Raw genomic sequence first — 115,343 nt, 5'->3', positions numbered from 1 at the left:
ACTGGACCATCGGCCACGTACACGCAGGCGCCTTGGGCTGGGTGGCGATGATCTCCATCGGCGCGCTGTACCACATGATCCCGAAAGTCTTCGGACGCGAGCAGATGCACAGCATCGGCCTGATCAACGCGCACTTCTGGCTCGCCACCATCGGCACCGTTCTGTACATCGCCTCGATGTGGGTCAACGGCATCGCCCAGGGCCTGATGTGGCGTGCGGTGAACGAGGACGGCACGCTGACCTACTCCTTCGTCGAAACCCTGGTGGCCAGCCACCCAGGCTTCGTCGTGCGGCTGGTGGGTGGCGCGATCTTCCTCAGCGGCATGTTCCTGATGGCCTACAACACCTGGCGCACCGTGCGGGCCTCGCAGCCTGCCGAAGTCGCCGCTGCCGCGCAGATGGCCTGAGGAGTCCGCCATGAAACACGAAACTATCGAGAAAAACGTCGGCCTGTTGCTGCTGCTGATGATCCTGGCCGTGAGCATCGGCGGCCTGACCCAGATCGTCCCGCTGTTCTTTCAGGACGTGACCAACAAACCGGTGGAAGGTATGAAGCCCTACACCGCGTTGCAACTGGAAGGTCGCGATATCTATATCCGCGAAGGCTGTGTCGGCTGTCACTCGCAGATGATCCGTCCGTTCCGTGCCGAGACCGAACGCTACGGGCACTACTCGGTGGCTGGCGAAAGCGTGTGGGATCACCCGTTCCTGTGGGGCTCGAAACGCACCGGGCCGGACTTGGCCCGTGTCGGTGCGCGCTACTCGGATGACTGGCACCGCGCGCACTTGTACAACCCGCGCAACGTCGTACCGGAGTCGAAGATGCCGGCGTACCCGTGGCTGGTGGCCAACCCGGTCGACAGCAGTCATACCGAAACCAAGATCAAGGCCATGCGTACCCTGGGCGTGCCGTACACCGACGAAGACATCACCGGCGCCGTCGCTTCACTCAAGGGCAAGAGCGAAATGGATGCGTTGGTCGCCTACCTGCAAGTGCTCGGCACTGCCATCAAGAGCAAGAGGTGAGCCATGCCCCTGTCTTTTATAGAGATCGAATTGAGCACTGGAATGATCCGCGGCCTCGGCACCGTCGTGGTGTTCGTGGCCTTCGTCGGCCTGACACTGTGGGTATTCAACGGCAAGCGCGGCCCGGAATTCGCCGAAGCGCGCCTGCTGCCGTTCGCCGACGAGCCACAACCCGACATCACTGACGAATCAGCAACAAGGAGTACCCGGCCATGACCACCTTCTGGAGTACGTGGATCTGCGTACTGACCATCGGCAGCCTGATCGGCCTGACCTGGTTGCTGCTCAGCACCCGCAAGGGCGAAACCAAGGGCAGTGTCGACCAGACCATGGGCCACAGCTTCGACGGTATTGAGGAGTACGACAATCCGTTGCCGCAATGGTGGTTCATGCTGTTCGTTGGCACCTTGGTGTTTGCCGTCGGCTATCTGATCCTCTATCCGGGCCTGGGCAACTGGAAAGGCATCCTCCCCGGCTACGAAAACGGCTGGACCGGGGTGCACGAATGGGAAAAGGAAATGGCCAAGGCTGACACGAAGTTCGGGCCGATCTTCGCCAAATTCGCGGCAATGCCGGTGGAAGAGGTGGCCAAGGACCCGCAGGCTCTGAAAATGGGCGGCCGCCTGTTTGCCTCAAACTGCTCGGTGTGCCACGGCTCGGACGCCAAGGGTGCATTCGGCTTCCCCAACCTGACCGACAGCGACTGGCGCTGGGGCGGCAACCCGGAAACCATCAAGGCCACCGTCATGGGCGGCCGGATGGCGATGATGCCGGCCTGGGGTGAAGTCCTGGGGGAGGACGGTGTGAAAAACGTCGCTGCGTATGTGCGCCATGGCCTGGCCAAGCTGCCATTGCCTACCGACAGCAAAGCCGACCTGCAAGCCGGACAGCAAGCCTTCAGCACCACCTGCGTCGCCTGTCACGGAGCCAATGGCCAGGGCACTGAAGCCATGGGCGCACCGAACCTGACGCACCCGGCCGGCTTCATTTACGGTACAAGCCTGACGCAGCTTGAACAGACGATTCGGCATGGTCGCCAAGGCCATATGCCGGCGCAGAACGAACTGCTCGGCAACGATAAGGTGCAGTTGCTGGCTGCGTATGTGTACAGCCTGTCCCACGGTTTGAATACCGAGCGCCTGCAGGCTGAAGACAACCGCAAATAAATTCCGACCGCTCTGCTGCCGCATTCTCCCGGATGCGGCAGTTCCCTGCCCCTTTGCGACCCATTGTCGCACCCTCGCACAGACTTTCTTTCGGAACCCCGGATTCGAGTCTAAGCTTCCCCCGATGCGGACTGGCCGGTGCCGGTTCCAGGTCGACCCTGAACGATGTGTTCGACGAATCTGCCCGATGACAGGCCGCAAAGGCTGGTAGATACCGGCTGTCGCGCCAGTTGCCTTCGGTCAGCCAAACGTTGCGTTTGAACACACCGCGTTACATCCGACCTGACCCCCTCGCCTGATCAGTCCGCCGGGACGTTTTGCCCACGGGCAATTTTGTCCCTACGCGGCGCATGGAAAGGCCGCAGAATCAGCTTTTGAAAGCATTGACCCAGGTCATGGCGCGTTGCAATGACCCCCTGCTTTCTCCATACTTGCGGCCGATTTTTAATCCTAATAAAACACCCAAACCGTGGAACCTTAGAATGAGCACAGCAATCAGTCCGACTGCTTATAACTATAAGGTAGTCCGCCAGTTCGCCATCATGACGGTGGTCTGGGGGATCCTTGGCATGGGGCTTGGTGTCTTCATCGCCTCGCAACTGGTCTGGCCGGAGTTGAACTTCGGTCTGGCATGGACGAGCTTTGGACGCCTGCGCCCGTTGCACACCAACCTGGTGATTTTCGCCTTCGGTGGATGTGCACTGTTTGCCACTTCTTATTACGTCGTGCAGCGAACCTGCCAAACGCGACTGATTTCCGACAGCCTCGCCGCCTTCACCTTCTGGGGATGGCAAGCGGTGATCGTCGGCGCGATCATTACCTTGCCGATGGGTTTCACCACCACCAAGGAATACGCGGAACTGGAATGGCCCCTGGCTATTCTGCTGGCCATTGTCTGGGTCACCTACGGTCTGGTGTTCTTCGGCACCATCGTCAAGCGCAAGACCAAGCACATCTATGTGGGTAACTGGTTCTACGGCGCGTTCATCGTCGTGACCGCGATGCTGCACATCGTCAACCACATGTCGCTGCCGGTCAGCCTGTTCAAGTCCTACTCGGCCTACTCGGGTGCGACGGACGCGATGATCCAGTGGTGGTACGGCCACAACGCCGTGGGCTTCTTCCTGACCACCGGCTTCCTGGGCATGATGTACTACTTCGTGCCGAAACAGGCCGAACGTCCGATCTACTCCTATCGCCTGTCGATCGTGCACTTCTGGGCGCTGATCACCCTGTACATCTGGGCCGGTCCGCACCACCTGCACTACACCGCGCTGCCGGACTGGGCTCAGTCCCTGGGCATGGCAATGTCGATCATCCTGCTGGCGCCAAGCTGGGGCGGCATGATCAACGGCATGATGACCCTGTCGGGCGCCTGGCATAAGCTGCGCACCGACCCGATCCTGCGCTTCCTGGTCGTCTCCCTGGCGTTCTACGGCATGTCGACCTTCGAAGGCCCGATGATGGCCATCAAGACCGTCAACTCCCTGTCGCACTACACCGACTGGACCATCGGCCACGTACACGCCGGCGCTCTGGGCTGGGTTGCGATGATCTCGATCGGCGCCATCTACCACATGATCCCGAAACTGTTCGGTCGTGCGCAGATGCACAGCACCGGCCTGATCAACACCCACTTCTGGCTCGCGACCATCGGTACCGTGCTCTACATCGCTTCGATGTGGGTCAACGGCATCACCCAGGGCCTGATGTGGCGTGCAATCAACGATGACGGCACCCTCACCTACTCGTTCGTCGAAGCGCTGCAAGCCAGTCACCCGGGCTTCATCGTCCGTGCCCTGGGCGGTGCGTTCTTCGCCACCGGCATGTTGTTCATGGCCTACAACGTATTCCGTACCGTACGCGCCTCGAACCCGGCTGAAGCCAAAGCCGCCGAACAGATTGCCGTAGTTGGAGCTCACTGATGAAGCATGAAGCAGTCGAGAAGAATATTGGCCTGCTGGCCTTCTTCATGGTCATCGCCGTCAGCATCGGCGGCCTGACCCAGATCGTTCCGCTGTTTTTCCAGGATGTCACCAACAAGCCGGTCGAGGGCATGAAGCCCCGCACCGCCCTTGAACTGGAAGGCCGGGACGTTTATATCGCCAACGGTTGTGTCGGCTGCCACTCGCAGATGATCCGCCCGTTCCGTGCTGAAACCGAACGCTATGGCCACTACTCGGTCGCCGGTGAAAGCGTCTGGGACCACCCGTTCCTGTGGGGTTCCAAGCGTACCGGTCCGGACCTGGCCCGCGTCGGCGGTCGTTACTCCGATGACTGGCAGCGTGCGCATTTGTACAACCCGCGCAACGTGGTGCCTGAGTCGAAAATGCCAGCCTACCCGTTCCTCGTGGAAAACAAGCTCGACGGCAAAGACACCGCCAAGAAAATGGAAGTCTTGCGCACGCTCGGCGTCCCTTACACCGACGAAGACATCGCCGGTGCCAAGGATGCTGTGAAGGGCAAAACCGAAATGGACGCGCTGGTGGCCTATCTGCAAGGCCTGGGCACCATCATCAAAAGCAAACGGTGATCTAAATGGATATCGGGATGATTCGTGGCCTGGGCACCGTCGTTGTGATGGTGGCCTTCATCGGTCTGGCGCTGTGGGTATTCAGCCCCAAGCGCAAGTCTGAGTTTGAAGACGCGACCTTGCTGCCTTTTGCGGATGATCCCGAAGCCATCAAGCACGTCGAGCAAGCTTCTAGGAGTAACAAAGAATGACTACATTCTGGAGTCTGTACGTCACAGTCCTCAGTCTCGGTACGATCTTTTCCCTGACCTGGCTGTTGCTGTCGACCCGCAAGGGCCAGCGCAGCGAGCAGACAGACGAGACCGTCGGGCACTCCTTCGATGGCATCGAGGAGTACGACAACCCGCTGCCGAAATGGTGGTTCATGCTGTTCGTGGGCACCATCATCTTCGCACTGGGTTACCTGGTGCTGTATCCGGGCCTGGGTAACTGGAAAGGCCTGCTGCCGGGTTATGGCTACCTCGACAACGAGAAGCAGACCCCGTTCGCCAACGGCCAGACCGGCTGGACCGGCGTTCACGAGTGGGAAAAGGAAATGGCCAGGTCGGACGCCAAGTTCGGTCCGATCTTCGCCAAGTTCGCGGCCATGCCAATCGAAGAAGTGGCCAAGGACCCGCAAGCCCTGAAGATGGGCGGCCGCCTGTTCGCCTCCAACTGCTCGGTTTGTCACGGTTCCGACGCCAAGGGCGCCTACGGCTTCCCTAACCTGACCGACGCCGACTGGCGCTGGGGCGGCGACGCGCAAGCCATCAAGACCACCATCATGGGCGGCCGTCACGCGGTGATGCCTGCGTGGGCTGAAGTGATCGGCGAGCAAGGCGTGGCCGACGTGGCCGCGTTTATCCTGACCAACCTCGATGGCCGCAAGCTGCCGGAAGGCGCCAAGGCCGACCCGGCTGCCGGACAGAAACTGTTCGCCACCAACTGCGTGGCGTGCCACGGTCCGGAAGGCAAGGGTACGCCAGCGATGGGCGCACCTGACCTGACTCACCCGGCAGCGTTCATCTACGGCTCGAGCTTCGCTCAACTGCAGCAGACCATCCGTTACGGCCGTCAGGGCCAGATGCCTGCACAAGAGGCAATGCAGGGTAACGACAAGGTTCACCTGCTGGCCGCTTACGTCTACAGCCTGTCTCACGGTGAGAAGGCAGCGGACGCCGAGTAAGGCAAACGCTTGAAGCAACAAAAAACGGCCCCGCCAATGTGAATTGGCGGGGCCGTTTTCATTTCAAGTCTACGCACGCTTATTTGCGCATAGTTCCATGGACTTGCTGGCGAGTCATCCGGGTTATTATTTTTCACGCACTCTTCGATCAACCAATGTAAAACGGCTTCGCCATTTTTAGTTGGCAAAACCGTTTTAGACGCTCATGAACACACTTCGCATTCATGCGTATTGGTTGTAATCAAGGAAGGTTACCGCCACCCAGACTGTCCAGACCACCAGTCCCTTTCTTGTTGCCTGAAGAGCGATTTTCCTGAACTTTTTTCGCCGTCGGCGCCACCATATCCACAGTCGTGGCTGGTGCCGGAATCGTGCAGTCTGTACCAGGCTCATGAGCTTCGACAGTGACTGGTCCAACAGACTGAGTTGCCCAGGTGCAATCTTTATCATTAATAGACATTTTTACTTATCCTTAAGTAGATTTTTAAATATACGACACGCAATACCACAATCAAATCTTATTGCTGCCGCAGTGACAACTTATTAAAACAAGAACCAAACATCCATCGACCAACAATCACAAAGTATGACCAAAGTTAAAAACATATTCTTTATACAGCAGACTTTTGATATCTCTTTCCACCCAGGCACCCGTCGACGCTCGACGGAGAAAAAAGATAAATCGTCTATAGTCAATTGACCTGCATCATGTTTTGTTACATCTGCTACACCATTCATGATTTTTCCCCAACGCGACAAAAGGTCGCACCCGCAGGCTAGAGCGACAGGCGTATCATTGCGCCACTGCAACACCCCTTTTTGACCGCGGTCGGCACGTACTGACCGAGGCATTTTTCCACTGCCGTGGGATGCAATGATGAGCAACCAGATTCCGGTACACGACGTCACTCCACCCACCAAGAACGCGAACAACAGCGTCGACCTCTACGCCTCCAGGGAAAAAATCTACACCCGCGCCTTCACCGGCCTGTTTCGCAACCTGCGGATGACCGGCGGAGCCCTGTTGTTCCTGCTGTATTTCGGCACGGTGTGGCTGGACTGGGGCGGTCATCAGGCCGTGTGGTGGAACCTGCCGGAGCGCAAGTTCTTCATTTTCGGCGCCACCTTCTGGCCTCAGGATTTCATTCTGCTGTCCGGCATGTTGATCATCGCCGCCTTCGGCTTGTTCTTCATCACCGTGTACGCCGGACGGGTCTGGTGCGGCTATACCTGCCCGCAAAGTGTCTGGACCTGGATTTTCATGTGGTGCGAAAAAGTCACCGAAGGTGACCGCAACCAACGCATCAAGCTCGACAAGGCGCCAATGAGCGCCAACAAGTTCGTGCGCAAGTTCAGCAAACACAGCCTGTGGCTGTTGATCGGCTTCGTTACCGGCATGACCTTCGTCGGCTACTTCTCGCCGATCCGCGAGCTGGTATTCGAATTTTTCACCGGCCAGGCGGATGGCTGGTCGTACTTCTGGGTCGGTTTCTTCACCCTCGCCACTTACGGCAACGCCGGCTGGTTGCGCGAACAGGTGTGCATCTACATGTGCCCGTACGCACGCTTCCAGAGCGTGATGTTCGACAAGGACACCCTGATCGTTTCCTACGATCCGCGCCGTGGCGAAGGCCGTGGACCGCGTAAAAAAGGTATCGACTACAAGGCCCAGGGCCTGGGCGACTGCATCGACTGCACCATGTGCGTCCAGGTCTGCCCGACGGGCATCGACATTCGCGACGGCCTGCAAATCGAATGCATCGGTTGCGCCGCCTGCATCGATGCCTGCGACGCCATCATGGACAAGATGGACTACCCGCGCGGACTGATCAGCTACACCACCGAGCACAACCTGTCCGGACAGAAAACCCATAAACTGCGCCCGCGCCTGATTGGCTATGCCATTGTGCTGCTGGCGATGATCAGCCTGCTGGTGACGGCATTCTTCATGCGTGCGCTGGTGGGTTTCGATGTCAGCAAGGACCGCGTGCTGTACCGCGAGAACGCCGAAGGCCGGATCGAAAACGTCTACAGCCTGAAAATCATGAACAAGGACCAGCGCGACCATACCTACCTGCTCGAAGCATCCGGCCTGCCGGATCTCAAATTGCAGGGTCGACGCGAGATCAAGGTCGCGGCCGGCGAGATCGTCAGCCAGCCTGCCGAGCTGTCCGTTGCACCGGAAAAACTGCCGTCGAGCACCAACGAGGTGAAATTCATCCTCAAGGACGCCGATGACGACAGCGTCCACATTGAAGCCAAGAGCCGGTTCATCGGCCCACAGAATCGTTGAGAGAACTGAACATGCCCGCAGCAAATGCCGCAAGCCCCTGGTACAAGCACCTCTGGCCGTGGATCATCATCGGGATCCTGGCCTGCTCGGTGGCCCTGACCTTGTCCATGGTGACCATCGCGGTGAACAACCCGGACAACCTGGTCAACGACAACTACTACGAGGCCGGCAAAGGCATCAACCGCTCCCTCGACCGTGAGCTGCTGGCCCAGACCCTGAAAATGCGCGCCAGCGTTCATCTCGACGGCATGACTGGCGAGGTTGACCTGCGCCTGAGCGGCGACAGCCAGCCCAAGACCCTGGAGCTGAACCTGATCTCGCCGACCCAGCCGGAAAAGGATCGCAAGATCACCCTGACCCGCAGCGAAACCGAACAGGGCCGCTACATCGGCCAATTGAGTGACAAGATCGAAGGCCGGCGTTTTGTCGAGTTGCTTGGCACTCAGGACGAGCACATCTGGCGCATGTTCGAAGAGGAACCGGTCAGCCATGACAAGGATCTGCTGCTGGGTGACGAACCGCTGCAAGGTGCTGAAGACCTGAAAAAGTAAAGCCGCGCTTCGCGCATCGCGAGCAAGCTCGCTCCCACAGTTGATCCCTGTGGGAGCGAGCTTGCTCGCGATGAGGCCCTATCCGACGATAGAGATTCAGCAGTACTAGTGAATACTCCATGACCACCACCCCACTCCCCTGCTACCACTGCGCCCTGCCCGTCCCGGCCGGCAGCCGCTTCACCGCTGCGGTCCTGGGGCAAACCCGCGAATTCTGCTGCCCAGGTTGCCAGGCCGTGGCCGAGGCCATTGTCGCCGGTGGCCTGGAAAGCTATTACCAGCACCGCAGCGAAGCCTCGGCCAACCCTGAAGCGCTGCCGGTGCAACTGGTGGATGAACTGGCGCTGTACGACCGCGCCGATGTGCAGCAGCCCTTTGTCCGCCACGATGGCGAACTGGCCGAAACCACGCTGCTGATGGAAGGCATCAGCTGCGCGGCCTGCGGCTGGCTGATCGAAAAACACCTGCGCACCTTGCCGGCCGTAGCCGAAGCGCGCCTGAACCTGTCCAACCATCGCCTGCACGTACGCTGGGCCGATGGGCAGTTGCCGCTGAGCCAGGTCCTCAGCGAACTGCGTCACATCGGGTACGCCGCACACCCGTATCAGGCCGACCGGGCCAGCGAACAACTGGCCAGCGAAAACCGCCTGGCCCTGCGCCAGCTCGGCGTGGCCGGTCTGCTGTGGTTCCAGGCGATGATGGCAACCATGGCCACCTGGCCTGAATTCAACATCGACCTCAGCCCCGAACTGCACACCATACTGCGCTGGGTCGCGCTGTTCCTCACCACCCCGATTGTGTTCTACAGCTGCGCGCCGTTCTTCAAAGGCGCCATGCGCGATCTGCGCACCCACCACCTGACCATGGACGTTTCGGTGTCGCTGGCCATCGGCAGCGCCTACATCGCCGGGATCTGGACGTCCATCACCGGGGTCGGCGAACTGTATTTCGATGCCGTCGGCATGTTTGCCCTGTTCCTGCTGGCCGGGCGTTATCTGGAACGCCGCGCCCGCGAGCGCACCGCCGCCGCCACCGCGCAGCTTGTGAATCTATTGCCTGCCTCGTGCCTGCGATTGACAGCCGACGGCCAGAGCGAACGCATTCTGCTCAGTGAACTGCGTGTCGGCGATCAGGTGCTGGTTCATCCGGGCGCCATTCTCCCGGCTGACGGCAAGATCCTCGACGGCCAGTCGAGTGTCGACGAGTCGCTGCTGACCGGCGAATACCTGCCGCAACCACGCACCCTCGGCGACGCGGTCACCGCCGGCACAATGAACGTCGAAGGCGCACTGACCGTCGAGGTCCAGGCCCTGGGCCAGGACACTCGCCTCTCGGCCATCGTTCGCCTGCTCGATCGCGCCCAGGCCGAAAAACCGCGCCTGGCGGAAATCGCCGACCGCGCCGCGCAATGGTTCCTGCTGTTGTCGCTGATCGCTGCCGCCGCGATTGGCCTGTTGTGGTGGCAGCTGGATGCCTCGCGAGCCTTCTGGATCGTGCTGGCGATGCTGGTGGCGACCTGCCCGTGCGCCTTGTCGCTGGCGACGCCGACCGCCCTCACCGCCGCCACCGGCACACTGCACAAACTCGGTCTGTTGCTGACCCGCGGCCATGTGCTGGAAGGCCTGAACCAGATCGACACGGTGATTTTCGACAAGACCGGCACCCTCACCGAAGGACGCCTGGCGCTGCGCTCGATCCACCCCCTCGGCGCGCTCGACAGCGATCAATGCCTGAGCCTCGCTGCCGCCCTGGAAAACCGCTCCGAACATCCGATCGCCCGCGCTTTCGGTCGTGCGCCGACGGCTGCCGAAGAAGTCCACAGCACACCGGGCCTTGGCCTGGAGGGGCTGGTTGATGGGCGGCGTCTGCGTATCGGCCAACCGGGTTTTGTCTGCGAACTCAGCGGCGCCATGGTGCCATCGATGCCGGAAGAGCCCGGCCAATGGCTGCTACTGGGCGACAGCGAGGGGCCGCTGGCCTGGCTCGTCCTCGATGATCGCTTGCGTACCGATGCGCCCGCGCTGCTCGCCGCGTGCAAGGCCCGTGGCTGGCGCACACTGCTGCTGTCCGGCGACAGCTCGCCGATGGTCGCCAGCGTGGCCGCGGAACTGGGTATCGATGAAGCCCGCGGCGGCTTGCGTCCGGACGATAAACTGCAGGTCCTGCAACAACTGCACAAGGAAGGTCGCAAGGTGTTGATGCTCGGTGACGGGGTCAATGACGTGCCGGTGCTGGCGGCTGCGGATATCAGCGTCGCCATGGGCTCGGCCACCGACCTGGCGAAAACCAGTGCCGACGCCGTGCTGCTGTCCAACCGCCTCGACGCGCTGGTGCAAGCCTTCAGCCTGGCGCGGCGCACCCGTCGGGTCATTATCGAGAACCTTCTGTGGGCCGGGTTGTACAATGGCCTCATGTTGCCCTTCGCCGCCCTCGGCTGGATCACTCCGGTATGGGCGGCGGTGGGCATGTCGATCAGTTCGTTGACCGTGGTGTTGAACGCGCTGCGCCTGACTCGCATGCCGAGCGCGCCCGCCCCCGGCACCACGCCAGAAACCCGCCCGCTGCCGGCCTGAGCCGCGCGGGCATGGAGTCCAGATGCCAGCTCTTTACGTGATGATTCCCGCTGCGCTGCTGATCGTGGCCATCGCCGTCTATATCTTCTTCTGGGCGGTGGACAGCGGTCAGTACGACGACCTTGACGGCCCGGCCCACAGCATCCTGTTCGACGACCAGGACCCGAACCACACCGCCGCCGTCGACGAGGCCAGCGGCCAACCGGCCAAAACGGACGACAAGGCCCCGCCCCATGCTTGAATTGACGCCACTGCTGGTGTCTGCGGTGATCCTCGGCTTGCTCGGCGGCGGCCATTGCCTGGGCATGTGCGGCGGCTTGATGGGCGCGCTGACCCTGGCGATTCCCAAGGAGCAACGCAGCCGCCGCTTTCGTCTGCTGCTGGCCTATAACCTGGGCCGGATTCTGAGCTATGCCTGTGCCGGACTGCTGATCGGCCTGGCCGGATGGGCCGTGGCCAGCAGCCCGGCGGCGATGTTCCTGCGCATCCTCGCCGGCTTGCTGCTGATTGCCATGGGCCTGTACCTGGCCGGCTGGTGGAGCGGCCTGACCCGTATCGAAAGCCTCGGTCGAGGCCTGTGGCGGCACATCCAGCCAGTCGCCAACCGGTTACTGCCGGTGTCGAACGTTCCGCGTGCGCTGCTGTTGGGCGCGCTCTGGGGCTGGCTGCCGTGCGGCCTGGTCTACAGCACCTTGTTATGGTCGGCCAGCCAGGGCAACGCGCTGGACAGTGCGTTGTTGATGCTCGCGTTCGGGCTCGGCACCTGGCCGGTGCTGCTGGCGACAGGCCTTGCCGCCGAGCGCATCACCGCACTGTTGCGCAAGCGCAGCGTGCGGATGGCGGGCGGGATGCTGGTGATGTTGTTTGGCATCTGGACCTTGCCGGGGCCGCATCAGCATTGGTTGATGGGGCATTAAAACGGCGGCGCGCCCATCGCGAGCAAGCTCGCTCCCACAGGTTTTGTGTACACAGCGACTCCCCCTGTGGGAGCGAGCTTGCTCGCGATGAGGCCCTCACAAACGACAAAGATTCTGACCTTGATGCAAATCAAGATGCCCCACCCCGCCCTTGCATAAAGTGGCTGACACTGCCAGCCTATCCGGGGGAATGCCCGCATGATGCTCGACGCCATTCGTTGGGACACCGATCTGATCCGCCGTTATGACCTGGCGGGACCACGCTACACCTCGTACCCGACCGCCGTGCAATTCAACAGCCAGGTCGGCACCTTCGACCTGTTTCATGCCCTGCGCGACAGCCGCAAGGCCCAACGCCCGTTGTCGCTGTACGTGCACGTGCCGTTCTGCGCGAACATTTGCTATTACTGCGCCTGCAACAAGGTCATCACCAAGGATCGCGGGCGGGCGCAGCCGTACTTGCAGCGCCTGGAACAGGAAATCCAGTTGATCGCCTGCCACCTCGACCCTACGCAGAAAGTCGAGCAACTGCACTTCGGTGGCGGCACGCCGACCTTTCTCAGTCACGACGAACTGCGCCAGTTGATGGCGCATTTGCGCAAACACTTCAATTTGCTGGACGACGACTCCGGCGACTACGGCATCGAGATCGACCCGCGCGAGGCCGACTGGTCGACCATGGGCCTGCTGCGGGAACTGGGTTTCAATCGGGTCAGCATCGGCCTGCAAGACCTCGACCCGGCCGTGCAACGTGCAGTCAATCGCCTGCAAAGCCTCGAAGAAACCCGCGCGGTAATCGATGCTGCCCGTACCTTGCAGTTTCGCTCGATCAACATCGACCTGATCTACGGCCTGCCGAGACAGACACCGGAGAATTTCGCCCGCACCGTGGAAGAGGTCATCCGCCTGCAACCGGACAGATTATCGGTGTTCAACTACGCCCACCTGCCGGAACGCTTCATGCCCCAGCGGCGCATCAACAGCGATGAACTGCCGACACCGGCGCAGAAACTGGAAATGCTGCAGCGCACCATCGAGCAACTGATCAGCGCCGGCTACCGCTACATCGGCATGGACCACTTCGCCCTGCCCGACGATGAGCTGGCGATTGCCCAGGAAGAATCGACCCTGCAACGCAATTTCCAGGGCTACACCACCCACGGTCATTGCGATCTGATCGGCCTCGGCGTGTCGGCGATCAGCCAGATCGGCGACCTGTACTGCCAGAACAGCAGCGACCTGAACCAGTACCAGAACGCGCTCGCATCCATGCAACTGGCCACCAGCCGCGGCCTGCTGTGCAATGCCGATGACCGGCTGCGGCGTGCGGTCATCCAGCAATTGATCTGCAATTTCAGTCTCGAATACGCTGACATCGAGCAGGCCTTCAACATCGATTTTCAAGGCTATTTCGGCGATCTCTGGCCCCAGTTGCAATACATGGCCAAAGACGGGCTGATCGAACTCGATCGCGACAGGATCACCATCCTGCCCGCCGGGCGACTGTTGGTGCGCTCGGTGTGTATGGTGTTCGACGCGTACCTGGAACAACACAGTCGCCAGCGATTTTCACGGGTAATCTAATTCTGCAAGCTAGCGCCCCAGACTGGCCTCGATATCCTATGGTGAGTTACCCTTACGTCTTATGTGTGAATTCCCACAAGGATTGAAGAAATGTCCGAGCCAGTAAAACTGCGCGCTCATAATCAAGCCCATTGCAAGGATTGCAGCCTGGCCCCTCTTTGCCTACCACTTTCGCTGAATCTGGAAGACATGGATGCGCTGGACGAAATCGTCAAACGTGGCCGGCCGCTGAAAAAAGGCGAATTTCTGTTCCGTCAGGGCGATACCTTCGATTCTGTCTACGCGGTCCGTTCTGGCGCCCTCAAGACCTTCAGCCTGAGCGACACCGGTGAAGAACAGCTCACCGGCTTCCACCTGCCCAGCGAACTGGTCGGTCTGTCGGGCATGGACACGGAAAAGCACCCTGTGTCGGCACAAGCCCTGGAAACCACCTCGGTGTGTGAAATTCCTTTCGAACGTCTCGACGAACTGGCCCTGCAATTGCCGCAGTTGCGCCGTCAGCTGATGCGGGTGATGAGTCGCGAAATCCGTGACGACCAGCAGATGATGCTGCTGTTGTCGAAAAAGACCGCCGACGAACGCATCGCCACCTTCCTGGTCAACCTTTCGGCACGTTTCCGCGCCCGGGGTTTTTCCGCCAATCAGTTCCGCCTGAGCATGTCGCGTAACGAAATCGGCAACTACCTGGGCCTGGCGGTGGAAACCGTGTCCCGCGTCTTTACCCGCTTCCAGCAAAACGAGCTGATTGCGGCAGAAGGCAAGGAAATCCGGATTATCGACCCGATCCAGCTGTGCGCCCTGGCCGGTGGCTCACTGGAAGGCTGAAACAAAACGTTGCGGCTGAGCGAAACGGTTCAGCCGCCGTTATACTGCGTCGTTTGCAGCCCTGCCAGGACACCACGACGATGGTCTTCGACTCCTTCGACATCAAATCCCTCATCCGCCCTGTCATCGACTTCCCGAAACCGGGCGTGATCTTTCGCGACATCACCCCGCTGTTCCAGTCGCCCACGGCCCTGCGCCTGGTGATGGACAGCTTCGCCCACCGTTATGTCGAGGCTGACTTCACCCACATCGGCGCGATGGACGCCCGTGGCTTCCTGATCGGTTCGGTACTGGCCTATCAGTTGAACAAGCCGCTGGTGCTGTTCCGCAAGCAAGGCAAGCTGCCAGCCGACGTGCTGGCCGAGGGCTATGCGACCGAATACGGCGAAGCCTTCCTGGAAGTGCACGCCGACAGCCTGTGCGAGGGGGATTCGGTGGTGATGTTCGATGACCTGATCGCCACCGGCGGCACCCTGATTGCCGCCGCCAACCTGATCCGCCGCATGGGCGCCCGGGTGCATGAAGCGGCGGCGATCATCGATCTGCCGGAACTGGGTGGCTCGCAGCGTCTGGAAGACATGGGCATTCCTACGTTCTGCCTGACGCAGTTTGCGTTGAGCGACAAGTAAGCGGCGCCGGTCAGACCGCCATCGCGAGCAAGCTCGCTCCCACATTCGACCGCGTTCTGTCAGAAAGAATGCAATCCACTGTGGGAGCGAGCTTGCTCGCGATGGCGTCAGCGGCAACACCACTAAATTCAAGATCGGTTCAAAGCCCCATCTGCTTGCTGATGATCTCGTTCATCACTTCCCGCGTCCCGCCGCCAATCGACAGGATGCGGTTATCGCGGTACAGCCGCTCCACCAGGCTCTCGCGCATGTAACCCAGCCCACCGAGTATCTGCACCGCATCGTTCACGATCCGGTCCGCAGTATCCGTCGCAAAATTCTTGGCCATGGAAATCTCCTTGATCACACTCTGCCCCGCCGCCATTTTCGCGGCCTGGCGGTATGTGAACTCCCGGGACACCTCCAGCGCGGTCGCCATCTCGGCGAGGCGATGCTTGATCACCTGAAACTTGCCGATCGGTTTGCCAAAGGCTTCGCGCTCGAGCGCCCATTTCAGGCTCTCTTCCAGCGCCAGCTGTGCGGTCATGTTGGCCATCAATGCCAGGGCCAGGCGTTCGCTCTGGAAGTTGCCCATGATGCAGGCAAAGCCCATGTTCTCGACGCCGATCAGGTTTCCTGCGGGCACTGGGCAATCATCGAAGAACAGTTCAGCGGTGTCTGACGCCCACCAGCCCATTTTCTTCAGCTGCCGTCCTACGGTGAAACCCGGTGTACCCTTCTCGATCAGTAGCAGGCTGATGCCACCGAAACCCGGTTCGCCCGTTCGCACTGCGACGGTATAGAAATCCGCGCGCACGCCGCTGGTGATAAAGGTCTTGCTGCCACTGACCCGGTAAAAGTCACCGTCGCGCACGGCACGGGTTTGCAGGTTGGCGACGTCGGAGCCACCGCCAGGCTCGGTGATGGCCAGGGCGCTGATCTTCTCTCCTGACAGCACCTGGGGCAGCACTCGATCCCGCACTTCGGGTCGGGCCCACTTGAGGATGGGCGGCAAGCCGATATCCAGCGACCCCAGGCCGGCAACCAACCCGCCTGAGCCGCAGCGCATCAACTCTTCACTGGCGGCAACCTTTGCGAACAGATCCCCTTCGTGGCTGCCTCCGTAGGCCTCCGGGTACCCGATGCCGAGAATCCCCGCCGCGCCGGCCTTGAGGTAGAGCTCGCGAGGAAAGCTTTCGGCTTCTTCCCACTGCGAGATGTCGGGAAGAATCTCGCGCTCGACGAAACGTCTGACGCTGTCGCGGACCAATTGGTGGCTGGGGTCGAAGTATTCCTGAAAGGCAGACATCGGCGAGCTCCACTGAAGGGGTCAGTGAAGTTAACCGAGCGCTTGCTTGGTTTTCAACAGGATTGTGTCATTCAGACGGACCGCATCGCGAGCAAGCTCGCTCCCACAGGGGTTCTGCGGTGCACACAAAACCAATGTGGGAGCGAGCTTGCTCCGGGCGGCGATCCGACGATGGCGTCAGCATGGACGCCACATGAACTCAGAGCGAAATCGGCTTACGCCCGGCAAACGAATGCGCCAGCGTCCCGCCATCCACCAGCTCCAGCTCGCCACCCAGCGGTACGCCATGGGCGATGCGCGAGGCGATCAGGCCTTTGCTGCTGAGCAATTGGGCGATGTAGTGCGCCGTGGCTTCACCTTCCACGGTCGGGTTGGTGGCCAGGATGACTTCGGTGAAGGTGCCGGCCTCTTCGATCCGTGCCATCAACTGCGGAATGCCGATGGCTTCCGGCCCCAAGCCGTCGAGCGGCGACAGATGGCCCTTGAGCACGAAATAGCGCCCGCGAAAACCGGTCTGCTCCACCGCATAGACGTCCATCGGCCCTTCCACCACGCAGAGCAAGGTGTCGTCGCGACGGGTATCGGCGCATTGCGGGCACAGATCATCTTCCGTCAGCGTACGGCACAAGCGGCAGTGACCGACCCCTTCCATGGCCTGGCTCAGGGCCAGCGCCAGGCGCGAGCCGCCGCTGCGGTCACGCTCGAGCAACTGCAACGCCATGCGCTGGGCGGTTTTCTGACCCACGCCTGGCAGAATTCGCAGGGCGTCGATCAGTTGGCGAATCAAAGGGCTGAAGCTCATGGTGGAAAAGTCCGACAAAACAACGAGACGCGGTTTATACCCGCGCCTCGGTTGAGCGTCAAATTGCAGCGTGAATTACTCAGTCCCGGGAAACCCGAACCACCAATTTACCGAAGTTGCGCCCTTCCAGCAGGCCGATGAACGCATCAGGCGCCTGTTCCAGGCCATCGACCACGTCTTCGCGGAACTTCACCTTGCCATCGCGTACCCAGGGCGCCATGGCACTGAGGAATTCCGGCTGGCGATCACCATAGTCATCGAACACGATGAAGCCCTGGATGCGCACCCGCTTGGTCAACAGGGTGCGCTGCAACAGTGGCAGGCGATCCGGGCCGCTCGGCGCCTCATGGGCGTTATAGGACGCGATCAAGCCACACAGCGGAATCCGTGCCTTGGGATTGAGCAATGGCACCACGGCGTCGAATACCTTGCCGCCGACGTTTTCATAATAGATGTCGATGCCCTTGGGACAGGCTTGCGCCAGTTCGTCGGCAAAGTCCGGGCTCTTGTGGTCGATGCAGGCGTCGAAGCCCAACTCGTCGACCACATAACGGCACTTTTCCGCACCGCCTGCCACACCGACCACGCGCAACCCCTTGATCTTTGCCACCTGGCCGACCACCGAGCCCACCGCCCCGGACGCCGCTGCGACCACCAGGGTTTCGCCGGCTTTCGGCTGGCCGATGTCCATCAGGCCCATGTACGCGGTCATGCCGGGCATACCCAGCACCCCGAGGGCCATGGAAGGGCTTGGCAGCGCGGGAATCGGAATGATGCTGCGACCGTCATTGATGCTGTGGCTTTGCCAACCGGTGGCACCGACCACCAGGTCACCTTCCTGAAACTTCGGATTCAGCGAACGCTCGACCCGGCTGACAGCGCCCCCGGTCATGACTTCGCCGATTTCCACCGGTGCGGCGTAGGACGGTGCGTCACTCATGCGCCCGCGCATGTAGGGATCCAGCGACAGGAAAACGGTCTTGAGCAGCACCTGACCGTCGGCCAGGTCCGGCAGCGCCACCCGCTCCATACGGAAGTTTTCCGGCGTTGGCGCGCCCACCGGGCGAGAAGCCAGGACAATGCGTTGATTGAGGGTCATGGGGTCGGACATGGCAGCGTCTCCTGTGATCGATGAGGTTCAGTGATGTAGGGAGCAGACCTTTGTGGCGGTATGGTGTTCGATGTTTATTCAGCAAGACCGAGGCGACTTCATCGCGGGCAAGTCGGATCGCCGCACCGCCGCTCCCACATTTGGAATGCAATCCCCTGTGGGAGCGAGCTTGCTCGCGATGACGGCATTCCAGACACTACATCTCCAATGCCGAAAACAAAAATGCCAGGCGCTATGCCTGGCATTTTTGTAACTCATCTGCCGCCTGAAGGCGAATCAGAATGGCAGTTTCATGCCCGGCGGCAGTTGCATGCCGGCAGTCATGCTGCCCATTTTGTCCTGGCTGTTGGCTTCGATCTTGCGCACGGCATCGTTGACCGCGGATGCGATGACCGCTTCCAGCATTTCCTTGTCGTCTTCGCTCATGCCTTCGACCAGGCTTGGGTCGATGGTCACGCTCTTGACGTCATGACGACCGGTCATCACCACGGTGACCATATCGCCACCGGCCTTACCGGTGACTTCGGCGTTGGCCAGTTCTTCCTGCATCTTGGCCATTTTTTCCTGCATCTGCTGCGCCTGCTTCATCAGGCCGGCCATGCCACCTTTCATCATGGTAATCACCTCAAAAGTACTTGGATTAAAACAGCGCCCGGCCCATGCGGCCAGGTGCCTTCAGTTATTAGCCCTGAGTGATCAGGGCGTCGACAGGTTCAATAGTATCGTTACGGACCACCGCACCGAACTGCTGCATCATTTGCTGGATGAACGGATCACCGTGGATCGATTCCTCCGCCTCGCGCTGACGGTTGGCGCGGCGGCGCGAAGCCGCTTGTGCCGGGGTTTCCTGCTCGGGCTTGATCAGCTCGATGCTCAGGGTCAGCGTGCGCTGGTGATACTGGTTCAGCGCATCGTTGAGGCGCCGCTGTTGAGTGGCGTTGAACAAGGCACTGTGGGCCGGGTCCAGGTGCATCAGCCAATTGTCGCCATCGACCGCGATCAGCGTGCAGTTGGCGGCGATACTGCCGGTCATACCGGAGATCGGCAATTTCGGGAACAGCTCCAGCCATTGCAGGGCCAGACCAGTGGCCGGCATCGCCGCGGGCTCAGGCTCGGGCTCCGGAGCCGGGTCGGCGGCATGCTCGCTGGCCAGTTCGTCGAGGTAACTGTAGGCCGAATCCATGTCCGGCTCGATGTAATCCTCGTCCAGCGGCGGCTCGTCATCCAGGTCCATGCCCGGCGTCGCAGCATCGACGTCGGCCACCGAAGGTTCCGGGATCGGCGCGGCGGCCCACTCCGGGGCGTCCGGCACCACGCTGTCCGGCGTCGGCAACGGCATTGGCGGTAATTCGGGTTGTTCGCTGGCGGTTTCCAGCACCGGCTCTGCCGCCGGTTGCTGGACGGGCGCTGGCTCGACCGGGTCATTCCACGGCAGGTCGACAACCTCTTCGACCACGACCGCTTCAACCACAGGCACAGGCGCAGGTTCTGGCACAACGACCGGCGCAACCGGTTCCGGTGCAGGCGCTGGAGCTGCCACTGGCGCAGCCGCTATCGGTGCAACGGCCGCCGCGACTACCGGCGCGGCAGCCACTGAGTTTGCGGAATCAACTGTGGCCTGGCTGATCCCCACTGGCTTTAGCGGTTGCCTCGGGGCATCCGCGGTGTCTGCGGGCCGGAACGCCAGCATCCGCAGCAACACCATTTCAAAACCGCCCCGGGGATCCGGCGCCAGCGGCAAGTCGCGGCGGCCGATCAGGCCCATCTGGTAGTAGAACTGCACGTCTTCGGCCGGCAACGCCTGGGCCAGTGCCAGCACGCGATCACGGTCGCCGTGACCGTTATCGACACCTTCCGGCAAAGCCTGGGCGATGGCAACGCGGTGCAGCACATTGAGAATTTCCGAAAGCACGCCGTTCCAGTCCGGGCCTTGTTCGGCCAGGTGGCGGACGGCTTCGAGCAACGCCTTGGCATCGCCTTCGATCAGGGCATGCAGGACGTCGTAGACCTGCCCGTGATCGAGGGTCCCGAGCATCGCCCGCACGTCGGCGGCCATGACCTTGCCTTCACCGAAGGCAATCGCCTGGTCGGTCAGGCTCATGGCATCACGCATCGACCCGTCGGCGGCACGGCCCAGCAGCCACAGCGCATCGTCTTCGAACGGCACGTTCTCGACACCCAGTACGTGGGTCAGGTGCTCGACAACGCGTTCCGGCGTCATGTTCTTCAGGGAGAACTGCAGGCACCGCGACAGAATCGTTGCAGGAAGTTTCTGCGGGTCAGTGGTCGCCAGGATGAACTTGACGTACGGTGGCGGCTCTTCAAGGGTTTTGAGCAGTGCGTTGAAGGAATGGCTGGAGAGCATGTGCACTTCGTCGATCAGGTAGACCTTGAAGCGCCCGCGGCTCGGGGCGTACTGCACGTTGTCGAGCAATTCGCGGGTATCTTCGACCTTGGTGCGGCTCGCGGCGTCGATCTCGATCAGGTCGACAAAGCGGCCTTCGTCGATTTCACGACACACCGAGCATTCGCCACAGGGGGTCGAAGTGATACCTGTCTCGCAGTTAAGGCATTTGGCAATGATCCGCGCGATGGTGGTCTTGCCGACCCCACGGGTACCGGTAAAGAGGTAGGCGTGGTGCAGCCGCTGGCTGTCCAAGGCATTGATCAGAGCCTTGAGCACATGGGTCTGGCCGACCATTTCGCGGAACGAGCGCGGACGCCATTTACGTGCAAGAACCTGATAACTCATCGAAAACCGTCGCAGCGAAGGAAGCAGAAGCGGCTAATGCTAGCGGAGCAAGGGACAAATTGCATCCGGTGCGCTCGTGTATTGTGGCTAAGCTGCACATCGGGGGCTTTTAACGGAGTGTTTATGCGGCTGGCCTTGGGGGCATTGCTGTTGATCAGCCTGGACGGCGTGGCTGCGCAAGCACCGCTGCGCTTCGTGATATCCGACAGCTGGACCATGCCCATGGTGCAGCTTGAACGGGGCAAACCGACCCAGGGCATCCTGCATGACGTGATGCTCAGCCTCGCGACCCAGGTCGGCGTGCCGGCCGAATTCCATGTATTGCCCCGCGGGCGGGTGGAAAACGCCATGGCGCAAGGCGAGGTCGATGTCCGCTGTTATGCCGCGCAATCGTGGCTGCCCGATCAGCCTGACGATTATCTCTGGAGTATCCCGCTCTTCATTCAACCTGACTTGTTGATCACCCGGCATGCGCCGCCCGGCGCAGTCAACCCCGCCGACTTGCCGGAACAGCCCATTGGCACCGTGCTCGGTTACAGCTACCCGACCCTGCAGCCGCTGTTCGACACCGGCCAACTGCAGCGCGACGACGCACGCAATCAGGAACAAGTGCTGGAAAAGCTCCTGGCCGGCCGCAATCGCTATGCCGTCAGCAATCAATGGAGCCTGGACTGGTTCAATCACCGCCTGCTGCCGGAGCAGCAACTGCAAGGCGTGGCAGTGCTGCAGGAAAACCAAATCGGTTGCTACGTTCGCAACGACCCGAAGATCCCGGTGCAGAGCATCCTGCGCACCTTGGCGCGAATGAAGATGTCCGGGGAGATCGATGAGGTTGTTCGGCTGTATATCGGTGGCGAGCCTGCGGCTGTGGATAAACCGCAAACGGCAAAAAACCGCCCTGGACAAGATCCTGGCAGCTAGCGAAAGTCTGATTTCAGAAAGGTAACGCGAGAGAACACTCGCGTGGCGTTAAGGTGGTAACCCTACCAGCCACACCCCGGCACACAATGTCACCGCTGCGGCTGCTCCCTTCCAGGCCTGACCGGGTTCACGGCTGATCGTTGCGGGGGGACCGATAGGGTCACCATAACGACGCTCACCTGTCGGCGAGCCGCGCCATTGTACCTATCTGAGGCGAAGTTACAACCGTTGGTTTCGGATTAAAAACATGAGGGGCTTCAAGCACTTGCTATTGCGCCTCAAGCACCTCGTCCGCCCTGCCGCCCTCCTGCTGAATCACCAGATGAATAAAGTGCAGCTTGGCAATGACGGATGGCGGCAGGACGAACGGATAGAAATCCGGCTGCCCCATGCTACGTGACAATTCGTTGAGCATGCCCGCCAGTTCGATCCAGGCATTGACGAACGACAGGAACGCCGCGCCGCCGGGATGTTGCGGATCGTAAAGGGTTTGAGGTGGAAACGGCTGATAGTCGAAGTCCATTTCCCGGGCACTCATGCCAAACCCCAGCGCAGTGTCTACCGCATCCATCATGTGCAGGTAATGCGCCCACGTTTCCGCCCAGTCTTCCCACGGATGCATGGTCGCATAGGCGCTAACGTAGTGCTGCTGCCAGTCGAGCGGTGCGCCCTGCTGATAATGCCGCTCGAGGGCTTCGGCATAGCTGGCGCGCTCATCGCCGAACAATTCGCGAAAAGGCTCAAGCCACTGGCCATTGGCGATCAATCGATCCCAGTAGTAGTGCCCGACTTCGTGACGAAAATGCCCGAGCAGCGTGCGATAGGGTTCGTGCATTTGCACTCGCACCTGCTCGCGGTGCGCATCGTCGGCTTCCTTGATATCGAGGGTGACCAGGCCATTGGCGTGCCCGGTAGTGGGCGGTTTGCCTTCGAGGTCCACGCCGATGAAATCGAAGGCAAGGCCCGTGTCTTCATCGACGGTTTTGGGAATCACCTGTAACCCCAGGCTGAGCAGTTGCGCCACCAGACGCCGCTTGGCGGTTTCCACCTTGCGCCAGCGCTCGTGGTTGTCGGCTATCGATAGGTCAGGAATGGTGCGATTGAGGCTGCAGGCAATGCACAAGACGTCACGGTCATTGGCAGGCAGCAACCAATTACAGGCCGCCGGGGAGTCGAGATTGGCGCAGCGTCGAAACAGGCCCGCCCCGGGATCGGCATCCAGCCGCCAGGTGCCTGCCTGCACACCCGGTTGCAGCGCAGACAAGCGACTCTGCTCCGGCTGATAACCCAACGCCGCTGAACAGGCCAGGCACTGGCTGTTGCGAAAGAACAGCGACTGCCCGCAACGACAGGACCAGACCTTGCTGTTGCGCGAGCTTTCGCCCATGAACGGCGCGGCGATGCGCGAGCTGAGTTGCTCGAAGAAAGGGTACATGGCGATCTCTCCCTGGGGCTTGCCAAGACTAGATCATTTCCAAGAAATGATTGCTCCCATGGTGCGAATGGAATGCTTGCACCTGATAGCAAGTCGAGCGCAACACCTGTGGGAGCGAGCTTGCTCGCGATGGCGGCAGATCAGCCAATATTAATGTCGGCAGTAACGCCCTCATCGCGAGCAAGCTCGCTCCCACATTTAAATCGCGCCTTTAATCGGTCTTGCCATACTCGCGCAACGTTTTGATAAGTGCCTCTTCATCCAGCACTTTCAAGCCCAGCTCATTGGCCTTGGTCAACTTCGAACCGGCACCCGGCCCAGCCACCACGCAATGGGTCTTGGCCGACACCGAGCCGGCGACCTTGGCGCCGAGGCTTTCGAGTTTGTCCTTGGCGATATCACGGCTCATCAGCTCCAGCGAGCCGGTCAGCACCCAGGTCTGCCCGGCCAGCGGCAAGCCTTCGACGACCTTCTTCTCGCTCTGCCAGTGCATGCCGAAATCGGCCAGTTGCGCCTCAGCAGTGATGGAACGCTGGCGATTTTCTTCGTCCGCAAAAAACTCGCGCACCGCATTGGCCTGCTTCTCCGGCAGCGCCTGGCGCATATCGAGCCAGTCAGCATCGATCACTGCCTGCAGCGAGCCGAATTTGTCCGCCAGTTTCTGCGCCCCACCCGGCCCCACCGAAGGGATGTGCAATTTGTCGAGGAAACCGCCCAAGGTAGTACTGGCCGCAAACTCGGCACCAAGCTCGCCCTGGTCCTGAATCTGCATGCCATGCCTCAGCAAATCGGCGATCACCTGCTGGTTATGCTCATCCTCGAAGAAGCTGTGGATCTCGTGCGCGACTTCCAGGCCAACATCCGGCAAGTACGTCAGCACCTGCGGCAAGGCCTGTTGCACCCGCTCCAGCGAACCCAGGGAGCGGGCCAGGACCTTGGCTGTCTCCTCGCCAACATCAGGAATCCCCAGGGCGTAGATGAACCGCGCCAGCCCCGGCTTCTTGCTGTCTTCGATGGCGCCGAGCAGGTTCTTGCTCGACAGCTCGGCAAAGCCTTCCAGATCGACGATCTGCTCGAACGTCAGGGCGTACAGATCCGCAGGCGAGCTCACCAGGCCTTCGTCGACCAGTTGCTCGACACTCTTCTCACCCAGGCCTTCGATGTCCATGGCGCGACGGGACACGAAGTGAATGATTGCCTGCTTGAGTTGCGCGCCACAGGCCAGCCGGCCGACGCAGCGATACACCGCGCCTTCGCTGACCGTTTCGCGACCCTTGCTGCGCTTGATCAGTTGAGTGCGCTCGACATGGGAACCGCACACCGGACATTGCTCGGGAATCTGTACTGGCCGGGCGTTTTCCGGACGACGCTCCATGACCACTTGCACCACTTGCGGAATCACGTCACCGGCACGGCGGATGATCACCGTGTCGCCGATCATCAGGCCCAGGCGCGCGACTTCGTCCATGTTGTGCAAGGTGGCGTTGGCCACCGTGACGCCCGCGACCTTGACCGGTTTCAGACGCGCCACCGGCGTCACCGCCCCGGTGCGGCCGACCTGGAATTCCACATCGAGCAGCTCGGTGAGTTCTTCCATCGCCGGGAATTTGTGGGCGATGGCCCAACGTGGCTCACGAGCACGAAAACCCAGTTCGCGCTGGGAGGCAATGCTGTTGACCTTGAACACCACGCCGTCGATTTCATACGGCAGCGCGCTGCGACGCTCACCGATGTCGCGGTAGTAATCCAGGCACTCGGCGATGCCGTGCGCCAGTTTCAACTCATGACTGATCGGCATGCCCCAGGCCTGGAGTTGCTGCAAATTGCCGATGTGCGTATCGGCGATGTCCGCCGACACCTGGCCGATGCCGTAGCAGCAGAACTCCAGCGGGCGATTGGCGGTGATCTTCGAGTCCAGCTGGCGCAAACTGCCCGCCGCCGCGTTGCGCGGGTTGGCGAAGGTCTTGCCGCCGACTTCCAGTTGCGTGGCGTTGAGCCGCTCGAAACCGGCCTTGGACATGAACACTTCGCCGCGCACCTCCAAGGTCGCCGGCCAGCCGGTGCCGTGCAGCTTGAGCGGAATGTTGCGTACGGTGCGCACGTTGACGCTGATGTCTTCGCCGGTGGTGCCATCGCCGCGGGTCGCGCCGCGCACCAGCACGCCATCCTGATACAGCAGGCTGACGGCCAGGCCATCAAGCTTGGGCTCACAGCTATATTCAACGGTTGCGCCGCCACCGAACAGGTCGCCCGCCGGCAGGTCCAGGCCTTCGGTCACCCGGCGGTCGAACTCACGCATGTCGGTTTCTTCGAAGGCGTTGCCCAGACTGAGCATCGGCACTTCGTGACGCACCTGGGTAAACGCCGACAGCGCCGCGCTGCCCACTCGCTGGGTTGGCGAGTCGCTGGTGATCAGTTCGGGATTGGCCGCTTCCAGGGCCTTGAGCTCGCTGAACAAGCGGTCGTATTCGGCGTCCGGAATGCTCGGTTCGTCGAGCACGTGGTAACGATAGTTGTGCTGATCCAGCTCAGCGCGCAGCTCTAAAATACGGTTCTTGGCGGCGGTCATGGGTGTTCTCTCATAAAGCAAAAGAGCAGCCGAGGCTGCTCAATCTGTTTTGCCGATCATCCCGCGCACCGCGCGGGAATAACCATTTCAATCAACGTTTCTGGGTCAGGGCGCGGCGTTCGAACTCGACAATGCGCTGACGGTAGTGCTCGATCGTCTGGGCGGTCAGCACGCTGCGCTGGTCGTCCTTGAGCTCACCGTTGAGCTCCTGGGACAGTTTACGCGCCGCTGCCACCATCACGTCGAAGGCTTGCTTCGGATGGCGAGGACCTGGCAGACCCAGGAAGAAACTCACCGCCGGAGTGCTGAAGTGGTCGATGTCGTCCAGGTCGAATACGCCAGGCTTGACGGCGTTGGCCATGGAGAACAGCACTTCACCGTTGCCGGCCATGCTTTCGTGGCGATGGAAAATATCCATCTCGCCGAAACGCAAACCGCTCTCCAGAATGTTCTGCAACAGCGCCGGGCCCTTGAAGCCGGCAGCGTCGCGGCAGATCACGCTGATCACCAGCACTTCTTCAGCTTGCGGCTGATCCTTGTCGTTGACCGCTGGCGCGGACTTGGTGTCGTCCGGGAAATCGTCGTCGCGGCTGCTGAAGCTCGGGCCGCCGTCCAGATCCAGGCTGAGGTTCATGTCGCCCTGGGAAGGCTCGCTATGGCCACGCTTGCCGCGCTTGGAACCCGACTCGCGAGGCTCCCGGGCCGGCATGCTCACCGATGGCAGATCCTGCTCGTCCAGTTGCGGCTCTTTATGTGCGTCCAGCACGCGCGGCGGGCCCAGCAGCTCGGCGCTGCTGTCCTCGTCCGGCAGGTTGGACAGACTTCGATCAAGACGGAACTTCAGTTTTCCCTTGCCGCCGCGCATACGGCGCCAGCCATCGAAAAGAATACCGGCAATGACAATAATGCCGATGACGATCAGCCACTCGCGCAGACCGATTTCCATGTAATCCCGTGCCTCTATAAAAAATGCTGAAAAATAAGGGGTTTACAACCTGCAAACCGCTTTAAAACGTGGCGCCAACTCTATGTTCTGACAGGCGTTTTGCCCACGTATACGAAAAATTGACATTAAACTAGCACGACCAAAGGCAACTTTACACCGTCTACCACGTTGGCTAGCGCGAATATGTCGATTGGCCAGCAAGTCGAAGCCAGGAAAAGAGTCCTACAAACCGCAAACACTCTTCCTACAACCACGACTCAGGCATCCACCATCGCCATCGCCTCCTCGACATCCACCGCCACCAGACGTGAACAACCGGGTTCGTGCATCGTCACACCCATCAGTTGTTCGGCCATTTCCATGGCGATCTTGTTGTGGGTGATATAGATGAACTGCACTGTCTGTGACATCTCTTTTACCAATCGCGCGTAGCGTCCAACGTTAGCGTCATCCAGTGGCGCGTCAACCTCATCGAGCATGCAGAACGGCGCCGGGTTCAACTTGAAGATCGCAAAAACCAGAGCCAATGCGGTCAGGGCCTTTTCGCCGCCGGAGAGCAAATGGATGGTGCTGTTCTTCTTTCCTGGCGGCTGCGCCATGATTGTTACCCCTGTATCGAGTAGATCTTCGCCCGTCAGTTCCAAATACGCGCGGCCTCCACCGAAAACTTTTGGGAAAAGCGCCTGTAAACCGCCATTGATCTGATCAAAGGTATCCTTGAAACGGTTGCGGGTTTCCTTGTCGATCTTGCGAATCACGTTCTCAAGGGTTTCAAGGGCTTCCACCAGATCGTCGTTCTGCGCATCCAGATAACGCTTACGCTCCGATTGTTGCTGGTACTCATCGATGGCCGCCAGGTTGATCGCGCCCAGACGCTGGATCCTGGCGGCGATGCGCTCGAGCTCTTCCTCGGCTTCCTTCTCGCTGGCCTCGGCAGTCAGTGTCGCGAGTACGCCGTGGAGATCGTAGCCGTCTTCCAGCAATTGGTCCTGCAAAGTCTTGCGGCGTACGGTCAGGGCTTGCCATTCCATGCGCTGGGTTTCGAGCTGGCTGCGAATCAACTGGGATTGCTGTTCGGCCTGGCTGCGGCGCTTCTCGGCGTCGCGCAGTTCGCGGTCGGCATCTTCGAGGGCGATCTGCGCGGTCTTGAGTTCTTCGTCGACGGTCATGCGCTTGTCGAGCAACTCCTCGAGTTTCAGGCGCAGCTCTTCCAGTGGCGCTTCGCCCTCCTCCAGATTGAGGCTCAGTTGCTCGCGTTTTTCAGTCAGGCGCTCGGACTGCATCTCCAGCCGCTCCAGCGCCTGGCGCGTCGAATCATGCTGCGCCTTGAGCGAGCCCAGACGCACCGCCAGCTGATGGGCGTGATCCTTGTGCTGCCGCGCTTCCTGACGCACCCGGTCCAGACGCTCACGCAGGCTGTCGCGCTGGGCCAGCAGCAACTCACGCTGCTCGGTGTCCTGCGCCATGCTGTCGAGGGCTTCCTGCAATTGCAGGCGCGCTTCGCCGATGTTTTCGTGTTCCAGCGCTCGCTGCTCATCGAGTTCGATGAGCTCTTCGTCGAGGCGGGTACGGCGCAGGGTCAATTGTTCGGCCTTGGCCTTGCCGGCAGACAATTGAGCCTTCAACTCACCTTGCTGACGTGCTTCGTCCTGCAGCAAACGGCGCAGATGTTCGCGCCCGTTCTCCTGCTGACGCTGCTGTGCCCTGAGATTCTGCAGTCGGGTTTCCAGGGTTTCGACAGCGGCTTCGCGCTCTTCGCGCTCCAGGCCCAGTTGCTGGATTTCCTGACCCCGGGCGAGCACGCCGCTTTCCGCTTCACTGGCCCGACGCACCCGCAGAAAATGCCGACCGACCCAGTAACCGTCGCGGCTGATCAGGCTCTGCCCGGCAGCCAATTGACTGCGCAAGGCCAAGGCCTGTTCGAGGCTGTCCACCGGCTTGACCTGCCCCAGCCATGGCGACAGATCGAGCTGCGCCTCGACCTTGTCCAGCAGGCTGCCCGGCACCCGTACGCCATCGCTGGACGGGCTGAGCAAGCGCAAGTCGCCCTGGGCAAACCCGGACAGATCGAAATCGTTGAAATCGTCCACCAGCACCGCTTGCAGGTCGGCACCCAGCACGGTTTCCACCGCCAGTTCCCAACCGGCCTCAACCTTCAGGCCTTCGGCCAGGCGCGGGCGATTCGCAAGATTCTGTTCGCGCAGCCATTCGGCGGTACCGGTGCCCGGGTCGAGCGCGGCTTGCTGCAAAGCTTCGAGTGAAGCCAGTCGACCGTTGAGGCGCTGCAAATCGCCTTGCGCCTGCTGCTGCGCGGTCAGCGCTTGCTGCAGTTCCTGACGCAACTGCTCAAGCTTTTCGACCTGGGCTTCTTCGCTGGTCTGCAAATCCTCGAGCGTCGCTTCGGATTCGGCGAGCTGCTCGCTGAGCGCCATGATCGCCGCGTCTTCCGGGTCCGCCGAGAGCAAGGCGCGTTCTTCGCCAAGACGCTTCTGGCGATCGGCCAGGCGCTCCAGGCTGGTTTCCAGTTGCTGGATCCGCGATTGCTGCACTTCGGCCTGACGGCGCGGCTCGGCGGCGGTGAGGTTGAACGTATCCCACTGCTCTTGCCAGCCGTGCATGGTGGTTTCGGATTCTTCCAGCGCGGCAGCGGCCTCTTCGGCGGCGGCGCTGGTGACTTCCTGCTCCGGGGTGAGCATGTCCAGCTCTTCGCCGAGGGTCAGCAGCAGCGTGCGGTCGTGGCCCAGGTGCGATTCGGTTTCCAGGCGTGCGCGCTCGGCCTCTTTCAGGTCATCCTGCAACTGGCGCAAACGCTGCTGACCGTGCTGGATGCTCTGCTCGACCCGGGCAATGTCGCCGCCGACCGAGTAGAAGCGCCCCTGCACCAGGTTGAAGCGCTCCGACAGGTCGTGGTGCCCGTCACGCAGGCGCTCGATGCTTGCGTCGGCATTGCGCTGTTCGGCCACCAAGGCTTCGAAAGAAACTTCCTGGTTGCCGATGATCGCTTCACGCTGGCCGACCTGATCGTTCAGCGCCTGCCAGCGCAGGGCCGACAGCTGGGCCTTGAGCTGACGCTCCTCGCCCTTGAATTCCTGATACTTCTTGGCGGCCTCGGCCTGGCGGTGCAAGCGTTCGAGCTGACGCTCAAGCTCTTCGCGCAGGTCGGTCAGGCGCTCAAGGTTCTCGTGGGTGCGGCGGATGCGGTTTTCCGTCTCGCGCCGGCGCTCCTTGTACTTGGAGATACCCGCGGCTTCTTCGATGAAGTTGCGCAGGTCTTCGGGCTTGGACTCGATCAGCTTGGAGATCATCCCCTGCTCGATGATCGAATAGCTGCGCGGGCCAAGGCCGGTGCCGAGGAAGATGTCGGTGATGTCGCGGCGCCGGCATTTGGTGCCGTTGAGGTAATAGGTAGTCTGGCTGTCGCGGGTCACTTTGCGGCGAATGGAGATTTCCGCATAAGCGGCGTACTCCCCGAGCAAGGTGCCGTCGGAGTTGTCGAACACCAGTTCGATGCTCGCCTGGCTCACCGGCTTGCGGCTGGTGGAGCCGTTGAAGATGACGTCGGTCATCGATTCGCCGCGCAGGTTCTTCGCCGAACTCTCGCCCATCACCCAGCGCACGGCGTCGATGATGTTCGATTTGCCGCAGCCATTGGGCCCGACCACCGCCGCCATGTTACTGGGGAAGTTCACCGTGGTCGGGTCGACGAAGGATTTGAACCCCGCCAGCTTGATGCACTTGAGCCGCACCCTCAGGCGTCCGTCAGGGCAGAGATCACCAGATCGCAACTGCGCTGGGCGTAAGCCGTCAGCACTTCGCGAATCTGCACAAAGTCACGGGCCAGCACCGCAGCGAGCAAGCGTTCGAACAGCTCGAGGAATTCGCTCATCGACGCTTTGCGCTGCTCCAGCGCGAGAAAATAGGCACGGCTCATGGCCGGCTGCAGATTCTCGACTGTCTCCTGCAAGTACGGGTTGTTGGCGAACGGGTACGCCGCGCGCATTACGCTGAAGCTGTCGTCGACGAAAGTGCGGATGTCCTGACGCTCGTAGCTGGCAGTCAGGCGTTGCTGGATCTGCACGAACGGCGCCATGTCGGCCTGGGTTTTCCAGCCGCTGGCCACGGAGTTACCGAGCAGGATATAGAGTTCGCTCATCAGCGTGCACAGGCTCTGCACCTTGTGCGGCGTGAGCTCGGTGACGTGGGCGCCCCGTCGCGGCAGGATCGCGATCAGGTGCCGACGCTCGAGGATCAGCAAGGCCTCGCGGACCGAACCACGGCTGACGTTGAGGGCCAGCGTGACCTTCTGTTCCTGGATGCGCTCTCCGGGCTTCATTTCGCCGCGAATGATGCGTTCGGCGAGGTGGTGAGCGATTTGCTCGGCGAGGCTGTCCGGCGCCTTGAACGTCATGGTTGTCCTTCAAACTCTTTGATCTGTACAAGCGGCGCAGTGTAGCGCAATTGCTGCGTCAGGGCGGAGTGCCCGCCCGGAGGTTTTTGGCACGATTCAAGCAAATTCAAGCAAAAAGGCAGGCTATCGAACCAGCGACAATAATTAAGGAACAGGTGGTTAATCGACAAATTGTAATTTCCTGACCTTTAAGTCAGAAAATCATTGACCGAAAAGTCAGACCTGCTAAATTCAGTTCCTATCGGTTAACAACAATAATGAGTCTGCGAGGCCTTCCGTGATCCAGTTTTTACTAAACCAGGAACTCCGTAGCGAGCACGCCCTGGACCCGAACCTGACCGTGCTCAATTATCTGCGCGACCATGTGGGCAAACCCGGCACCAAAGAAGGCTGCGCCAGCGGTGACTGCGGCGCCTGCACCGTGGTGGTCGGCGAATTGCAGACCGATGATGACGGCCGCGAACACATTCGCTATCGCAGCCTCAACTCGTGCCTGACCTTCGTGTCGTCCCTGCACGGCAAGCAACTGATCAGCGTCGAAGACCTCAAGCACAAAGGTGAACTGCACAGCGTGCAGAAAGCCATGGTCGAGTGCCACGGCTCGCAATGCGGCTTCTGTACCCCCGGCTTTGTGATGTCGCTGTTTGCCCTGCAAAAGAACAGCGATGCACCGGATCACGCCAAGGCCCACGAAGCACTGGCCGGCAACCTCTGCCGCTGCACCGGCTACCGGCCGATCCTGGAAGCCGCCGAGCAGTCCTGCTGCGCCAAGCAGCCAGACCAGTTCGATGCCCGCGAGGCCGACACCATCGCACGCCTGAAAGCCATTGCCCCGACCGATATCGGCGAACTCAACAGCGGCGACAAGCGCTGCCTCGTGCCGCTGACCGTGGCCGACCTGGCCGACCTCTACGACGCTTATCCACAGGCCCGCCTGCTGGCCGGCGGTACTGACCTGGCGCTGGAAGTCACGCAGTTCCACCGCACCCTGCCGGTGATGATCTACGTCGGCAACGTCGCCGAGATGAAGCGCATCGACCGCTTTGACGATCGCCTGGAAATCGGCGCCGCCACGTCCCTGTCCGATTGCTACGAGGCCTTGAACGCCGAGTACCCGGACTTCGGTGAATTGCTGCACCGCTTCGCGTCCTTGCAGATCCGCAACCAGGGCACCCTGGGCGGCAACATCGGCAACGCCTCGCCGATTGGTGACTCGCCGCCCCTGCTGATCGCCCTCGGCGCGCAAATCGTGCTGTGCAAAGGCGAAACCCGCCGTACCCTGGCGCTGGAAGATTACTTCATCGATTACCGTGTCACGGCGCGCCAGGAAAGCGAGTTCATCGAGAAGATCATCGTGCCCCGCGCCAGCGTCGAAAAACTGTTCCGCGCCTACAAGGTTTCCAAGCGCCTGGACGATGACATCTCGGCAGTCTGCGCCGCCTTCAACATTCGCCTGGAAAACGGCGTCGTCGCTGAAGCCCGCGTCGCCTTCGGCGGCATGGCCGCCATCCCGAAACGCGCCGCAGCCTGCGAAGCCGCATTGCTCGGTTCGCCATTCAACAACGCCACTGTCGAACGCGCCTGCGCTGCCCTGGCCGAAGACTTCACGCCGCTCTCGGACTTCCGCGCCAGCAAGGAATATCGCCTGCTCAGCGCACAGAACCTGCTGCGCAAATACTTCATCGAACTGCAAACACCGCACATCGAGACTCGGGTGACCGCTTATGTCTAATCATCACGCCGTAGAGAAGACCCAAGCCGAATTGGCTGAACTGTTCGCCAAGGACCTGACCACCGGTGTCGGCCGCAGCGTCAAGCACGACAGCGCCGCCAAGCATGTGGCCGGTGAAGCGCAATACATCGACGACCGCCTGGAGTTTCCAAACCAGTTGCACGTTTATGCGCGCATGTCGGACCGTGCCCACGCCCGGATCATCAGCATCGACACTTCGCCCTGCTACGCCTTTGAAGGCGTGCGCATCGCCATCACCCACGAGGACGTGCCAGGCCTGAAGGACATCGGTCCGCTGCTGCCGGGCGATCCGCTGCTGGCGATCGATACCGTGCAATTCGTCGGTCAACCGGTGATCGCCGTGGCGGCGAAAGACCTGGAAACCGCGCGCAAGGCGGCGATGGCCGCAATCATCGAATACGAAGACCTGGAGCCTGTGCTGGACGTGGTCGAAGCCCTGCGCAAGCGCCATTTCGTACTCGACAGCCACACCCACAAACGCGGCGATTCGGCCACGGCGCTGGCCACTGCCGAACATCGCATCCAGGGCACGCTGCACATTGGCGGCCAGGAACACTTCTACCTGGAAACCCAGATCTCTTCGGTGATGCCGACCGAAGACGGCGGCATGATCGTCTACTGCTCCACGCAGAACCCCACCGAAGTGCAGAAGCTGGTGGCAGAAGTGCTGGACGTGTCGATGAACAAGATCGTCGTCGACATGCGCCGCATGGGCGGTGGTTTCGGCGGCAAGGAAACCCAGGCGGCCAGCCCTGCGTGCCTGTGCGCGGTGATCGCGCACCTCACCGGCCAGCCGACCAAGATGCGTCTGCCACGGGTCGAAGACATGCTGATGACCGGCAAGCGTCACCCGTTCTATGTCGAGTACGACGTGGGCTTCGACAGCACCGGGCGCCTGCACGGCATCAACCTGGAACTGGCCGGCAACTGCGGTTGCTCCCCTGACCTGTCGGCGTCGATCGTCGACCGCGCGATGTTCCACTCGGACAACTCGTACTACCTGGGCGATGCGACCATCAACGGTCACCGCTGCAAGACCAACACCGCCTCGAACACCGCTTACCGTGGCTTCGGTGGCCCGCAAGGCATGGTCGCCATCGAAGAAGTGATGGACGCCATCGCCCGTCATCTGGCCCTCGACCCGCTGGCGGTGCGCAAGGCCAACTACTACGGCAAGACCGAGCGCAACGTCACCCACTACTACCAGACCGTCGAGCACAACATGCTCGAAGAGATGACCGCCGAACTGGAAGAAAGCAGCCAATACGCCGAGCGCCGCGAAGCGATCCGTCGCTACAACGCCAACAGCCCGATCCTGAAAAAGGGCCTGGCGCTGACCCCGGTGAAATTCGGTATTTCCTTCACCGCCAGCTTCCTCAACCAGGCCGGTGCCCTGGTGCACGTCTACACCGACGGCAGCATCCACCTGAACCACGGTGGCACCGAGATGGGCCAGGGCCTGAACACCAAGGTCGCGCAAGTCGTGGCCGAAGTGTTCCAGGTGGAAATGGACCGCGTGCAGATCACCGCGACCAACACCGACAAAGTACCGAACACCTCGCCGACCGCCGCGTCCAGTGGCGCCGACCTGAACGGCAAGGCCGCGCAGAACGCCGCCGAAACCATCAAGCAACGCCTGGTGGAATTCGCGGCTCGCCAGTACAAGGTCAGCGAAGAGGACGTGGAATTCCACAACGGCCACGTGCGGGTTCGCGATCACATCCTGACCTTCGAAGCGCTGATCCAGCAGGCGTATTTCGCCCAGGTGTCGCTGTCGAGCACCGGCTTCTACAAGACCCCGAAAATCTACTACGACCGCAGCCAGGCTCGCGGCCGTCCGTTCTACTACTTCGCCTTTGGCGCAGCGTGCTGCGAAGTGCTGGTCGACACCCTGACCGGCGAATACAAGATGCTGCGCACCGACATCCTCCACGACGTCGGCGCCTCGCTGAACCCGGCCATCGACATCGGTCAGGTCGAGGGCGGTTTCATCCAGGGCATGGGCTGGCTGACCATGGAAGAGCTGGTGTGGAACAACAAGGGCAAGCTGATGACCAACGGCCCGGCCAGCTACAAGATCCCGGCCGTAGCGGACATGCCGCTGGACCTGCGGGTGAAGCTGGTGGAAAACCGCAAGAACCCCGAAGACACGGTGTTCCATTCCAAGGCCGTGGGCGAGCCGCCGTTCATGCTCGGCATCGCCTCGTGGTGTGCGATCAAGGACGCCGTGGCGAGCCTGGGCGATTACCGGCATCAACCGAAAATCGACGCCCCGGCGACGCCGGAGCGAGTGTTGTGGGGCTGTGAGCAGATGCGCCAGTTGAAGGCGGCGAAGGCTGTCGAGGCTGAGACCGAGTTGGCTTCGCTCTAGGACCGAGGTGCGGCTATCGCGAGCAAGCTCGCTCCCACAGGGTTATGTGCTGACTGATGGACCTGTACAAATCCAATGTGGGAGCGAGCTTGCTCGCGATGGCGGACTAACAGACACACAGATGTCGAGGTGAACATGTACAACTGGATCGACGCCCTCGCCGACCTGCAAAACCAGGGTGAGCCCTGCGTGCTGGTTACCATCATCGAAGAGCTCGGCTCGACGCCGCGCAATGCTGGCTCGAAGATGGTCATCAGCGCGAACCAGAGCTTCGACACCATCGGTGGCGGGCACCTGGAATACAAGGCCATGAAGATCGCTCGCGAGATGCTCGCCAGCGGCAAGCAGGACACCCATCTGGAGCGCTTCAGCCTAGGCGCCAGCCTCGGCCAGTGCTGCGGTGGCGCGACCGTTTTGCTGTTCGAACCGATGGGCCAGGTTCAAGCGCAGATCGCCGTGTTCGGTGCCGGCCACGTCGGCCGCGCCCTGGTGCCACTGCTGGCCAGCCTGCCCTGCCGGGTGCGCTGGATCGATTCGCGGGAAGATGAATTCCCCGAGCAGATCCCCCATGGCGTGCGCAAGATCGTCAGCGAAGAACCGGTGGATGAAATCGATGATCTGCCGGCCGGCAGCTACTACATCGTGATGACCCACAACCATCAACTCGACCTCGAACTGACCGCTGCGATCCTCAAGCGCAACGACTTCGCCTACTTCGGCCTGATCGGTTCGAAGACCAAACGGGTGAAGTTCGAACATCGCCTGCGCGACCGCGGTTTCGACAACAGCGTCGTGCAACGCATGCGCTGCCCGATGGGCATCGGCGAAGTCAAAGGCAAGCTGCCTGTGGAAATCGCCATCTCCATCGCCGGCGAAATCATCGCCACCTATAACGCGAACTTCGGCCAGCAAACCTCCAGCGCCGGATCGATTGCCAAACTGCTGCCTGCCTCACGCCGCAGCCAAGCCTCCAACTGAGAATTCTCATGCCTCTGACTCGCAAAGCCTACCGCGCCGCCATCCTGCACAGCATCGCCGACCCAGCCGTCGTTGGCATCGAAGCCTCCTACGAGTATTTCGAAGACGGCTTGCTGGTTGTGGATAACGGCCAGATCAGCGCCCTCGGTCACGCCAGCGAACTGCTGCCGACCCTGGCGGCGGACGTCGAAATCACCCACTACCAGGATGCACTGATCACCCCCGGCTTCATCGACACCCACATCCACCTGCCGCAAACCGGCATGGTCGGCGCCTATGGCGAGCAACTGCTGGACTGGCTCAACACCTACACCTTCCCGTGCGAAAGCCAGTTCGCCGACAAGGCCCACGCCGACCAGGTCGCGGACATTTTCATCAAGGAACTGCTGCGCAACGGCACCACCACTGCGCTGGTATTCGGCAGCGTGCACCCGCAATCGGTGAACTCGTTCTTCGAAGCGGCCGAGCAGCTCGACCTGCGGATGATCGCCGGCAAGGTGATGATGGACCGCAACGCCCCGGACTACCTGACCGACACCGCCGAATCCAGCTACGTCGAAAGCAAGGCGCTGATCGAGCGCTGGCACGGCAAGGGTCGCCTGCACTACGCGGTCACCCCACGCTTCGCACCGACCAGCACCCCGGAACAACTGACCCTGGCCGGTCAGCTGCTGACCGAGTACCCGGATCTGTACATGCAGACCCACATCAGCGAAAACCTCAAGGAAATCGAGTGGGTCAAAGAGCTTTTCCCGGAGCGCAAGGGCTACCTGGACGTCTACGATCACTACCAGTTGCTCGGCGAGCGCTCAGTGTTCGCCCACGGTGTGCACCTGTGCGATGACGAGTGCGCGCGACTGGCAGAAACAGGTTCGGCCATCTCGTTCTGCCCGACCTCGAACTTCTTCCTCGGCAGCGGCCTGTTCAACCTGCCGATGGCCGAGAAGCACAAGCTCAATGTCGGCATCGGCACCGATGTGGGTGGCGGCACCAGTTTCTCGCTGCTGCAAACCCTCAACGAAGCCTACAAGGTCATGCAACTGCAAGGTGCACGCCTGAGCCCGTTCAAGTCGCTGTACCTGGCCACCCTCGGCGGCGCCCGCGCATTGCGCCTGGAAGACAAGATCGGCAACCTGCAACCGGGCACCGACGCCGACTTCCTGGTGCTGGACTACAACGCCACGCCGCTGCTGAGCTATCGCCTGAAGCAGGCCAATAACATCGCCGAGACATTGTTTGTGTTGATGACCCTGGGGGATGACCGGACGGTGCAGCAGACCTATGCGGCGGGGAATTTGGTGCATCAGCGGTAAATTTCTCCGGACATAAAAAATCCCCCGTGATCATCAGATTCCGGGGGATTTTTTTGACCCTCTGTAGGAGCGAGCCTGCTCGCGATGAACCCGAGGGCGACACGGGGTGTCAGGCTTCCCGCGTAATCGTTAACGACCATCGCGAGCAGGCTCGCTCCTACAGGGGGCGGTGTCAGATTTTCGCGGGCGAACGCCCAGGCTTCTTGGTCTGCAGCAAATGCGAGAACACCGCATGCAGATCATCCGACGCACTTTCCTCGTCGAGGTTGAGTTTGCTGTCGATGTGATCCATGTGATGCATCATCAGGTTCACCGCCAGTTCAGCGTCGCGCTTTTCGATGGCGTCGATCAACTGGGTGTGCTCGTCGTAGGAGCAATGGGAACGGTTGCCGCTTTCGTACTGGGCGATGATCAGCGACGTCTGGGACACCAGGCTGCGCTGGAAGCTGATCAACGGGGCGTTTTTCGCCGCTTCGGCCAGTTTCAGGTGAAACTCGCCCGACAGACGGATACCGGCACCGCGATCACCGCGCGAGAAGCTGTCGCGTTCATCGTTGACCATCTGGCGCAACTCGGCAATCTGCTCGGCGGTAGCGTGCTGAACCGCCAATTCGGTGATCGCACGCTCGACCAGACGGCGGGCCATGAACACCTGACGGGCTTCTTCGACGCTCGGGCTGGCGACCACGGCGCCGCGATTCGGACGCAGCAGCACCACGCCTTCATGGGCCAGGCGCGACAAGGCGCGGCGAATGATGGTGCGGCTGACCCCGAAAATTTCCCCCAGCGCTTCTTCGCTCAACTTGGTGCCGGGCGCCAGACGCTGCTCGAGGATGGCCTCGAAGATATGCGCGTAGACAATATCGTCCTGGGTACCGCTGCGGCCGGCTTTGCCTGCTCGCGGTTGTTTCTTTAGGGGTTGCAACTGTTCGTTCATGGGCACTCGAGTCGGAAGAACTGCGGCGAATTGACCGTGACTGTAATACGGCACAGTGGGTCGCTGGCAAGTATCGCGTAAAAAACACTGCGATTGTACACAATGGAGGGTGGCAACACGACTGTACGGCTGAATGTTGCCTCGGCTGTATTGCAACGTCTGGTTACTTTTGAGTTTAGGCTTGTTCACAGAATCCGCCCTTGTAACGCGATCCCTGTGGGAGCGAGCTTGCTCGCGATGGCGGCGTCACATTCAGCACTTCTGTTGGCTGATCCACCGTTATCGCGAGCAAGCTCGCTCCCACAGAGTTCGTGTTGCAGCGGACATCTTCATCTGTAAAAGGAACACCGCCGTCATGAACGACGCCACCCACACGCAAATCCGCCCGTTGGCCGACACCTCGCCCTCGGCCATCGTCGCCGGCTTCATCGCCATGATGACCGGCTACACCAGCTCCCTGGTGCTGATGTTCCAGGCCGGGCAAGCGGCGGGCCTGAGCAGCGGGCAGATTTCTTCGTGGATCTGGGCGATTTCCATCGGCATGGCGGTGTGCTCCATCGGCCTGTCCTTGCGTTATCGCACGCCGATCACCATTGCCTGGTCGACCCCGGGCGCAGCGCTGCTGATCACCAGCCTGGGCGGCGTGAGCTACGGCGAAGCCATTGGTGCCTATATTACCTGCGCGGTGCTGGTGACGATTTGCGGGCTGACCGGCAGCTTCGAACGACTGGTGAAAAAGATTCCGGCATCCCTGGCCGCCGCCCTGCTGGCGGGGATCCTGTTCAAGATCGGTAGCGAGATTTTCGTCGCAGCGCAACACCGCACTGCCCTGGTACTGGGGATGTTCGTCACTTATCTGGTGGTCAAGCGCCTGTCGCCGCGCTATGCGGTGTTGGCGGCATTGCTGATCGGCACGGCATTGTCAGGCTTCATGGGGTTACTGGACTTCAGCGGCTTCCACCTGGAAGTGGCCACGCCGGTCTGGACCACACCGCATTTCTCCCTGGCCGCGACCATCAGCATCGGCATCCCGCTGTTTGTCGTCGCCATGACCTCACAAAACATGCCCGGCATCGCCGTATTGCGCGCTGATGGTTACACGGTACCTGCCTCGCCGCTGATCACCACCACCGGCATCGCCAGTTTACTGTTGGCACCGTTCGGTTCCCACGGGATCAACCTGGCGGCGATCAGCGCAGCAATCTGCACCGGGCCCCACGCCCATGAGGATCGCAACAAGCGCTACACCGCGGCAGTCTGGTGCGGGATTTTCTACGGGATTGCCGGCGTGTTCGGCGCGACGCTCGCGGCATTGTTTGCCGCGCTGCCCAAGGAACTGGTGCTGTCGATTGCGGCGCTGGCACTGTTCGGCTCGATCATCAATGGCTTGAGCATCGCCATGAGCGAAGTGAAGGAACGTGAAGCGGCGCTGATCACCTTCATGGTCACGGCATCGGGGCTGACGCTGTTTTCCATCGGTTCGGCGTTCTGGGGGATTGTCGCGGGGGTGGTGACACTGCTGATTCTGAACTGGAGGAGCGAACCTGCTCGCGATGGTCGTCAACGATAACGCTGGAAACCTGAGACCCTGCGGCGCTCTCAGGTTCATCGCGAGCAAGCTCGCTCCTACAAAAAAAGCATAAAAAAACGGCGACCCTTGGGTCGCCGTTTTTTCTGGAACATCAAGCTACCGGATTGATCGGCTTTTCCGGGTACCAGACGTCCAGCAGCGGGCTGACTTCAACGCTGGTCAGCTCGGTGCGGCCTTTGAGCCAGGCTTCAACGGCAGCGCGCTGTTCAGCGCTGACCGAGCCACGCTTCTGCAGGCAAACCAGACCGTAGTCGTCGCCGCCAACATAACCCAGACCGTTGGCTTCCATGGCTTCTTTGAGGAACGCGTCGAGGAAAGCATCAATGGCTTCATCAGCCAAATCTTCTTTGAAATCCAGGTTCAGTTCGAAACCCAGCTCTTGAAATTCATCGACGCACAGTTTTTTGCGCAGACGCTGGGAACGGTTAGTCGCCATTGGAACAATCCTCTTAAGTAATAACGGGCGGCACTTTAGCAGTTTAAGCCGCCGATTGCCTGACTCTCTGGGCCACCACGCCTACCGTCGGTAAAAAAATAGCCGATCAGGATGCTCGCGCACGGCACAAGCCGTGACACCTTGGGGCATAATGCCGACACTTTCATGACCATTGAGGGAATTTATCTCCATGCCCTCTTTATATTTCCCCCTCGGCTGTAGGGTTTTATTTCAGATGATCAAATCTTTGCGTCCTTTGCTGTTGGCCGGTTTTCTTCTCCCCCTGGCCCTCCACGTTTCCGCCGCTCCAATCAATACCGCGTTGTCGCCCAACGTTGAAAAAGCCCTGAAAGCCAGCAAGCTGCAGGACAACGCCCTGTCGCTGGTGATGATCCCCCTCACCGGCCCCGGCACCCCGACGGTGTTCAACGCCGACGTGTCGGTCAACCCGGCATCGACCATGAAACTGGTCACTACCTACGCGGCGCTGGAAATGCTCGGCCCGAACCACCAGTGGAAAACCGAGTTCTACACCGACGGCACCCTCAGTGGCGGCATTCTCAACGGCAACCTCTACCTCAAGGGTGGCGGCGATCCGAAGCTGAACATGGAAAAACTCTGGCTGCTGATGCGCGACCTGCGCGCCAACGGCGTGACCCAGGTCACCGGCGATCTGGTGCTGGATAAAACCTTCTTCGTGCAACCGCAACTGCCGGAGTTCAATGACGACGGCAACGACGATAACAAGCCGTTCCTGGTCAAGCCCGACTCGCTGCTGGTCAACCTCAAGGCGCTGCGCTTCGTCGCGCGCAATGACTCGGGCAAGGTGCTGGTCTCGGTGGAGCCGCCGATTGCGAGCATCCGCATCGACAACCAGGTCAAGGCCCTCAACTCCAAGCAATGCACCGGTGGCGTGCGCTACAACCCGGTGGCTCAGGCCGACGGCAGCGTGACCGTGACGGTCGGCGGCCAACTGGGTGAAGGCTGCAGCTCACAGACTTACCTGTCGCTGCTCGACCACGCGACCTACACCGCCGGCGCCGTCCGCGCGATCTGGAAGGAGCTGGGTGGCAGCATTCAGGGCAGGGATGTGCTGGCGCCAACACCGAAAGACGCCAAGGTCCTGGCCCGGGCGTTCTCGCCGGACCTGGCGGAAATCATCCGCGACATCAACAAGTACAGCAACAACACCATGGCCCAGCAGTTGTTCCTGAGCCTGGGCCAACGCTTCCGCACCGATGCCGATGGTGACGACGCCAAGGCTGCCCAGCGTGTCGTGCGCCAGTGGCTGGCGAAAAAGGGCATCACCGCGCCGCACCTGGTGATGGAGAACGGCTCCGGCCTGTCCCGTGCCGAGCGTGTCAGCGCCCGAGAAATGGCCTCGATGCTGGAAGCTGCCTGGCACAGTCCGTATTCCGCCGAATACATCAGTTCGATGCCGATCGCCGGCACCGACGGCACCATGCGCAAACGCCTGAAGACCACTGCGATGCGCGGTGAAGCCCACGTCAAGACCGGCACCCTGAACACCGTGCGGGCGATCGCCGGTTTCAGTCGCGACGTCAACGGCAACACCTGGGCGGTGGTGGCAATCCTCAACGACAAGGCCCCTTTCGGCGCCTCGTCGGTGCTCGATCAGGTGCTGCTGGATCTGTACCGCCAACCGAAAACGCCGCAAACGGCGTCGGTGTTGTAACCGAATCTGGAAAGCTCCAGAGATCTACTGTGGGAGCGAGCTTGCTCGCGATGGCGGCATGACAGTCAGCATCAATGTTGAATGTAAAACCGCTATCGCGAGCAAGCTCGCTCCCACAGGGTCTGCGTACAACCCGGGTTAACTCATCTCCCCCTCTACCCGATCCCTTCCTGCCTGCTTCGCCGCGTAAACCCCGGAATCCGCGCGCAACAGCAAAGCATCGGCGCCCTCCCCGACCCGCCAACTGGCAATCCCGAAACTGGCAGTGACCGTACCGACACCTTCAATGGGTGAACTGCGCAGGCCTTGCCACAATTGCTGGGCCAACATATAGGCCTGTTCGCCGCTGATATCCGGGCACAGCACCATGAACTCCTCACCGCCCAAGCGGCAGAACACATCGGTGCGACGCAGCCGGTGGCCGATCCGTTGGCACACAGCCTGCAACACCCGATCACCGATGGCATGACCATGCAGGTCATTGATGCGCTTGAAATGGTCGATATCGAGCATGATCACCGACAGATCCCCACCGCCACGCTCCACCCGGGCCATTTCGATGGTCAAGCGCTCCTGGAAATAACGCCGGTTGTGGATACCGGTCAGGGAATCGGTGACCGACAACGCGCGCAACTCTTCTTCCACCCGCTTCCTATCGGAAATGTCCGAGATGTAGCCGTGCCACAGCACACCGCCACCGGGCAGTTCCTCTGGCGTGGCCTCGCCACGCACCCAACGCAGACCCCGTTGCGGCAATTGCACGCGGTATTCCTCGCGCCAGGGGCTGAGGGTGTCGGCCGAGGCGCGGATCGAGGCACGGACACGGGTGCTGTCCTGGGGGTGAATCCGGGTGAAGATCGCTTCGGCATTGAGCAGCAGCACGTCAGGTTCCAGCTCGTAGATCTCGCGAATGCCGTCGCTGGCGTAGATCACGCTGAAACGCCCGTCGAACTCCATCTTGAACTGGTAGATGCCACCGGGCACGTGGGCGCTGAGTTTCTTCAACAACAGATCCCGCGCCGCGAGCGCCTCATGGACACGCTTGCGTTCGGTGATGTCGATGCACACCGCCAGGTGCCCGACCCACAGGCCTTGCTCGTCGAGCACTGGCGTGGCGAGCATGTTGACTATCAAATGGCTGCCATCGCCACGTACCAGCGTCCACTCCCGCGCCTCGTGGCTGCCCTGCGCGTCGCCTTCGACCAGCATCGCCTGGCAGGTCGGCACCGGTTTACCATAGCGTGCGCTCAACTCTGCCGAGCGAGCGACCAGCTCCCGGGGCAGGTGCAGGCTCTCCAGGGTCATATGCCCCACCACCTCGGCACTGGTATAGCCAAGCATCTGCTCAGCACCGGCGTTGAAGGTGCTGATGACACCGCGCAGGTCGGTGGCGATGATCGCGACCTGGGTGGCGGCATTCAGCACACCACGCAACTGACCATGGGTGCCGCGCAGCTCCTGCTCTCGATCCCGTAGCTCCCGGGTGCGTTGCTCGACCATTTTCAACGCCCGCTGCCGCTGGCTGACCAACACGTACAGCAAGGCACTGAGCATCACGCTGAGCATTCCACCCAACACCACCACACTGGTCACGGAGGAATGATTGGCCTTCACGAACGCATCGCTGGGCTGGATATCGACTTGATAGTCATGGTCGGCCATGCGCAACAGGCGCGTGGCCGACAGCTCGCTGATGGCCGGCGGGTTGGGTGACTCGAACAGCACCTCGTGCTGGTCATCGATCGACAAATCGAGGATGCGCACCGAGAGATAGTCATGGCTGGCGTCCGGCAGTCCGTCCGCCAACAACTGGCGCATGCTGATCACGGCCATGACATAACCGTAGGGCTTCGTGGATTTGCGGTCCTGACTGCTGCGCTGCATGAGCGGCGCGACCAGCAGCACGCCGCGGGCATAAGCCGGTTCGATACTCACCAGATGCATCGGTTGTGATACCGCCATACCGCCACGCTGATCGGCCCGAGCGAGCGTGGCACGCCGCAGCGGCTGAGCCAGCAAGTCGTAACCGAAAGGAGCGCCGAGTTTGCTTTGCGTCTGGCTGTACAGCACCGCCACGTACTCATCTCGCTCGCTGGCCAGTTGCAATTGGCCGTCGGCGTTGAGCTCCCTCAGGGTGAAGTTGTTCAAGCCCTCGTCTCGCACCCGACGCTCGAACGCCGCCCGCTCGTCACGAGTGACCCGCTGGGCATAGGAATACGCTTGGGTTCGCAGCAGCAAAGGTTGGGTGTAGCCGTCGAATTCCGCTCGGGACACCGAATCGGAATTGGCGAAAAACCGGCGCAGGCCGTCGAGGCGCTGCTCCTGATCTTCGAAACGCTCTTCGATACGGCTGTAACGTTCACTGGCCAGCAGTTGGAAACGTTGCCGCAATTGATGGTGAAACAGATTCAGCGTCGACCACGCCAGCAACCCGGTGAGCACCCCGCCAACCAGCAATACCAGCAGCGCGACCAACCAGGCCGAGGCATCTTCGCTGATTATTCCCAGGATCCTGGGGCGCACGGCGTGCAACGACATAAAACGCAAACTCAAAACGCCAGGTGCGGAGAAGCCCTTTGGCCATGAACTGAGTTATAGCTATTAGCCACTAATTTGACCAGCCCTGAAACCCTGTAGGAGCAGCCGGTCGACGCTCGATTGCTCGCGATGGTCGATAACGATAACGCGTGCTTTCTGAATACACGCGGCGCTTTCGGGTTCATCGCGAGCAGGCTCGCTCCTACAGTGAATCAGCACAGCTATCAACGAGCCGTGATTTTCCAGGCGCGATGGATCTTGGCGTTGCGGGCAAAATCCGGGTCGATGGTCTGGGCGGTGATCTCCTCGACTGCATAACGCTCGCCGAGGTTGGCTTCCAGTTCAAACTTGCGGAAGTTGTTGGAGAAGTACAACACGCCGCCGGGCGCCAGTCGCGCCATGGCCAGGTCGATCAGTTGCACCTGGTCGCGTTGCACGTCGAAGACACCTTCCATGCGCTTGGAGTTGGAGAACGTCGGCGGGTCGATGAAGATCATGTCGTACTCGTCACGACTGGCTTCGAGCCACGCCATCACATCACCCTGCTCCAGACGGTTCTTGTCGGAGAAACCGTTCAACGACAGGTTGCGACGCGCCCAGTCCAGATAGGTTTTCGACAGGTCGACACTGGTGGTGCTGCGCGCGCCGCCCTTGGCCGCATGCACACTGGCCGTCGCGGTGTAGCAGAACAGATTGAGGAAGCGCTTGCCGGCCGCCTCTTTCTGGATACGCATGCGCATCGGCCGGTGGTCGAGGAACAGACCGGTGTCGAGGTAGTCGGTGAGGTTCACCAGCAGCTTCACGCCACCCTCATTGACCTCGACGAACTTGCCCTGTGCCGCCTGGCGCTCGTACTGCTTGGTGCCGCTCTGGCGCTCGCGGCGCTTGACCACCACACGGCTCTTGTCGATGTTCAACGCCTGCGGGATGGCTGCCAGGGCATCGAACATGCGGGCCGAAGCCTTTTCCGGATCGATTGATTTCGGCGCGACGTACTCCTGGACATGCACCCAATCGTGATACAGGTCGATGGCCATGGAGTATTCCGGCATGTCGGCATCGTACACGCGGTAGCAGTCGATGCCTTCACGCTTGACCCACTTGCCCAGGGCCTTGAGGTTCTTTTGCAGGCGGTTGGCGAACATCTGCCCGCCTTCGCTCAGGCGCGGCTGCTCGACCACTGGAGCCGGTGCCGGCGCCGGTTTGATCGGGTTGCCGTTTTTGTTGAACTTGCGTTCCTGCGGTTCGTTCGGCGCCTGATCGTAGGCGGCTTGCTCGCGCTCGACCTGGCGCTGCTCCGGAGTACGACGCTCGCCGGTGACGAATTGATCCGGCAACACCTTGATCAGCAACAGCTTGCACGGCAAGGCGCCGTTCCAGAACGAATACTGCTTGTGGCTGCGGATACCCATGCGCTTGCCCAGGTCCGGGGCGCCGGTGAACACCGCGGCTTCCCAGTTGAGGCAAGCCTGACGCAGGCGTTCGCCAAGGTTCTGGTAAAGGTAGAGCAGGCTCGCCTCGTCGCCCAGACGCTCGCCGTATGGTGGGTTGCAGATCACCAGGCCTTTCTGGTTCTGGTCCGGACGCGGCTCGAAGGTCGCGACTTCACCCTGGTAGATCTTGATCCACTCACTGAGGCCGGCACGTTCGACGTTGTTGCGACCCGGTTGAATCAGGCGCGGGTCGGCTTCGTAACCGCGAATCCACAGCGGCGGCTTGGCCAGGCCGGCCGCGGCGCGTTCGGTGGCTTCTTCGTGGAGTTTTTTCCACAGCGCCGGTACGTGACCGAGCCAGGCGGTGAAGCCCCACTGCTCGCGACGCAGGTTCGGCGCCATGTCGGCAGCGATCATGGCGGCTTCCACCAGGAACGTGCCGACACCGCACATCGGGTCGGCCAGAGCGCCGCCTTCGGCCGCGATACGGGGCCAGCCGGAACGGATCAGGATGGCGGCCGCGAGGTTTTCCTTGAGCGGCGCCGCACCTTGCTGCAAGCGATAGCCGCGCTGGTGCAGGCTGTGACCGGACAGGTCAAGAGACAGAATGGCTTCGCCACGATCCAGGCGCAGGTGAATGCGCAGGTCCGGGTTGAGCTTGTCGATGGACGGACGGTCACCTTGCGGGGTGCGCAGTTTGTCGACGATGGCGTCCTTGACCTTCAGCGCGCCGAAGTGGGTGTTGTCGATACCTGAGCCATGGCCGCTGAATTCGACGGCCAGGGTGCCGTCATTGAGCATGTGGTCTTGCCACTCGATGTCCAGCACGCCGTGGTACAGGTCTTCGGCGTCCTTCATTTGGAAACGCTTGAGCACCAGCAGCACGCGGTTGGCCAGGCGCGACCACAGGCACAGGCGATAAGCGGTTTCCATTGTGGCCATGCCGCGTACGGCAGAGGTGTGCTCCCGCGCTTCCTCAAGGCCAAGCCCGACGGCTTCCTCGATGAGCAGGCCTTCAAGGCCTTTTGGGCAAGTGAGGAAGAGTTCGAAACGATCGGACATGGGAATTCCAGAACCTTTAGCTAAGTGACCGGGCAACGCATTGCCGGTCCGGTTTTCAATCAGGCACTTTTCTCGAAGAGCGCCCGCGTGGCACGAAGGTGTGCCGTTCCACCCCTGCTGCTCGGGTTAAATGAGCTTAGATGCAAGGACAGATAAAAAAGTTGATGCAACAAAATGTCATAAGTCGACCCTTCGTCGAATAGTGCTTCCCGGCAACGGGAGCCATTCTCACTAAAGGATTAAGCCCATCATCCAGCGCAGAGCCGATCATACCGGGGTTTGGCCAATAAATACGCTACAAACGCTCTGTTACTTATGGCGTTAGCACATGAACGGTTACGTCCTTATGACAAAACGATCATTCCCTCGATGTGACGCATTGGTTAGAACTCAATACAGGTTGGCGCCGCAATGACGCCAACACCTTGGCTCGTCACGCCGGCAACGAGCCCCCAACGGCAGAGTTTTTCTGCCAGACCTCAATAGAGGTCGACGCGATAAATACAGTCAACAAGTGAGGGCAACACCCTATGAGAAGACTTAAGCGTGATCCGTTGGAAAGAGCATTTTTGCGCGGATATCAATATGGCGTTGGTGGTAAATCCCGTGAGCTTTGCCCATTTACTCTACCGTCGGTACGTCAAGCCTGGATTAACGGCTGGCGAGAAGGACGCGGCGACAACTGGGACGGTATGACCGGCACTGCGGGAATCCACAGACTCAACGAACTTCACGCCGTCGGCTAATTACAGGGCAGAACACTCCGACACGACAATCTGATTTGTACTGAATTAACCATGCACGTCCCATCCGGACGGCGGGCTCCGGCCCAGGGGCTCCTTTAAAGGGGCCCTTTTTTATGCCTGCTTCACATTCAGCGACGATACCCTTGTGGCGAGGGGGCTTGCCCCCGTTGGGTCGCGAAGCGGCCCCGAAACCAATCGACTCGGTGACACAGGTAAAACACAGTGGCCGGAATTGCGGCTGCTTCGCAGCCGAACGGGGGCAAGCCCCCTCGCCACAAAAGCCCCAACAGTCTTCAGCGTAGTGCTGCGATTGCGTCTACCGACTCACGAATCAGCGCCGGGCCTTTGTAGATGAAGCCCGAGTAGATCTGCACCAGGCTCGCGCCCGCGGTGATTTTCTCCGCTGCGTGCTTGCCTTCGGTAATACCGCCGGCAGCGATGATCGGCAGCCGACCACCCAGCTCCGATGCCAGCACTTTCACGGTGTGGGTGCTCTTGTCGCGAACCGGCGCGCCGGACAGACCACCGGCTTCTTCGCCGTGCTCCATGCCTTCGACGCCTATACGGCTCAGGGTGGTGTTAGTCGCAATGACCGCATCCATCCCGGTTTCGATCAGCGCTTGCGCAACTTGTGCGGTTTCTTCGTCGCTCATGTCCGGCGCGATCTTGATCGCCAGCGGTACATGTTTGCCATGACGCAAGGCCAGTTCCGCGCGGCGCTCGGCCAGATCGGCCAGCAACTGCTTGAGCGAGTCACCGAATTGCAGGCTGCGCAGGCCCGGCGTGTTCGGCGAGCTGACGTTGACCGTCACATAGCTGGCGTGGGCGTAGACCTTGTCCAGGCAGATCAGGTAGTCGTCCACGGCACGCTCGACCGGCGTATCGAAGTTCTTGCCGATGTTGATGCCCAGCACGCCCTTGTATTTGGCCGCCGCCACGCGGGCCAGCAGGTGATCGACGCCGAGGTTGTTGAACCCCATGCGATTGATGATCGCCTCGGCTTCCGGCAGACGGAACAGGCGCGGCTTCGGGTTGCCCGGCTGCGGACGCGGCGTGATGGTGCCGATTTCGACAAAACCGAAACCCAGTTGGGCGAAACCATCGATGGCCGCGCCGTTCTTGTCCAGGCCGGCGGCCAGCCCCACCGGATTCGGGAAGTCCAGGCCCATGACATTCACCGGCGTCTTCGCCGGGGCCTTGCACAGCAAGCCGTTGAGCCCAAGACGCCCGCCCGCGCCGATCAGGTCCAGGGACAGATCGTGGGAGGTTTCCGGGGAGAGTTTGAACAACAGCTGACGGGCCAGGGTGTACATGGGCGGATTTGACTCGATTGGCGGCGAATTGAGGCGGCGATTATAGCCGGGCAACGGGGTGGCAAGCGAGGCGCGTGATCAAATCAACGGATAATGGCATATGCCTTGCACCACTCTGGGCACCAGCACCCATGCCAACGACCGAATGTGTGCAAAGACAATGGCGTCGTCCCCGACCTGCTCATGCAAGAACTCGGGACGACGTTTTTTTTGCAAGGTGAACACGCGATGAACGAACCATCAGCCGGCCCTCTGGCCTGGGTCAATGGCAGCGATGCCCCGGAAAAAACCGAAATCAATCTCGGCTTCATGGCTCTGAGCGACTGCGCCTCGGTGGTTGTCGCCGCCACCCAGGGCTTCGCCCAACCCCATGGCTTGACCCTGAACCTCAAGCGTCAGTCGTCCTGGGCCAACCTGCGGGACAAACTGGTCAGCGGCGAACTCGATGCCGCCCACAGCCTCTACGGTCTGGTTTACGCCGTTCACCTGGGCATCGGTGGCGTGGCCGCGACCGACATGGCCGTGCTGATGGGCCTGAATCAGAACGGCCAGAGCATCAACCTGTCCCGTGGTTTGCAAGCGCTTGGAGTGACCAGTCCTGAAGCACTGGAACGGCACGTGCACCAAACTCGCTCAAAATTCACCTTCGCCCAAACGTTTCCAACCGGCACCCACGCCATGTGGTTGTATTACTGGCTCGCCAGCCAGGGCATTCACCCGCTCCTGGATGTCGACAGCGTGGTGGTGCCGCCGCCGCAAATGGTCGCGCACCTGCGGGCCGGGCGTATCGACGGGCTCTGCGTCGGCGAACCCTGGTCCGCCAGCGCCGTGCAACAGGACCTCGGCTTCACCTTGGCCACGACCCAGACCATCTGGCCCGATCATCCGGAAAAGGTCCTGGGCTGCACCCGCGCCTTCGTCGAGCAATACCCCAACACTGCCCGCGCGTTGGTGATGGCGATTCTGGAGGCCAGTCGCTTCATTGAAGAAAGCAGCGAAAATCGTCGCAGCACCGCGCAATTGCTCAGTGCAGCGCAATACCTCGATGCGCCGCTGGAGTGCATAGAGCCGCGCCTGCTGGGCGACTATGTCGATGGTCTGGGCAATCGCTGGCAAGACCCACACGCCCTGCGCTTCCACGGTGAAGGCGAGGTCAATCTGCCGTACCTGTCCGATGGCATGTGGTTCATGACCCAGTTCCGTCGCTGGGGTTTGTTGCGCGACGACCCGGATTACCTCGCCGTGGCCCGTCAAGTCCAGCAACTAGACTTGTATCGTGAAGCGGCCAGCGCTGTAGGGGTCGCGGCACTGGGCAAGAAGATGCGCAGCAGTCAGTTGATCGACGGCAAGACCTGGGACGGTTCGGACCCGGCCGGTTATGCCCGCAGTTTCAAACTGCACGCCATGAGCGACAGCTCGCACCGATCCGCCAGCCGCTGACAGGAGACCATGAACATGCTGCGTATCCTGCTGATCAACGACACCGCTAAAAAAGTCGGGCGCCTGAAGGCCGCCCTGATCGAGGCCGGATTCGAAGTGATCGATGAATCCGGCCTGACCATCGACCTGCCCGAACGCGTCGAAACGGTGCGTCCGGATGTGATTCTGATCGATACCGAGTCACCGGGCCGCGATGTCATGGAACAAGTGGTGCTGGTGACTCGCGACCAGCCACGACCGATTGTGATGTTCACGGACGAACACGACCCCGATGTGATGCGACAGGCGATCAAGTCCGGTGTCAGCGCCTACATCGTCGAAGGCATTCACGCACAACGCCTGCAGCCGATTCTCGATGTGGCCATGGCACGTTTCGAAAGCGATCAGGCCTTGCGTGCCCAACTGCATGCCCGCGACCAGCAATTGGCCGAGCGCAAGCGCATTGAACTGGCCAAGGGACTGCTGATGAAAATGAAGGACTGCAACGAGGAAGAGGCCTACACACTGATGCGCCGCCAGGCGATGAGCCGCCAGCAGAAGCTGATTCAAGTGGCGGAGCAGATTATTGCCATGAGCGAGTTGCTCGGCTGAAGTTCCGTGGCGAATGTTCTATCGCCTTCGCGAGCAAGCCCGCTCCCACAAGGGCGCTACGCCGAACACGAATCACCTGTGGGAGCGGGCTTGCTCGCGAATGGCTGCAACCCGGTTTCGGTTGTTGGCACAGATCTCGCTAAGTAATCAACACAGGTAACCAACGGCGGTTGCCCCACCTACGACAAAGACGTCGCTCACCTCATTTGCCCTTGGCGGATCGGGTAGCGGCGTTTTTTCGTTTTGGCCCCACAGCACGGGGCCGGTGGTGCGGCCGTATCGGCGCCCCACCTGCAAGCTCATGACTCCTTTCGAGACTCTTCACAGCTGAGGTGCGCAATGAATTCAAGCTTCTGGAAATCCGGCCATACACCCACATTGTTCGCAGCCTTCCTCTATTTCGACCTGAGCTTCATGGTCTGGTACCTGCTCGGTCCTTTGGCGGTACAGATCGCCGCCGACCTGCACCTGACGACGCAGCAACGGGGGCTGGTGGTCGCCACGCCGATTCTGGCCGGGGCGGTGTTGCGCTTCGTGATGGGGATGCTGGCTGATCGCCTGTCGCCCAAAACCGCCGGCCTGATCGGTCAGGTCATCGTGATCTGCGCGCTGTTCGGCGCCTGGAAACTCGGAATCCACAGCTACGAGCAGGCGTTGCTGCTGGGCCTGTTCCTCGGCATGGCCGGCGCTTCGTTCGCCGTCGCCTTGCCCCTGGCCTCGCAGTGGTATCCGCCGCAGCATCAAGGCAAGGCCATGGGCATCGCCGGCGCGGGGAACTCGGGCACGGTGCTCGCCGCATTGATCGCCCCGGTGCTGGCGGCGGCGGTTGGCTGGAGCAACGTGTTCGGTTTCGCCCTGATTCCGCTGATTCTGACCCTGATCGTCTTCGCCTGGCTGGCCCGCAATGCCCCCGAGCGGCCAAAAGCCAAATCCATGGCCGACTACTTCAAGGCCTTGGGCGATCGTGACAGCTGGTGGTTCATGTTTTTCTACAGCGTGACATTCGGCGGCTTCATCGGTCTGGCCAGTGCCCTGCCCGGTTATTTCAACGACCAGTACGGCTTGAGCCCGGTGACTGCCGGCTACTACACCGCTGCCTGCGTGTTCGGCGGCAGCCTGATGCGCCCCTTGGGTGGCGCGCTGGCTGACCGGTTCGGCGGCATTCGGACTCTGCTGGCTATGTACACCGTCGCGGCGATCTGCATTGCCGTGGTCGGCTTCAATCTGCCGAGTTCCTACGCCGCACTGGCACTTTTCGTCTGCACCATGCTCGGTCTGGGCGCAGGCAATGGCGCGGTATTCCAATTGGTGCCCCAGCGTTTTCGCCGGGAAATCGGCGTGATGACCGGCCTGATCGGCATGGCCGGCGGTATCGGTGGCTTTGCCCTCGCGGCCGGCATGGGCGCGATCAAGCAAAGCACCGGCAGCTATCAACTGGCACTGTGGTTGTTCGCCAGCCTCGGCGTTCTGGCCTGGTTCGGTCTGCACGGCGTAAAACGTCGCTGGAGAACCACCTGGGGTTCGGCCGCCGTGACGGCAGCGCGAGTCTGACGCCCCGATGAGCCTGCAACTGAGTTTCGCCGAAGCCAGCGCCATCGGTCCTCGCGAGGAAAACCAGGATGCCCTGCGCCTGGTCACGCCGGCTCCGGCGCTGGCCGCGAGCAAGGGTTACCTGTTCGCGATTGCCGACGGAGTCAGCCAATGCGTCGATGGCGGTCTGGCTGCCCGTTCGACGCTGCAGGCCCTGGCGCTGGATTACTACGCCACGCCGGAAACCTGGAGCGTCGCACAGGCACTCGATCGTCTGCTGCTGGCGCAGAACCGCTGGTTGCAGGCCAATGGCGGCGGACAACCGCTGCTGACCACCCTCAGTGCGCTGGTCCTGCGCGGCCGGCGTTTTACCCTGGCTCATGTCGGCGATTGTCGGGTGTATCGCTGGCACGCCGACCAATTGCAGCGAATCAGCGAGGATCACGTCTGGGACCAGCCGGGCATGCAGCATGTGCTGAAACGGGCGCTGGGGCTCGATCAACACCTGGTGCTGGATTTTCTCGACGGTGAGTTGCGCCCCGATGAGAGCTTCGTCCTGCTCAGCGACGGCGTCTGGGCCGTCCTGGGCGATACCGCCATTGCCGCGATCCTGCGCGATCAACCGGACTTGCACAGCGCTGCGAACACCCTGGTCAATGCTGCGCACCTGGCGGGCAGCCAGGACAACGCCAGCGCCATGCTGGTGCGGGTCGATGCCCTCGGTGAAGCGAGCATTGGCGATGCGTTGATGCACTTACAGCAATGGCCACTGCCGCCTGCCCTGAAACCGGGTCAGGCGTTCGAGGGCTGGCAGGTCGAGGGGATCGTCGCACAGAGCCAGCAATCGCTGCTTTATCGCGTTCGCGACAGCCAGCAACAACCCTGGCTGTTGAAAACCCTGCCCGGTCGCCTGCACGACGATCACCAGGCCGGGCAAGCGTTACTGTCGGAAGAATGGTTCCTCAAACGCGTGGCCGGTCGACATTTTCCTGAAGTCCACTCCGCCAGTCAGCGTCAGCATTTGTACTACGTGATGCGTGAATATTCGGGCGCTACCCTGGCCCAACGACATGAGCAAGGCGGACCGTTGCCGCTGCCCCAGTGGCAAGACATCGCCGAACGCTTGCTGCGAGCGGTCGGCCTGTTGCATCGACGGCAGATCCTGCATCGCGATATCAAACCGGAAAACCTGCTGCTGGGGGACGATGGTGAGTTGCGCCTGCTGGATTTCGGCCTCGCCTACTGCCCCGGGCTTTCGCAGGATCTGCCTTGGGCGCTGCCGGGTACACCCAGTTACATCGCGCCCGAAGCCTTTCGCGGCGAAGTACCGACGCCACAGCAGGACTTGTACGCCGTCGGAGTAACCCTGTATTTCCTGCTCACCGGGCATTACCCCTATGGCGAAATCGAAGCCTTCCAGCGCCCGAGGTTTGGCCTCCCGGTCAACGCCAGCCGCTACCGGCCCGACCTGCCGGACTGGATCGCCCATAGCCTGGAGCGCGCCGTGGCGGCGGCCCCCGACCAGCGTTTCGAAACAGCGGAAGAATGGCTGTTGCTGATCGAACAGGGCGAGCGCCACAGCTTGAGCGTGCGCCCCCGGCCCTTGCTGGAGCGCGAACCGCTGAAAGTCTGGCGAACATTGGCGCTGATATCGTTGCTGCTCAATCTGGTGCTGCTGATGGTTGCGCTCCATTAGCGGGCAAAGCGCCTTGAATCGGTGCACTCCCTCACGGTTCTGCCCTTGTGAACGGGGAAAATGCCAACAAACACGGGATTTGAGCGACTTGGCATAACCACTGCATTACCTCTTTCAACAGACATACAGCGCAGGCTTCAACGACGAAGGTTGCACTTCCCGAGAGAACGGGACCAGGACAAAGGCGTCCTCGCTAGGCAACTAGCGGGACGCCTTTTTTTGTTTGCGCAAAATTTGTCGAGCATGGCCTGCCCCTGATGAGGCAGGCCCGAGCTCCCCGGAGAACCTGATGAAAAAACTAAAACTGGTGATGATCGGTAACGGCATGGCCGGGGTCCGGACCCTGGAAGAGCTGCTCAAACTGAGCACGGAGCTGTACGACATCACGGTCTTCGGTGCCGAACCGCACACCAACTACAACCGCATCCTGCTGTCGCCGGTGCTGGCGGGCGAACAGACCTTCGAAGAAATCGTGCTCAACGACCTGGACTGGTACCTGGAAAACAACATCAAGCTGCTGCTCAACCGTAAGGTGGTGGAGATCGACCGGGTCAAGCGCCGGGTCATCGCCGAAGACGGCAGCGAAGCCGAATACGATCGCCTGCTGATCGCCACCGGCTCGACGCCTTTCATCCTGCCCATTCCCGGCAATACCCTTGACGGCGTGATCGGCTACCGCGACATCGCCGACACCCAGGCCATGATCGACACTGCGAAAACCCACCGGCACGCCGTGGTGATCGGCGGCGGCCTGCTCGGCCTGGAGGCCGCCAACGGCCTGATGCTGCGGGGCATGCACGTCACCGTGGTGCATATCGGCGAGTGGTTGCTGGAGCGGCAACTGGACAAGACCAGCGGCCAGTTGCTGCAAACCGCGCTGGAATCTCGCGGCCTGCACTTTCGCCTGTGCGAGCAGACCCAGGCCTTGCACGACGCTGGCAACGGCCGGGTCGGTTCGGTGCAATTCAAGAACGGCGACATCATTCCCGCTGACCTGGTAGTGATGGCCGCCGGCATTCGCCCCAATACCGAATTGGCGGAGAAATCCGGCATTCCGTGCAGCCGCGGGATTCTGGTCAACGACACAATGCAAACCTACGACCCACGGATCTATGCCATCGGCGAGTGTGCCAGCCACCGCGGTATCGCCTATGGTTTGGTGGCGCCGCTGTTCGAACAGGCCAAAGTCTGCGCCAACCACCTGGCCCAACTGGGTTTTGCCACCTACAAGGGTTCGGTGACCTCGACCAAATTGAAGGTTACCGGTATCGACCTGTTTTCCGCCGGCGACTTCATGGGCGGTGAAGGCACCGAGACCATTACCCTCTCGGACCCGATTGGCGGCGTCTACAAGAAACTGGTGATCAAGGATGACGTGCTGGTCGGCGCCTGCCTGTACGGCGATACGGCAGATGGTGGCTGGTATTTCCGGCAGATCCGTGAAAACCATGCCATCAGTGAGATCCGCGATCACTTGATGTTCGGTGAAAATGCACTGGGCGACGTAGGACATCAGGGCCAGGACAAAGCCATGAGCATGGCCGACAACGCCGAAGTCTGCGGCTGCAACGGCGTGTGCAAGGGCACCATCGTCAAGGCCATTCAGGAACACGGGCTGTTCAGTGTCGACGACGTCAAGAAACACACCAAGGCTGCCAGCTCCTGCGGTTCCTGCGCCGGCCTCGTCGAACAGATCCTGATCAACACCGTGGGCGGCGCCGCCGACGTCAAGCCGAAAAGCGAAAAGGCCATCTGCGGCTGCAGCGATCTCAACCACGGGCAAATCCGCCAGGCCATCCGCGAGCAGCACCTGCTGACCATCGCCGACACCATGAGCTACCTGAACTGGCGCACACCCAACGGCTGCGCCACCTGCCGCCCGGCGCTCAACTACTACCTGATCTCCACCTGGCCAGGAGAAGCCAAGGATGATCCGCAATCGCGCCTGATCAATGAACGCGCCCACGCCAATATTCAGAAAGACGGCACCTACTCTGTAGTCCCGCGGATGTGGGGCGGTGTGACCAATCCTTCAGAGCTGCGGCGCATCGCCGACGTCGCCGACAAGTACAACGTGCCGATGGTCAAGGTCACCGGTGGCCAGCGCATCGACTTGCTGGGTATTCGCAAGCAAGACCTGCCGGGGGTGTGGAAAGACCTGGACATGCCGTCCGGCCACGCCTATGGCAAATCCATCCGCACAGTGAAAACCTGCGTCGGCAGCGAGTTCTGCCGCTTTGGCACCCAGAATTCAACACAGCTGGGCATTGAACTGGAACATGACCTGTTCAACATGTGGTCGCCGCACAAGGTGAAACTGGCTGTCTCCGGTTGCCCACGCAACTGCTCGGAAGCCGGTATCAAGGATGTGGGAATTATCGGTGTGGACTCCGGCTGGGAGATGTACATCGGCGGCAACGGCGGGATCAAGACCGAAGTCGCGGAATTCTTCGTCAAACTGAAAACCGCCGAAGAAGTGCGCGAATACAACGGTGCATTCCTGCAGCTCTATCGCGAAGAAGCCTTCTACCTCGAGCGCACCGTGCACTACCTGCAACGGGTCGGCATGGAACACATCAAGAAAGCCGTGCTGGAAGATCCGGAGCGGCGCAAGGCGCTCAACGATCGCCTGCAATTCTCCCTGTCGTTCGAACAGGACCCGTGGAAGGAACGCCTGGAACAGCCCCAGCTGAAAAAAGAATTCGACGTCATCCCCGTGAAAAACCTGGAGGTGCTGGCATGAACTGGCTGGATATCTGTGCACTGGAAGAGATCAATGCCCTGGGCTCGCGGATCATCGCCGGGCCAAAGGGAGACATCGCGATTTTCCGTACCAGCGACGACGAAGTGTTCGCCCTCGACGACCGCTGCCCGCACAAGGGCGGCCCGTTGTCCCAAGGTCTGGTCTACGGCAAGCGTGTGGCCTGCCCGCTGCACAACTGGCAAATCGACCTGGAAAGCGGCGAAGCCCTGGCCCCGGACATCGGCTGTGCCCATCACCATCTCGCCCGGGTGGAAAATGGCCGGGTGATGCTGGCCCTGCGGGATGCAGGCTGATGGACCGCCAGATCACTGCGTCCACCTGCTGTTACTGCGGGGTCGGCTGCGGGGTGCTGATCGAGCACGACGGCGAGCACATCCTCGGCGTCAGCGGCGACCCGGCGCACCCGGCCAATTTCGGCAAACTGTGCAGCAAGGGTTCGACCCTGCACCTGACCGGCGACTTGACGGCGCGGGCGTTGTACCCCGAACTGCGCCTCGGTAAAAGCCTGGCCCGCCACCGCACCGATTGGGATACCGCCCTCGATCACGCCACCAGCGTGTTTGCCGCGACCATTGCCGAACATGGCCCGGACAGCGTGGCGTTCTACATTTCCGGGCAACTGTTGACCGAGGACTACTACGCCTTCAACAAGCTGGCGCGTGCCCTGGTAGGCACCAACAACATCGACAGCAATTCGCGCCTGTGCATGTCCTCGGCGGTGGTCGGCTACAAGCGCAGCCTGGGTGCCGACGCCCCGCCCTGCAGCTACGAAGACCTGGAGCTGAGCGATTGCGTGATGATCGTCGGCAGCAACATGGCCTACGCCCACCCGGTGCTGTTTCGCCGGCTGGAAGCAGCCAAATCCCGCCGGCCGCAGATGAAGGTCATCGTCATTGACCCACGTCGCACAGATACCTGCGATCTGGCTGACCTGCACCTGGCGATCTTGCCGGGCACCGATGTCGCCTTGTTCCATGGGATTTTGCATCTGCTGCTGTGGGAAGACTGGATAGATCGTGACTTCATCAGGGACCACACCGAAGGCCTAGCCGAGCTGAAAAACCTGGTGCGTGACTACACGCCGCAAATGGTTTCGCAGCTCTGCGGTATCAGCCTCGGGCAATTGCAGCAATGTGCCGAGTGGATCGGCACATCACCGAGCTTTCTGTCGCTGTGGTGCATGGGGCTTAACCAGTCCACCGCCGGCAGCGCGAAAAACAGTGCATTGATCAATCTGCACCTGGCCACCGGGCAGATCGGTCGTCCCGGCGCCGGACCTTTCTCCCTCACCGGTCAGCCAAATGCCATGGGTGGACGGGAAACCGGCAGTTTGTCCAACTTGCTGCCCGGTCACCGTGACGCCGCCAATGCACAACACCGTGCGCAAGTGGCGTCCTACTGGGGCGTCGAGCAACTGCCGGAAAGCCCCGGGCTCACTGCGATCGAATTGTTCGAGCAAGTGCGCAACGGCAAGATCAAGGCGTTGTGGATCGCCTGCACCAACCCCGCGCAATCCATGCCGGACCAGACGGCCGTGCGCGCAGCTCTGCAAGCCTGCCCGTTCGTGGTGTTGCAGGAAGCCTTCAGCACCACTGAAACCGCGAAGTTCGCCGACCTTCTGTTGCCCGCCGCCAGTTGGGGGGAAAAGGAAGGTTGCGTGACCAACTCCGAGCGGCGCATTTCCCACGTACGCCAGGCAATCGTCGCACCGGGTGAGGCGCGGCCGGACTGGGCAATCACCATAGATTTCGCACAACGCCTGGAAAAACACCTGCGTCCCGGCCAAACCAGCCTGTTTGAATTTGATAATCCCGCTCAGGTCTTTGACGAATACAAACAACTGACTCAAGGTCGCGACCTGGATCTGTCCGGTATCAGCCATGCACTGATCGATCGTCTCGGCCCGCAGCAGTGGCCCTTCCCTGCGGGTGCCGTTGAAGGCACGGCCCGGCTGTACGTCGACGGGGTATTTGCCACTGCCAATGGGCGCGCACAGTTCGTGGCCGATCCATACCGTGCCGCCAAAGAGCAACGCGATGCACGCTTCCCGCTGACCCTGATCACCGGCCGTCTGCGCGATCAATGGCACGGCATGAGCCGCACCGGCACCGCTGCGCAGCTGTTTGGCCATGTCAGCGAAGCGGAGTTGAGCCTGCACCCGGACGAACTGCGCCGCCATCGCCTGCAGCCGGGGGATCTGGTCAGCCTGAAAAGCAGGCGCGGCGCAATCGTCGTCGCGGTTGCCAGCGATGACAGCGTGCGCCCGGGCCAGGCCTTTTTACCGATGCACTGGGGCGACCGTTTTCTCAAGGGCGGGGTGAACAGTCTCACTCTGCCCGCATTCGATCCTTTGTCGAAACAGCCCGAACTTAAACACAGCGGCGTTCGCCTGGATCCGGTGGATTTGCCCTGGAAACTATTCGCACTGATCGAGGGCGATGTTCAACGGCATTTTGAAACGCTACGACCGCTCTGTGAGGCGTTTTCCTACGTCAGTCTCAGTCTGGTTGGCCGTGAGCGCCCTGCCCTGCTTGTACGGGCTGCCAATACTTCAGCACCTTCGGCAGAGTTGCTAAGCGAAATCGATAAAAACCTGGCGCTCGATGACGGCCCGGTACTGGCTTACGACGACCCTCGACGGGCCATAGGCAAGCGCGTGCGGATCGAAAATGGCCGGATCACTGCCATTCGACTGGCCGGTGAAACCCTTGCCCAGCACTGGTTGCAGGGGCTGTGGCTCGAAGGTCGCGCGGACCAGCAACTGCGGCGCTGGCTGCTTGCGCCGCTGAGCGCACCACCGGGCAATCTCGACACGCCCTTCAACTCGAACAAGATCCTGTGCAATTGCAAGAACGTCGGCCAGAACGCGATCTGCGCCGGCATCAGCCGTGGCCTGGACTTGCAGGGGCTCAAGCAAGAACTGGGTTGCGGCACGCAATGCGGGTCCTGCGTTCCGGAAATCAAACGCCTGCTGGCTGCTACGGCGCAGCCAGCCACCGTCTTCTCGTGAGGAAAACACTATGAGTGCAAAAGTCTGGCTGGTAGGTGCGGGCCCGGGTGATCCGGAGTTGCTCACGTTGAAGGCGGTACGTGCCTTGCGCGAGGCAGATGTGGTGCTGATCGATGACCTGGTCAATGTCGCGGTACTCGAGCATTGCCCTGGGGCGCGGATCATTCCGGTGGGCAAGCGTGGCGGCTGCCGCTCTACCCCGCAAGCGTTCATCCATCGCCTGATGCTTCGTTATGCCCGGCAGGGTAAATGCGTAGCGCGGCTCAAGGGCGGCGATCCATGCATTTTCGGTCGCGGTGGTGAAGAGGCGCAGTGGCTGCGTGAGCGTGGGGTCGAAGCCGAGTTGGTCAACGGCATCACTGCCGGACTGGCGGGGGCAACGCAATGCGATATTCCGCTGACTTTGCGCGGTGTAGCCCGTGGTGTCACGCTGGTCACCGCACACACCCAGGACGACAGCCAATTGAACTGGCAGGCACTGGCCCAAGGCGGAACGACGTTGGTGATTTACATGGGAGTGGCCAAGCTCGGTGAAATCCGTGAGCAGCTATTGGCCGGCGGCATGGCAACGGATACGCCCGTGGCCATGATTGAAAATGCCTCCTTGCCCCATCAACGGGAATGTCGGAGCACTCTCACAAACATGGATGAAGCGGCCTACAGATTCCAGCTGAAAAGCCCTGCCATACTGGTGATCGGTGCAGTGGCAGCCTGTGCAACTCAATCGCTGTGGGAGCGTGAATTGCCTGTGATGGCGGCAGATCAGTCAGCGTAGTTTCAGCTGTTCCACTAAATTGCAGACAAAGAAAAGCCCGGCCTGAGCCGGGCTTTTCAGAGCTGCGAGCTAATTACTTAGCTTGAGCTTCAACCTGCGCTTCTACGCGACGGTTAACTGCACGACCAGCGTCAGTTTTGTTGTCAGCAACTGGGCGGGATTCGCCGTAGCCAACAGACTGAACGCGGGACGATTCAACACCGTACTGGTTGGTCAGAACTTGTTTAACGGCGTTTGCACGACGCTCGGACAGTTTCTGGTTGTAAGCGTCAGGACCGACGGAGTCAGTGTGACCTTCAACAGTAGTGCTGGTGGATGGGTACTGCTTCATGAAGTCAGCCAGGTTCTTGATGTCGCCGTAGCTGTTTGGCTTGACTACCGACTTGTCGAAGTCGAACTTCACGTCCAGCTCAACACGAACAACTTCAGCAACTGCCGGGCAGCCGTCAGCGTCAACAGTTACGTTGGCTGGGGTGTCTGGGCACTTGTCAACGTTGTCGCAAACGCCATCGTTGTCGCTGTCAGAGCAAACTTCCGGAGCTGGAACTGGAGCAGCAGCTGGCTTGCTGCCGCCACCGAAGTTCACACCGATACCGACGCTAGGAGCCCACTCGGTGTTGCCCTGGTCGATGTTGTACTGAGCTTCAACGCCAGCACGGGCGTAGAAGTTGTCGGTGAAGTACAGCTTGGCACCGCCGCCAACGTTGGCGAAGGTGGAACGGTTACGACCGTTCGAGCCGTTCTGGTCGATGCTCTGGTCGGAGAAACCGCCCGAGACGTAAGGACGCAGCATGTCGCCTGGGTTGTTGAAGTGGTACAGAGCGTCCAGAGCGGTGTTCGCGCCCTTAACGTTCTTGCCATCGTTTGCACGGGCATTGTGCACTTCGTCGTAGGCCAGACGCAGTTCAACGTCGTCTGTCAGGAAGTAACCGATAGAACCACCCGGCAGGATGCCGTCGTTCTTGAAGTTACGGTCGCTATCGAAATATTGCTTCTTTGCGTAGCCTTCGATTTCAACTGCGCCTTGGCCCTGTGCCAGAGCGCCGATGGAAGTGGCGGCAATAAGAGAACCAATGGCCAAGCCCAAGGTGTTTTTCAGTTTCATCCGTTAAATCCCCATCTGGTGATTGTGAAGCAGTCCCGCAAACCGGGGGACAACTCGGCGGCAAGTCTAACAGAACTTGCCTACACGTAAGAGATATTTGCGCTGAACTAAGTTTCAGCAATGCCTGCAAATTTCTCACGCAATTTATCTAGAGCGCGTTTGTACCGCATTTTTGTTGCGCTCAAACCCATATGCATGATGTCTGCGATTTCCTGAAACTCCAGCTCTGCGACAAATCGTAGCACCAGAATTTCACGATCAATCGGGTTCACATACACCAACCAGCGATCAAGTCCGCCTTTTTCCTCAGGTTTCGGCGTCTTTTCTTCAGACGCTTCCTCGAGGGGGTCAAGACTCAATGCGTCCATCAAGCGACGCTTTCGCCGTTCCTTCCGATACTGTGTGATGCACTCGTTGTACGTGATGCTATATAGCCATGTCTTGAACTTCGATTTACCTTCGAAGTTCTTCAGGCCATACAACACCTTCAACATGACCTCCTGACAGACATCGTCTGCGTCGCGATCGTTCCCTAGATATCGTGCGCACACGTTAAATAATGTTCGCTGGTAACGCCGCATCAGTTCTTCATAGGCGCGTGTTACGTGAAACAGCTCGGTATGCGAGCGCGCGACCAACTCCTCATCAGAGAGCTCGCGGGGGTCGTAGCGCATGGATAACGATTGGGCTTTATTCAAAACAAGTCGGGCCGACAGTCAGGTCAATGTCCGCCGCAGCCAGCGTGAGCAGGCATTTTGCGGCGGCATACATTAGCAGGGTTTGCCGGGTTAGCGGCTACTCACATGCTGCTCAAGGAGGATCCGATTGGAAAGAGAGACTAGCTCACCCTCATCGGTCAGCAATGTGGTTTTAACCGTGCCGATCTCTTCGATCTGGCCTTCGACCTCGCCAACACGCACTTGTTGCCCAACCTGGTACAGCTCACGCACGTAGATTCCCGCAAGAATCTGGCCGGCAATTTCCCGGCTTCCCAACCCCATGGCCAGCGCTACTGCCAGACCAACGGTTATCAACACGATCACGATCACATGGTTCAGCAGGTCGGTCTTGACCTCCAACTGGCTGATCGCAACCGAAATACTGATGATGATCACCAAGCCCTGGGCAATCCGTCCAAGCCCTGAAGCATAGTCCAGCCCCACGCCTTCTGCCGCTCCGCGCACCAGCCCGTTGGCCAGTTGCGCCAGCAAGACACCGACCAGCAACACCAGCGCCGCGCCGAACACCTTCGGCAAATACAACGCAAGCATGTCCAGCGTAGCTGAAACTCGCTCAAGGCCAAGGGATTCTGCGGCAGAAACCAGAAAAATCAGCAGAACGAACCAATAGACGATTTTGCCGATCAGCGTCGAAATAGGAACTTGCAACCCTGCACGAGACAGCAATTTGGTCAGGCCGGTGCCACCCATCAAGCGATCAAGGCCCAGTTTGGCGAGCAACTTCGAGAGCAAGGTGTCCAGCAGTTTGGCCACGACAAAACCCAACAGCAGCACAACCAGTGCGCCGAACAGGTTCGGAATGAAGTTCGCAACCTTGGTCCACAACGCAGTCATTGCAGTGACGAGGCTCTGAGTCCAGAGATCAAGTTCCATATTCAATCAGCCTTATCAGCAGTGCGAGCAGTAGGTTTACGAAGACGGGATACCGGCGCGACATGGGCCGATCCGTTATTCAGGGCGATCATCAGTGCGGGCAACCAGCGCCCCAGCAGGCTGAACAGATCACCGGCGCCGACCTGGCGGTTGGCGGTTTTCAGCACACGCCCCAGGCACGCATCGTCGTCCCGGGTGGACGGTGAGGCGTTGAGCATGTCGCGTAAAGACTGTTCAAACGGATCGTGCATACGCACCTCTCGTGATGTCTGTGGGAGACGCGGTCAGTTTTGGTCGGGTCACATGGTTTCCCTCAGACCCAGCGTAAACGTCGGAACAACCACCACTGCCCCAGCGCCACCGAGACCATCATCAGGCAAGCGATCAGAAAGCCGTAAGGGCTGGCAGAGAATGGAATTCCACCGACGTTGATCCCCAAAAGCCCGGCCAGAAAACTCATCGGCAAAAAGATCCCGGTGATGATCCCGAAGCGATACATCGTGCGGTTCATGCGCACGCTCAAGCGACGGTCTTCAGCCTCCAGGACCAGCCCCACCCGCTCCCGGGTCAATTCCAGCTCTTCGAGGTAGCGGGTCAGGCTGTTGTTCAATTCGTTCCAGTAATCACCGTCATCCTCGACGAACCAGGGCAACTTGATTCGCGTCAACTGCCCGAAAATGTCCCGCTGCGGAGCCAGAAAGCGCTTCAACGCAGCCGCCCGGCGACGAATCTGCAAAACCGCCCCGTGCTCAGGAGTATACCGTTCGTCGGTATCCAGCTTTTCTTCTTCCTCATCGACCACTTCCGAGAGACAGCTGACCAGATCCTGCACCTTGTTGGTGAGGTACTGCGCCATGCAAAGGATGAGTTCGGAGGCAGTTTTCGGCCCCTTGCCCTCGGACAGTTGCACCAGCAACTCGTCAGTGGCACGCAAAGGACGCAAACGCAGGGAAATGACACGCTGGGCAGAGCCGAAAATCCGCACCGACACCATGTCTTCCGGTTCGGCGCCAGGGTTCAGATTGACCCCGCGCAAAAATAGCAGCAGTTCGCTGTCCGAAAGCTGCAAAAGTCGCGGACGGGTGTTTTCTTCAAGTAACAGGTCACAGCTGAATTCGCTCAGACCGCTGGATTTGCGCAACCAGGTCCGGGTTTGCGGATGACTGCGATCCCAGTGCAGCCACAGGCTTTCATGGGCCTGCAGTTGCAAGTCATCGAGTTCAGTCCGGGCAATCGAACGCGCACCGCCTTTACCGTCCAGCACCAGGGCATGCACCAGCCCCCATTGCGCGTTTTCTTCCTCGAACATCCGCACTCCTTTGGTCAACCGGCGCTTTATTCAGGCATTTTCAGCGGGCTGGGCGAGATGATCACGCCGTTGTTGTCCGCATAAATGTATTCGCCTGGACGGAACGTCACGCCGGCAAACGTCACCACAACGTTGAGATCGCCGAGCCCGCGCCTGTCGGATTTCCTCGGGTGGCTGGCGAGGGCCTGAACGCCCAGATCGGTCTGCGCGATGATATCGACGTCGCGGATGCAACCGTAGATCACCAGCCCTTCCCAACCGTTTTTCGCGGCTTTCTCGGCCAGCATGTCACCGAGCAACGCATGTCGCAGGGAACCGCCACCGTCTACCACCAGCACTTTGCCATTCCCCTTGAGCTCGACCTGCTCCTTGACCCGCGAGTTGTCTTCAAAGCATTTGATGGTCACGATTTCGCCGCCGAAGGAATCACGGCCGCCGAAATTGCTGAACATCGGTTCCAGCACCTGCACCAGCTCCGGATAGGCGTCGCACAGGTCAGGCGTGATGTAATGGTTCATCGAGAAACTCCTGTAAGAGGAAGACAATCGAGGATGTCGTAAAGTGACCAGAACAGCTCAATGCGTCATATCTTAGCCGCAAGCCGACCGGAGCGAAATGCCCTTGTCAGAGCGTCAGGCTCAGATCGCCGCGACCAAATCCTGTTGCGCTCCCGGCAAAGGTGTCTGTTGATCGGCCAACCAGCGCGTCACCAAAGGCCAGACTTCAGCCTGGGCTGCCTTGCTGACGAGCATTTCCACGTGACCGAAATTGTCGCCGAAGCCCTGCTCGCGCCCCAGGTTGATGAATTGCTTGTGCTCGGAACCGAACTGCTCGAACAGCTTGCGACACGCCCACGCAGGATCCTGATGATCACCCGCAGCGCTCACGGCAAGCACCGGCAACTTGACCTCGGCCAAACCCGCCCACCAGTTTTTATCGGCATCGCCAAAGCGCCCGAACAGACCGTACCAGCGCATGCCTTCCAGGGCCAGGCCGATGGGCTCGTCCTCCGGACCACGCTTGAGCCTTGAGCCGGACAACTGGGCAAAACGCTTGAGAATGAAGCGACCGCTCCACTCTACCGGCGGAATCTTCAATGGCCAGTAGGTGCGACTGACTTGTGTACCGAAAAACGCCGCCGAGGCCACGACCGGCTCACCGATGTACTCGCCACCCAGCGCTGCGGCCAGTGTAATACCGCCCAGTGAGTGACCGATCCAGTGTGGCACCTGCCCGCTCTGTTCGCGCACGAACGCACCAATGGCCGGCAGGTCATAGCGTGCGTAGTCGGCAACACGGTTCTTGCGGTAGTCGTGGTTACGCTGGGACAGGCCGTGACCGCGCATTTCCGGAATCCAGACATCGAACCCCAGACGGGCCAGGTAAGCGCCCAACCCCAGGCCTTTGGGAGAAAACCAGAACCGGCGATTGGAAAAGCTGCCGTGCAGCAGGATCACCGGCACGCCACGGGAGGACGACTCATCGGCCATGCCAAGGCGTGTCACAGCCAATTCGACGGTGAAGTCGGGACTGTTACCGGGTTTCAAACGATACACATCTTCGCTCAGATCACCGCGCCGTTCGGCACTGATCAGGGCGACAGGAAATAGGTTGCTGCTGCTTTGCATAATCTCTTGCACAAAAAAGGGCGGCATCCAGATGGAGCCCGCCCTGCTTGAATCTCATAAAGACCGCTCCCTGCAGGAGCGAGCTTGCTCGCGATGGACGTCAACGATAACGCGTTCATCCTGGATAAACGCGGTGTCCTGAGGTTTTTCGCGAGCAAGCTCGCTCCTACAGAGAGGGCGGCCCGTTTACACCGGATCAGGCCGAAGCTTGACCTTCCGCCAGGAAGAACCAGGTTTCCAGTACGGAGTCAGGGTTCAACGAAACGCTTTCAATGCCCTGCTCCATCAGCCACTTGGCCAGGTCCGGGTGGTCCGAAGGACCCTGACCGCAGATACCGATGTATTTGCCGGCCTTGTTGCACGCGGCAATCGCATTGGCCAGCAGCTTCTTGACCGCCGGATTACGCTCATCGAACAGGTGGGCGATGATGCCGGAGTCACGGTCCAGGCCCAGGGTCAGCTGGGTCAGGTCGTTGGAGCCGATGGAGAAACCGTCGAAGAACTCGAGGAACTCTTCAGCCAGGATGGCGTTGGACGGCAGTTCGCACATCATGATCACGCGCAGGCCGTTCTGGCCACGAGCCAGACCATTTTCCGCCAGCAGATCCACCACCTGGCTCGCTTCGCCCAGGGTACGGACGAACGGCACCATGATTTCGACGTTGGTCAGGCCCATCTCGTTGCGCACGCGCTTGAGGGCGCGGCATTCGAGCTCGAAGCAGTCGCGGAACGATTCGCTGATGTAACGCGAGGCACCGCGGAAGCCCAACATCGGGTTCTCTTCTTCCGGCTCGTACAGCTTGCCGCCGATCAGGTTGGCGTATTCGTTGGACTTGAAGTCCGACAGACGCACGATGACCTTTTTCGGCCAGAACGCAGCCGCCAGGGTGCTGATGCCTTCAACCAGTTTCTCGACGTAGAAGCCGACCGGATCGTTGTAACCGGCGATGCGCTTGTCGACGCTGTCCTTGATTTCCTGCGGCAGGCCGTCGTAGTTCAACAGCGCTTTCGGGTGCACGCCGATCATGCGGTTGATGATGAACTCCAGGCGGGCCAGGCCCACACCGGCGTTCGGCAGCTGCGCGAAGTCGAAGGCGCGGTCCGGGTTACCGACGTTCATCATGATCTTGAACGGCAGCTCAGGCATGGCGTCCACGGAGTTCTTCTTGATGTCGAAGCCCAGTTCGCCTTCGAAGATGAAGCCGGTGTCGCCTTCAGCGCAGGAAACGGTCACGCCCTGGCCATCTTTCAACAGCTGGGTGGCGTTGCCGCAACCTACTACCGCTGGAATACCCAGCTCACGGGCGATGATCGCCGCGTGGCAAGTACGGCCGCCACGGTTGGTGACGATCGCGCTCGCGCGCTTCATGACCGGTTCCCAGTCCGGGTCGGTCATGTCGGAAACCAGTACGTCGCCTGGCTGGACCTTGTCCATCTCGGACACGTCCTTGATGATGCGGACCTTGCCGGCGCCGATGCGCTGGCCAATGGCACGGCCTTCCACCAGCACGGTGCCGGTTTCTTTCAACAGGTAACGTTCCATGACGTTGGCCTGGGTGCGGCTCTTCACGGTTTCCGGACGGGCCTGCACGATGTACAGCTTGCCGTCGTCACCGTCCTTGGCCCACTCGATGTCCATCGGGCACTGGTAGTGCTTCTCGATGATCATCGCCTGCTTGGCCAGTTCGCTGACTTCGGCGTCGGTCAGGCAGAAACGTGCGCGCTCAGCCTTGTCCACGTCGACGGTCTTGACCGAACGACCGGCCTTGGCCTCGTCGCCGTAGATCATCTTGATGGCTTTGCTGCCCAGGTTGCGGCGCAGGATCGCCGGGCGACCCGCGGCCAGCGTGCCTTTGTGAACGTAGAACTCATCCGGGTTCACCGCGCCTTGTACGACGGTTTCACCCAGGCCGTAGGCGCCGGTGATGAACACCACGTCACGGAAGCCCGACTCGGTATCGAGGGTGAACATCACGCCGGCGGTGCCGGTTTCGGAACGGACCATGCGCTGCACGCCAGCAGACAGGGCAACCAGCTTGTGGTCGAAGCCCTGGTGCACGCGATAGGAAATGGCACGGTCGTTGAACAGCGAGGCGAACACCTCTTTGGCGGCGCGAATGACGTTTTCGACACCACGGATGTTCAGGAAGGTTTCCTGCTGACCGGCAAAGGATGCGTCGGGCAAGTCTTCGGCGGTGGCGGAAGAACGCACGGCCACGGCCATGTCAGGGTTGCCGGCGGACAGCGTGGCGAACGCGGTACGAATTTCGGCATTCAGTTTTTCAGGGAACTCGGCTTCCATGATCCATTGGCGGATCTGGGCACCGGTCTTGGCCAGCGCATTCACGTCATCGACGTCCAGGGCATCGAGCGCATCGTGAATCTGCTGATTCAGGCCGCTCAGTTCCAGGAAATCACGATAAGCCTGAGCGGTCGTGGCGAAGCCGCCGGGCACCGATACACCGGCACCTGCAAGGTTGCTGATCATCTCGCCCAGGGATGCGTTCTTGCCCCCCACATGCTCAACATCGTGTTTGCCGAGCTTATCGAGGGAAACTACGTACTCTACCAAGGTGATCTCTCCACTAACTGTGTTGGAAAAGCTCAGAAACCGGCTGCTTAAGTGAGCATTTGCCGGTTATATGGCCTGGACCTGGAAAATAAGTGAGAATGCGGGCCAATGGCGGCCGGCAAATCGCGCCTATCATATCCAAGATTCGTCACTAGCTTAAGGCCCAAGGTGCAAATGAAACGATCTGCTTTCTTTATCTCCGATGGTACCGGCATTACCGCCGAAACCCTGGGTCAAAGCCTTCTGGCGCAGTTCGAAAACATTACCTTCAGCAAAGTCACGCGGCCGTACATCGACAACGTGGACAAAGCGCGGGCCATGGTACAACAAATCAACAAAGCCGCCGAAACCGACGGCTTCCGTCCGATTATCTTCGACACCATCGTCAATCAGGACATTCGTGAGATTCTCGCAACCTCGAATGGTTTCATGATCGACATTTTCTCGACGTTCCTGGCACCGCTTGAACAGGAACTGACCGAGCATTCTTCCTATACCGTGGGCAAGTCCCACTCCATCGGCGCCAACACCAACTACATGGAGCGTATCGAGGCCGTTAACTTCGCCCTCGACAACGACGACGGCGCCCGCACGCACTATTACGACAAGGCCGACCTGATACTAGTGGGCGTGTCGCGATGTGGTAAGACGCCGACGTGCCTGTACATGGCGATGCAGTTCGGTATCCGCGCAGCCAACTACCCGCTGACCGAAGACGACATGGAGCGCCTGCAACTGCCGTCCGCCCTGCGCGCCCACCAGCACAAGCTGTTCGGCCTGACCATCGACCCGGACCGCCTTACCGCGATCCGTAACGAGCGCAAGCCCAACAGCCGCTATTCGAGCTACGCCCAGTGCGAGTTCGAAGTTCGCGAGGTGGAAAACCTGTTCCGCCGCGAGAACATTCCGAACATCAACTCCACGCACTTTTCCGTAGAAGAAATCTCCGCGAAGATTCTCGTGGAGAAAGGTGTGGAGCGGCGGTTCAAGTAGTTCTTTTTTGCCTGTTCGGCCCTCATCGCGAGCAAGCTCGCTCCCACAGTTGATTTGTGTTCACCGCAGATCTCCTGTGGGAGCGAGCTTGCTCGCGATGAACGATAACTCGGTCTCCTAGATTACAAACAAATCAACAAACCGGTTTACCGGTGTCGCCTCAAGTTTCTGCCGATCCTTGCACAACGCAAAAATCTCCTCGCTACGCTGCCCGGTGAATCGTGTCAGCAAGTTCGCCCTGAACTTGTCCTCCAGCAACGGAATGCCTTCGACCCGACGCCGACGATGCCCAATCGGGTATTCCACCACGACGTTTTCAGTACTCGACCCGTCCTTGAAAAACACCTGCACAGCGTTGGCAATGGAGCGCTTGTCGGACTCCAGATACTCACGGGTGAATCGCGGCTCCTCAACTATCACCATCTTGTCGCGCAACACATCGATGATCGGATGCGCCTTGTGGAAATCATCTTCGTAATACTCGGCAACCAGATTGCCAAAGGCCAGCGGCACGGCAGTCATGTACTGGATGCAGTGATCGCGATCAGCGGCATTGGCCAGCGGGCCGACCTTGGAAATGATGCGAATCGCCGACTCGTGAGTGGTGATGACGATCCGGTCGATTTCGTGCAGACGATTGCGCACTTGCGGATGCAGGGTTACCGCCGCCTCACAGGCCGTTTGCGCATGGAACTCGGCCGGAAAACTGATCTTGAACAACACGTTTTCCATCACATAACTGCCGTACGGTCGCGAGAAACTGAACGCACGCTTGTCTTCAGGCTTGAGCGCCAGATCGTTATTGGTGTGGCTGAACAATACGTCGTAAAACCCCCACTGCCTGGCACTCAATACACCGGGAATACCCATTTCGCCGCGCATCGCCATGTCCGCCAAACGCACGCCACGACTGGACGCATCCCCCGCCGCCCAGGATTTACGCGAACCGGCATTCGGCGCATGCCGGTATGTGCGCAGGGCCTGACCGTCCGCAAAGGCATGGGACAACGCCGACAACAACTGCTCGCGATTGGCACCCATCAGCTTGGCGGTGACTGCGGTCGAGGCCACTTTCACCAGAATGACGTGGTCGAGGCCGACACGGTTGAACGAGTTTTCCAGGGCAATCACGCCTTGAATCTCATGGGCCATGATCATCGCTTCAAGCACTGTACGCACGGTCAGCGGTGCCACACCATTAGCCAGGTGCTTTTGTGATAAATGGTCGGCTACCGCGAGAATACCGCCGAGGTTGTCCGACGGATGCCCCCACTCCGCCGCGAGCCAGGTGTCGTTGTAGTCGAGCCAGCGCACGATGCAGCCGATGTCCCACGCCGCCTTCACAGGATCGAGCCGGTAACTGGTCCCCGGCACCCGGGCGCCGAACGGCACGACAGTGCCTTCTACCACTGGCCCCAAATGCTTGGTGCACTCGGGAAAACGCAGGGCCAGCAGGCCGCAACCCAAGGTATCGATCAGACAGTTGCGCGCAGTATCCAGCGCCTCTTTTGACTCGATCTTGTAGTTGAGGACGTAATCGGCAATGTCCTGCAGGACCTTGTCGTAGTCGGGGCGGTTGTTCAGGTCGACGTTGGCACTCATGTTCGATTCACTCTGCGGTGTTCGTTGATGGGACCTCGGTTCAGGGCAATCTCAGTCAATGACAAATTCTTATGATTGAAATGCAGGCCACTGTGGGAGCGAGCTTGCTCGCGATGGCGGTGCATCAGCCAGCACACGTATTGAATGTGTTGGCCCCATCGCGAGCAAGCTCGCTCCCACAGGTGTTTGGATGATCTTAGAAAGAATCACCCGGCACACGGACAAACCCTTCCATCAACACCCGTGCACTGCGGCTCATGATCGCTTTGTTCACGGTCCACTCGCCATTGACCTGGCTGGCCTCGGCGCCGACGCGCAAGGTACCGGACGGGTGGCCGAAGCGCACCGCGTTGCGTTCGATACCGCCTGCCGCGAGGTTAACCAGCGTACCGGTGATCGCTGCCGCCGTGCCGATTGCCACCGCAGCAGTACCCATCATCGCGTGGTGCAATTTGCCCATGGACAGTGCACGCACCAGCAGGTCGACATCACCCGCCGCAATGGCTTTGCCACTGGACGATACGTAATCCGCCGGTTTGGCGACGAAGGCCACCTTCGGCGTGTGCTGCCGCTTGGCCGCTTCGTCGACGTTCGAGATCAGGCCCATGCGCAATGCGCCGTAAGCGCGGATGGCTTCGAACATCAGCAAGGCTTTCGGGTCGCCGTTGATCGCGCCCTGCAACTCGGTGCCCTTGTAGCCGATGTCTTCGGCATTGACGAAAATCGTCGGGATACCAGCGTTGATCATCGTGGCCTTGAAGGTGCCGACGCCGGGCACTTCCAGGTCGTCCACCAGGTTGCCGGTAGGGAACATCGAACCGCCGCCACCCTCCTCGTCCGCCGCCGGATCGAGGAACTCGATCTGCACTTCGGCCGCCGGGAAGGTCACGCCGTCGAGTTCGAAATCGCCGGTTTCCTGTACTTCACCATTGGTGATCGGCACGTGGGCGATGATGGTCTTGCCAATGTTGGCCTGCCACACGCGAACCACCGCCACGCCGTTGTGCGGGATGCGGCTGGCGTCCACCAGGCCATTGCTGACGGCGAACGAACCGACCGCCGCCGACAGGTTGCCGCAGTTGCCGCTCCAATCCACGAAGGGCTTGTCGATGGACACCTGACCGAACAGGTAATCGACATCGTGATCGGCCTTGATGCTTTTCGACAGGATCACGGTTTTGCTGGTGCTGGAAGTCGCGCCACCCATGCCGTCGATTTGTTTGTCGTACGGGTCGGGGCTGCCGATCACCCGCAGCAGCAAAGCGTCGCGGGCCTGACCCGGGACCTGTGCCGCTTCAGGCAAATCCTTCAGGCTGAAAAACACGCCTTTGCTGGTGCCGCCGCGCATGTATGTCGCTGGAATTTTGATCTGCGGTGCATGAGCCATGGTGCTCGTTACTCCTAATCTGAAAACAGACACGGGACTTAAAGTCCCGTGTCTGCAAAGCGTGTGTTAAACAGCAACCGCCGATTCTTCGAGGAAGTCCTGGGCGAAGCGTTGCAGCACGCCACCGGCTTCGTAGATCGACACTTCTTCAGCAGTGTCGAGGCGGCAGGTCACCGGCACATCGACGCGCTCGCCATTCTTGCGATGGATCACCAGGGTCAGCTCGGCACGCGGGGTGCGGTCGCCAATCACGTCGTAGGTTTCGCTGCCGTCGATGGCCAGGGTGTGGCGGTTGGTGCCCGGCTTGAATTCCAGCGGCAACACGCCCATGCCCACCAGGTTGGTGCGGTGAATGCGCTCGAAACCTTCGGCGGCAATCGCTTCCACACCCGCCAGGCGCACGCCCTTGGCCGCCCAGTCGCGGGACGAACCCTGACCGTAGTCGGCACCTGCGATGATGATCAGCGGCTGCTTGCGATCCATGTAGGTCTCGATGGCTTCCCACATGCGCATCACTTTGCCTTCCGGCTCGACGCGGGCCAGCGAACCCTGCTTGACCTTGCCGTTTTCCAGAACCATTTCGTTGAACAGTTTCGGGTTGGCGAAGGTCGCGCGCTGCGCGGTCAGGTGGTCACCACGGTGAGTCGCGTAGGAGTTGAAGTCCTCTTCCGGCAGGCCCATTTTCGCCAGGTATTCGCCCGCGGCGCTGTCGAGCATGATGGCGTTGGACGGCGACAGGTGATCGGTGGTGATGTTGTCCGGCAGCACCGCCAGCGGGCGCATGCCCTTGAGCGGACGGGCGCCGGCCAGTGCGCCTTCCCAGTACGGCGGACGGCGGATGTAGGTGCTCATCTCGCGCCACTCGTACAGCGGCGCGACTTTGGGACCTGTGTCTTCGTGGATCGCGAACATCGGGATGTAGACCTGACGGAACTGCTCAGGCTTGACCGAGGCTTTCACCACGGCGTCGATTTCTTCGTCGCTCGGCCAGATGTCCTTCAGGCGGATTTCCTTGCCGTCGACAACGCCCAGCACATCTTTTTCGATGTCGAAACGGATGGTACCGGCGATGGCGTAAGCAACGACCAATGGCGGCGACGCGAGGAACGCCTGCTTGGCGTACGGGTGAATCCGGCCGTCGAAGTTACGGTTACCGGACAACACAGCAGTGGCGTACAGGTCACGGTCGATGATCTCTTGCTGGATCACCGGGTCCAGTGCGCCGGACATGCCGTTGCAGGTGGTGCAGGCGAAGGCCACGACGCCGAAACCGAGCTGTTCCAGCTCATCGGTCAAACCGGCTTCATCGAGGTACAGCGCCACGGTTTTGGAGCCCGGTGCCAGGGACGACTTGACCCACGGCTTGCGGGTCAGGCCGAGCTTGTTGGCGTTGCGCGCCAGCAGGCCGGCGGCGATCACGTTGCGCGGGTTGCTGGTGTTGGTGCAGCTGGTGATGGCGGCGATGATCACCGCGCCGTCCGGCATTTGCCCCGGCACATCGTCCCACTGACCGGAGATGCCTTTGGCGGCCAGATCCGAAACCGCCACACGGGCGTGCGGGTTGCTCGGGCCAGCCATGTTGCGCACTACCGAGGACAGGTCGAACGTCAGGCCGCGCTCGTACTGCGCGCCTTTGAGGCTGTCAGCCCACAGGCCGACCTGCTTGGCGTAGTTCTCGACCAACTGCACCTGCTCGTCTTCACGTCCGGTGAGCTTGAGGTAGTCGATAGTCTGCTGATCGATGTAGAACATCGCCGCGGTGGCGCCGTATTCCGGGGCCATGTTAGAGATGGTCGCGCGGTCGCCGAGGGTCAGCGCCGCAGCACCTTCACCGAAGAACTCCAGCCACGCGCCAACCACTTTTTGTTTGCGCAGGAACTCGGTCAGCGCCAGCACCATGTCGGTGGCGGTGATGCCCGGCTGCAGCTTGCCGGTCAGCTCGACGCCGACGCTTTCCGGCAGACGCATCCACGATGCGCGGCCGAGCATTACGCTTTCGGCTTCCAGACCACCGACACCGATGGCGATCACGCCCAACGCATCGACGTGCGGGGTGTGGCTGTCGGTGCCGACGCAGGTATCAGGGAAGGCCACGCCGTCACGCACCTGGATCACCGGAGACATTTTCTCCAGGTTGATCTGGTGCATGATGCCGTTGCCCGGCGGGATCACGTCGACGTTCTTGAACGCCTTCTTGGTCCAGTTGATGAAGTGGAAACGGTCTTCGTTGCGACGGTCTTCGATGGCGCGGTTCTTCTCGAACGCTTCCGGATCGAAGCCACCGCGCTCGACGGCCAGGGAGTGGTCGACGATCAGTTGGGTCGGCACCACCGGGTTGACTTGCGCCGGATCACCGCCCTGCAGGGCGATGGCGTCACGCAGGCCGGCGAGGTCAACCAGCGCGGTCTGGCCGAGAATGTCGTGGCACACCACGCGGGCCGGGAACCACGGGAAGTCGAGGTCGCGCTTGCGCTCGATGAATTGCTTCAGGGATTCGGTGAGCGTGGCCGGGTCGCAGCGACGCACAAGGTTTTCCGCCAGTACACGGGAGGTGTACGGCAGGGTGTCGTAGGCGCCAGGCTGGATCGCCTCGACCGCTGCGCGGACATCGAAGTAATCCAGGTGGCTGCCGGGCAGCGGTTTACGGAATTGTGTGTTCATCGTCAGGACTCGGTCACGGTAGTTACAAAAGGTGGGGCCTGGCACCAGACTTGAAGTGAACACAATCCACTGTGGGAGCGAGCTTGCTCGCGATGGCGTGTCAGTCGACACCAATGTGAATGACACTCCATCGCGAGCAAGCTCGCTCCTACAGGGATCTGCGTTGCATTCAGATCCCGGTGCCGGCCACCACCATTCAGCGTTGTTCGATTGGTACGAACTTGCGCTGCTCAACGCCGGTGTATTCGGCGCTTGGACGGATGATGCGGTTGTTGGCACGTTGTTCGTACACGTGGGCGGCCCAGCCGGTCAGGCGCGAGCAGACGAAGATCGGTGTGAACAACTTGGTCGGGATGCCCATGAAGTGGTACGCCGAGGCATGGTAGAAGTCGGCGTTCGGGAACAGTTTCTTCTGCTCCCACATGGTCTTGTCGATGGCTTCGGATACCGGGAACAACACCTTGTCACCCACTTCGTCAGCAAGCTTTTTCGACCAGCCCTTGATCACCTCGTTACGCGGATCGTTGTCCTTATAGATCGCGTGGCCGAAGCCCATGATCTTGTCCTTGCGCTCGAGCATGCCGAGGGTGCCCTTGATCGCGTCTTCCGGCGACGAGAAACGCTCGATCATTTCCATCGCCGCTTCGTTGGCGCCGCCGTGCAGCGGACCGCGCAGCGAGCCGATGGCCGCGGTGATGCACGAATACAGGTCGGACAGGGTCGAGGCGCAAACACGTGCGGTGAAGGTCGACGCGTTGAACTCGTGCTCCGCGTAGAGGATCAGCGAAACGTTCATCACCTTGACGTGCAACTCGCTCGGCTTCTTGCCGTGCAGCAGGTGCAGGAAGTGGCCGCCGATGGACTGCTCGTCACTCACGCAATCGATGCGCTTGCCTTCGTGGCTGAAGCGATACCAGTAGGTCATGATCGCCGGGAACGCGGCCAGCAGGCGGTCGGTCTTGTCGTGTTGCTCGGAGAAGTTGTTCTCCGGCTCCAGGTTGCCCAGGAACGAGCAGCCAGTGCGCATCACGTCCATCGGGTGGGCGTCGGCGGGGATGCGTTCCAGCACTTCTTTGAGCGCTTGCGGCAGGTCGCGCAGCTTGCTCAGTTTGGCAACGTAGGCTGCCAGTTGCGCCTTGCTCGGCAGTTCGCCGTACAGCAGCAGGTAGGCAACTTCTTCGAACTGTGCGTCAGCCGCCAGTTCACGTACGTCATAACCACGATAGGTCAGACCGGCACCCGACTGGCCCACGGTGGACAGTGCGGTTTGCCCGGCTACCTGGCCACGGAGCCCGGCGCCACTGAGTACTTTTGCTTCGGCCATTGCTGTCTCCAATTCTTGAATTTTTTAGGGAAACCAATCTTTCATCTGTAGGAGCGAGCTTGCTCGCGATGGACGCCGATGATGACGCGGGAAAACTGATACCCCGCGGTGTATGGCCCACCATCGCGAGCCAGCTCGCTCCTACAGGTACACGGTGTTCATCATTTTTTCGCGGCGAACAACGCATCGAGCTTCTGCTCGAAGGTGTGGTAGTCGATGCGATCGTAAAGTTCCATGCGAGTCTGCATGGTGTCGATGACGTTCTGTTGCGTGCCATCGCGACGGATCGCGGTGTAGACGTTTTCTGCAGCCTTGTTCATGGCACGGAACGCCGACAGCGGGTACAGCACCAGCGATACATCGGCAGCGGCCAGTTGTTCGGTGGTGTACAGCGGCGTCGCGCCGAACTCGGTGATGTTGGCCAGGATCGGCGCTTTCACGCGATTGGCGAACAGCTTGTACATTTCCAGTTCAGTGATGGCTTCCGGGAACACCATGTCAGCGCCGGCCTCGATGCACGCGGCGGCGCGATCCAGGGCAGACTCCAGACCTTCCACCGCCAGGGCGTCGGTACGGGCCATGATCACGAAGCTGTCATCGGTACGGGCATCGACGGCCGCTTTGATGCGGTCGACCATTTCCTGCTGGGTCACGATTTCCTTGTTAGGACGGTGACCGCAGCGCTTGGCGCCGACCTGGTCTTCGATGTGAATCGCCGCCGCGCCGAACTTGATCATCGACTTCACGGTACGGGCGACGTTGAACGCCGAGGAACCGAAACCGGTGTCCACATCCACCAGCAGCGGCAGGTCGCAAACATCGGTGATGCGGCGCACGTCGGTCAGCACGTCATCCAGGCCGGTGATGCCCAGGTCCGGCACGCCGAGGGAGCCGGCAGCCACCCCGCCACCCGACAGGTAGATCGCCTTGAAACCGGCGCGCTTGGCCAGCAGCGCATGGTTGGCGTTGATCGCGCCGACCACTTGCAATGGATGCTCGCTGGCGACCGCATCGCGGAAACGCTGGCCTGGAGTGCTCTTGTTCAAACTCATGACTCACCTCGTTTGGCTGTCGGGTTAGCGCCGTCCTGGTAATGACGGGCGATGTTGCGTTTGGAGGCGCCGATGTGACGGCGCATCAACAACTCGGCCAGTTCACCGTCACGGTCGGCGATGGCATCGAGAATTCGGTGGTGCTCGGCGAACGCCTGGTGCGGGCGATTGGGCGTGGTGGAAAACTGGATGCGGTACATGCGCACCAGTTGATACAGCTCGCCGCAGAGCATTTGGGTCAGCGTACGGTTGCCGCTGCCCTGAATGATTCGGTAGTGGAAGTCGAAATCGCCTTCCTGCTGGTAGTAGCCTCTCCCGGCCTGAAACGCCTCATCGCGTTCGTGGGTTTCCAGGACCCGACGCAGCTCGTCGATTTCTTCGAGGCTCATGCGCTCGGCGGCCAGGCGACAGGCCATGCCTTCCAGGGATTCGCGGATTTCGTATAGCTCAATCAGTTCGGCGTGATTGAGCGACACCACCCGTGCGCCGACATGCGGCACGCGAACCAGCAGGCGCTGGCCTTCCAGACGGTGGATGGCCTCGCGCAACGGGCCACGGCTGATGCCGTAGGTGCGCGCCAGTTCCGGTTCGGAGATTTTGCTGCCCGGCGCGATATCGCCTTTGACGATAGCCGCCTGAATGCGTCGGAAGACGTTCTCGGAAAGCGTCTCCGTATCGTCTTGCGTAGAAACCGGGGGATCGAGTTGATCCAGCATATTGTCGACACCTTGTAAGCCAGTGCCGCAAAAACTAGCGAATACTGGCGACGCAGTCAAAGTATAAATCGATATTGTCGACAATCTTCTGATAACCGGTTGCACCATTACGAAGCAACCGGTCTATTTATAGCCACCGGCCAGCGCTGGCGCCATCAAACCACCGTGCTAGAATGCCGCCCGCATTTGTTTGTCACATCTGCACTGCCTGTCATAAAAACCTGACAGGCATACGAGGGAGCTTGCGCAGCGATGCCAGGGCCTTGAATCAAGTCGGACCGCTGCGCATCAGGATTTATGAGACTCAAGCCCTTCCCCACCGTCCTTTTTTTCCTTTGCCTGCCCGGCTTCGCAATGGCCGGGGAAAAGACCGTGTATGGCCTTAACGAGTACGCATCGCTCAATGGCATCGATCTGGAAGTGGCGGCCAAACTCGATACCGGGGCGAAAACCGCATCCCTGAGTGCACGGGATATCAAACGATTCAAACGCAACGGCGAGTCTTGGGTGCGCTTTTACCTGGCCATCGACGCCGCCCATTCGCACCCGATCGAACGCCCGCTGGCCCGTGTCAGCAAGATCAAGCGCCGGGCCGGCGACTACGATCCGGAGGAAGGCAAGAAGTACACCGCCCGCCCGGTGATCGAACTGGACATCTGCATGGGCTCGGCCCTGCGCAGCATCGAAGTGAACCTGACCGACCGCAGCGCTTTCCAATACCCGCTACTGATTGGCTCCGAAGCCCTCAAACGTTTCGATGCTCTGGTTGACCCCAGCCTTAAATATGCTGCCGGCAAACCTGCCTGCACCACCGACGCTCATACCGCCGAGTAATTCAAATGCGCTCTCTTACCCTTCACCTGAAACTGCTGATCGCCATCCTGGTGGTGCTGGGCATTTCAGTTACGGCCTATCAGATCTTCGTGCTGGGCATCCCGGTGACCGAAGACGCCACCGACGACCTGTGGAACATCGACGCCAAGGTCGAGTTCGTCGCCAGTGCCAAGGATCCGGTCAAGATCCAGATGTTCGTGCCTCCGCTGAGCCGCGACTTCGTGAGCCTCAACGAGAGCTTCATCTCCAACAACTACGGCGTGGCCGTGAACCGGGTCGACGGCAACCGCAAGGTCACCTGGTCGGCACGCCGGGCCAAAGGCAATCAGACGCTGTATTACCGCCTGGTGCTGACCAAGCGTTATTCCGGTGAGAAAGCCAAGATCAAAGGCCCGACCTTTCGCGACAGCATGACCATCGAAGGCCCGGAAAAAATCGCCGCCGAAGCCCTGCTCGCACCGATTCGCCAACACTCGGCCGATGTCGAAACTTTCGTCGGCGAAGCCATCAAGCGGGTCAACAACCTCAACGACGACAACGTGAAACTGCTGCTGGCCGGTGATCCATCCGCGGCGCACAAGGCGAAAATCGTCGAGCTGCTGCTGTCCATCGCCCATGTGCCGATCGAGAAGGTCCACACCATCCGCCTGGTGGCCGACCAGCCGCAAATGCCGGAACTGTGGCTGCGCAGCTTCAATGGCACCGACTGGCTGTACTTCAACCCGGAAACCGGTGAACAGGGCCTGCCGACCGACCGCCTGCTGTGGTGGACCGGCGACGAAAACCTGATCACCGTCGATGGTGGCAAGAAAGCCAACGTGACCTTCAGCCTGAACAACAGCGAAATGAACGCCATTCGTCTGGCCAAGCTGACCGACGAAAACACCGACGCCAATTTCCTCGAGTACTCGCTGTACGGCCTGCCGCTGCAAACCCAGCAGACCTTCATGATCATGGTGATGATCCCGATCGGCGTGCTGGTGATCCTGGTCCTGCGCAACCTGATCGGCATCCAGACCCTGGGCACCTTCACCCCGGTGCTGATCGCCCTGGCCTTCCGCGAAACCCAGCTCGGCTTCGGTATCGTGCTGTTTACCATCATCACGGCGCTGGGCTTGTCGCTGCGCTCCTATCTCGAACACCTGAAACTGCAAATGCTGCCGCGGCTGTCGGTGGTGCTGACGTTCGTGGTGGTGCTGATTGCGGCCATCAGCCTGCTCAGCCATAAACTCGGCCTGGAACGCGGTTTGTCGGTGGCGCTGTTCCCGATGGTGATCCTGACCATGACCATCGAACGCCTGTCGATCACCTGGGAAGAGCGCGGCGGTGGCCATGCCATGAAAGTGGCCGTCGGCACGCTGTTCGCCGCGTCCCTGGCGCACCTGATCATGAGCGTGCCGGAACTGGTGTACTTCGTGTTCACTTTCCCGGCGATCCTGCTGATTCTGGTGGGCTTCATGCTGGCCATGGGTCGTTATCGCGGTTACCGCCTGACCGAACTGGTGCGCTTCAAGGCCTTCCTGAAAAAGGCTGACGCCTGATGTTCGGCCTCTGGAAGACCTGGAAGGCCCTGGAAGCCCGGGGCATCATGGGGATCAATCGGCGCAACGCAGACTACGTGCTCAAATACAACAAGCGCAGCCTGTACCCGATCGTCGATGACAAGATCATCACCAAGGAACGCGCCATCGCCGCCGGCATCCATGTGCCCGAACTGTATGGCGTGATCTCCACCGAGAAGGAAATCGACAATCTCGAAGAGATCATCGGCGCACGCAATGACTTCGTGATCAAACCGGCCCAGGGCGCTGGCGGAGATGGCATCCTGGTCATCGCCGACCGCTTTGAAGGACGTTATCGCACGGTGTCCGGCCGGATCATCAGCCATGAAGAAATCGAACACCAGGTTTCCAGCATCCTGACCGGCCTGTACTCCCTGGGCGGTCACCGCGACCGGGCGCTGATCGAATACCGCGTGATTCCGGATCAGATCTTCAAGAGCATCAGTTACGAAGGCGTGCCGGACATTCGCATCATTGTTTTGATGGGCTACCCGGTGATGGCCATGTTGCGCCTGCCGACGCGCCAGTCCAACGGCAAGGCCAACCTGCACCAGGGCGCCATCGGCGTCGGTGTGGACCTGGCCACCGGCCTGACCCTGCGCGGCACCTGGCTGAACAACATCATCAACAAACACCCGGACACCACCAACGCAGTGGATGGCGTGCAACTGCCCTACTGGGACGGCTTCATGAAACTCGCCGCTGGTTGCTATGAGTTGTGCGGCCTGGGCTACATCGGTGTCGACATGGTCCTGGACCAGGAAAAAGGCCCGCTGATTCTGGAGCTCAACGCCCGGCCGGGGCTGAATATCCAGATTGCCAATGACTGCGGCCTGACGTTGCGCACTCATGCGGTCGAGGCGCGGCTGGAAGACCTGAAGGCGCGTGGCGTGAGTGAATCGGTCGAAGAGCGCGTGGCGTTCGTGCAGGAGATGTTTGGGCATATTCCTGCGGTCGAGGGCTGAGGCCCATCGATTGTAGGAGCGAGCTTGCTCGCGATGAACCTGAAAACACTGTGGGGGGGGCAGGCATACAGCGTTATCGTTGACGACCATCGCGAGCGAGCTCGCTCCTACAGCAATCAATCCCCTCTAGGAGCAATTCTCCGAGGGGACTACAATCGCCACCCCGCCTCGATGGCTGACTTCCCCCGCCCATGTTGACCTGTTCCGTACACCCGCTGCCCTATCGCGCCAACCCCGCCGAATATTTCGCGGCGATTCGCCATGCGCCCGGTGCCGTCCTGCTCGACAGTGGCCGCCCCAGCGCCGACCGCGGTCGCTATGACCTGCTCAGCGCCTGGCCACTGGAACAACTGACGGTGTCGCCCGACGAAAGTGGCGATGCTTTCCTGCAACGCCTGCGCGACAACCTGACAGGCCTGGGCGAAGCCATTCTGCCGGAAGATTATGAGTTGCCGTTTGCCGGTGGGTTGATCGGTTACCTGAGTTACGACTTCGGCCGACATCTGGAGCGCCTGCCGAGCCAGGCCAGTGATGACCTGCATCTGCCTGATGCGCGCTTCGGCTTGTACGGCTGGGCCTTGATCAGCGATCACCTTTCGCAGACCAGTCAATTGGTGTTCCACCCGACCCTGCCCGACAGCGAGCGTCAGCGCCTGATCGAACTGTTCAGCCAGCCTGAGCCGCAAGCGAGCGCGCCCTTCAAGCTGCTCACCCCGATGACTGCCGACTTGAGCGCCGATGAGTATCAACAGGCCATCGAGCGCATCCAGCAGTACATTCAGGCCGGCGACTGCTATCAGGTCAATTTCGCCCAACGGTTTCGCGCACCCTGCCTGGGTGATCCGTGGGCCGCTTACTGTGCGCTACGCGCTGCTTGCCCGACGCCTTTTTCCGGTTTCCAGAACTTGCCTGATGGCGATGCCGTACTCAGCCTGTCGCCGGAACGCTTCGTCAAAGTCAGCCAGGGTCATGTGGAAACCCGCCCGATCAAGGGCACTCGCCCCCGGGGCCTGACGCCCGAGCAGGACGCCGCGAACGCCGCCGAATTGCTGGCCAGCCCCAAGGACCGCGCGGAAAACCTGATGATTGTCGACCTGCTGCGCAATGACCTCGGTCGCACCTGCCGCACAGGCTCGGTACGGGTGCCGGAATTGTTCAGCCTGGAAAGCTATCCGAACGTGCACCACCTGGTGAGCAGCGTCACCGGTGAACTGGCGGATGAGCGCGATGCCCTGGACCTGATCGCCGGCAGCTTCCCCGGCGGCTCGATTACCGGCGCGCCAAAGATTCGTGCCATGCAGATCATCGACGAACTGGAGCCGACCCGGCGCGGCCTGTATTGCGGTTCGTTGCTGTACCTGGACGTACGCGGCGAAATGGACAGCTCCATCGCCATCCGTAGTTTGCTGGTCAAGGACGGGCAGGTGTGTTGCTGGGGCGGTGGCGGGATTGTCGCGGACTCGCAGTGGCAGGCTGAGTATCAGGAGTCGATTACCAAGGTGAAGGTACTGCTCGATACGCTGCAGAACCTGTAGGAGCGAGCCTGCTCGCGATGGAGCAACGGACGACGCGGGCTGCCTGGTGCCCCGCGTTATCGTTGACGACCATCGCGAGCAGGCTCGCTCCTACATACAGGGAATGTGATTACAAGCTCAGGGTCCGGTTTGATGCCTTGATGAACTCCTGCTTCAACGCTTCAAACGTGTGCACCGCCGGGAACTGCGGGAACTGCGCAATCACGTTATCCGGCGCATGGAACAGAATCCCGGCATCGGCCTCGCCCAGCATCGTGGTGTCGTTGTAGGAATCCCCCGCCGCGATCACCCGGTAGTAGAGGCTCTTGAAGGCCAGGACCGACTGACGCTTGGGATCTTTCTGACGCAGTTGATAGTCAGTGACTCGCCCAGTGTCGTCAGTAATCAGGCGATGGCAGAGCAAGGTCGGGAAGCCCAGCTGACGCATCAGCGGCTGGGAGAACTCATAGAAGGTGTCCGACAGGATCACCACCTGGAAGCGCTCGCGCAGCCAGTCGACGAACTCGATGGCGCCATCAAGCGGCTTGAGCGTGGCGATCACTTCCTGAATGTCGGAGAGCTTCAGGCCGTGCTCGTCGAGAATTCGCAGGCGCTGCTTCATCAGCACGTCGTAGTCGGGAATGTCCCGGGTAGTGGCCCTGAGGGATTCGATCCCGGTTTTTTCGGCGAAGGCGATCCAGATTTCCGGAACCAGCACACCTTCAAGATCCAGACAGGCAATTTCCACAAGACACTCCCATTTGTATTGATTATTGAGTCGAGCGAGCAAAAAGACTGCCGAACTCTAGCGACTCGGGCCTGCCTGCGCAACGCAGAGGATGCCCCGGCCCGTGCAGCTTTTTGTTACCATCGACCCCATATAGAGCGCCCAGCGCCACCGACCTGTAGGAAGCCGCCCTGATGAGCCCAACGTTCGACGTCGTGGAACTCGCCACGACCTATGCCAACAAATCCGCCCAGGACATTCTGAAACTCGCGTTTGCCGAGTTCGGCGATGACCTGTGGATATCTTTCAGCGGCGCCGAAGACGTGGTGCTGGTGGACATGGCCTGGAAGCTGAACAAGAACGTCAAAGTGTTCAGCCTCGACACCGGTCGCTTGCACCCCGAGACCTACCGCTTCATCGATCAGGTGCGCGAGCACTACAAGATCGACATCGAACTGGTGTCGCCGGACTACACGAAACTTGAGCCGTTCGTGAAGGAAAAAGGCCTGTTCAGCTTCTACAAGGACGGCCATGGCGAATGCTGCGGCATCCGCAAGATCGAACCGCTGCGCCGCAAGCTGTCAGGCGTGACGGCCTGGGCGACCGGCCAGCGTCGGGACCAGAGCCCCGGCACCCGCAGTGCCGTCGCGGTGATGGAAATCGACACCGCGTTCTCCACCCCGGAACGCACCCTGTACAAGTTCAACCCGCTGGCGCAAATGACCAGCGAAGAAATCTGGGGCTACATCCGCATGCTGGAGTTGCCGTACAACAGCCTGCACGAACGCGGTTTCATCAGCATCGGCTGCGAACCCTGCACCCGCCCGGTATTGCCGAACCAGCATGAGCGTGAAGGCCGTTGGTGGTGGGAAGAAGCGACGCAGAAGGAATGCGGGCTGCATGCGGGGAATATCATCAGCAAGTCGAAAGCGTAAATGCCCCTGTAGGAGCGAGCTTGCTCGCGATAAACCCAAGAGCGCCATGGGGTGTCAGGAATACAGCGTTTTCATTGACGACCATCGCGAGCAAGCTCGCTCCCACAAAAATGTGTACACATAAATGTCACCATCGGTGCCATTTATGTGTGCACTTTTCGTTTCTGCGCCCCCAAAAGTTACATTCCCCCGCCTGACGTACACCGCCATGTCCTCCTGAATCCCCTTCGTAAAATAAATACCTGTTCAATCGGTCAATTTTAATTGCCTATTTTTCAGTAAGTTGGCGAACCGACATAACAAAACGAAATGAATAGCGCGTTTCATAGATCTCCCGACTGGCATGGATCTGGCTTAAGTGCATACATGTTTTGTATACAATCAATTCAAAACATACACACACTTTAGATCCGCAAGCCTGAAGCGCCCTATCCCGTACAGGCTGCAGATGCCCCGTAACCAATGATATTCGCCATCCGCGACGAAGATTTGTCGAGCCAACGCTCATGCACAGTCATCGCGAGGTCGAGCATCAGGAGCCTGCCGGAATGCGTACTAGTCTCTCCAATAACAACATCGCGCTGGATCTACCCTCCTCCCATTCCATCCACACCGTCGACAATCAGACGCATCACGCTCCCGTGGTGCTCAGCCCCCGATTGCACAACAAGGACCTGGCACCGACCAAGTCCGAAGGTCGGCGCTGGGGCCGCTACAGCATCTTTGCCCTGTGGACCAACGACGTGCACAACATTGCCAACTACTCGTTTGCCATAGGCCTGTACGCCTTGGGTCTGGGTGGCTGGCAGATTCTCCTGTCCCTGGGGATCGGCGCCGCGCTGGTTTACTTCTTCATGAACCTGTCTGGCTACATGGGCCAGAAAACCGGGGTGCCGTTTCCGGTCATCAGCCGGATCAGTTTCGGCATTCACGGTGCGCAGATTCCTGCATTGATCCGCGCCGTTATCGCCATCGCCTGGTTCGGTATCCAGACGTATCTTGCGTCCGTGGTCTTTCGCGTGCTGTTAACGGCGGTCCATCCCGGGTTCGCCGACTACGACCACGACTCGATCCTCGGCCTGTCGACCCTGGGCTGGGTGTGTTTCGTTGCGATCTGGTTCGTGCAACTGGCGATCCTGGCCTATGGCATGGAGATGGTGCGGCGCTATGAGGCATTTGCCGGCCCGGTGATTCTGCTGACCGTCGCCGCCCTTGCCGTGTGGATGTACACCCAGGCCGATGCGACCATCGCCTGGTCTATCCGTGAGCCGCTGACTGGCGGTGAGATGTGGCGCAACATCTTTGCCGGTGGCGCACTGTGGCTGGCGATCTACGGCACCTTGATCCTCAACTTCTGCGACTTTGCCCGTTCTTCGCCGTGCCGCAAAACCATCAAGGTCGGAAATTTCTGGGGCTTGCCAGTGAATATCCTGGTGTTCGCCGGCATTACCGTCCTGCTGTGCGGCGCGCAATTTCAGATCAATGGCCGGATCATCGAAAGCCCGACCGAAATCATCGCCTCGATCCCCAACACCTTCTTCCTGGTGCTCGGCTGCCTGGCGTTCCTGATCGTCACCGTGGCGGTGAACATCATGGCCAACTTCGTCGCCCCGGCGTTCGTACTCAGCAACCTGGCGCCCAAGTACCTGACCTTCCGCCGCGCCGGGCTGATCAGCGCGACCATCGCCGTGCTGATCCTGCCGTGGAACCTCTACAACAGCCCGCTGGTGATCGTGTATTTCCTGTCCGGCCTCGGTGCCCTGCTCGGCCCGTTGTACGGGGTGATCATGGTCGACTACTGGCTGGTACGCAAAGGCCGGATCAACGTGCCGCAGTTGTACAGCGAAGACCCTGACGGCGCGTATTACTACAGCCGCGGTGTCAATTTGCGCGCGGTGGCGGCGTTCATTCCTGCAGCGTTGATCGCCATCGTCCTGGCATTGGTACCGGGCTTCCACAGCGTATCGCCATTCTCCTGGCTGATTGGTGCCGGTATCGCCGGGATGCTCTACCTGATCATCGCCAAGCGCCAACCGCATTACGTCGATGTTAGCGGCGAAGCCATCGCGGTCGACAACGTCAGCCACTGATCCTGTCGCGGCCCGGCGTTGTCGGGCCGCAGAACCAACTGCAATAAGGACTCCCCATGCGCATTCTCGTGGTCAACGTCAACACCACCGAATCCATCACCCAGGCCATCGCCCGTTCGGCGCAGGCCGTCGCGTCACCCGGCACGGAAATCGTCGGCCTCACCCCGCACTTCGGTGCCGACTCCATCGAAGGCAATTTCGAGAGTTACCTGGCGGCCATCGCGGTCATGGACCGGGTGATGTCCTACGACCAGCCCTTCGATGCGGTGATCCAGGCCGGTTATGGCGAACACGGCCGTGAAGGCTTGCAGGAACTGCTCAATGTGCCGGTGGTGGACATCACCGACGCCGCCGCCAGCACGGCGATGTTCCTCGGTCACGCCTATTCCGTGGTCACCACCCTCGACCGCACCGTGCCGCTGATTGAGGATCGCCTCAAGCTCTCCGGCCTCTGGGACCGTTGCGCCTCGGTACGGGCCAGTGGTTTGGCAGTACTGGAACTGGAGCACGAACCGCAGCGCGCACTGGAGGCCATCGTCCATCAGGCCGAACTGGCGGTGACCCAGGACAAGGCCGAAGTGATTTGCCTGGGCTGCGGCGGCATGGCCGGGCTGGACGAGCAGATTCGCCGACGTACCGGGGTACCGGTGGTGGATGGGGTGACGGCGGCGGTGACCATTGCCGAATCATTGGTGCGACTGGGGCTGTCGACATCGAAGGTGCGGACTTATGCGACACCACGGCCGAAAAACATCATTGGTTGGCCGGGGCGGTTTGCCCGGTAGACCGCGGTGCCCCAATCGCGAGCAAGCTCGCTCCCACAGGTTTTGCATTGCACCTCAGTAATGTATTCGACGCAAAACCCGTGGGAGCGTGGCTTGCCCGCGATGACAACACCTCGGTCTTAAGCCAGGCTCAAACCGCACTGAACCTCTGCCCCAACCCCCGCTCGGCAAACTGCTCAATGACGAATTCGACAAACGCCCGGGTCTTGCCCGGCAGCAGTTTGTGTTCGGCGTAATAGATGGAGGTATAGCCGTCATCGATGTACCAGTCCGGCAACACCCGCTGCAGCCTGCCCGACTCCAGATAGCCCGCGGCAAACGGCATGCTCACCAGCGCAATGCCCAGACCCTGCGCGGCCGTGGCGCAGGCGGCCTCGGAATCGCTCATGGTCATCCGCGCCTTGAGCGTCAACGGGCTGTGTTGCTGATTGCGATGGGTCAACTGCCAAGAGCGTACCCGACCGGTCTGCGGTGAGCGGATCAGAATCCCGTCATGGTGCTTGAGGTCATCCGGCTCGCTGATCGCTGCATGTGTCTCCAGGTAGTCCTTCGTAGCCACCAACACCCGATGCGCCGGACTCAGCCGGCGTGCCACCACGCCCTGGGGCAATTCGAAGCCGCCGCCGATGGCCGCGTCGAAACCCTGCCCGATCAGATCGACCTGGCGGTTGTCGAAGTGCCAGTCCGGGTTGATCGCCGGGAATCGCCGCAGAAACTCGCCGAGCATCGGCACAATGTACAGGCAGCCAAATACTGTCCCCATGCTGACTTTCAAGGTGCCCGCCGGCTGCCCTCCGGCGCTGGCGAGATTGGCCACGGCATTCTGGATCGTGTGCAGGCTGCCGCTGACTTCGCCGAGAAACAACTGACCGGCTTCCGTCAGGGTCAGGCTGCGAGTGCTGCGCTGGAACAATCTGACACCCAGGCGCGCCTCGAGCTTGGCAACGCTCTTGCCCACCGCCGCCGGTGTCAGGCTCAAGCGCCGCGCCGCCTCAGCAAAGCTGCCGACCTCGGCACTGCGCACAAAGCATTCGATACTGCTGAAGGTTTCCATAAGCGCCACTATAAACTTTTGGTTTACACAGACTATCGTAACTATGGTCTACACAGCACGTAATCCTGAATCGATACTAGCCTCCATCAACCGGGACATCTCGCCTCGGGACTTGGAGATCGATATGACTACTCAGAACCTCAGCGGCAAAGTGGCCTTGATTCAAGGTGGTTCCCGCGGCATCGGCGCAGCCATCGTCAAGCGCCTGGCCGCTGAAGGCGCCACCGTTGCCTTCACCTACGTCAGCTCCACGGCCAAAGCCGAAGAACTGCAAGACAGCATCATCGCCAAGGGCGGCAAGGCCCTGGCCATCAAGGCCGACAGCGCCGACGCCGACGCCATCCGCGGCGCCGTGTCCGCCACGGTAGAAGCCTTCGGTCGCCTGGATATCCTGGTCAACAATGCTGGGGTACTGGCGGTCGCACCGCTGGCCGAGTTCAAACTCGAAGACTTCGACCAGACCCTGGCCATCAACGTGCGCAGCGTGTTCATCGCCACCCAGGCCGCAGCCAGACACATGACCGAAGGCGGTCGCATCATCAATATCGGCAGCACCAACGCAGACCGCATGCCCTTCGCCGGTGGTGGCCCGTACGCCATGAGCAAGTCGGCGCTGGTCGGCCTGACCAAAGGCCTGGCCCGTGATCTCGGCCCGCAAGGCATCACCATCAATAACGTGCAACCGGGCCCTGTCGACACCGACATGAATCCGGCCGAGGGTGACTTTGCGGAAAGCCTGATCCCGTTGATGGCCGTGGGCCGTTACGGCAAGGCCGAAGAGATCGCCAGCTTCGTCGCCTACCTTGTCAGCCCTGAAGCGGGCTATATCACGGGGGCCAGCCTGACCATCGACGGTGGTTTCGGCGCCTGATGCGTTAAACGCAAACCCTATGTGGGAGCGGGCTTGCTCGCGAAAGCGGTGAATCAGACGACATCAATGTTGCCTGGTACACCGCCTTCGCGAGCAAGCCCGCTCCCACATTTGCCAGAGTCGACCCGTCTTTTTAGCTAGGCCCACTCAAGCGCCGGCAAACCAAAAGCACTCGGCACAAACGCCTTCAGCGTACGAAGAATGCCATCGGCGTGTGCGTACCTGGCATCTGCCATTGCCGCATCCGGAATCGCAATTGCCGTCATCCCTGCCGCTTTCGCCGCAGTGACGCCGAAGGGCGAATCCTCGAACACCAGGCAGTCTTGCGGTGCAACACCCAGGCGCCGCGCCGCCGTCAGGAAAATATCCGGTGCTGGTTTGGCCGCGCCCACCTCGGCGTCATCGGCGGTGACGATAAAGTCGAACAAGGCGAACCAGTCGCGGTGCAAGGTGGTTTTCTGGCCGAACGACTGGCTCGAAGAACTGGTGCCTACGGCAATGGGAATATTGTTGGCCTTCAGATGCCGTACCAGTTCCTGTGCTCCGGGCATTGCCTGCGCTGTAGGAAAACGCTCGCGCATCAGCGGCTCGCGGATCACCAGAAACTCTTGTGCCGTAATCGGCAAGTCCAGCGCTTCAACCACATAGCGCGCCAGATCGCCCGCGCCCCGGCCAATGATGTTCTGTTTGATGCTCCAGTCGAACGTCCGGCCGTAACGCGCGGCAATGATGGAGGTGACTTCCGTGTAGATGCCTTCCGTGTCCAGCAACAAGCCGTCCATATCGAAAATCACGGCCTTGATCGGGCCGAATGCTTTCAGTGGTGCATTCATCGCATCTGATCCGTTTTCTAAGGTATCCCGGGCAGCTCAGGTACGGCCGATGCCCCATGGATTAAAGGATTCAGCAGCATAGCGAGCGCCGCCGGTCTAGAGCAATGATGAAATCCCGATCGGCGCCGAATGACCCTCCGCGATTTAGCGAATCGCCCTACAGCAAGCGCCACCCTTTCCCGACTTCTTTCCTCGCCGATCCCCCGCAGAGTTTCGCGCTCCACATTCCGCCAAGCGAAAGACAGCAGATGTTCGATCCCCAAGAGGTATTGGCATGCCCCGCCAGCGGTCCCCTGATACTTTGCCCCGACAGGCATGAACGCCACGAGGACGTCTCCAGACAGGCGAAAAACCCCAATGGTGTCAGTATCGACACCGCCGAGCGAACCGCCACCCACAACGGCCCGGTGTCGATGGTTACCGGTGAAGAACTGCTGACCCTGACCGATGGCACCCTCGACGGAATCCTGCCTTTCGACTTCACCCGCCTCTATCGCACCAGTGCCGTCGAAATCGACAGCGGCCTCGGTTTTGGCTGGAGCCATTCGCTGTCCCAGCACCTGGAACTCCACGGCGAGCGGGTGCTGTGGATCGACCCCGAAAACCGCCGCACGCCCTTTCCACGGCCGACGGCGGTGCGCCCGGTGATCCACAACAGCCTGTCGCGGGCGGCGATTTACCTCGGCGAAGAGCCGGACGAACTGATCCTCGCCCTGGCCGGCCACCGCGCGCGGTTCTACCACTTTCATGACGGCCGGCTCAGCACGATCAGCGATGCCTACGGCAATCGCCTGACGGTGCAGCGGGACCGCTGTGACCGGATCCAACGCCTGGACAACGGCGCCGACCGCGCCTTATTGCTGCGTTACGACGTCAAGCACCTGGTGGCCGTCGACTATCAGGTGTTTCAGCGCGGCGACTGCGAGGCAAACACCTGGCGCACCGAACAGACACTGGTCAGCTACCGCTACGACGCCCGCCGGCGCTTGATCGAGGCAACCAACGCCGCAGGTGAAAGCGAGCGCTATGACTACGACGAGCAGCACGTGATCCTGCAACGGCAACTGGCCGGCGGCGCGAGTTTCTTCTGGGCGTGGGAACGCTCTGGCAAGGCAGCCCGCTGCATCCATCATTGGGCCTCGTTTTCGCAAATGGAGGCACGTTACGCCTGGGACGATAAAGGCTGTGTGACAGTGAACAACGCCGACGGTAGCGAAGAGGTTTACGTTCATGACAACCGCGCACGCCTGGTACGCCAGGTCGGGCCCGACGGCGGTGAGTTGCACAAGGCCTACGACGATCAGGGTCGCCTGATCGCCGAGCAGGACGCCCTCTGCGCCGTCACCGAATACCATTATGACGAAGCCGGCCGGTTGATCGCGCGGCGTGCGCCCGATGAGGCGCCCATGACCTGCAACTATCGGCACGGTTTCCTGCGCACCCTCACCCGTGGTCAGGTGACCTGGACCTGTCAGCGCAATGCCCAGGGCGACATCACTGCTGTTTCCGATCCCGACGGGCAGATCACCCGCTATTTCTACGACCCCAAGGGGCGCTTGCTGACAATCCGATTCCCCGATCAGAGCGGTCACCGGTTTGTCTGGAACGCCTTGGGGCAACTGTTGGAGGAGACCTTGCCGGACGGTGCCCAGCGCGCTTTTTCCTACGATGTGCTGGGCCGGCGGATTACCCGGCAGGACGAACACGGTGCCGTCACCGGCTATGAGTGGGACGCCGTGGGTCGACTGACCAGGATCACGCTGCCCACCGGTGCCTGCCGTGCCTATCGCTACAACGCCTACGGCCAGGTCACCGCCGAAACCGACGAACTGGGACGGGTAACCCGTTACGAATACGCCGACGACCTGCACTTGGTCAGCCGTCGGATCAACCCCGACGGCAGCACGCTGAAGTACGGCTACGATCATGCGCAACTGTTGCTCACCGAGATCGAAAACGAGGTCGGCGACACCTATCGGCTGGACTACACGCCTGGCGGATTGATCCGACAGGAAACCGGCTTTGATGGCCGTCGTACCACCTATGCGTATGACGGTAATGGTCAGTTGCTGAAAAAAACCGAGTTCGGCGACGACGGTTCGCAACTCGTCACACAATACCAACGCGACAGCGCCGGGCGCTTATTGCTCAAGACCCTGCCCGATGGGATCAAGGTCGAGTACCACTACGACAACTCAGGGCGACTGGTCCGCGTCGATGACGCTCAGGGCCATCCGCTGGCGTTCGAATACGACCGCCAGGGCCGGCTGATCACCGAACATCAGGGCTGGGGCACCCTGCGTTACGGCTACGATGCCTGCGGTCGGCTCAAGCGGCTGCGCCTACCGGACGACAGTGTCCTTGTCTACCACCATGCCAAGGGGGGCGCCCTCACTGCCATCGATCTCAATGGCACGCGCCTGACCTGCCACCGTTTTGTCGGCGGGCGCGAACGGCAACGCCAACAGGGCCTGCTGCTCAGCGATTACACCTACGACGAGCAAGGCCGCTTGCAGGTCCATTGCGTCAGCCAAAAGCAACGAACGCTGTATCGCCGCGAGTATGCCTACAGCGCCAAGGGCAATCTCCTGCAGATTGCCGACAGCCGTCACGGCCAACGCCACTATCAATACGATGCGTTCGACCGCCTGACCGGCGTACGCCACGACCGCGATCCGTTCGCGGAGAGCTTCACCCATGATCCGGCCGGCAATCTGCTGATCCGTGGCCGTCCAGGCCCGCTCGTGCTCCAGGGCAACCGTCTGCACCGCCATTGCAACAGCCACTACGACTACGACGCCTTCGGCAACCTGATCCGCGAACGCCGTGGCATGCCGCCCCAAGTCACCCAATACACCTATGACAGCCAGCACCGCCTGATCAGCGTCAGCACCCCGGACGGTAAAAGTGTCAGCTACCGCTACGACGCCTTCGGTCGGCGCATCCGCAAAACCGTCGACAGCCAGACCACGCAGTTTTTCTGGCAAGGCGACCAGCTCATCGCCGAAAGCGCTCCCGAGCACTACCGCAGCTACGTTTACGAGCCCGGCAGCTTCCGCCCGCTGGCGCTGCTTGACGGAAAAGGCCCGGCAGACGCCTGCCCGCTCTACTACCAACTCGACCACCTCGGTACCCCGCAGGAACTGACCAACTACGGCGGCGCTATCGTCTGGTCGGCCAAATACACCGCCCACGGCAAACTTCGTGAAGTGAGCCAGGGCGACGGCGAACGACTCAAACAGCCTCTACGGTTTCAGGGACAATACTTCGACGCCGAGAGCGGTCTGCACTACAACCGTCATCGCTACTACCATCCCGACATTGGTCGTTATCTGACGCTGGATCCGGTCATGCTGGCCGGTGGGTTGAACCCGTATCGGTACACCCGGAACCCGACGGGGTGGGTGGCTCCATTGGGATTGGGCGGGAATTGCCCGCAGGAGAACAAGCCGGGATGCTCGGTGCCGTATGGGCAAGGAAGGGCAAGGGTTGATGAGGGAGAGCCTGATGCGCCCTCTCCAAAACCTTCGAATAAATACGGGTATTGCGGAGACTCACTAGAGCCCCGGGGAATTTTTTAACCGGATTCCCCCCTCGGAGCGACACTTCAAAGAAGCAATCGGGACCCGGGGCTCTTCACTGTCGCTTTGTAATAGCTGGCTCACCCGTGCCATCGTCCCGATCTTCTGGATTGGCCTCTATATCATCGTCGTCGCTCGGAACCTGCTCCACACCTGCATCATCATCGTCCGGTGGTCGTTGGTCGCGGCTCAAGGAATCGGTAGGCGACGGCAGCGGATACTCCGGTGTTTCATCAACGTCGGGGACTTTCCGATCAGTGTTCATATCGCACCTCTCTTGTGACCTGGAGTGCAGGCCACGACCTGGCGAGGATCCGGCGATGGACGCGTTCGATCAGCTGGACAGCTCGTCAATCCGACAGCACGATTCGATCAGTCCTCGTCCTCTTCCTCATCTTCAAACTCGATATTCCCCACATCGCCCGCATCATCAGCATCGTTAAGCGGCACCGTCGCATCGTCCATCAGCGATCCCGGATCTTCATTGCCGGGATCGTTTATAGATGGCTGTGCGCTCGGACCCTTTTCTTCCTTGCCTTCGCTTTTCGCAGTCATGGGATGCCTCGCTCAACTAGTGATGCTTATTGTGGTGCTTGTTGTGGTGCTTGTTCGAATGTTTATGTCCGCCACCGGAATGGGAGTGGCCGCTATCACTCCCCAGATCATTGCCGACCGCACCACCGGCTGCACCGCCAAGACCGGCACCGATGGCCGATCCGGTCGAACCGCCAAGACTGTTGCCGATCACTGATCCACCCGCCGCGCCCAAACCACCGCCTACCGCCGCTTCGGTGCGACTGCGCTTTGGCGCGGCAATGGCACTACCGGCCGCGCCGCCGACTCCGGCACCGACGGCCGCACCCGTGCTACCACCCACCTGGCCACCGACAACATTGCCCAGCACCCCACCAAGACCACCGCCCACTGCGGCATCTCCATTACCTCCCGCCAGCGCCACCTGAGAAACCAACAATCCAAAAACAATCGCAGGCAACATCAATCGCCGAGCACTCTGGCTTACGGTTTTTTTGTCGTTGGTTTTCGGGTTCATGGCACGCCTCACATTCTTCAAGGGAGTATGGAAGATTTGAGCCATTGCGGCGTAAAACGTTCATAAATGAAAAAGCCCGGCATCAAGCCGGGCTCTTTTCAAATCTGGATCAGGATCAGTGACGCTTGTGACCATTGGCCAGGTTGCTGCCCACGCCGCCGCCCAATGCACCGCCCAGGCCCGCACCGATGGTGGCACCGGACTTGCCGCCGAGGCTATTGCCGATCACCGAACCACCGGCCGCGCCGACACCGCCACCGATAGCAGCGCTGGTGCGATGACCTTTTTTGGCGGCAACTGCGCTGCCTGCCGCGCCAGCGACGCCCGCACCAATCGCGGCGCCAGTGCTGCCGCCCATCTTCTGGCCGACGACGTTACCCAATGCGCCGCCCAAGCCACCGCCCAGCGCGGCAGTGCCGTCACCAGCCATTGCACCTTGAGCAACCAGAAGCCCCAGAACCAGAGCGGGCAGTGTTAAACGCATGACAAAAACCTCAAAAATAGGGGGTACACAAAAGGGGGCGAGATTGAATGCTTTTGCGCGGATAAAGTCCAGCACACCGGTCCAACTTCGCGATTGGCGAGGGTTGGACAGCGTTTACCGAAAAGGTTTTATCGCGGACAAAAAAAAGCCCGCTGGGGAAACGGGCCAGGTGTTGCTTTCTAACGGATGAGTCGAGATTACGGAGGGTGTTGTGAAAAGTTCGTGAAAGATCCCCCCCTTCAAAAAAATTGTCATAAAACTTTTCGAGCATGAAAAACCCCGCTCTATGACGGGGTCTACCTGACGTTCGATTACTTCCTGACCGGCGCTGTCACCTTGGGTAAAAATTTGCCCTTCAGTACCCGGCACGCCCTGGTCTTGATCTTGTCGACCTCAGTCTGGTCCTCGCCGAAACTGGCCACATACTGGGTCTGACCACACCGCACGGAGTTGTTGATCGGAAACTCTGCGCCATCGTCCTCGATATACGGATCAACCATCTCTCCACCCTTTTCAAAAAGCGCGATCGACAGCGGCAAGCCCTTTGCCTGAAGGAATATCGATCGCCAAGGTTTTTGAGACTAGACGGTCACTAACGGACCTGCCGTTCGGATTTCCCCGTGACCGACGAATGGCTTCTCACCTTTTACCTCAACTTGACCGCAGTCCCGGTCACAAACACCACGACCATCCCTCCCTTTCCGGCCGGCATGCTGATCTCATAATCAAGCCCGACCACCGCGTCCGCCTGAAGCGCCAGCGCCCGCTCCTTGATCTCATCGGTGGCCTGAATGCGTGCTTCCTTCAACGCTCGCTCCAGTGTCTGGGAACGCCCGCCGAAAAAGTCGCGCATCCCGGCAAACACGTCGCGGACAACGTTGATCCCTTGCACCGACTCGGCGCTGACGATGTCCAGGTAGGCGGTAATTTGCCGGCCTTCGATGGACTGGGTCGTGGTGATGATCATGGGTGTTCCTTCCTGTTCAGATAGTCAGCCAACGCGTCAAACGCCGGCAAAGTGACGGGATCATTGGCCGAGTTGCTGGCCACCGGATGGGATGCGTAGCGGACGATGACCATCTCGGCCTTCGGGTCGACATAAATGCGCTGCCCATGGACCCCACGCGCCATGAATGCCCCGCCTTCCTTGCTCGTCACCCACCACATAGACCGGTAACTCCAGTCTTTGAGCAATGTGTAACCCGCCTTGGCGAAAGCCTGCTTATCGCCGCCGCCACGGATATCGTCGATCACTGCCTCTGGCACTATCTGGTGGCCGTTGAACCGACCGCCGTTACGCAGCATCTCGCCAAAACGCGCCAGATCCCGTAACCCCGTATTCAGGCCACCACCGGCGAACGGCGTGCCGATGGAGTCCACTGTGAAATAGCCGTCCTGCTCGGCACCCAACCGGCTCCAGATGTTCTCCGACAGCAGTTGCGCAACATTGCGGCCGGTGGCGCGGGCAATGACCCAGCCCAACACGTCGGTGTTGACGGTTTTGTAGGCAAACGCTTTGCCATGCTCGCCTTGCGGTTGCACCGTCTGCAAAAACTCGTAGTAACTGCGCGGTCCCTCATAACCCTTGGGTTTGGGCAACGGGTTGCCTGCCCGGGCATGGGCCCAGACTTCGGCATCCGGGTCCGCGTAGTCCTCGCTGTATTTGAGGCCCGTGGTCATGTCGAGCACCTGCCGTACCGTGGCGCTGCCAAACGCAGAATCCGCCAGTTCCGGTACATATTCGGCAACCCGCTTGTCAGCATCGATGCGCCCCTGCGCCACCAACATGGCACCCAGCGTGCCGACCACGGACTTGGTCACTGACATTGCGGCGTGCTGGCCGTCCGGCTTCAACACGCCGAAGTAACGTTCGTAGACAACTTTCCCGCGGTGCATCACCACAATGCCATCGGTGTACGTGGCCGCGAGGGATTGCTCCCACGTCATCGGCGCCTTGGCGCCAAGCGGGACAAAACTGATCCCGTCGATATCTTTGCGTAGCACTGTCTCCAGAGGAACCGGAGCACCCAGGCCGCGTGAAACGTTGATCGTCGGCATCAGTTGCCGGAAATTCGAAACACTCCAGCGCATTGCCGGGAACTGGAAATAGCTGCCGTCTTCAAAACGCACGGTGCGATCAGCGGAGGGTGGCGAACCGACCATCCAGCCAAGTTTGGCCGGGTCACTGGCTTGGGCGTCGGGAAAAATCGCAGGGGCGGATGCGAGGGCCAGTGATGACGCGGCAACTATCGACACAGCCGCAATGAGCCTGGCTGCGCCGCGAAAACTGGCGCGAGGATAGAGCATGATGTCGATTCCGTTCGAAGAGTTTGAGCAGTCTACAGCCGGATCGGCTTATTCACTGCTTAAGCATGCGCCTCGCGATCAAGAACATCAGCAACCCACTGATTGATACTTTTGTGGGCTAACTGAGCTTTCACAGCTACCGTCGCGTGAAGGGCTGGGGTCAGGCGCAGACTGAGATGGCCTGAATAGGGCTTCTGTGGGGTGCGGCCGAGTTTGGCGCAAGTCTCCAGATAATCGGTGACGGCCTCTTCGAATGCGGTGCGAAGTTCTTTGACTGACTCGCCGTGAAACCCGACAACATCCTTGATGCCCGCAATGTGGCCGACGAACAGGCCGTCTTCGTCGCTGTACTCGATTCGGGCTGAGTAGCCGTTGTAGTTCATTACGTTCACGGGGTAACTCCTGCTTGCTCAAGAAAAGCCCGGGCGTCACGCACCTGGTAGGGCTTGGCTTCTTTGTCGGGGTGGGGCCGATGAAAAGTGGCCACCACGCCATTCAGTTCAAAACGTACTCGCGATCCATTGCCTTCGATGGTTCTTGCCCCTGCAGCGCCGAACAAAGATTCGATGCGTGACCACTCCATGGTGGCCGGGGCTGGTCTTGAAAATACGGTTTTGAGGGTGCTGAGCTGTTTATTATTCATGGTATTATATCACGATACCGCACAGGATTTAGCAACCGCGAATGACATCGCTGATGCGTGGGAGAAGCCTCTAACGCGTGCTTAAAAAAACGCCGCTTATCCAGAACAGGAAAGCGGCGTTTTTCGTGTGGAAGCGTTTGTTTTGCAAGGCAGGCAGGATATCGGGGTGACTCTCGCCGGGGTTGTAGGCAATTTCCGAGAGTTGCGTAAAGCCTTACGCTTGCTGCGTTTTTAGCTGGCCACTACCTTGCTGGTCTTAACCTGGGCGGGACACCCTTAAGTGGATCTGTATAGATACTCCCTAAGAAGACTGCATTTTTATAATCACTTCGCACGAAAGGAGACGGTTGACCGAAAGCAGGCATTAGCGAGATAGGTACTTGTCTGATGCGCTCACTCATATCGTGCGAGCTAGAACACCCCATAAATCATCTGCGTTCCCACTTTGTTCACATACGGCCCTTTTTCAGACGCCAAAAACCACAAACCCCCGACTTTCTCTAGGAAAATCAGGGGTTTGTGTTTGCAGAATGTGGCGGTGAAGGAGAGATTCGAACTCTCGATACAGTTTCCTGTATACACACTTTCCAGGCGTGCTCCTTAAGCCACTCGGACACTTCACCGTATCTCTTCAAACATGTTCTGTCTGTCGAGGCGCGCTAATGTAGTCGAAAGCTTTTCCGATGGCAAACATTTTTTTCAGAATTTTCATGCGGTTAACGCGATTCAGCGTTTCCGGTCGTTCCCGGCCATGGCAAACCGGCCAATCTCCGGCTTCGTGCCCTCTTCTATATAGAGGGGAATGCGCAGCAGGCACGGCGGGCTGCGCCTGACGGGCGGGCAAAGGGTGACTGGCGGGTCAGTCACGGCGCTTTACCTGGCTTGCGGCGGTGGGTAACGTCTGCCCAACTTTATTGAAAGGAATAGCGTCATGAGTGAGTTGATTTCCTACCATCTCGAAGACGGTATCGCGACCCTGACCTTGAGCAATGGCAAGGTCAATGCCATCTCCCCGGATGTGATTGCCGAGTTCAACGCTGCGCTGGATCGGGCAGTGGCTGATCGTGCGGTGGTGATCATTACCGGCCAGCCGGGCATTCTCTCTGGCGGTTATGACCTGAAGGTGATGACGGCCGGTCCTAGAGAGGCCGTAGCGCTGGTGACCGCCGGCTCGACCCTGGCCCGCCGCCTGCTGTCGCACCCCTTCCCGGTGATCGTGGCGTGCCCGGGGCACGCGGTGGCCAAGGGCGCGTTCCTGCTGTTGTCGGCTGACTATCGCATCGGCGTTGAAGGTGCGTTCAGCATTGGCCTGAACGAAGTGCAGATCGGCATGACCATGCACCACGCGGGCATCGAGATTGCCCGTGACCGCCTGAACAAAGTGGCGTTGCAGCGTTCGGTGGTCAACGGCGAGATGTTCAATCCACAAGGCGCCGTGGCGGCCGGCTTCCTCGATGTCGTGGTCTCGCCTGAAGAACTGCAAGGCGCGGCACTGGCGGCGGCTCGTCAGTTGAAGAAGATCAACATGACCGCGCACAAGAACACCAAATTGAAAGTGCGCAAAGCGCTGCTGGAGGCCCTGGACAACGCGATCATCCAGGATCAGGAGCATTTGGGCTAAGCCTGGATCTGCTGCAATGAAAAGCCCGACCGTCGTGTCGGGCTTTTTCATACATGTCTGCGTTAAACGTCTGTGACCGCTCTAGGCCGCATCTGACCAAATAGTCGGAAACATCAACTCAAACATCGACCATCTCCCACTTCCCTGGGAGCAATTGCCGAAAACAGTGCACATCCGTACACTGCGCCACCTTTTGTCCCGGTGGGGCCTGTAAATGCTGTTTTTGTGCCGTATGTCATTGATGGGCCTGCACTTTATCGTGGCGGGTGTGCTGGGGGTGATGCTCGGCCTGTGCCGGCCGTTCAATCCGGACAACAGCCGCCTGTGCGCACGCCTGTACGCATGGCCGGCCATGTGCATTTTGCGTTTGCGAGTGAAGGCCGAAGTCGGGCCGTTGATGGATAAACCCGACAGCTGCGTGATCATCGCCAATCACCAGTCCAACTATGACCTGTTTGTGTTTGGCAACGTGGTGCCCCGTCGTACCGTGTGCATCGGCAAAAAGAGCCTGAAGTGGGTGCCGCTGTTCGGGCAGTTGTTCTGGCTGGCCGGCAATGTGCTGATCGACCGTGGCAATGCGCAAAAGGCACGCAAGTCGATGTTGACCACCACCCACACCCTGCAAAACAAAGACACCTCGATCTGGGTTTTCCCGGAAGGCACGCGCAACCTGGGTGAGGACTTGCTGCCCTTCAAGAAAGGCGCCTTTCAGATGGCGATTGCCGCCGGGGTGCCGATTGTCCCGGTGTGCGTCAGCAGTTACGTCAAACACATGCGGTTGAACCGCTGGCGCAGCGGGAAAATCCTGATTCGCTCGTTGCCGGCGATTCCCACCGCTGGATTGAGCCTGGACGACATGCCCCTGCTGATCGCCCAGTGCCGCGAGCAGATGCGTGAATGCATCGAATCGATGGACCGGCAACTGCAAGCCGCCTGAAAAAGAAACCCGCCTGGTGCGGGTTTTCTTTTGCCTGTGCGTCTTTGCCCAGAACTCGGCAGATTTAACTGACTCTCAAACACTGCAAGGCTAAGCTGAGCCACACTGCCAATGCATTCGTTGCCAATTGAAAGCTGCCAAAAGAAGTGAACCACCATCATGGGTAGAGTTGTTGCTGCTGCGGTTTATAGCGCCGGTAAGAGAGTCACTGATATCAGCCTTGACGAAGGCGCAGCCTGGGCTGCAAGGCCCGGGCACTTTGTCTGGATCGGCCTCGAAGAGCCGAACGCCGAGGAGCTCTACAATCTGCAACGCCAGTTCAACCTGCACGAACTGGCCATCGAAGACGCCCTGGAAAAGCACAGCCGACCGAAGCTGGAAACCTTCGGCGATGCGCTGTTCATCGTGACGTATTCGCCCATCCGCCATGAGGGCAAACTCGAGTTCATCGAGACGCATATCTTTGCCGGCAATGGTTACATCATTACTGCGCGCAACGGTCACTCCGCATCCTACGCCCATGTCCGACAGCGCTGTGAGGCGCGTCCGCTATTGCTTGAGCACGGGGAAGATTTCGTACTCTATGCCATCCTCGATTTCGTGATCGAAAACTACCAGCCGATGGGCGAAGCCATTCACGGGGAAATCGATGAGTTGGAGCGCAACGTGTTGTGCGGCTCGCTCAATGACTACGACATCCAGAAGCTACATGGCCTGCGTCGTGATGTTTTGCGCTTGCGTCGCTATGTGGCACCGATGATTGAGATCGGGGAGGAATTGCAGAGGCTGAGCTTCCCGTTCATCGACAAGAACATGCGCCCGTACTTTCGCGATGTGCAGATTCATGTAACGCGGCAGATGGAAGACCTGACGACGCTGGCGGATATTGCCAGCCAGACGATTGAGGTCGGGGTGCTGTTGGAGGCCTCTCGCCAGAGCGTGGTGCAACGCAAGTTTGCGGCCTGGGCGGCGATTCTGGCCTTCCCGACGGCAGTGGCGGGGATCTACGGGATGAATTTCCAGAACATGCCGGAGTTGGGCTGGCACTACGGGTATTTCGGGGTGCTGGGGTTTATTACGGTGGGTTGTCTGGGGTTGTGGGCGAGCTTCAAGAAATCGGGGTGGCTGTAGGAGCGAGCCTGCTCGCGAAAAACCTGAGAGCACCGCGGGCTGTCAGGTTTGGCGCATTATCGTTCACGACCATCGTGAGCAGGGCTCGCTCCTACAGGTTTTAAACAGCTGTTGGCTTGTGCGCGACAAACCGCATCATCCACTCGGCAACCGTGGTGCCGTGGTGTTCCTGTTCCAGGCTCGCGATCCCTTTGGAGTAGACCTGCTCGCCCAGTGCCTGCTGGCGAATTTCCAGCAGGGCACGGGAGTAGTCGTGGATGAATTCCGGATGCCCCTGGAAGCACAGCACCTGATCGTTGATGTGGTAGGCGGCAAACGGGCAGAAGTCGCTGGAAGCGATGACCGTGGCGTTCTCCGGCAGCGACGTGACCTGATCCTGGTGGCTGATCAGTAGCGTCAATTCTTCGCGCACCGGGTTCATCCACGGCGCCTTGGCGGCCAATTTGTAATTGTGGGTGCCGACGCCCCAGCCCTGGGTCGCACGCTCGCTCTTGCCACCGAGCAGCAACGCCAGCAACTGATGACCGAAGCAAACGCCCAGCAGCTTGTCGCCGCGCTCGTAGCGGGTCAGCAGATATTTCTTGAGGGTTTCGATCCACGGGTCGGTGCCGAAAGAGTCGGCCTTGCTGCCCGTCACCAGGTAGGCGTCGAACGTCAGGTCGTCGCTTGGGTACTCACCCTGCACCACGTTGTAGACCGTGAACTCGGCGGCAATCGGCTGCTGCGAAAACAGGTGTTTGAACATCTGCCCGTAGCCCTGATATTGGTCAACCAATTCCGGACGCAGGTGGTCGGTTTCCAGAATGCAGATGCGTAACGACATAAAAAATACCTGACACGTGATGGGAATAATGCACACCCCAGAGCCTGCCTTGAAACGCTGTGACAAGGCAAGCCCCGAAATGCATCATCTCCCCCTTAGAACGCCTCCCCTTTGGCGGCCTTCTCCAGCAGCAAGGCGGGAGGCGCGAACCGCTCGCCATACTGTGTGGCCAGATACTGGGCTCGGGCCACAAAGTCCTGCACGCCGTACTGGTTGATGAACTGCAGCGCACCGCCGGTCCAGGCGGCGAAACCGATGCCGAAGATCGAGCCAACGTTGGCATCCGCCGTCGAGGTCAACACCCCCTCCTCCACACAGCGCACGGTTTCGATGGCTTGCACGAACAGCAGGCGATCACGCACGTCCTTGGGCGAAATCTGCCCGTCGGCTTTCTCGAAGCGGGTTTTCAACTCAGGCCACAGGTGTTTCTGGCCGCCCGCCGGATACTCGTAGAAACCTCCACCGCCAGCCTTGCCCGGACGTTTGAACTCATTGAGCAACAAGTCAATCACGGTAAATGCCGGGTGTTCTGTCAGCGGTTTGCCTTCTGCTTGCAGGTCCTTGGCCGTTTGCAGGCGGATATGGTTCATCAGGCTGAGGGAAACTTCGTCAGAGATCGCCAGCGGTCCTACCGGCATGCCGGCCTTGCGCGCTTCAGTCTCGATCATCGCCGCGCTCACGCCCTCACCCAGCATGGCAATGCCTTCATTGGTGAAGGTGCCGAACACCCGCGACGTGAAGAAACCGCGGCTGTCATTGACCACAATCGGGGTTTTCTTGATTTGCAGGACGTAATCGAAGCCGCGGGCCAGGGTTTCATCGCTGGTGTTGGCGCCCTTGATGATTTCCACCAGCGGCATTTTTTCCACGGGGCTGAAAAAATGCAGGCCGATGAACTTGCTCTGATCGGGCACGGCACACGCCAGGCCGCTGATCGGCAAGGTCGAGGTGTTGGAGGCGATCACCGCGTCCGCGCCGACGACCTTCTGCGCCGCCAACGAGACTTTGGCCTTCAAATCCCGATCCTCGAACACGGCCTCGATGATCAGGTCGCAACCGGCCAGGTCGGCATCGCTTTCGCTGGTTTGAATGCGTGACAGAACGGTGTCGCGTTGCTCGATGCTCATTTGTCCGCGAGCAACCTTCTTGTCCAGCAGCGCCGCCGAATGCGCCTTGCCCTTCTGCGCCGCCGCGAGGTTGATGTCCTTGAGCACCACATCGATCCCCGCCGACGCACTGACAAACGCAATACCGGCGCCCATCATCCCGGCGCCGAGCACGCCGACCTTGCGGGTGACATAAGGCGCAAAGCCTTGAGGCCGCGAGCCGCCGGCATTGATTTCGTTGAGCTGGAACCAGAACGTGCCAATCAGGTTTTTCGAGACCTGGCCGGTGGTCAGTTCGGTGAAGTAGCGGGTTTCGATCAAGTGCGCCGTGTCGAAGTCCACCTGGGCGCCTTCGACCGCTGCGCAGAGGATTTTCTCCGGCGCGGGCATCGTGCCCTGGGTTTTACTGCGCAGGATCGACGGCGCAATCGCCAGCATCTGCGCAACTTTCGGGTTTGACGGTGTGCCGCCCGGAATCTGGTAGCCCTTCACGTCCCAGCGCTGCACCGCCGCTGGATTGGCCAGAATCCACGTCCGCGCCTTGGCCAACAAGCCTTCGTGATCGGTCGCCAACGCGTCGATCAATCCTGCCTGCAATGCCTGTGGTGGCCGCACTTTCTTGCCTTCAAGCAAATAAGGCAGGGCTTTTTCCAGGCCGAGCATGCGCACCATGCGCACCACGCCTCCGCCGCCTGGCAGCAGGCCAAGGGTGACTTCCGGCAGGCCGAGTTGCACCGACGGGTGGTCCAGCGCCACGCGGTGATGGCAGGCCAGGCAGATTTCCCAGCCGCCGCCCAGTGCGGCGCCATTGATCGCCGCGACCACAGGCTTGCCGAGGGTTTCCAGGGCGCGCAACTGGCCCTTGAGGCTCAGCACCATGTCGTAGAAGGCCTTGGCCTGGGGTTTGCCAACCTTGATCAGCTCGTTGAGATCGCCGCCAGCGAAAAATGTCTTCTTGGCCGAGGTGATGATCACACCGGCGATGCTGTCCTTGTCGGCCACCAGGCGCGCAACGCAGTCCGCCATGGCTTCGCGGTACACCGCGTTCATGGTGTTGGCGCTCTGGCCCGGCATGTCGATGGTCAGGACGACGATCTGGTCCTGGTCTTTTTCGTAACGAATGGCTTCGCTCATAACTGGGTTCCTTGATGTCCGGGCTCAGAGGCGTTCGATGATGGTGGCAATGCCCATGCCGCCGCCGACACACAGGGTCGCGAGGCCATAACGCAGGCGCCGGGCTTCCAGCTCATCGAGCAGCGTGCCGAGAATGGCGCAGCCAGTGGCGCCCAGCGGGTGGCCCATGGCGATTGAGCCGCCGTTGACATTGACCTTGTCCGGATCGACGGCCATGTCCTTGATGAATTTCAACACCACCGACGCGAACGCCTCGTTGACCTCGAACAGGTCGATGTCTTCGACCCGCAGCCCGGCCTTGGCCAGCGCCTTGCGGGTCGCCGGCGCGGGGCCGGTGAGCATGATGGTCGGATCGGTGCTGGTGACCGCCGTGGCGACAATCCGCGCCCGTGGCTGCAAGCCCAGCGCCCGGCCCTTGGCTTCGGAGCCGATGAGCATCAGCGCCGCGCCGTCGACAATCCCGGAGCTGTTGCCGGGGGTGTGCACATGGTTGATCCGCTCGACATGGCTGTAGACCCGCAGCGCGGTGGCATCGAAACCCATCTGCCCCATCATCTCGAAACTCGGCTTGAGCTTGCCCAGGCCTTCCAGGGTCGAGTCGGCGCGGATGAACTCATCGTGATCGAGCAGGATGATGCCGTTCTGGTCCTGCACCGGCACCAGCGACTTTTTGAACGAACCGTCGGCCCGCGCCCGTGCAGCCTTTTGCTGGGAATGCAACGCGTAGGCATCGACGTCCTGACGGCTGAAGCCTTCAAGGGTGGCGATCAGGTCTGCACCCACGCCCTGTGGCGTGAAGTGACTGTGCAGGTTGGTCGCCGGGTCCAGCGCCCAGGCCCCGCCATCGCTGCCCATCGGCACCCGGGACATCGACTCGACACCACCGACCACCACCAGGTCTTCGAAACCGGAACGCACTTTCATCGCGCCGAGGTTCACGGCCTCCAGCCCCGAAGCACAGAACCGGTTGATCTGTACTCCCGCCACGCTGACATCCCAATCGGCCACCTGAGCGGCAGTCTTGGCGATGTCGGAACCTTGATCACCAATCGGGGTTACGCAGCCAAGCACCACATCATCGACCTGGCTGGTGTCCAGCGCTGTGCGCTGTTGCAGTGCGGTGAGCAAACCAGCCACCAGGTTCACCGGTTTGACGCTGTGCAAGGCGCCATCGGCCTTGCCTTTGCCACGGGGCGTGCGTAACGCGTCGAAAATCAATGCTTGGGTCATGACGTCCTCGAACCGCAGTGCAGATGGGTAGATACCGAGTGCCCACTCTTGGCCCGAGCCGCGTTTGATTCAATGACCGCAGCGCTCACAGACATTGACGCTCACGCTCAGACGAACGGTAGTCAGCTACCGTTCAGGACACCAAGCTGTCTAGCCAACGGCTGCCAAAGAAGCTGGCACTAGGCCTCATGCCATTTTTAACGCGAATTTGAAGAACACCATACGAAATGGATCTAAGCCAAGCGTATCGCGGGCTCTAAGGTGAACATGTACGAAGTTGTCGTCGGGTTTTGCCGAGGCACTCGTCACTACAGGAAGTGCAACGCGCTGCCATCATGGATGCTATGCGGGCAGGCATCAGGAAATAACAAAAAAGGCGGTCAAGCCATGTTCAAACAATCGAAAGTACGTCAAGCCGGGCTCATCCTTTTCGCCACCACGCTGTTGTTGATATTGCCGAACCTGACCAAGGTCATCGGCTAGTCGCGTCTATAAAGCTACGGCGTCACAGTTTTTGAATTGCCACTCTCAAAATGTGACTGGCCCGCTACCCGGGCCAGCGTGGCTGTGCCAATCTTTGCGGCACTTGCACGACATGGACGGCGATCACTTGAAAATGCTCATTCTGCTCGGGGCCACGCTGTTCGGCTCGCCCCTGTATGCCGCACAGCTGAACCTGGAGCTGGGCGCGAACAGTCGCACCTGGCAGACCGAGCAATTGCTCAAGCATCCTCAGGTTCAAACCATCGACATCAGCAACGACGTTTCCTACAAGCGGGACATGAGCTACCGCGCCGTGCCGCTGTCCGCACTGCTGACCGGCATCAAGCCTGAAGACCACCTGCAAGCCGTGGCGCTGGATGGCTTTGCCGCCGAAATGACAGCCGCGCCGTTGCTCAATACCCAGGGTGCACAGGCGTGGCTGGCGATTGAAGACCCGAGCAAACCCTGGCCACCGCTATCCGAAGGCAAGCCGGGCGCCGGGCCGTTCTATCTGGTTTGGAGCAATCCGCAGGCCGGCAACATCAGCCCAGAACAATGGCCGTTCCAGGTGGCGAGCATCAAACGCCTGGCACCCGTGGCCGAGCGCTTTCCCGCACTGCTGCCCGATCCGGCACTGAAGGCGGATGATCCGGTGAACAAGGGATTTGCGTTGTTCCAGAAGAACTGCCTGGCCTGTCATCGACTCAATGGCGCCGGGGACGCGCAATTCGGGCCGGACCTGAATATTCCGTACAACCCGACCGAGTACTTCGGTGCGGACTTCCTCAAACGCTACATCCGCGATCCACAGAGTTTGCGCCAGTGGCCGCAAGCGAAGATGCCCGGGTTCTCGGCCGAGGTGTTGCCGGATGGGGATCTGCAGAGCCTGGTGGGGTATTTGCGGCATATGGTCGGGCGCAAGGTTAAGCCGTAACAACATCGTACCTGTGGGAGCGAGCTTGCTCGCGATAGCGGTGTATCAGTCACAAAAGTATTGACTGAAATGACGCCATCGCGAGCAAGCTCGCTCCCACAAGGTTCCTTGGTATCGCGCCTACTGCTGCTGCACTGAAATCACCGGCGCTGGCGTCGGTGATACCAGCACCTTGGCGTGCATCTGCTCACACCCGCCGCCCCGGCGCATCCCGCGCACCGGGCAGGCATCCAGGTAATCCAGGCCCACCGCCAGTTTCAGATGGCGTTCCGGCCGGGCCAGCTCATTGGTCACGTCGAAGCTGTACCAGGCGTCATCCAGCCAGGCTTCGGCCCAGGCGTGGCTGGCCAGGTGTTCGCTGTTTTCGCTGTACAGATAGCCCGACACATAACGCGCTGGAATGCCCAGGCTGCGGGTGCAGGCGAGAAACGCGTGGGTGTGGTCTTGGCACACGCCGGACCGTCCGGCAAAGGCCTGGGCCGCGCTGGTGTCCACTTCCGTGGAGCCCGGCGTGTAGGTCATATGCTGGTTGAGGCCATGCATCAGATCGATCAGCGCCGTGCGATCGCGGCGTTGCCTGCATTCCTTCTCGGCGAACGCACGCAGGGCGGCGTCGGCTTCGGTCAAACGGGTGAAGCGCAGAAACGGCAGTGCCGACTGGCTCTCGTGTTCGGCCTCACGCATTTCGTCGATATCGACCTGGCCACGGGCACCGATGATGATCGCCTCATGGGGCTCGTCCATGGTCAGCACATGCAGGATGTTGCCGAACGGATCGAGTTGCGCCCGCACCGGACGCGGCAGGTCGAGCTGCCAGCTGAGCACGTGCTGGCGCTCGCTGTCGTGGGGGGTCAGGCGCAGATACTGGATGCTCGCCCGCACCTTGTCTTCGTAGTGATAGGTGGTTTCGTGGCTAATGGAAAGTCTCATGCGGCCTCCAGATAAGAACTGTGAATCGCGTTACCCAACTGGCGCACCAGCGGGATGAACTCGGTCAGCCAGGCGTGCAGGCCTTCTTCGAGAATTTCATGGATGCCGGTGTAGCGCAGGCGTGCGTCCATTTCTGCCGCCAGGCGTTGTGCCGGGCGACCGTTGGCCCCCGGCAATTGCGAGAGAATCTGGTCGATTTCTTCGGTGCAGGCACGCAGGGATCGTGGCACATCGGCCCGCAGCAACAGCAACTCCGCCACATGCCGGGCGCCAGGGGCGTCGCGGTAGATTTCCGTGTAGGCCTCGAATGACGACAATGCCCGCAACAAAGCGCTCCACTGGTAATACGCGTGAGCGGTGCCATCGCTGACCGCTTCGGCCTGATCGCCGGCCATTTCGTAGCGGGCATCGAGCAGGCGCAAGGTGTTGTCCGCCCGTTCAATAAAGGTCCCCAGACGAATGAAGCGAAACGCATCGTTACGCATGATGGTGCCGTAGGACGCGCCCCGGAACAGGTGGGAACGCTCCTTGATCCACTCGCAGAAACGGCTCATTCCGTAGCGACTGAGGCCCTGTTCGGCGATGCCGCGAATTTCCAGCCAGGTGGCGTTGATGTTTTCCCACATGTCGGCGGTGATGCGCCCACGCACCGCATGGGCGCTGGCCCGTGCGGCACCGAGGCAGCTGTAGATGCTCGCCGGGTTGGCCGCATCCAGGGCGAAGAAATGCAGCAGCCGTTCGGCATGCAGTTCGCCATGGCGCTCCAGGTAATCGTCCAGGGTGCCAGTGATCAACAGCGGCATGGCCAGTTCGTGCAAACCGTCGCCACGACCGTCCTGCGGCATCAGCGACAGCGAATAACTGATGTCGAGCATCCGTGCGAGGTTTTCCGCCCGCTCCAGGTAACGCGACATCCAATACAAATCCGAGGCAGTTCTACTTAACATGACAGGCTTCCTTTAATCCTCGACCACCCAGGTGTCCTTGGTTCCACCGCCCTGGGAGGAATTGACCACCAGTGAGCCTTCGCGCAGGGCGACGCGGGTCAAGCCGCCGGGCACGACCCGGGTTTCACGACCCGACAGGACAAACGGCCGCAAGTCGATATGGCGTGGCGCAATGCCGTTTTCGACAAAGGTCGGACAGGTCGACAGTGACAGCGTCGGTTGCGCGATATACGCATGGGGCTTGGCGATGATCCGCGCGCGGAAGGCTTCGATTTCCGCCGCCGTCGCCGCCGGCCCCACCAGCATTCCGTACCCGCCGGAGCCTTGGGTTTCCTTGACCACCAGTTCTGGAAGATTGGCCAGCACGTGGGAAAGCTCAGACGGATTACGGCATTGCCAGGTCGGCACGTTCTTCAGGATCGGTTCTTCATCGAGGTAGAAACGGATCATGTCGGTAACGAACGGATACACCGATTTGTCGTCCGCTACCCCCGTGCCAATGGCATTGGCCAGCACCACGTTGCCGGAACGGTAGGACGACAGCAGCCCCGGCACACCGAGCATCGATTCCGGGTTGAAGGCCAGGGGATCGAGGAAGGCGTCGTCGAGGCGACGATAAATCACGTCGACCGCTTTCGGCCCGTCGGTGGTGCGCATGTAGACCTTGTCGTCACGCACGAACAGGTCCGCGCCCTCCACCAGTTCCACGCCCATTTCCCGCGCCAGGAACGCATGTTCGAAGAACGCACTGTTGAAGCGCCCCGGCGTCAGCACCACCACGCTCGGGTTATCGATGGGGCTTGAACTTTTCAGGGTGTCGAGCAGCAAGTTCGGGTAGTGGTCGATGGGGGCAATGCGTTGCGCCGCGAACAGCTCGGGAAACAGGCGCATCATCATCTTGCGGTCTTCGAGCATGTAGCTGACGCCGCTCGGCGTACGCAGATTGTCTTCGAGCACGTAGTAGGTGCCATCGCCGTCGCGCACCAGGTCGACGCCGGAGATGTGCGAATAGATATCGCGGTGCAGGTCCAGGCCCTGCATCGCCAACTGGTACTGCTCGTTGGCCAGCACCTGCTCGGCCGGAATGATGCCGGCCTTGATGATGCGCTGCTCGTGGTAGAGGTCGGCGAGGAACATGTTCAACGCCTTGACCCGCTGGATGCAGCCGCGTTCGACAATCCGCCATTCGCTGGCGGGGATGCTGCGTGGAATGGTGTCGAAGGGGATCAGGCGCTCTGTGCCCTGCTCGTCCCCGTAGAGCGTGAAGGTAATCCCGGCGCGATGAAACAACAGATCGGCCTCGCGTCGCCGTTGTGCCAGAAGCTCGTCAGGCGTCTCGGCCAGCCAACGGGCAAACTCCCGATAATGCGGGCGGACCAGGCCGCCGGCATCGTACATCTCATCAAAATAGGTGCGGATCATGCCGTACTCCTTGTCACTCGGACGTCCAGACCTTCGCAAGGCCCGTGCCATCGGCATAAACGCTTAAATTTCAATCGGTTGGATAATCAACGCGCACGTACCGCACCAATCCTGTGCGGTAAATGCCCCAACCTGATCGCCCCCGCTTCATTGCAAGGCGTGGTGGTCGCCTATCACCAGCATAGTCAGAGTTGATTTCACTGCCCGGCAATGGGTACGGATAATCCAGGCATTCGCTGAAAAGCTCACCGAACTTCCCTTTTAGCCGCCTGCCCTGGCGGCTTTTTTTTTGCTGTCCAACGCCCACAAATGAAAACGGCCAACCCGAAGGTCAGCCGTGATTGCTGATTGTCACTGTTCATAAGGTTATGCGAGTCGCCCTCGTACCTCCTGTTTCACACCCCAGCCTTCGATGATGCCGCCCAGAGGCTCGACCACTGCTTCGAAACCTTGTTCGAAGTCGCCGATATCGTCGTAGGTGGCATACATGACCTTGCACAGCTCCAGCGCCCAGGCGCCGTCGTCGCGCACACTGACTTGCGCATCCAGGGATTCACCACGGTGGAAATGACCTGCCGCCCTGCGTGCCCGCTCCTCATCCGGGAAAATGGCGTAGAACTCGATGGGATGAAACCGTGAAAAGTCAAAACCGCCTTCTTTCATGCGGCGCAGCACGCTGCTGCTGATGTCTTCTTGATAGGCTGTGCTCATGAAACGTCCTCCTCAAAACGATGGATAGACTTTCCGTACTCCCTCACCCGCAACCGAACAGCGCGAGCGACGGCAACCGATGTGCCGGCGGGAAACAAGCATGGAGCTACAAGACCAGACCTTAGCGATTCATTCGCTGATCTCGCTTGCAGAGTAGCCTCAAGACAGAGCCCGTGCCAAGGCCTGGATGCGAATGCGACAGGTGTCGTTCAGATTGGAGTAATGCCGAGGATTTGAATGCTGTTCTGGAGTTTCAGGCTTTTGACCGTCGGATTGTCGGTGCGCCCCTCCAGATCATTGAGGTCGAGTTCGGCAGCAACTGGCAGGCGACGCGCGCGGATGAGTTTGGCGGCTTGCTCGTTGTTCGGGCATTCCGCGCTTTCGAACACTTCGTCAACTTGTTCGCCGTGATCATCTACGAAGGTGACTTTCCACTTTTGCATTGGTGCCTCCTCGATAAAACCCATGGATGGGCCTACCTCTATCTCGACCTTGTTAGCTGGCTAATTGTTCCGCCGGAGCAAACATATCGACGGATGTGAAAATCTCTCCCGACACCCATGCACAAACCATGTGGGAGCGAGCAGGCTCGCTCCCACAGGTTTTGTGTTTCAGCCAATCAGTCGTTACTTGGCTTGTTCACTGCCTGCAACACGTATTGCGGCAAGGCGAAGGCGCCGATGTGGATTTCAGGATTGTAGTAGCGGGTGATGATGCCGCTGCCCGCGAAGCGCTGTTGCAGGGTTTCGCGGGACAACTTGCGATAAGCGGTATTGGTGGCGCCCCAGGCGAAGGTCATCGAGCCACCGATGTAGGTCGGTACGGCGGCCTGATAGAAGTGCCAGTCCGGGAACAGGCTGCGCAGGCGACCGGCGGTGGTCTTCACTTCTTCGATCTGCATGAACGGCGTGCCGTTCTGGGTCACCAGGATGCCGCCTTCGTTCAGGCAGCGGTGGCAAGCCTGGTAGAAGTTTTCCGAGAACAGCACTTCGCCCGGTCCGATCGGATCGGTGGAGTCAGAAATGATCACGTCGAACTTTTCAGTGGTGGTAGCGACGAAACGCATGCCGTCGTCGATCACCAGGTTCAGGCGTGGATCATCGAATGCACCCTTGGAGTGATTCGGCAGGAATTCCTTGCACATGTCGACCACGGTGCCGTCGATCTCGACCATGGTGATGTGCTCGACGCTGCGGTGCTTGGCCACTTCACGCAACATGCCGCCGTCACCGCCGCCGATGATCAGCACGCGCTTGGCGGCACCGTGCGCCAGGATCGGCACGTGGGTGAGCATTTCGTGGTAGATGAATTCGTCGGCTTCGGTGGTCTGGATCACGCCGTCCAGCGCCATCACCCGGCCCATGCGCGGGTTCTCGAAGATCACCAGGTGCTGGTGCTCGGTGCGCACTTCGTGCAGCAGTTTTTCCATGCGAAAACGCTGGCCGTAGCCTTCGTAGAGGGTTTCCAGGTAGTCGCTGGCAGGGATGTTGCTCATGGGAAGTGCTCCGATGAATGCGGGTGGCAACGGACGGTTACCCGCCCATGATGGCCAATCGAGCGTCTCGATTGGCCGGGAAAGGCGCGCATTCTACGTCGCGGAACATGACAGGTCGAATGTGGGAGCGGGCTTGCTCGCGAAGGCGTAGTGTCAGTCGCTATAAATGTTGACTGATTCACCGCTTTCGCGAGCAAGCCCGCTCCCACAGGTTCAGTGTCGACGCTCAGAGTTTGACGTTGCCCCGCGGCCCGGCAATGGCCCAGATGATCAGTCCCAGCACCGGCAACAGCGCGATCAGCAGTACCCAGAGGATTTTCATCCCGGTCCCGGCACTACTTTTGAAGACGTTGATGATGGCCCAGATGTCCAGGACAAAAATGATCAAGGCAACCAGGCTGTTGAACGTAGAACCCATGGTGACGCTCCCGAAAAGTGATATGCCCCCTCAGGATAGACGGTCGTCGCGAGGATTCCTTTTTATTGACAGTGTCTGGATCAGACGTGGATCGCCACTTTCAGGGCGTCCAGGGATGGCGCGGCTGTAATGCCCACTTCGGTGCACAATTCCAGCACCCGTGGCACGTCGTTGCCGTAGACCAGGACCACCTGCAACTCGTCATCGAGCAACTGGCTGAAGTTCATCAGCGTGTAGCCACCGTTTTCCTTGTTCATGCTGCTCATCTGCACCTGGATGCGGTTGAGCGCGGTCAGAGCTTCGGTCCTGGCCAGTTGCTTGGGCTTGAGATTGAACTCCACACCCGGGCCGAACGA

At 60.4% G+C, this 115,343-nt stretch carries 99 protein-coding genes, 1 tRNA gene and 1 other RNA gene (2 of these 101 running past the window's edge); 46 read left to right on the top strand and 55 right to left on the bottom strand.

The window, feature by feature from the left end:
• The 8 genes from ccoN (AC1RS8_RS11765) to ccoP (AC1RS8_RS11730) form a co-directional block, all read left to right on the top strand.
• Window positions 1-407: the final stretch of a cytochrome-c oxidase, cbb3-type subunit I gene (gene ccoN, locus AC1RS8_RS11765; RefSeq protein WP_102668942.1), read on the top strand. It extends 1,018 nt beyond the left edge of the window; only the last 407 of its 1,425 coding nucleotides appear in the window; its start codon lies off the left edge, out of view; it ends in the stop codon at window positions 405-407.
• A 10-nt stretch (window positions 408-417) separates the two neighbouring features.
• A complete protein-coding gene (ccoO, locus tag AC1RS8_RS11760) occupies window positions 418-1,026 on the top strand; it encodes a cytochrome-c oxidase, cbb3-type subunit II (RefSeq protein ID WP_057715669.1) in 609 nt (202 codons plus the stop codon).
• Between the two features lie 18 nt (window positions 1,027-1,044).
• Complete coding sequence (locus AC1RS8_RS11755; RefSeq protein WP_218496891.1) at window positions 1,045-1,242, top strand: cbb3-type cytochrome c oxidase subunit 3; 198 nt, start codon at window positions 1,045-1,047, stop codon at window positions 1,240-1,242.
• Complete coding sequence (gene ccoP, locus AC1RS8_RS11750) at window positions 1,239-2,192, top strand: cytochrome-c oxidase, cbb3-type subunit III (protein ID WP_489340088.1); 954 nt, start codon at window positions 1,239-1,241, stop codon at window positions 2,190-2,192. Before AC1RS8_RS11755 ends, ccoP (AC1RS8_RS11750) begins: the two co-directional genes overlap by 4 nt.
• Before the next feature lie 482 nt (window positions 2,193-2,674).
• Window positions 2,675-4,117: a cytochrome-c oxidase, cbb3-type subunit I gene (ccoN, locus tag AC1RS8_RS11745; protein ID WP_008050393.1), complete on the top strand. Its 1,443-nt coding sequence runs from the start codon at window positions 2,675-2,677 to the stop codon at window positions 4,115-4,117.
• The gene (gene ccoO / locus AC1RS8_RS11740) at window positions 4,117-4,725 is read left to right on the top strand and encodes a cytochrome-c oxidase, cbb3-type subunit II (protein WP_009042961.1); all 609 of its coding nucleotides are present in this window, start codon (window positions 4,117-4,119) and stop codon (window positions 4,723-4,725) included. Before ccoN (AC1RS8_RS11745) ends, ccoO (AC1RS8_RS11740) begins: the two co-directional genes overlap by 1 nt.
• A gap of 5 nt (window positions 4,726-4,730) precedes the next feature.
• Window positions 4,731-4,916 carry a CcoQ/FixQ family Cbb3-type cytochrome c oxidase assembly chaperone gene (locus AC1RS8_RS11735; protein ID WP_003175465.1) on the top strand — a complete coding sequence of 62 codons (186 nt, stop codon included), beginning with the start codon at window positions 4,731-4,733 and terminating at the stop codon, window positions 4,914-4,916.
• A complete protein-coding gene (gene ccoP, locus AC1RS8_RS11730; RefSeq protein WP_057715672.1) occupies window positions 4,913-5,890 on the top strand; it encodes a cytochrome-c oxidase, cbb3-type subunit III in 978 nt (325 codons plus the stop codon). Before AC1RS8_RS11735 ends, ccoP (AC1RS8_RS11730) begins: the two co-directional genes overlap by 4 nt.
• A gap of 241 nt (window positions 5,891-6,131) precedes the next feature.
• Here ccoP (AC1RS8_RS11730) and AC1RS8_RS11725 read toward each other — a convergent pair whose 3' ends face one another.
• Window positions 6,132-6,350 carry a hypothetical protein gene (locus AC1RS8_RS11725; protein WP_131726882.1) on the bottom strand — a complete coding sequence of 73 codons (219 nt, stop codon included), beginning with the start codon at window positions 6,348-6,350 and terminating at the stop codon, window positions 6,132-6,134.
• Window positions 6,351-6,767: 417 nt separating this feature from the next.
• Here AC1RS8_RS11725 and ccoG point away from each other — a divergent pair, with 417 nt between their 5' ends.
• The 8 genes from ccoG to AC1RS8_RS11685 all read left to right on the top strand — a co-directional run bounded on the left by ccoG (window position 6,768) and on the right by AC1RS8_RS11685 (window position 15,262).
• The gene (gene ccoG, locus AC1RS8_RS11720) at window positions 6,768-8,183 is read left to right on the top strand and encodes a cytochrome c oxidase accessory protein CcoG (RefSeq protein ID WP_090454077.1); all 1,416 of its coding nucleotides are present in this window, start codon (window positions 6,768-6,770) and stop codon (window positions 8,181-8,183) included.
• Window positions 8,184-8,194: 11 nt separating this feature from the next.
• Complete coding sequence (locus AC1RS8_RS11715; RefSeq protein ID WP_057715675.1) at window positions 8,195-8,734, top strand: FixH family protein; 540 nt, start codon at window positions 8,195-8,197, stop codon at window positions 8,732-8,734.
• 119 nt (window positions 8,735-8,853) lie between these two features.
• A complete protein-coding gene (locus tag AC1RS8_RS11710; protein ID WP_489340087.1) occupies window positions 8,854-11,307 on the top strand; it encodes a heavy metal translocating P-type ATPase in 2,454 nt (817 codons plus the stop codon).
• 22 nt (window positions 11,308-11,329) lie between these two features.
• Window positions 11,330-11,548 carry a cbb3-type cytochrome oxidase assembly protein CcoS gene (ccoS, locus tag AC1RS8_RS11705; RefSeq protein ID WP_056721958.1) on the top strand — a complete coding sequence of 73 codons (219 nt, stop codon included), beginning with the start codon at window positions 11,330-11,332 and terminating at the stop codon, window positions 11,546-11,548.
• Complete coding sequence (locus AC1RS8_RS11700; RefSeq protein WP_154946542.1) at window positions 11,541-12,224, top strand: sulfite exporter TauE/SafE family protein; 684 nt, start codon at window positions 11,541-11,543, stop codon at window positions 12,222-12,224. The genes ccoS and AC1RS8_RS11700 overlap by 8 nt, the downstream gene beginning before the upstream one ends.
• Window positions 12,225-12,425: 201 nt before the next feature.
• Window positions 12,426-13,808, top strand: a complete 1,383-nt coding sequence (hemN, locus tag AC1RS8_RS11695) for an oxygen-independent coproporphyrinogen III oxidase (protein WP_218496893.1) — start codon at window positions 12,426-12,428, stop codon at window positions 13,806-13,808.
• A gap of 90 nt (window positions 13,809-13,898) precedes the next feature.
• Window positions 13,899-14,633 (top strand): fumarate/nitrate reduction transcriptional regulator Fnr, encoded by a 735-nt coding sequence (gene fnr, locus AC1RS8_RS11690; protein ID WP_046041331.1) that lies wholly within the window; start codon window positions 13,899-13,901, stop codon window positions 14,631-14,633.
• 80 nt (window positions 14,634-14,713) lie between these two features.
• A complete protein-coding gene (locus AC1RS8_RS11685) occupies window positions 14,714-15,262 on the top strand; it encodes an adenine phosphoribosyltransferase (protein ID WP_008057870.1) in 549 nt (182 codons plus the stop codon).
• A gap of 139 nt (window positions 15,263-15,401) precedes the next feature.
• Here the strand turns inward: AC1RS8_RS11685 and AC1RS8_RS11680 are convergent, their stop codons facing one another.
• From AC1RS8_RS11680 to dnaX, 5 genes are all read right to left on the bottom strand, one after another.
• Complete coding sequence (locus AC1RS8_RS11680) at window positions 15,402-16,550, bottom strand: acyl-CoA dehydrogenase family protein (protein ID WP_489340086.1); 1,149 nt, start codon at window positions 16,548-16,550, stop codon at window positions 15,402-15,404.
• 199 nt (window positions 16,551-16,749) lie between these two features.
• Window positions 16,750-17,352 carry a recombination mediator RecR gene (gene recR / locus AC1RS8_RS11675; RefSeq protein WP_057715679.1) on the bottom strand — a complete coding sequence of 201 codons (603 nt, stop codon included), beginning with the start codon at window positions 17,350-17,352 and terminating at the stop codon, window positions 16,750-16,752.
• A gap of 79 nt (window positions 17,353-17,431) precedes the next feature.
• Entirely contained in the window at window positions 17,432-18,463 is a 1,032-nt protein-coding gene (gene curA, locus AC1RS8_RS11670; RefSeq protein WP_102668953.1) for an NADPH-dependent curcumin/dihydrocurcumin reductase, read from the bottom strand.
• Window positions 18,464-18,739: 276 nt separating this feature from the next.
• A complete protein-coding gene (locus AC1RS8_RS11665; RefSeq protein ID WP_007971455.1) occupies window positions 18,740-19,078 on the bottom strand; it encodes a YbaB/EbfC family nucleoid-associated protein in 339 nt (112 codons plus the stop codon).
• A gap of 67 nt (window positions 19,079-19,145) precedes the next feature.
• Window positions 19,146-21,215, bottom strand: coding sequence for a DNA polymerase III subunit gamma/tau (gene dnaX, locus AC1RS8_RS11660; RefSeq protein WP_489340085.1), 2,070 nt, complete (start codon window positions 21,213-21,215; stop codon window positions 19,146-19,148).
• Window positions 21,216-21,338: 123 nt separating this feature from the next.
• Here dnaX and AC1RS8_RS11655 point away from each other — a divergent pair, with 123 nt between their 5' ends.
• Window positions 21,339-22,136, top strand: coding sequence for a substrate-binding periplasmic protein (locus tag AC1RS8_RS11655; protein ID WP_489340084.1), 798 nt, complete (start codon window positions 21,339-21,341; stop codon window positions 22,134-22,136).
• Window positions 22,137-22,196: 60 nt separating this feature from the next.
• Here AC1RS8_RS11655 and ffs read toward each other — a convergent pair.
• From ffs to AC1RS8_RS11625, 6 genes are all read right to left on the bottom strand, one after another.
• Window positions 22,197-22,293, bottom strand: an RNA gene (gene ffs / locus AC1RS8_RS11650) — signal recognition particle sRNA small type.
• Window positions 22,294-22,404: 111 nt separating this feature from the next.
• A complete protein-coding gene (locus tag AC1RS8_RS11645; protein WP_489340083.1) occupies window positions 22,405-23,571 on the bottom strand; it encodes a zinc-binding metallopeptidase family protein in 1,167 nt (388 codons plus the stop codon).
• A 211-nt stretch (window positions 23,572-23,782) separates the two neighbouring features.
• Window positions 23,783-26,140, bottom strand: a complete 2,358-nt coding sequence (gene ligA, locus AC1RS8_RS11640; RefSeq protein WP_489340082.1) for an NAD-dependent DNA ligase LigA — start codon at window positions 26,138-26,140, stop codon at window positions 23,783-23,785.
• Window positions 26,141-26,231: 91 nt separating this feature from the next.
• Window positions 26,232-27,086, bottom strand: coding sequence for a cell division protein ZipA (gene zipA / locus AC1RS8_RS11635; RefSeq protein WP_008050196.1), 855 nt, complete (start codon window positions 27,084-27,086; stop codon window positions 26,232-26,234).
• A 257-nt stretch (window positions 27,087-27,343) separates the two neighbouring features.
• Window positions 27,344-30,832, bottom strand: coding sequence for a chromosome segregation protein SMC (gene smc / locus AC1RS8_RS11630; RefSeq protein WP_154946549.1), 3,489 nt, complete (start codon window positions 30,830-30,832; stop codon window positions 27,344-27,346).
• 2 nt (window positions 30,833-30,834) lie between these two features.
• The gene (locus tag AC1RS8_RS11625) at window positions 30,835-31,494 is read right to left on the bottom strand and encodes a GntR family transcriptional regulator (RefSeq protein WP_489340081.1); all 660 of its coding nucleotides are present in this window, start codon (window positions 31,492-31,494) and stop codon (window positions 30,835-30,837) included.
• Between the two features lie 277 nt (window positions 31,495-31,771).
• Here AC1RS8_RS11625 and xdhA point away from each other — a divergent pair, with 277 nt between their 5' ends.
• The 4 genes from xdhA (at window position 31,772) to guaD (ending at window position 37,909) form a co-directional block, all read left to right on the top strand.
• Window positions 31,772-33,226 carry a xanthine dehydrogenase small subunit gene (gene xdhA / locus AC1RS8_RS11620; protein WP_057715687.1) on the top strand — a complete coding sequence of 485 codons (1,455 nt, stop codon included), beginning with the start codon at window positions 31,772-31,774 and terminating at the stop codon, window positions 33,224-33,226.
• Window positions 33,219-35,618, top strand: a complete 2,400-nt coding sequence (gene xdhB / locus AC1RS8_RS11615) for a xanthine dehydrogenase molybdopterin binding subunit (protein WP_150812382.1) — start codon at window positions 33,219-33,221, stop codon at window positions 35,616-35,618. Before xdhA ends, xdhB begins: the two co-directional genes overlap by 8 nt.
• Window positions 35,619-35,753: 135 nt before the next feature.
• A complete protein-coding gene (gene xdhC / locus AC1RS8_RS11610) occupies window positions 35,754-36,596 on the top strand; it encodes a xanthine dehydrogenase accessory protein XdhC (RefSeq protein WP_057715689.1) in 843 nt (280 codons plus the stop codon).
• 8 nt (window positions 36,597-36,604) lie between these two features.
• On the top strand, window positions 36,605-37,909 hold the full coding sequence (gene guaD, locus AC1RS8_RS11605) for a guanine deaminase (RefSeq protein ID WP_340314372.1): 1,305 nt from the start codon (window positions 36,605-36,607) through the stop codon (window positions 37,907-37,909).
• 172 nt (window positions 37,910-38,081) lie between these two features.
• Here the strand turns inward: guaD and AC1RS8_RS11600 are convergent, their stop codons facing one another.
• On the bottom strand, window positions 38,082-38,846 hold the full coding sequence (locus AC1RS8_RS11600) for a GntR family transcriptional regulator (RefSeq protein ID WP_007971481.1): 765 nt from the start codon (window positions 38,844-38,846) through the stop codon (window positions 38,082-38,084).
• A gap of 355 nt (window positions 38,847-39,201) precedes the next feature.
• Between AC1RS8_RS11600 and AC1RS8_RS11595 the strand changes: the two genes are divergently transcribed.
• Entirely contained in the window at window positions 39,202-40,416 is a 1,215-nt protein-coding gene (locus AC1RS8_RS11595) for a benzoate/H(+) symporter BenE family transporter (protein WP_218496750.1), read from the top strand.
• A gap of 112 nt (window positions 40,417-40,528) precedes the next feature.
• On the opposite strand, the gene AC1RS8_RS11590 is transcribed toward AC1RS8_RS11595, so the two are convergent.
• Window positions 40,529-40,873, bottom strand: a complete 345-nt coding sequence (locus AC1RS8_RS11590; RefSeq protein WP_007971486.1) for a YggL family protein — start codon at window positions 40,871-40,873, stop codon at window positions 40,529-40,531.
• A gap of 235 nt (window positions 40,874-41,108) precedes the next feature.
• On the opposite strand from AC1RS8_RS11590, the gene dacB reads away from it, so the two are divergent.
• Complete coding sequence (gene dacB, locus AC1RS8_RS11585) at window positions 41,109-42,569, top strand: D-alanyl-D-alanine carboxypeptidase/D-alanyl-D-alanine endopeptidase (protein WP_223503987.1); 1,461 nt, start codon at window positions 41,109-41,111, stop codon at window positions 42,567-42,569.
• 138 nt (window positions 42,570-42,707) lie between these two features.
• Here dacB and AC1RS8_RS11580 read toward each other — a convergent pair whose 3' ends face one another.
• Entirely contained in the window at window positions 42,708-45,107 is a 2,400-nt protein-coding gene (locus AC1RS8_RS11580) for a sensor domain-containing diguanylate cyclase (protein WP_489340079.1), read from the bottom strand.
• 224 nt (window positions 45,108-45,331) lie between these two features.
• Complete coding sequence (gene rlmKL / locus AC1RS8_RS11575) at window positions 45,332-47,602, bottom strand: bifunctional 23S rRNA (guanine(2069)-N(7))-methyltransferase RlmK/23S rRNA (guanine(2445)-N(2))-methyltransferase RlmL (RefSeq protein WP_057715695.1); 2,271 nt, start codon at window positions 47,600-47,602, stop codon at window positions 45,332-45,334.
• Between the two features lie 530 nt (window positions 47,603-48,132).
• On the opposite strand from rlmKL, the gene rmf reads away from it, so the two are divergent.
• Complete coding sequence (gene rmf, locus AC1RS8_RS11570; protein WP_003223300.1) at window positions 48,133-48,348, top strand: ribosome modulation factor; 216 nt, start codon at window positions 48,133-48,135, stop codon at window positions 48,346-48,348.
• Window positions 48,349-48,641: 293 nt separating this feature from the next.
• Here rmf and AC1RS8_RS11565 read toward each other — a convergent pair whose 3' ends face one another.
• Window positions 48,642-49,661: a quinone-dependent dihydroorotate dehydrogenase gene (locus AC1RS8_RS11565; protein ID WP_057715696.1), complete on the bottom strand. Its 1,020-nt coding sequence runs from the start codon at window positions 49,659-49,661 to the stop codon at window positions 48,642-48,644.
• A gap of 228 nt (window positions 49,662-49,889) precedes the next feature.
• Between AC1RS8_RS11565 and AC1RS8_RS11560 the strand changes: the two genes are divergently transcribed.
• The 8 genes from AC1RS8_RS11560 (at window position 49,890) to cobA (ending at window position 61,467) form a co-directional block, all read left to right on the top strand.
• Window positions 49,890-51,101, top strand: coding sequence for a CmpA/NrtA family ABC transporter substrate-binding protein (locus tag AC1RS8_RS11560; protein ID WP_489340078.1), 1,212 nt, complete (start codon window positions 49,890-49,892; stop codon window positions 51,099-51,101).
• A 15-nt stretch (window positions 51,102-51,116) separates the two neighbouring features.
• Window positions 51,117-51,692, top strand: a complete 576-nt coding sequence (locus AC1RS8_RS11555) for an ANTAR domain-containing response regulator (protein WP_057715697.1) — start codon at window positions 51,117-51,119, stop codon at window positions 51,690-51,692.
• Window positions 51,693-52,031: 339 nt separating this feature from the next.
• Entirely contained in the window at window positions 52,032-53,243 is a 1,212-nt protein-coding gene (locus AC1RS8_RS11550) for a nitrate/nitrite transporter (RefSeq protein ID WP_057715698.1), read from the top strand.
• 7 nt (window positions 53,244-53,250) lie between these two features.
• Complete coding sequence (locus AC1RS8_RS11545; RefSeq protein WP_489340077.1) at window positions 53,251-54,918, top strand: bifunctional protein-serine/threonine kinase/phosphatase; 1,668 nt, start codon at window positions 53,251-53,253, stop codon at window positions 54,916-54,918.
• A gap of 289 nt (window positions 54,919-55,207) precedes the next feature.
• On the top strand, window positions 55,208-57,661 hold the full coding sequence (nirB, locus tag AC1RS8_RS11540; RefSeq protein ID WP_223533166.1) for a nitrite reductase large subunit NirB: 2,454 nt from the start codon (window positions 55,208-55,210) through the stop codon (window positions 57,659-57,661).
• A complete protein-coding gene (nirD, locus tag AC1RS8_RS11535; RefSeq protein WP_046042889.1) occupies window positions 57,658-57,975 on the top strand; it encodes a nitrite reductase small subunit NirD in 318 nt (105 codons plus the stop codon). The genes nirB and nirD overlap by 4 nt, the downstream gene beginning before the upstream one ends.
• Window positions 57,975-60,692, top strand: coding sequence for a nitrate reductase (locus AC1RS8_RS11530; protein ID WP_489340076.1), 2,718 nt, complete (start codon window positions 57,975-57,977; stop codon window positions 60,690-60,692). The genes nirD and AC1RS8_RS11530 overlap by 1 nt, the downstream gene beginning before the upstream one ends.
• 10 nt (window positions 60,693-60,702) lie before the next feature.
• Window positions 60,703-61,467: a uroporphyrinogen-III C-methyltransferase gene (cobA, locus tag AC1RS8_RS11525; RefSeq protein ID WP_057715702.1), complete on the top strand. Its 765-nt coding sequence runs from the start codon at window positions 60,703-60,705 to the stop codon at window positions 61,465-61,467.
• A 73-nt stretch (window positions 61,468-61,540) separates the two neighbouring features.
• Here the strand turns inward: cobA and AC1RS8_RS11520 are convergent, their stop codons facing one another.
• From AC1RS8_RS11520 to ppsA, 8 genes are all read right to left on the bottom strand, one after another.
• A complete protein-coding gene (locus AC1RS8_RS11520; RefSeq protein ID WP_057715703.1) occupies window positions 61,541-62,572 on the bottom strand; it encodes an OmpA family protein in 1,032 nt (343 codons plus the stop codon).
• 107 nt (window positions 62,573-62,679) lie between these two features.
• The gene (gene sigX, locus AC1RS8_RS11515) at window positions 62,680-63,270 is read right to left on the bottom strand and encodes an RNA polymerase sigma factor SigX (protein ID WP_015096065.1); all 591 of its coding nucleotides are present in this window, start codon (window positions 63,268-63,270) and stop codon (window positions 62,680-62,682) included.
• 90 nt (window positions 63,271-63,360) lie between these two features.
• Window positions 63,361-64,185: a mechanosensitive ion channel family protein gene (locus AC1RS8_RS11510; protein ID WP_008048604.1), complete on the bottom strand. Its 825-nt coding sequence runs from the start codon at window positions 64,183-64,185 to the stop codon at window positions 63,361-63,363.
• A gap of 2 nt (window positions 64,186-64,187) precedes the next feature.
• Window positions 64,188-64,436, bottom strand: a complete 249-nt coding sequence (locus AC1RS8_RS11505) for a hypothetical protein (RefSeq protein WP_008017601.1) — start codon at window positions 64,434-64,436, stop codon at window positions 64,188-64,190.
• A 62-nt stretch (window positions 64,437-64,498) separates the two neighbouring features.
• The gene (locus AC1RS8_RS11500; RefSeq protein WP_150812371.1) at window positions 64,499-65,494 is read right to left on the bottom strand and encodes a zinc transporter ZntB; all 996 of its coding nucleotides are present in this window, start codon (window positions 65,492-65,494) and stop codon (window positions 64,499-64,501) included.
• A gap of 26 nt (window positions 65,495-65,520) precedes the next feature.
• Window positions 65,521-66,012, bottom strand: a complete 492-nt coding sequence (gene rraA / locus AC1RS8_RS11495; protein ID WP_008027412.1) for a ribonuclease E activity regulator RraA — start codon at window positions 66,010-66,012, stop codon at window positions 65,521-65,523.
• 120 nt (window positions 66,013-66,132) lie between these two features.
• Window positions 66,133-67,122, bottom strand: a complete 990-nt coding sequence (locus AC1RS8_RS11490; protein ID WP_090454039.1) for an alpha/beta fold hydrolase — start codon at window positions 67,120-67,122, stop codon at window positions 66,133-66,135.
• Window positions 67,123-67,318: 196 nt separating this feature from the next.
• On the bottom strand, window positions 67,319-69,694 hold the full coding sequence (gene ppsA, locus AC1RS8_RS11485) for a phosphoenolpyruvate synthase (protein ID WP_489340075.1): 2,376 nt from the start codon (window positions 69,692-69,694) through the stop codon (window positions 67,319-67,321).
• 174 nt (window positions 69,695-69,868) lie between these two features.
• Here ppsA and ppsR point away from each other — a divergent pair, with 174 nt between their 5' ends.
• Entirely contained in the window at window positions 69,869-70,687 is an 819-nt protein-coding gene (gene ppsR, locus AC1RS8_RS11480; protein WP_008048584.1) for a posphoenolpyruvate synthetase regulatory kinase/phosphorylase PpsR, read from the top strand.
• A gap of 117 nt (window positions 70,688-70,804) precedes the next feature.
• Here the strand turns inward: ppsR and prpD are convergent, their stop codons facing one another.
• From prpD to AC1RS8_RS11450, 6 genes are all read right to left on the bottom strand, one after another.
• Window positions 70,805-72,289: a 2-methylcitrate dehydratase gene (prpD, locus tag AC1RS8_RS11475; protein WP_489340074.1), complete on the bottom strand. Its 1,485-nt coding sequence runs from the start codon at window positions 72,287-72,289 to the stop codon at window positions 70,805-70,807.
• Between the two features lie 196 nt (window positions 72,290-72,485).
• Window positions 72,486-73,676, bottom strand: coding sequence for a 2-methylaconitate cis-trans isomerase PrpF (prpF, locus tag AC1RS8_RS11470; protein ID WP_489340073.1), 1,191 nt, complete (start codon window positions 73,674-73,676; stop codon window positions 72,486-72,488).
• A gap of 66 nt (window positions 73,677-73,742) precedes the next feature.
• Window positions 73,743-76,337 (bottom strand): Fe/S-dependent 2-methylisocitrate dehydratase AcnD, encoded by a 2,595-nt coding sequence (gene acnD / locus AC1RS8_RS11465; protein WP_057715708.1) that lies wholly within the window; start codon window positions 76,335-76,337, stop codon window positions 73,743-73,745.
• Window positions 76,338-76,533: 196 nt separating this feature from the next.
• The gene (gene prpC, locus AC1RS8_RS11460; RefSeq protein ID WP_008048580.1) at window positions 76,534-77,661 is read right to left on the bottom strand and encodes a bifunctional 2-methylcitrate synthase/citrate synthase; all 1,128 of its coding nucleotides are present in this window, start codon (window positions 77,659-77,661) and stop codon (window positions 76,534-76,536) included.
• A gap of 161 nt (window positions 77,662-77,822) precedes the next feature.
• Window positions 77,823-78,713 carry a methylisocitrate lyase gene (gene prpB, locus AC1RS8_RS11455; RefSeq protein ID WP_008017616.1) on the bottom strand — a complete coding sequence of 297 codons (891 nt, stop codon included), beginning with the start codon at window positions 78,711-78,713 and terminating at the stop codon, window positions 77,823-77,825.
• Entirely contained in the window at window positions 78,710-79,429 is a 720-nt protein-coding gene (locus AC1RS8_RS11450) for a GntR family transcriptional regulator (protein ID WP_008048579.1), read from the bottom strand. The genes prpB and AC1RS8_RS11450 overlap by 4 nt, the downstream gene beginning before the upstream one ends.
• A gap of 297 nt (window positions 79,430-79,726) precedes the next feature.
• On the opposite strand from AC1RS8_RS11450, the gene rloA reads away from it, so the two are divergent.
• The 4 genes from rloA to pabB all read left to right on the top strand — a co-directional run bounded on the left by rloA (window position 79,727) and on the right by pabB (window position 84,325).
• On the top strand, window positions 79,727-80,263 hold the full coding sequence (gene rloA, locus AC1RS8_RS11445) for a retropepsin-like aspartic peptidase RloA (RefSeq protein WP_218496792.1): 537 nt from the start codon (window positions 79,727-79,729) through the stop codon (window positions 80,261-80,263).
• A gap of 5 nt (window positions 80,264-80,268) precedes the next feature.
• Entirely contained in the window at window positions 80,269-81,804 is a 1,536-nt protein-coding gene (gene rloB / locus AC1RS8_RS11440; protein WP_407515266.1) for an osmotic stress tolerance membrane protein RloB, read from the top strand.
• The gene (locus tag AC1RS8_RS11435; protein WP_057715712.1) at window positions 81,804-82,790 is read left to right on the top strand and encodes an alpha-L-glutamate ligase-like protein; all 987 of its coding nucleotides are present in this window, start codon (window positions 81,804-81,806) and stop codon (window positions 82,788-82,790) included. The genes rloB and AC1RS8_RS11435 overlap by 1 nt, the downstream gene beginning before the upstream one ends.
• 191 nt (window positions 82,791-82,981) lie before the next feature.
• Window positions 82,982-84,325, top strand: coding sequence for an aminodeoxychorismate synthase component I (gene pabB / locus AC1RS8_RS11430; protein WP_489340072.1), 1,344 nt, complete (start codon window positions 82,982-82,984; stop codon window positions 84,323-84,325).
• A gap of 109 nt (window positions 84,326-84,434) precedes the next feature.
• Here the strand turns inward: pabB and thrH are convergent, their stop codons facing one another.
• Window positions 84,435-85,052: a bifunctional phosphoserine phosphatase/homoserine phosphotransferase ThrH gene (thrH, locus tag AC1RS8_RS11425; protein WP_057715714.1), complete on the bottom strand. Its 618-nt coding sequence runs from the start codon at window positions 85,050-85,052 to the stop codon at window positions 84,435-84,437.
• Window positions 85,053-85,225: 173 nt separating this feature from the next.
• Here thrH and AC1RS8_RS11420 point away from each other — a divergent pair, with 173 nt between their 5' ends.
• The 3 genes from AC1RS8_RS11420 (at window position 85,226) to AC1RS8_RS11410 (ending at window position 88,841) form a co-directional block, all read left to right on the top strand.
• The gene (locus tag AC1RS8_RS11420; protein ID WP_057715715.1) at window positions 85,226-85,966 is read left to right on the top strand and encodes a phosphoadenylyl-sulfate reductase; all 741 of its coding nucleotides are present in this window, start codon (window positions 85,226-85,228) and stop codon (window positions 85,964-85,966) included.
• A 548-nt stretch (window positions 85,967-86,514) separates the two neighbouring features.
• On the top strand, window positions 86,515-88,056 hold the full coding sequence (locus AC1RS8_RS11415; protein ID WP_493162643.1) for an NCS1 family nucleobase:cation symporter-1: 1,542 nt from the start codon (window positions 86,515-86,517) through the stop codon (window positions 88,054-88,056).
• Window positions 88,057-88,112: 56 nt separating this feature from the next.
• Window positions 88,113-88,841, top strand: coding sequence for an aspartate/glutamate racemase family protein (locus AC1RS8_RS11410; RefSeq protein ID WP_007988885.1), 729 nt, complete (start codon window positions 88,113-88,115; stop codon window positions 88,839-88,841).
• A 130-nt stretch (window positions 88,842-88,971) separates the two neighbouring features.
• Here the strand turns inward: AC1RS8_RS11410 and AC1RS8_RS11405 are convergent, their stop codons facing one another.
• Window positions 88,972-89,895, bottom strand: a complete 924-nt coding sequence (locus AC1RS8_RS11405) for a LysR family transcriptional regulator (RefSeq protein WP_340314413.1) — start codon at window positions 89,893-89,895, stop codon at window positions 88,972-88,974.
• Window positions 89,896-90,019: 124 nt separating this feature from the next.
• Between AC1RS8_RS11405 and AC1RS8_RS11400 the strand changes: the two genes are divergently transcribed.
• Entirely contained in the window at window positions 90,020-90,766 is a 747-nt protein-coding gene (locus AC1RS8_RS11400) for a 3-oxoacyl-ACP reductase family protein (protein ID WP_154946566.1), read from the top strand.
• 137 nt (window positions 90,767-90,903) lie between these two features.
• Here AC1RS8_RS11400 and AC1RS8_RS11395 read toward each other — a convergent pair whose 3' ends face one another.
• A complete protein-coding gene (locus AC1RS8_RS11395) occupies window positions 90,904-91,599 on the bottom strand; it encodes an HAD-IA family hydrolase (RefSeq protein ID WP_057715719.1) in 696 nt (231 codons plus the stop codon).
• 248 nt (window positions 91,600-91,847) lie between these two features.
• On the opposite strand from AC1RS8_RS11395, the gene AC1RS8_RS11390 reads away from it, so the two are divergent.
• Window positions 91,848-95,180, top strand: coding sequence for an RHS repeat-associated core domain-containing protein (locus AC1RS8_RS11390; protein WP_489340069.1), 3,333 nt, complete (start codon window positions 91,848-91,850; stop codon window positions 95,178-95,180).
• 55 nt (window positions 95,181-95,235) lie between these two features.
• Here AC1RS8_RS11390 and AC1RS8_RS11385 read toward each other — a convergent pair whose 3' ends face one another.
• The 10 genes from AC1RS8_RS11385 to AC1RS8_RS11340 form a co-directional block, all read right to left on the bottom strand.
• On the bottom strand, window positions 95,236-95,445 hold the full coding sequence (locus tag AC1RS8_RS11385; protein ID WP_150812362.1) for a hypothetical protein: 210 nt from the start codon (window positions 95,443-95,445) through the stop codon (window positions 95,236-95,238).
• 107 nt (window positions 95,446-95,552) lie between these two features.
• Window positions 95,553-95,735 carry a hypothetical protein gene (locus AC1RS8_RS11380; protein ID WP_150812361.1) on the bottom strand — a complete coding sequence of 61 codons (183 nt, stop codon included), beginning with the start codon at window positions 95,733-95,735 and terminating at the stop codon, window positions 95,553-95,555.
• A 16-nt stretch (window positions 95,736-95,751) separates the two neighbouring features.
• Window positions 95,752-96,231, bottom strand: coding sequence for a glycine zipper domain-containing protein (locus AC1RS8_RS11375; protein ID WP_150812360.1), 480 nt, complete (start codon window positions 96,229-96,231; stop codon window positions 95,752-95,754).
• A 115-nt stretch (window positions 96,232-96,346) separates the two neighbouring features.
• Window positions 96,347-96,715 (bottom strand): hypothetical protein, encoded by a 369-nt coding sequence (locus AC1RS8_RS11370; RefSeq protein ID WP_007988063.1) that lies wholly within the window; start codon window positions 96,713-96,715, stop codon window positions 96,347-96,349.
• 311 nt (window positions 96,716-97,026) lie between these two features.
• On the bottom strand, window positions 97,027-97,215 hold the full coding sequence (locus AC1RS8_RS11365; RefSeq protein ID WP_057716647.1) for a hypothetical protein: 189 nt from the start codon (window positions 97,213-97,215) through the stop codon (window positions 97,027-97,029).
• Between the two features lie 146 nt (window positions 97,216-97,361).
• Complete coding sequence (locus AC1RS8_RS11360) at window positions 97,362-97,682, bottom strand: YbjQ family protein (protein ID WP_090454008.1); 321 nt, start codon at window positions 97,680-97,682, stop codon at window positions 97,362-97,364.
• Window positions 97,679-99,022 (bottom strand): serine hydrolase domain-containing protein, encoded by a 1,344-nt coding sequence (locus AC1RS8_RS11355; RefSeq protein WP_489340068.1) that lies wholly within the window; start codon window positions 99,020-99,022, stop codon window positions 97,679-97,681. Before AC1RS8_RS11355 ends, AC1RS8_RS11360 begins: the two co-directional genes overlap by 4 nt.
• Before the next feature lie 59 nt (window positions 99,023-99,081).
• Window positions 99,082-99,414 carry a type II toxin-antitoxin system HicB family antitoxin gene (locus AC1RS8_RS11350; protein WP_223503170.1) on the bottom strand — a complete coding sequence of 111 codons (333 nt, stop codon included), beginning with the start codon at window positions 99,412-99,414 and terminating at the stop codon, window positions 99,082-99,084.
• Entirely contained in the window at window positions 99,411-99,665 is a 255-nt protein-coding gene (locus AC1RS8_RS11345; protein WP_218542839.1) for a type II toxin-antitoxin system HicA family toxin, read from the bottom strand. Before AC1RS8_RS11345 ends, AC1RS8_RS11350 begins: the two co-directional genes overlap by 4 nt.
• Window positions 99,666-100,198: 533 nt before the next feature.
• A tRNA-Ser gene (locus tag AC1RS8_RS11340) sits at window positions 100,199-100,288 on the bottom strand.
• Window positions 100,289-100,596: 308 nt separating this feature from the next.
• On the opposite strand from AC1RS8_RS11340, the gene AC1RS8_RS11335 reads away from it, so the two are divergent.
• The 3 genes from AC1RS8_RS11335 to AC1RS8_RS11325 all read left to right on the top strand — a co-directional run bounded on the left by AC1RS8_RS11335 (window position 100,597) and on the right by AC1RS8_RS11325 (window position 103,354).
• Window positions 100,597-101,286, top strand: a complete 690-nt coding sequence (locus tag AC1RS8_RS11335) for a crotonase/enoyl-CoA hydratase family protein (protein ID WP_057715728.1) — start codon at window positions 100,597-100,599, stop codon at window positions 101,284-101,286.
• Window positions 101,287-101,500: 214 nt separating this feature from the next.
• Window positions 101,501-102,223 (top strand): lysophospholipid acyltransferase family protein, encoded by a 723-nt coding sequence (locus AC1RS8_RS11330; protein ID WP_057715729.1) that lies wholly within the window; start codon window positions 101,501-101,503, stop codon window positions 102,221-102,223.
• A gap of 159 nt (window positions 102,224-102,382) precedes the next feature.
• Entirely contained in the window at window positions 102,383-103,354 is a 972-nt protein-coding gene (locus AC1RS8_RS11325) for a magnesium and cobalt transport protein CorA (RefSeq protein WP_489340067.1), read from the top strand.
• A gap of 100 nt (window positions 103,355-103,454) precedes the next feature.
• Here AC1RS8_RS11325 and AC1RS8_RS11320 read toward each other — a convergent pair whose 3' ends face one another.
• The 3 genes from AC1RS8_RS11320 to AC1RS8_RS11310 form a co-directional block, all read right to left on the bottom strand.
• Window positions 103,455-104,177 carry an amidotransferase gene (locus tag AC1RS8_RS11320; RefSeq protein ID WP_057715731.1) on the bottom strand — a complete coding sequence of 241 codons (723 nt, stop codon included), beginning with the start codon at window positions 104,175-104,177 and terminating at the stop codon, window positions 103,455-103,457.
• A gap of 95 nt (window positions 104,178-104,272) precedes the next feature.
• Window positions 104,273-106,417 carry a 3-hydroxyacyl-CoA dehydrogenase NAD-binding domain-containing protein gene (locus tag AC1RS8_RS11315; RefSeq protein ID WP_489340066.1) on the bottom strand — a complete coding sequence of 715 codons (2,145 nt, stop codon included), beginning with the start codon at window positions 106,415-106,417 and terminating at the stop codon, window positions 104,273-104,275.
• A 24-nt stretch (window positions 106,418-106,441) separates the two neighbouring features.
• Complete coding sequence (locus AC1RS8_RS11310; protein ID WP_102672399.1) at window positions 106,442-107,647, bottom strand: acetyl-CoA C-acetyltransferase; 1,206 nt, start codon at window positions 107,645-107,647, stop codon at window positions 106,442-106,444.
• Window positions 107,648-108,242: 595 nt separating this feature from the next.
• Here AC1RS8_RS11310 and AC1RS8_RS11305 point away from each other — a divergent pair.
• Entirely contained in the window at window positions 108,243-109,064 is an 822-nt protein-coding gene (locus tag AC1RS8_RS11305; protein ID WP_489340065.1) for a c-type cytochrome, read from the top strand.
• Between the two features lie 120 nt (window positions 109,065-109,184).
• Here AC1RS8_RS11305 and AC1RS8_RS11300 read toward each other — a convergent pair whose 3' ends face one another.
• The 8 genes from AC1RS8_RS11300 to AC1RS8_RS11265 all read right to left on the bottom strand — a co-directional run.
• Window positions 109,185-109,994: a transglutaminase family protein gene (locus AC1RS8_RS11300; protein ID WP_154946569.1), complete on the bottom strand. Its 810-nt coding sequence runs from the start codon at window positions 109,992-109,994 to the stop codon at window positions 109,185-109,187.
• A complete protein-coding gene (locus tag AC1RS8_RS11295; RefSeq protein ID WP_057715736.1) occupies window positions 109,991-110,941 on the bottom strand; it encodes an alpha-E domain-containing protein in 951 nt (316 codons plus the stop codon). Before AC1RS8_RS11295 ends, AC1RS8_RS11300 begins: the two co-directional genes overlap by 4 nt.
• Window positions 110,942-110,953: 12 nt before the next feature.
• Window positions 110,954-112,363, bottom strand: coding sequence for a circularly permuted type 2 ATP-grasp protein (locus tag AC1RS8_RS11290; RefSeq protein ID WP_046042936.1), 1,410 nt, complete (start codon window positions 112,361-112,363; stop codon window positions 110,954-110,956).
• Between the two features lie 366 nt (window positions 112,364-112,729).
• A complete protein-coding gene (locus tag AC1RS8_RS11285; protein ID WP_007971898.1) occupies window positions 112,730-113,074 on the bottom strand; it encodes a ribonuclease E inhibitor RraB in 345 nt (114 codons plus the stop codon).
• 209 nt (window positions 113,075-113,283) lie between these two features.
• Window positions 113,284-113,517, bottom strand: a complete 234-nt coding sequence (locus AC1RS8_RS11280) for a hypothetical protein (protein WP_057715738.1) — start codon at window positions 113,515-113,517, stop codon at window positions 113,284-113,286.
• A gap of 176 nt (window positions 113,518-113,693) precedes the next feature.
• Window positions 113,694-114,569, bottom strand: coding sequence for a polyamine aminopropyltransferase (gene speE / locus AC1RS8_RS11275; protein ID WP_057715739.1), 876 nt, complete (start codon window positions 114,567-114,569; stop codon window positions 113,694-113,696).
• Window positions 114,570-114,795: 226 nt separating this feature from the next.
• Entirely contained in the window at window positions 114,796-114,987 is a 192-nt protein-coding gene (locus AC1RS8_RS11270; RefSeq protein ID WP_057715740.1) for a PLD nuclease N-terminal domain-containing protein, read from the bottom strand.
• Window positions 114,988-115,067: 80 nt separating this feature from the next.
• On the bottom strand, window positions 115,068-115,343 hold the 3' portion of the coding sequence (locus AC1RS8_RS11265) for a hypothetical protein (RefSeq protein WP_489340064.1). It continues 255 nt past the right edge of the window; 276 of the gene's 531 nt are visible here — the last part of the coding sequence; its start codon lies off the right edge, out of view; its stop codon occupies window positions 115,068-115,070.

The organism is Pseudomonas sp. GW821-FHT12A04 (genome assembly GCF_058807755.1).
The sequence above is the reverse complement of the archived record's forward strand: the minus strand, read 5'-3'. Positions and strand labels throughout refer to the sequence as shown.

Bases quoted from the DNA above. Each gene is read 5' to 3' on its own strand.
- AC1RS8_RS11370 (WP_007988063.1), bottom strand. From the start codon at position 96,715: ATGCGTTTAACACTGCCCGCTCTGGTTCTGGGGCTTCTGGTTGCTCAA.
- prpB (WP_008017616.1), bottom strand. From the start codon at position 78,713: ATGAGTTTGAACAAGAGCACTCCAGGCCAGCGTTTCCGCGATGCGGTC.
- prpD (WP_489340074.1), bottom strand. From the start codon at position 72,289: ATGAGTGCCAACGTCGACCTGAACAACCGCCCCGACTACGACAAGGTC.
- AC1RS8_RS11330 (WP_057715729.1), top strand. From the start codon at position 101,501: ATGCTGTTTTTGTGCCGTATGTCATTGATGGGCCTGCACTTTATCGTG.
- AC1RS8_RS11400 (WP_154946566.1), top strand. From the start codon at position 90,020: ATGACTACTCAGAACCTCAGCGGCAAAGTGGCCTTGATTCAAGGTGGT.
- guaD (WP_340314372.1), top strand. From the start codon at position 36,605: ATGCCTCTGACTCGCAAAGCCTACCGCGCCGCCATCCTGCACAGCATC.
- AC1RS8_RS11410 (WP_007988885.1), top strand. From the start codon at position 88,113: ATGCGCATTCTCGTGGTCAACGTCAACACCACCGAATCCATCACCCAG.
- AC1RS8_RS11435 (WP_057715712.1), top strand. From the start codon at position 81,804: ATGTTCGGCCTCTGGAAGACCTGGAAGGCCCTGGAAGCCCGGGGCATC.
- ccoG (WP_090454077.1), top strand. From the start codon at position 6,768: ATGAGCAACCAGATTCCGGTACACGACGTCACTCCACCCACCAAGAAC.
- AC1RS8_RS11565 (WP_057715696.1), bottom strand. From the start codon at position 49,661: ATGTACACCCTGGCCCGTCAGCTGTTGTTCAAACTCTCCCCGGAAACC.
- ccoS (WP_056721958.1), top strand. From the start codon at position 11,330: ATGCCAGCTCTTTACGTGATGATTCCCGCTGCGCTGCTGATCGTGGCC.
- AC1RS8_RS11390 (WP_489340069.1), top strand. From the start codon at position 91,848: ATGTTCGATCCCCAAGAGGTATTGGCATGCCCCGCCAGCGGTCCCCTG.
- AC1RS8_RS11735 (WP_003175465.1), top strand. From the start codon at position 4,731: ATGGATATCGGGATGATTCGTGGCCTGGGCACCGTCGTTGTGATGGTG.
- fnr (WP_046041331.1), top strand. From the start codon at position 13,899: ATGTCCGAGCCAGTAAAACTGCGCGCTCATAATCAAGCCCATTGCAAG.
- AC1RS8_RS11375 (WP_150812360.1), bottom strand. From the start codon at position 96,231: ATGAACCCGAAAACCAACGACAAAAAAACCGTAAGCCAGAGTGCTCGG.
- AC1RS8_RS11270 (WP_057715740.1), bottom strand. From the start codon at position 114,987: ATGGGTTCTACGTTCAACAGCCTGGTTGCCTTGATCATTTTTGTCCTG.
- AC1RS8_RS11665 (WP_007971455.1), bottom strand. From the start codon at position 19,078: ATGATGAAAGGTGGCATGGCCGGCCTGATGAAGCAGGCGCAGCAGATG.
- AC1RS8_RS11580 (WP_489340079.1), bottom strand. From the start codon at position 45,107: ATGTCGTTGCACGCCGTGCGCCCCAGGATCCTGGGAATAATCAGCGAA.
- AC1RS8_RS11415 (WP_493162643.1), top strand. From the start codon at position 86,515: ATGCGTACTAGTCTCTCCAATAACAACATCGCGCTGGATCTACCCTCC.
- AC1RS8_RS11385 (WP_150812362.1), bottom strand. From the start codon at position 95,445: ATGAACACTGATCGGAAAGTCCCCGACGTTGATGAAACACCGGAGTAT.
- xdhB (WP_150812382.1), top strand. From the start codon at position 33,219: ATGTCTAATCATCACGCCGTAGAGAAGACCCAAGCCGAATTGGCTGAA.
- AC1RS8_RS11420 (WP_057715715.1), top strand. From the start codon at position 85,226: ATGAGCCCAACGTTCGACGTCGTGGAACTCGCCACGACCTATGCCAAC.
- ccoP (WP_489340088.1), top strand. From the start codon at position 1,239: ATGACCACCTTCTGGAGTACGTGGATCTGCGTACTGACCATCGGCAGC.
- AC1RS8_RS11545 (WP_489340077.1), top strand. From the start codon at position 53,251: ATGAGCCTGCAACTGAGTTTCGCCGAAGCCAGCGCCATCGGTCCTCGC.
- AC1RS8_RS11280 (WP_057715738.1), bottom strand. From the start codon at position 113,517: ATGCAAAAGTGGAAAGTCACCTTCGTAGATGATCACGGCGAACAAGTT.
- ppsR (WP_008048584.1), top strand. From the start codon at position 69,869: ATGAAACGATCTGCTTTCTTTATCTCCGATGGTACCGGCATTACCGCC.
- acnD (WP_057715708.1), bottom strand. From the start codon at position 76,337: ATGAACACACAATTCCGTAAACCGCTGCCCGGCAGCCACCTGGATTAC.
- AC1RS8_RS11290 (WP_046042936.1), bottom strand. From the start codon at position 112,363: ATGATCCGCACCTATTTTGATGAGATGTACGATGCCGGCGGCCTGGTC.
- AC1RS8_RS11395 (WP_057715719.1), bottom strand. From the start codon at position 91,599: ATGAATGCACCACTGAAAGCATTCGGCCCGATCAAGGCCGTGATTTTC.
- AC1RS8_RS11710 (WP_489340087.1), top strand. From the start codon at position 8,854: ATGACCACCACCCCACTCCCCTGCTACCACTGCGCCCTGCCCGTCCCG.
- AC1RS8_RS11685 (WP_008057870.1), top strand. From the start codon at position 14,714: ATGGTCTTCGACTCCTTCGACATCAAATCCCTCATCCGCCCTGTCATC.
- ccoP (WP_057715672.1), top strand. From the start codon at position 4,913: ATGACTACATTCTGGAGTCTGTACGTCACAGTCCTCAGTCTCGGTACG.
- rlmKL (WP_057715695.1), bottom strand. From the start codon at position 47,602: ATGTCCGATCGTTTCGAACTCTTCCTCACTTGCCCAAAAGGCCTTGAA.
- AC1RS8_RS11325 (WP_489340067.1), top strand. From the start codon at position 102,383: ATGGGTAGAGTTGTTGCTGCTGCGGTTTATAGCGCCGGTAAGAGAGTC.
- AC1RS8_RS11560 (WP_489340078.1), top strand. From the start codon at position 49,890: ATGAACGAACCATCAGCCGGCCCTCTGGCCTGGGTCAATGGCAGCGAT.
- curA (WP_102668953.1), bottom strand. From the start codon at position 18,463: ATGTCCGACCCCATGACCCTCAATCAACGCATTGTCCTGGCTTCTCGC.
- AC1RS8_RS11490 (WP_090454039.1), bottom strand. From the start codon at position 67,122: ATGCAAAGCAGCAGCAACCTATTTCCTGTCGCCCTGATCAGTGCCGAA.
- AC1RS8_RS11550 (WP_057715698.1), top strand. From the start codon at position 52,032: ATGAATTCAAGCTTCTGGAAATCCGGCCATACACCCACATTGTTCGCA.
- prpF (WP_489340073.1), bottom strand. From the start codon at position 73,676: ATGGCTCATGCACCGCAGATCAAAATTCCAGCGACATACATGCGCGGC.
- dacB (WP_223503987.1), top strand. From the start codon at position 41,109: ATGATCAAATCTTTGCGTCCTTTGCTGTTGGCCGGTTTTCTTCTCCCC.
- AC1RS8_RS11595 (WP_218496750.1), top strand. From the start codon at position 39,202: ATGAACGACGCCACCCACACGCAAATCCGCCCGTTGGCCGACACCTCG.
- nirD (WP_046042889.1), top strand. From the start codon at position 57,658: ATGAACTGGCTGGATATCTGTGCACTGGAAGAGATCAATGCCCTGGGC.
- AC1RS8_RS11530 (WP_489340076.1), top strand. From the start codon at position 57,975: ATGGACCGCCAGATCACTGCGTCCACCTGCTGTTACTGCGGGGTCGGC.
- AC1RS8_RS11320 (WP_057715731.1), bottom strand. From the start codon at position 104,177: ATGTCGTTACGCATCTGCATTCTGGAAACCGACCACCTGCGTCCGGAA.
- AC1RS8_RS11500 (WP_150812371.1), bottom strand. From the start codon at position 65,494: ATGTTCGAGGAAGAAAACGCGCAATGGGGGCTGGTGCATGCCCTGGTG.
- ccoN (WP_008050393.1), top strand. From the start codon at position 2,675: ATGAGCACAGCAATCAGTCCGACTGCTTATAACTATAAGGTAGTCCGC.
- hemN (WP_218496893.1), top strand. From the start codon at position 12,426: ATGCTCGACGCCATTCGTTGGGACACCGATCTGATCCGCCGTTATGAC.
- ccoO (WP_057715669.1), top strand. From the start codon at position 418: ATGAAACACGAAACTATCGAGAAAAACGTCGGCCTGTTGCTGCTGCTG.
- ccoO (WP_009042961.1), top strand. From the start codon at position 4,117: ATGAAGCATGAAGCAGTCGAGAAGAATATTGGCCTGCTGGCCTTCTTC.
- cobA (WP_057715702.1), top strand. From the start codon at position 60,703: ATGAGTGCAAAAGTCTGGCTGGTAGGTGCGGGCCCGGGTGATCCGGAG.
- rraA (WP_008027412.1), bottom strand. From the start codon at position 66,012: ATGAACCATTACATCACGCCTGACCTGTGCGACGCCTATCCGGAGCTG.
- rmf (WP_003223300.1), top strand. From the start codon at position 48,133: ATGAGAAGACTTAAGCGTGATCCGTTGGAAAGAGCATTTTTGCGCGGA.
- AC1RS8_RS11355 (WP_489340068.1), bottom strand. From the start codon at position 99,022: ATGCTCTATCCTCGCGCCAGTTTTCGCGGCGCAGCCAGGCTCATTGCG.
- AC1RS8_RS11285 (WP_007971898.1), bottom strand. From the start codon at position 113,074: ATGAGCACAGCCTATCAAGAAGACATCAGCAGCAGCGTGCTGCGCCGC.
- AC1RS8_RS11345 (WP_218542839.1), bottom strand. From the start codon at position 99,665: ATGAATAATAAACAGCTCAGCACCCTCAAAACCGTATTTTCAAGACCA.
- AC1RS8_RS11405 (WP_340314413.1), bottom strand. From the start codon at position 89,895: ATGGAAACCTTCAGCAGTATCGAATGCTTTGTGCGCAGTGCCGAGGTC.
- AC1RS8_RS11310 (WP_102672399.1), bottom strand. From the start codon at position 107,647: ATGACCCAAGCATTGATTTTCGACGCGTTACGCACGCCCCGTGGCAAA.
- prpC (WP_008048580.1), bottom strand. From the start codon at position 77,661: ATGGCCGAAGCAAAAGTACTCAGTGGCGCCGGGCTCCGTGGCCAGGTA.
- recR (WP_057715679.1), bottom strand. From the start codon at position 17,352: ATGAGCTTCAGCCCTTTGATTCGCCAACTGATCGACGCCCTGCGAATT.
- AC1RS8_RS11360 (WP_090454008.1), bottom strand. From the start codon at position 97,682: ATGATCATCACCACGACCCAGTCCATCGAAGGCCGGCAAATTACCGCC.
- AC1RS8_RS11300 (WP_154946569.1), bottom strand. From the start codon at position 109,994: ATGAGACTTTCCATTAGCCACGAAACCACCTATCACTACGAAGACAAG.
- AC1RS8_RS11365 (WP_057716647.1), bottom strand. From the start codon at position 97,215: ATGGTTGATCCGTATATCGAGGACGATGGCGCAGAGTTTCCGATCAAC.
- AC1RS8_RS11380 (WP_150812361.1), bottom strand. From the start codon at position 95,735: ATGACTGCGAAAAGCGAAGGCAAGGAAGAAAAGGGTCCGAGCGCACAG.
- AC1RS8_RS11725 (WP_131726882.1), bottom strand. From the start codon at position 6,350: ATGTCTATTAATGATAAAGATTGCACCTGGGCAACTCAGTCTGTTGGA.
- speE (WP_057715739.1), bottom strand. From the start codon at position 114,569: ATGAGCAACATCCCTGCCAGCGACTACCTGGAAACCCTCTACGAAGGC.
- ligA (WP_489340082.1), bottom strand. From the start codon at position 26,140: ATGACCGCCGCCAAGAACCGTATTTTAGAGCTGCGCGCTGAGCTGGAT.
- AC1RS8_RS11680 (WP_489340086.1), bottom strand. From the start codon at position 16,550: ATGTCTGCCTTTCAGGAATACTTCGACCCCAGCCACCAATTGGTCCGC.
- AC1RS8_RS11645 (WP_489340083.1), bottom strand. From the start codon at position 23,571: ATGTACCCTTTCTTCGAGCAACTCAGCTCGCGCATCGCCGCGCCGTTC.
- xdhC (WP_057715689.1), top strand. From the start codon at position 35,754: ATGTACAACTGGATCGACGCCCTCGCCGACCTGCAAAACCAGGGTGAG.
- dnaX (WP_489340085.1), bottom strand. From the start codon at position 21,215: ATGAGTTATCAGGTTCTTGCACGTAAATGGCGTCCGCGCTCGTTCCGC.
- AC1RS8_RS11505 (WP_008017601.1), bottom strand. From the start codon at position 64,436: ATGCACGATCCGTTTGAACAGTCTTTACGCGACATGCTCAACGCCTCA.
- rloB (WP_407515266.1), top strand. From the start codon at position 80,269: ATGCGCTCTCTTACCCTTCACCTGAAACTGCTGATCGCCATCCTGGTG.
- AC1RS8_RS11590 (WP_007971486.1), bottom strand. From the start codon at position 40,873: ATGGCGACTAACCGTTCCCAGCGTCTGCGCAAAAAACTGTGCGTCGAT.
- AC1RS8_RS11305 (WP_489340065.1), top strand. From the start codon at position 108,243: ATGGACGGCGATCACTTGAAAATGCTCATTCTGCTCGGGGCCACGCTG.
- rloA (WP_218496792.1), top strand. From the start codon at position 79,727: ATGAGACTCAAGCCCTTCCCCACCGTCCTTTTTTTCCTTTGCCTGCCC.
- AC1RS8_RS11655 (WP_489340084.1), top strand. From the start codon at position 21,339: ATGCGGCTGGCCTTGGGGGCATTGCTGTTGATCAGCCTGGACGGCGTG.
- AC1RS8_RS11315 (WP_489340066.1), bottom strand. From the start codon at position 106,417: ATGAGCGAAGCCATTCGTTACGAAAAAGACCAGGACCAGATCGTCGTC.
- AC1RS8_RS11600 (WP_007971481.1), bottom strand. From the start codon at position 38,846: ATGAACGAACAGTTGCAACCCCTAAAGAAACAACCGCGAGCAGGCAAA.
- AC1RS8_RS11295 (WP_057715736.1), bottom strand. From the start codon at position 110,941: ATGTTAAGTAGAACTGCCTCGGATTTGTATTGGATGTCGCGTTACCTG.
- AC1RS8_RS11715 (WP_057715675.1), top strand. From the start codon at position 8,195: ATGCCCGCAGCAAATGCCGCAAGCCCCTGGTACAAGCACCTCTGGCCG.
- zipA (WP_008050196.1), bottom strand. From the start codon at position 27,086: ATGGAAATCGGTCTGCGCGAGTGGCTGATCGTCATCGGCATTATTGTC.
- AC1RS8_RS11510 (WP_008048604.1), bottom strand. From the start codon at position 64,185: ATGGAACTTGATCTCTGGACTCAGAGCCTCGTCACTGCAATGACTGCG.
- pabB (WP_489340072.1), top strand. From the start codon at position 82,982: ATGTTGACCTGTTCCGTACACCCGCTGCCCTATCGCGCCAACCCCGCC.
- AC1RS8_RS11555 (WP_057715697.1), top strand. From the start codon at position 51,117: ATGCTGCGTATCCTGCTGATCAACGACACCGCTAAAAAAGTCGGGCGC.
- AC1RS8_RS11335 (WP_057715728.1), top strand. From the start codon at position 100,597: ATGAGTGAGTTGATTTCCTACCATCTCGAAGACGGTATCGCGACCCTG.
- AC1RS8_RS11700 (WP_154946542.1), top strand. From the start codon at position 11,541: ATGCTTGAATTGACGCCACTGCTGGTGTCTGCGGTGATCCTCGGCTTG.
- AC1RS8_RS11450 (WP_008048579.1), bottom strand. From the start codon at position 79,429: ATGCTGGATCAACTCGATCCCCCGGTTTCTACGCAAGACGATACGGAG.
- AC1RS8_RS11625 (WP_489340081.1), bottom strand. From the start codon at position 31,494: ATGACGTTCAAGGCGCCGGACAGCCTCGCCGAGCAAATCGCTCACCAC.
- nirB (WP_223533166.1), top strand. From the start codon at position 55,208: ATGAAAAAACTAAAACTGGTGATGATCGGTAACGGCATGGCCGGGGTC.
- AC1RS8_RS11520 (WP_057715703.1), bottom strand. From the start codon at position 62,572: ATGAAACTGAAAAACACCTTGGGCTTGGCCATTGGTTCTCTTATTGCC.